A 115,343-nucleotide genomic window follows, 5' to 3' on the forward strand; every position below is an offset into this window, starting at 1 on the left:
TGATTCAAGTAAAAATACTTTTTTATGCCAGTATCCATAAATCGTATGAGCAATAATAATTATTTGAGAACGTTGTATAAAATGATTACAAAAGATTGCAATGTTACAAATCAGAATAATTTTTGTAAAGTTTTGTTATGTAAGTGTAATATGTTTGATAAATATATGTGGTATATTAACTATGGTCAAAAAACAAAACATAAAATTTAAAGAATTTTAGCAAATACGACAAAAAAATTATCGAAAATATATTTTATTAGAAATTAAATTTGGAGGATTTATTTTATTATGAAAAAATCAATTTTAGCTTCATCATTAGCAGTAGCATTAGGCGTAACAGGATATGCAGCAGCATCTGACAACAATCAAGCTCATGCTTCAGAACAAAACATCGACAAAGCACATTTAGCAGAATTAGCATTAAATGATTCAGCTGAATTAAATCAAAAACCATTACACGCTGGTGCGTATAACTATAATTTTGTAATAGATGGTAACGAGTTTACTTTTACATCAGACGGTAATACATGGTCATGGGAATACCATGCAGTTGGTGCACAAGCTTCAACACCTAACACTACACAAGATGTAAGTTCAGAAGTTAGTGTTAATACAAATGAAAAATCTGCAAGTGAAGTACGTTCACAACAATCATACACTGCTCCAGCAGCAGTAGAAGCACCAAAAGCTTCAGCAACTACAAATGTTAGAACAGCACAAACAAGTGCAGCTACGCAAACATATAAAACAGCTCAAACATCAGCAGCTTCAACTGGTGGATCAGTTAAAGCACAATTCTTAGCGGCTGGTGGATCAGAAGCTATGTGGAATTCAATTGTAATGCCTGAATCAAGTGGTAATCCAAATGCGGTTAACCCAGCAGGATATAGAGGTTTAGGTCAAACTAAAGAATCATGGGGTACTGGTTCAGTAGCAGATCAAACTAAAGGTATGTTAAACTATGCTAAACAACGTTACGGTTCTGAAGCAGCAGCATTAGAATTCCGTAAAAACCACGGTTGGTGGTAAAATCTATAACGCTGAACGAGATGTGTTTGGTGATATAGATAAAGAGTGACTCAAGCGAGTCACTCTTTTTTTATATTGACATGTTAGAATATTCTGATAAAATTAATATTAATTTAATTATAAAGTAACTTATCCAGAGAAGTGGAGGGACTTGACCCGTTGAAACTTCAGCAACAGACTTATCTATTATCGTAAGTACTGTGCTACATTCAACAAGTAAAATACTTGATAGATAAGTGTCATGTGAGAGCTATATGTCACTTAAGGGCATATAGTTTTTTATTTTAAGGAGGACTTTTAATGGTAATATCAGATCGATTATCACAAATTCCGGATAGTTACTTTGGCAAAACGATGGGGCGTAAAATAGAGCCTGGTCCTTTGCCATTGATTAATATGGCAGTAGGTATACCTGATGGTGCAACGCCTAAAGGTATTCTTGATTGTTACGCAGAAGCCATCTATAAACCAGAAAATCAAAAATATGTCGCTTTTCATGGGAAAGAAACATTTAAGCAAGCAATCGTGGATTTTTATAAAAGACAATATGAGGTTGAATTAGATAAGGATGAAGAAGTTTGTATCTTATATGGTACGAAAAACGGCTTAGTCGCTTTGCCTACATGCATCGTTAATCCAGGGGAAAATGTGCTGCTTCCTGATCCAGGTTATACAGATTATTTAGCAGGTGTATTATTGGCAGATGCTAAGCCACAACCACTTATGTTAAAGCCACCTTATTATTTGCCACAATGGCATACGATAGATAAAGATGTCTTATTGAATACGCGCTTAGTTTATCTAACTTATCCAAATAATCCTACAGGTTCAGTTGCTACAAAAGATGTGTTTGATAAAGCAATTAAACAATTTCAAGGCACAAAAACTAAAATTGTTCATGATTTTGCCTACAGTGCATTTGGTTTTGATTATAAAAATCCAAGTATTTTACAATCAAAGGGTGCTAAAAACTTAGCAATAGAAGTTTTCTCTTTATCAAAAGGATATAATATGTCAGGTTTTAGAGTTGGTTTTGCTGTAGGAAACAAAGATATGATACAAGCATTGAAAAAATATCAAACACATACGCACGCTGGTATGTTTGGTGCACTACAAGATGCGGCTACCTTTGCTTTAAATCACTATGATGATTTCCTCTTGAGTCAAAATGAAATATTTAAAGTTCGCAGAGATAAGTTCACTGCTAAATTGAATGCAGTGGGAATCCCTTTTGAACCGATGAATGGTGGCATATTTTTATGGTTGAAAACCCCTAAACATTATGATGGTGAAACATTTGAAACGTATTTATTAAAAGAAAAATCCATTTTGGTTGCACCAGGTGTTCCATTTGGTGAACATGGGCGGAACTATGTACGTATTTCATTAGCAGTGGATGATGATAGCTTAATGGAAGCGGCGGAACGCATTCAATCATTAAAACATTTATATGAAGCAGATTAGGAGTGAAACGATTAATGAAAAGCATTAAACTTTTTGGTGTCAGAGAAGAAGATATCCCTTTTATTAATGAATGGTCAGAAAAAAATCAGGTTTTAGTAGATTTAGATAGTGACATTTTATCTTTGGAAACGGTAGATCGTGTCAAAGGTTTTGATGGGGTGTCATTGTCACAACAAATTGAATTAGATGAAACAGTATATAAAAAATTACATGATTATGGCATTAAGCAAATTGCTCAGAGAAGTGCTGGATTTGATAGTTACAATCTTGAGTTAGCTAAGCAATATGAACTAGTTATAACCAACGTACCTTCATATTCTCCAAATTCAATCGCTGAATATACCGTATCCCAAGCATTAAATTTAATTAGAAATTTTAATGATATACAAAATAAAACTGCAACATATGATTTTAGATGGCAACCAAGTATTTTGTCACGTTCTATAAAAGATTTAAAAGTTGCAGTTATTGGTACAGGTCGTATTGGTTCCATTGTTGGTAAGATTTTTGCAGAAGGTTTTGGTTCAGAAGTAGTAGCATATGATATTGAACCTCAAATTTCATGCGAAGCGTATTTGACATATCAGGAAAGCATGAGTGAAGCAATTAAAGACGCGGATATTGTCACTGTACATATCCCAGCGACAAAGGAAAATACATATTTGTTTAATGAGGCAGTATTTGCAGAAATGAAAACTGGTGCCGTGTTTATTAATTGTGCGCGCGGTACGATTGTTGATACAAAAGCGCTTATAGATGCATTGAATAGTGGGAAATTAAAAGGAGCAGCATTAGACACTTATGAAGGTGAGAAAGGCTTATTCCCAAGTGATCAACGCAATACACAATTGGATGATGCAGTATTAGTTGAATTGATAGAGCGACAAGATGTCATTCTATCTCCACATATTGCTTTTTATACAGATGCAGCTGTGAAAAATCTTATTGTGGATGCGCTAGATGCAACATTAGAGGTAATATATACAGGGGATAGTAAACTTCGCGTTAATTAAATAGGTAATATAAAAATAGGGCTAAGACGTTTGATTTCGTCTCAGCCCTTATTTTATAAATGTACAGGTTATTTAGCATCATAGCCTTGATCTTCGATAGCATCTTTCATGCTTGTCATTGTAACTTTATTGTCGTCAAAATTGACTTCAACATTACCAGCCTCAAGGTTTACATCAGCTGTTGATACGCCATTTAGATTCGTCAGCGCAGATTCTACTGCATGCTTACAATGATCGCAGCTCATGCCATCAACTTTAATTGTTTCTGTTGCCATAAGAATCACCTCCTTAAATTAAGGATATTTATTATTAGTATTATTAAAAAATTGAGTTATAATTTCATTCGTTTTAATCTAAGCGAATTGGTTACTACACTTACGGAGCTTAATGCCATAGCTGCGCCAGCTACCCATGGTGCAAGTAAACCTAAAGCGGCAATAGGGATACCGGCAACGTTATAGCCGAACGCCCAAAATAAGTTTTGTCTGATATTACTTATCGTTGAATTACTAGCTTTGATTGCTTTAGGAATTAATAATAATTCTCCGCCTAAAATAGTGATATCCGCTGCTTCTATTGCTACTTCTGTACCTGTACCAATAGCAATACCAATATCGGCTTGAACTAATGCTGGTGCGTCATTAACACCATCTCCAACCATAGCAACAATTTTATTATTATTTTGTAGTTCAGTGATTTTTGAAGCTTTTTCTTCTGGTAATACTTCTGCAATGACAGCGTCTATACCTACTTGTTTAGCAATCGCTTGTGCTGTTCGTGCATTATCTCCTGTAAGCATTGTTACGGAAATACCTAATTCGTGCAATTGTTGTATTGCTTCTTCGGCAGAGTCTTTGACTGTATCAGCGACGGCAATCACACCTTGCAATGTTTGATTAATAGCAATGAGCATAGCCGTTTTACCTTCGTATTCATATTTAACTAAATTATCTTCATACATTGAAACATCTATATGCGCATCTTTCATGAATTTACGTGTGCCAACAAATACGTCTTGGTTATGAATCATTGCTTGAATACCGTGTCCAGGTACGGCTTCAAAAGCAGATGTTTCTAATAAGTCGATGTTTTTTTCATTTGCATAATTGACGATTGCTTCAGCTAATGGGTGTTCAGAATCTTTTTCTGCGCTAGCTAATAGTTGTAGGGTTTCATTATTACCCTCAAAATCAGTCACAATTGGTTTACCGTTTGTGATTGTTCCTGTTTTATCTAGAACAACTGTATCGACTTGGTGCGTACGTTCTATGTGCTCGCCGCCTTTAAATAAAATACCATTTTCAGCAGCCTTACCAGTACCCACCATAATTGAAGTGGGTGTTGCGAGGCCCAATGCACATGGGCAAGCGATCACTAATACAGCGATTGCTGCTACAAGCGCAGGTTCAAATTGGCCCGTTTGAACAAAAGCAATCCAAATGATAAATGTGAGTATAGCAATGCCTACGACAATAGGGACAAAGTAACCAGAAATCGTATCAGCTAAACGTTGTATAGGCGCTTTTGAACCTTGAGCGTCTTCAACTACTTTAATAATAGAAGATAAAGCAGTGTCTTTTCCTACTTTTGTTGCTTCTATTGTAATCGTACCGTTTTTATTCATTGTTGATCCTATCACATTATCGTTTAATGTTTTTTCAACAGGGATAGATTCACCGGTTAACATAGATTCATCTATCGCAGTCATACCTTTAATTATTTGACCATCAACTGGTATTTTTTCTCCTGGTTTTACTTGTATATAATCTCCCACAACAACTTCACTGAGTGGCACCATCTGTGTTTTACCATTTCTGATTATACGTGCTTCTTTGGCTTGTAAGCTTAACAATTCACTTAAAGCATTGGTAGTTTGTGTTTTGGCACGGCTTTCTAAATATTTACCAAATAAGATAAGTGTTATTAATACGGCACTCGTTTCAAAATACAAATGAGGTGTATCATTTGTATTGCTCAACCATTTTATCATTTCATAAATACTGTAAAAAAATGCTGCGCTCGTACCTAAAGCGACTAACACGTCCATATTGGCTGAGCCATTTCGTAGATTTTTATAAGCACCTACATAAAATTGCCAACCAATTATAAATTGAACAGGTGTAGCTAATATGAATTGAAACCAGGGATTCATTAAGAAACTCGGTAATGGTAGTCCGAATAAATGGACAAACATCGTCAATAATAAAGGTAAAGAAAGGATGGCTGAAATGATTAATTTGTTTCGTTTCCCTTTTAATTCCTGAGCTTTGCGTGAATTCTTTTCTGAAGGAGCTGCTTTGGTTTTTGCATCATAGCCGATGTTTTGTATTTTCTTTATCAATTCATCTATAGATGTCACTTCTGGATTATAATTTATCGTTGCATTTTCGGTTGTGACATTGACATTTGCTGTGACATCTTCCATTTTATTTAAATTTTTTTCGATACGGTTTGCACACGCGGCACAAGTCATGCCCGTAATGCCTAGTGTCGTTTTTTTGTTGTTACTCATCTCAGTGACTGCCTCCTTTTGTTTTATAGATTTATAACGAAACGCTATTTGTATGTCATCTGTTAAATTTAATATACCCCCTATAGGTATAAAAGTCAATGTGTTTGTTTGAAACAAAATAAGCTAACATCAGTATGTATGTAACAAGTGATGTTAGCTTATGATTTAAATCAAAGTTATATTAGATGTTGCTGCTGATTGACTTTGCTGAGTTCAGAAACAATTTTACGGCTGTCTTTATTAAGATGTTTTACATAAATCATATTATTTTTCTTTTTATAATTTTCTATTAAGGTATCTATTGCATTGACAGCTGAATCATCCCATAGATGTGCTTGGCTAAAATCGAGATAAATTGTTTGATCTCTTATTTCTAAATCTAATTGGTTCATTAAAGAATCGATAGATACGAAGAAAATTTGTCCTTTAACTTTATAATAGACGTGATGATTTTGTTCCTCATATTGGACAGAAACATTGGATATCTTTGTAGCAAAACATAATGCACTGATGATAACACCAACAATGACGCCAAGCGCTAGATTACTTGTGAACAAAACGATAACGACCGTTAATATCATCACAAATGCATCAGAACGTGGGGCTTTTTGAATAAATTTAAATGATCCCCAGTTAAATGTACCTACCGAAACCATCACCATGATGCCTGCTAAAATTGGCATTGGAATTTCAACAACCCAGTCACCAAAGACCATAATCAAGATAATTAAAAATACACCCGCTGTAAATGTGGAAAGTCGTGTGGTTGCACCTGAGCGCACATTAATAACCGACTGTCCAATCATAGCACAACCTCCCATTGCACCGAAAAAGCCTGTGATAAAGTTTGCGATACCTTGTCCACGAGCTTCTTGATTCTTGTTGCTATAACTATCGGTTGCCTGATCGACGATGCGTGAGGTTAATAAGCTTTCTACAAGACCTACGATTGCCATTGATATGGCATAGGGAAATATAATTTTAAAAGTCTCCATATTAAATGGTACATTTGGGATTATTAATTGCGGTAAGCTTTTTTTAATTTCGCCTAAATCTCCAACCGTTTTAACGTCTGCCCCGGTAACTAAATATGCGATTGTTAATACGACGATAGCAATTAATGGTGCAGGTATACGATTGAACACACGAGGTAATAAATAAATGATTAATAGTGTGATAATGACAAATAAGTATGTAGGCATGGAGATACCAAAGATATGTTTAAGTTGTGTCATAAATATCATTATAGCTAATGCGTTCACAAACCCAATCATTACAGAATTTGGAATAAATTTCATAAGTCTACCTATTTTCAACAACCCAAAGATGATTTGAATGATTCCCATTAAAATGGTGGCAGCAAGTAAATATTGAATACCATGATCTCGAACTAATGGCACAATAACTAAAGCAACAGCACCAGTAGCAGCTGATATCATTGCGGGTCTACCCCCAACTAATGAAATGACAACAGCGATGATAAACGAGGCATATAATCCAACCATTGGATCTACACCTGCAATGATAGAGAATGAGATTGCTTCAGGAATTAACGCAAGTGCTACAACAATACCTGCTAATATATTTGTACCTGGTGCAGTGAGCCATTCTTTCTTTAATTTATTTAGCATAAACTGTGCTCCTTTATTAAAAGTCAATTTTAATAGTATAGCACATAGCATAAAAAAAGTTTATAGTACTTTATGACAAAAAAATTTAAAAAAATATAATTTATTACGAAATAAACATGTGACAGTTTTGTAATTTGAAAATATGTATTTGTTAGTAAAATCAAACGAGAAAATAAAGTGAATTCGCTATGATACAAATATAAATAAAAGTAAAGTGATTGAAGGAGTGTAACACATGTCTATTCTTAAAGTAGAAGGATTAACTAAAAATTATGGTAATAAACATAGAAAACAAGAAGTACTCAAAGGCATAGATTTTGCAATAGAAAAAGGTGAATTTGTGACGATTATGGGGCCATCAGGCTCTGGAAAAACGACATTGCTTAATGTGATTAGTTCCATAGATTATATAACGAGTGGTACTGTTGAAATTAATGGTCATCAAATTAATAAAATGAGTAATAAAGCATTAGCAGACTTTCGTAAAAAAGAAATAGGTTTTATTTTCCAAAATTATAGTGTGCTTAATACATTAACTGTTAAAGAAAATATAATGTTACCACTATCTATTCAAAAATTATCTAAACAAGAAAAAGAGCAAAATTATAACGAAGTCACGCAAGCATTAGGTATTAGTCAACTGGGCCATAAATATCCAAATGAGATATCTGGAGGACAACAACAACGTACTGCTGCGGCAAGGGCTTCAGTACACAAACCTGCTATTATTTTTGCAGATGAACCAACGGGTGCCTTAGATTCAAAAAGTGCACAAGACTTACTAAACCGTTTGGAAGAGTTAAATCAAAAGACGAATGCTACCATCGTAATGGTCACTCACGACCCCGTTGCAGCTAGTTATTCAAATCGTGTCATTATGCTAAAAGATGGTGATATACATTCAGAAATATATCAAGGTGAGGATAGTAATCAAGCATTTTATAAAAACATCATTCACATGCAAACTGCCTTAGGTGGTGTGGCAAATGAATTTTAATCAAATCGTTATCAAGAATTTAAGGAAAAACGTTAGACATTATGCCATGTATTTATTTTCCTTAATTGTCAGTATCGTTTTATATTTTAGTTTTGTAACTTTAAAATATACAAATAGTATTAATAATGAGCAATCATTAAAGACAATTCAAAAAGGTTCAGAAATTGGCGCAGTATTTTTATTCTTTATAATTGTTATATTTTTAATGTATGCAAACCAACTATTTATTAAGCGTAGAACGCGTGAATTTGCGCTGTATCAATTGATTGGTTTAACAAGAAACAACATCATGAGAATGTTAGTCATTGAGCAAGCGATGATGCTTTTATTAACTGGCGTTATCGGCATGATTATCGGCATATTTGGTTCGAAATTGCTGCTGATGATCGTGCTCAAAATATTAGACATCAATATGAGCGTATCGTTATCGTTCCAATTGCCAGCAGTCATACAAACATTAATGCTTATTGTGGTGTCATTTGTACTCATACTCATACAAAGCTTTATCTTTTTACGTAAGCGTAGTATTTTAATGATGATGAATGACAATGCACGCACAGAAGCAACCAAATCTCAAATCACTGTGATCGAAGTGATCTTCGGTGTGTTAGGTATTGTGATGATTGGTGTAGGATATTATATCTCAACAGAAATGTTTGGTAAGTTTCTCAATATGGTTATCTATTCACCATTTATCATTTTATTTTTAACGGTGTTAGGGGCATATTTATTTTTCCGTAGTTCCGTTTCGCTTATATTTAAAACGTTAAAACGTTCAAAAAAAGGCAATGTGTCAATCACTGACGTTGTGTTTACATCATCTATCATGCACAGAATGAAGAAAAATGCATTATCATTAACAATCATTGCAACTATTTCAGCGGTAACCGTAACGGTATTATGTTTTGGTGCAATTAGTAAATCAACGATGGATGAAAATACAAAGTTAATGGCACCTCATGACTTAAATTTTAAAGATAGTATACAAGCAAAACAATTTGAAAGTAAATTACAAAAAGCACACATTGAAGTAAAGAAAGACTATAAAGAAGTGACACGTGGCGATATATTAAATGATCAAGTATTTCAAAAATCAAATATGGGTAATATGAAGACCTTGTTTGTTACGAGCAATCAATACTTTAATGATAAAGCAGTTTCTGGAAATAAAGCTAAATTGATTAACTTAGCAGCTGGTTCTGGAATAGTAAAATATGATTTAAATAAAGAGATTCAGTTAAAAAATAGTCATACGGAAACATTCAAGGTGATTGGCGACAGTAATAAAGCGACATTTATGAGCGAAGTAAGTTATGGTGGTCCAGTATTATTAGTAAGCTCGGATAAATATGAGCAAATCAAGCAAGAAGGTAAAGAAACGAATAAACAATACGGTTATGATTTGAAACATCATACAGATTTGACAAAAGCAACGAAAATTGCACAATCTATTGAACCGAGTATCCAATCACAAGGTATGATAAAACAAGAAATGAATGAAAGTGTCGGTATTTTATTATTTGTCACTTCATTTTTAGGTTTGGCATTTTTAGTGGCAGCAGGATGTATTATTTATATTAAACAAATGGATGAGACTGAAGATGAAATCCCGAACTTTCGCATTTTAAGAAAAATTGGTTATACTCATCAGGATATGTTGAAAGGACTAGGGTTAAAAGTAATTTTCAATTTTGGCTTACCTTTAGTTGTGTCACTGATGCATGCTTACTTTGCAGCAAAAGCTTTTATGGGGATTTATAATGCGACAAGTATGACACCAGTTTATGTTGTCATGATAGTATATTCAATTGTGTATTGTATATTTGCAATTATGTCTTTTATACATTCAAGCCGAATTGTAAAACATTCAATTTAAAAAATAAAACATTCTATAAATAAGCTTAAATAAAATGCTGTGAATGAAGTTATAAGCATATAACATGATTCACAGCATTTTTAGTTTATGTATCGGGTTTTTTAAATATGTTTGTCGTTGTCTATTCGTGGTATGTAGTACACGATACAATGATTACACATGGGGGTATAATGATGAATTTATTAGAATTTCATAAGCAAATTAAAGGTTATACACAAAATAAACAACCAGGTATTCAAAAAGAGATGAATCCACAGCCTATAACAGAGATGGAAGGTTATAAAAGCGGTGGCAAATTAACGGGCAAGGTTGCTCTGATTACTGGCGGTGATTCTGGCATTGGGTATTCTGTAGCGATGCTATTTGCAAGAGAAGGTGCAAATGTTGCTATTGGCTATTATGATGAACATGAAGATGCTCAAAAAGTAGTGGATGATTTGAAAAGAATAGGTGTAAAAGCTAAAGCCTATGCACATGATTTAAAGGTAGTGTCAGACGCTCAAGCATTAATTGATAAAGTGGTTAAAGACTTTGGAGGTTTAAACATTTTAGTAAATAATGGTGGCGTTCAATTTCCGCAGGATAGTTTTCAAGAAATTACGCCAGAGCAAGTGAAAGAAACGTTTGAAACTAATATTTTTGGCATGATGTTTTTATCTCAAGCAGCAGCGCCACATTTAGCAGACGGTGATGCCATTATCAATACTACAAGTGTAACAGCATATAGAGGATCAGCGCATCTTATTGATTATTCAGCAACCAAAGGGGCAATTGTAGCGTTTACAAGATCTTTAGCGGAAAGTCTGATAGAACGGGGCGTACGTGTAAATGCTGTTGCACCTGGTCCGATATATACACCTTTAATACCTGCTACATTTTCAGAAGAAAAAGTAGCACATCAAGGTGGAGAAACGCCAATGGGGCGTCGAGGACAACCCGCAGAACTAGCACCGTCGTATGTATTTTTAGCGTCTTATGCAGATAGTTCTTACATTACAGGACAAGTCATTCATGTAAATGGCGGTGATTATATTACTTCTTAAGCATAGTGTGTAGCTTGATTATTATGGACTAACGAAATAACAACTTACTGCAACTTTGATAGTAAAACTTACTTTATAAAATTAGTAATGATTGTAGGGTGTGTCTTGTTTTAAAGTTAATTGAAATATTTGATTTAGCATTATCATTTTGTAGCCCTTAAGGGGATAGACTTTGATAATACCTTCTATATTAAGTAGTAGTAAAAAACACTTTCATATCAATTCATGTAAAAGCATGAATTGAACGAAAGTGTTTTGTTATATTTTATAGCAATTGTAAAATCCTTTGAAAGATGAAAGTGCTTTTGCAATGTTTGTAAAGTTTTCTAAAGTTGAACGTGTATTGTTAATATGATATTTAACATAGATATGTTAATGATCTAGTTTTGAATTGAGAGATGCTAGGTTGCATGTACATCTATATCTAAAAAGTATGTTAATCATTTATAACTAAGGCGTCAAGTTTGATGCATACGTTTTAAAATGCTAAAAGAAATCTGAAGGAATGAAATCATCGACATTGATATTTTTTAAAGAGTCAAAGTTAACATTTTCAATATTTTGTAGTATTTCTCCTTCTTTAAATTGTTGATAATAATTTGTAGTTTCTGCTACGATATCGTGATCTTGAAATGTTTTTACGACACCTAAGATTAAGAGGACTGCTATTGCACCTTTGATGATTGTTTTCATAAGTAATGACTCCTTTTAATGATAATACATATATTATAAATGAAAATTTAGTCTGTGACATGCGTCCAGAGTATTTACATACTATCGTACCTTAGTTGTATACGACGTGCTTATGAAAATATATGGTCATCAATTCTAATTAAAGTTTCAATTAGAGACCAAAAGCAATTGGTAACCAGAAATAAGCAAATAGTGATATGACAATAATGGTGAATATATTTAATATAAAACCAGCTTTTACCATATCTTTCATTTCTAATTCATCAGAACTAAATACCGCTGCATTTGGTGGTGTTGAAATGGGCAACATGAAAGCACATGTTGATGATACTGCTACAATACCCATAATAATGAAAGGGTCTTGGCTGATAGCTGCAGCAAATCCAATACTGATTGGCATTAACATATTTGATACGGCTGTATTAGACATCACTTCGGTAAGGAATAAAATGCCAGTCGTAAGCACGATAACAATTAAAATGAGTGGCAACGGTTTTACAACGCCTAGCATACCCCCAAACCACTTTGTTAAACCAGAGTCTTCAAAAGCAGCAGCTAACGAAAGACCGCCACCAAACAATAGTAATATACCCCAAGGGAGTTTACTCATATCATCCCAAACAAGTAAACCACCTTTGTGGGATTTAGCTGGAATTAAAAATAAAAGCACTGCACCTATCATTGCAATAACTGTGTCTGATAAGTGGAGAGAAGATGGAAGCAGGCTACCACAAATCCATAATATACTGACAAATAGAAATACAATACCTGTTAATTTTTCTTCTAGACTCATAGGTCCTAAATCACGTAATGATTTTTTAGCAAAATCAGAAGATATTTGATCTGCATCTTCAATTTTAAAGAGCCATTTTGTCATTAACAAATATAATATGATAAGTAATATAATTGTTAATGGTAATGCAAAAATCATCCATTGTGCAAAAGAAACTGTTCTATTTAAGCTTGAAGAAGCGATTGCAGCAAAAACTGCATTTGGCACTGAGCCAATTAATGTTGCGAGACCACCTATAGAAGCGGAATAAGCGACCGTAAGTAATAAAGCTTTACTGAACTTATGTGCTGACTCAGGCTTTAAAAATTGTGCGTTTTGGATTTCATGTATTAAAGCCAATGCAATCGGTAACATCATTAAGGCTGTTGCAGCATTTGAAATCCACATCGATATAAATGCCGTTGCAATCATGGTACCTAAAATAATCCTATTGCTATTAGAACCCATCATAGCGATAATCGTCATAGCGATACGTTTATGTAAGTTCCATTTTTCAATTGCCAAGGCAATAATGAAGCCCCCCATATACATAAAGACGATCGGATCAGCATAAGCACTTGCAGCTACTTGTTCGTCTGTGCCTCCACTTAAAGGTAGTAGAATAAGTGGTATGAGTGAAGTAGCCGGAATAGGAATCGCTTCTGTAATCCACCACGTGGCGACAAAAAGTGTTACAGCAAGTACGGCCCTAGGAGCGTCATCTAGCCCAGTAATCTCAGGAATAAAATAAAAAGTAAGAAAAAGCAACGGTCCTAGTATCAAACCAATTTTTTGTTTCATAAAAATCCCCCTTGTTTGTACCCTTGCATTAGTAAGAATATCAAGTTGGAAAAGTAATGACAATTTATTTTTCAGAAAATTGTAAAAAAACAACTGTTTTATTGTTAGAATAAATTTAATCTTATGCATGCAAAATAAAGGGGAGTGATTTTATGGTTTTGGGTACACTAGTAGGAAAAGATGATACATGGGTATTATGGGCAATTATTATAGTTTGGGCCACAATAAGTATCTTTTTAGAACAACGATATCAATGGGCAAGTACGATTTCAGGAGCGATTATTGCATTGGTAGGAGCGATGTTACTTTCTAACTTTAAAGTTATCCCAACGAGTGCACCAGTTTATGATACCGTGTGGGATTATATTGTTCCTCTATCTATACCGTTGCTACTTTTTAGTTCAAATATATTAAAAATTTGGAAAGAAAGTCGGCGATTATTATTTATTTTTTTAATCGCGTCAATAGGGACCATGATAGGGACAACTGTAGCTTTTATTATATTAAATCATTCAGTACCTTATTTATCAAAAATAGGGGCAATGATGACTGGAAGTTACATTGGTGGGGGAGTGAATTTTGCGGCCTTAAGTTCCAAATTAAAAACGCCTGGAGAAATGGTTTCATCCACAGTTGTTGCAGATAATAGTGTCATGGCATTATATTTTCTGTTATTAATTGCTATACCATCCATTCCGTTTATAAAAAAACATTTTAAAACACATTATCATAGTGATCATACACCGGCAGCACAACAATCATTTTGGCAACCCAAAAAAATTCAATTATTAGATATCGCATTTTCAATCGCTGCTGCGATAGCAATCGTTGCAATCAGTTTTAAACTTTCTGAATTAATACAACATGTTGTACCTCAAAGTAATTTGCTCTTAACTATACTTGTGTCATTTTTTGGGGATTTCTATCTCTTACTTACAACTTTAACACTTGTCATCGTTGCAATTTGGGGAGACTTCTTTGAAAAATTAGCAGGTGCCTCTGAAATTGGAACATTCTTAATTTATATTTTCTTTGTTGTCATAGGTACACCAGCCTCGTTTGTTACGATTGTAAAAACGGCACCGTTGTTATTTATTTTTGTTATGATAATTTTAATATTTAACTTGGGTTTGAGCTTGTTGTTAGGAAAATTATTGAAATTCAACATTGAAGAGATATTACTTGCAAGTAATGCAACTGCTGGTGGTCCTACTACTGCGGCTGCATTAGCTATTGGTAAAGGTTGGACTGATTTAGTCGGACCTATATTAATTGTAGGTACATTAGGTTATGTGATTGGCAATTATGCAGGTACATTAATGTATCAATGGTTATCTTATATTGCATAGTGGTAAGACAATTATTTAGAAATATCATGACGCGATGATATAGTTAATCTGGTGAATTATTATAGATGAGTGAGGGATGTAATATGAGGGAAAAAGAAAAAATGTTAGCTGGACAATGGTATGACGCAAATTACGATGAAAATTTGGATAAAGAAAGAAATATAGCTAAAGACTTATGCTTTGAATTAAATCAAACGAAACCTAGCAATAAAGCAAAGCGTCAAACTATTTTGAAGACATTGTTACATGCTGAACCAAATAATTTGGAATTATTAAGTCCGTTTTATGTCGATTATGGTTATAACCTTTTTTTAGGTGAACAGGTGTTTATCAATCATGATTGTTATTTTATGGATGGTGGTAAAATTTTTGTGGGCAATCATGTGTTTATTGGACCAAAATGTGGTTTTTACACTGCGATACATCCATTAGCATATCAAGATAGAAATCAAGGATTGGAACAAGCGTTACCCATACATATAGGAGATGACGTATGGATTGGCGCAAATGTCATAGTTTTACCAGGAGTAACAATAGGTAATGGCTCAGTAATTGGTGCGGGAAGTGTTGTATCTAAGGATATTCCTGAGAATGTAGTTGCAGTTGGCTCTCCGGCAAAACCAATAAAAACGATTGAAAACAACGCATCGACATGATGATATTAAATATTGAACTTTTTCGATAGGAGTTAGTGACATGATTCAACGTTTGCAACGGATCATGTTACGACTCTTTTTTATTTTTTAACAGGATAAATAAAATATTATTGCGTGAAATTTTAAAGTAAATTAAATTTGTTTTAAAAAATGTTCCGCGGAGCTTAAATAGAAAATAATAAAATTGTTCGGAATATAATAAAAAATTATGTTAGAATATATAAATATGGAAATTGAAAAGTTTATATTTTGTGATTTTCAAATATTTTAATATTTATTTTTTGCAAGTAGCTTTGGCATCCATATTTAGAAAGGATTGAACGATTTATTGCACAAATTTATTGTGTGAGCAGTTCAAAGAAAGAGGAGAATGATTCATGGATATTTTAATAGGGACCTTGTTTTTAATCGTTGTACTAGTGTTATTTACATTATTTACATATCGTGCTCCTAATGGCATGCGTGCAATGGGAGCATTAGCCAATGCAGCGATAGCAACATTTTTAGTGGAAGCTTTTCATAAGTATGTTGGTGGAGATCTGTTTGGTATTAAATTTTTAGGAGATCTTGGTGATGCTGCTGGTGGACTTGGCGGCGTGGCAGCTGCAGGTTTGGTAGCTTTAGCAATCGGGGTTTCGCCTGTGTATGCTTTAGTGATTGCAGCAGCTTGTGGCGGTTTAGATTTAATACCAGGATTTGTTGCTGGTTATGCAATTGGTTATTTAATGAAGTTTGCAGAACATAAAGTGCCGGACGGCGTAGATTTAATAGTGGGTATTTTGATTATAGCGCCACTAGCAAGATTAGTAGCTACTGTAATTACGCCATTAGTAAATAATTCATTATTGAAAATTGGGGATATTATTCAAAGTTCCACAGAAATTAACCCGGTTATTATGGGTCTTATACTTGGTGGCGTCATTACAGTTGTTGGAACGGCACCATTAAGTTCCATGGCATTGACTGCGTTATTAGGTTTAACTGGGATGCCAATGGCAATTGCAGCCATGGTTTCATTTGCATCATCTTTCATTAACGGTACGATGTTTAATAAACTTAAACTAGGAGATCGTAAATCTAGAATTGCAGTTTGTATTGAACCATTATCACAAGCAGATGTTGTGTCAGCCAATCCAGTACCCGTCTATACCGCTAACTTTATTGGTGGTGCTTTAGCAGGTGCGGTGATAGCATCATCAGGTATGATTAATGATGCGACAGGTACAGCTACCCCGCTCGCAGGTTTTCTTGTTATGTTCGGTTTCAATAACCCGATAAAAATAATTATTTATGGCGCCATTGTAGGTGTTATAGGTTTAATCGTAGGATATGTATGTTCAGCTTGGTTTAAAAATTATCCAGTCGTTTCGAAAGAAGAGATAGAAGCACGATAATGCTACGTTATAAGTAAATGATGTAAATGTTAATCTTAAAATAGTCAACCTTCTTTCATACTGATCATAAAAAACCATTATAAAAATGAAAAGCAGCATATAGCAGCCACTTAGTATTTGTGGATGCTATCATGCTGCTTTTTAAATTTCCATCATTAAAATTAGTGTGTAAAAATGTGTATCAAGTGAAATTAATCGCTTAACTGACTATCTGGGACGTCAGTGATAAACATATGTCCTGGTGCATGTGTAATCATCAATTCTGGTTTAGCATCTAACGCAACAGATTGAGGCGTAACACCACAGCCCCAAAATACTGGTACTTCATTTTCTTTAATTGTGACAGGTTCGCCAAAATCAGGATTTGTTATGTTTTCGATGCCAATTGCTGATGGATTTCCTATATGTATTGGCGTACCATGAACATTTTTAAAGTGTGTCGTAATTTCTGTTGCTTTTATAGCTTGTTGCATAGTCATCGGTCTCATACTAACAGTGATATTTCCTGAGAAATGGCCACTTGGTGCGGCTGGAATATTTGTGATGTACATTGGAACATTATGTTCTTCTTCAATGTGACGTATTGGTAGACCCGCCTCTAACAAAGCATGCTCAAAAGTGAAGCTGCAGCCAATCAAAAAACTGACCATGTCATCATTAAATAAATGAGATATGTCAGTAGGAGATTCTACTAATTCGCCATAACGGTATACTTTATATTGTGCTACTTCATTTGTGATGTTAGCTTCTTTACCATAAGTAGGAAAAGAGGTTGAACCAATTTCTGAAACATCTAAAAGTGGGCATGTTTTTGGGTTTCTGAAACAGAATTTTAAAAAATCATATGCATAAATAGAGGGTAATATGACTACATTAGCTTGGACATAACCTTTAGCCATTCCGCTTGTATGACCTGTAAGTTCATTTTTACTAATCATTTTTCTTAATATACTTGGGTGTTGGTTTTGTAAATTCATTAAGTGTTCATCCCCTTAAATTTAACGTCTTAGATACATTTTAGCAAAAAGTACCATATAAGTTGTATAAAATGTTCAGAATCTTTTGGAAAATATAAATAGATATCGTATTGAAATTAAAGTACATTTGGATTTCAATACGATGTCCGTTTGTGATAATACTCAATTAAACAATGGTAATTTATTGGGTCAGCTGGATGAGTTTAAACAGTATGATAGATTAATCATCTTTGTTTTTGGTATCTTTAACATGGTTTTTGTCATTATCGTTATGATTACTTGGTTCCTTTTCTTCTATCGGGGCATCCTCATCGGTTTCTAAATGATTTGTTTCGCGTTCTTCTAGTGGTATAGAATAATCTTTATCATCATTGATGTAGGTCATTTTAAAGTGTTCCGTTGGTTCTCTTCTCAATGCACGCATTAAAGAAAAAATCATGAGTAATAAAATAATTGAAAATGGTAGACCTGTTACAACTGAGGCAGTTTGTAAACTTGTTAAACCACCTGCAATTGTCATAGAAACAGATATAGCACCAATTAATATGCCCCAAATAATTTTATGTTTGATTTTAGGATTAGCAATACCACCAGTTGCCATACCCGCAACAATATGTGTAGTAGAATCAGCACTCGTAATGATAAATATAAAGATAAGTGCGATTGCTAATGCACTTGTGATGTCAGCAATAGGAAATTTGGATAATAATTCAAAAAGTGCAACAGTATAATCCTTGTCGACAATATTAGCGATATTGTCGTTACCATTCAATGCTATTTTAACAGCTGTACCACCAAATCCAGCTATCCAAGTAAACGAAATTAAAGGTGGGATAATTAATACACCAATAACAAATTCTCTAATCGTTCTACCGCGAGAGACACGAGCTACGAAACCACCAATAAACGGTGACCAAGATATAACCCATGCCCAATAGAAAACAGTCCATTGTTGTATCCAACTGTTATCGCCTGTATATGGGCTGATGCGTAAACTATATTCAATGAAATGACGTAGATAATCACCGATTGCTAATGTATAAGATTCTAAAATAAATTTAAAATCACCAAAAATAAACATGAAGATAAGTAATATTGCGCCTAAGCCAATATTGATATTACTTAACCATTTTACACCTCTATTTAAACCAGTAATCGCTGATGTTAAAAAAATACCTACCATTAAGATAGTGATTGATATTTTGGTAACATTATTGTTAGGAACGTTAAAGACATGTTGTAGCCCACCACTAATTTGCATAATACCTAAACCAATAGATGTGGCAATCCCCATTACTGTAGCTATAATGGCTAATACATCTATCACATTTCTATATGGTCGTTTGTAAGATTCACCAAATACAGGTTCCATCGCCGTTGAAATGAGCCCATCACGTTTTTTTCTAAATTGGAAGTACGCCACTGTTAAACCGGCAATTGCGAAGATAGACCATTGAGAAATACCCCAATGAAAAAAAGTATAGCCCATAGCAACACGCGCTGATTCTGATGAAGCGTCTGGCGTTTTTCCAGGAAATGGAGAGTGTAAATAATGCGTTAGTGGTTCTGCTACACCCCAAAATACAATGCCGACACCCAAACCTGCAGAAAAGAGCATCCCAATCCAAGACATCATAGAAAATTCTGGAGCTTCATTATCATCACCCAATTTAAAGCGACCATAACGTGAAATGGCTAACGCAATTAAAAATATATCTAAAATAAAAATAATTACTAAAAACAGCCATCCAAAACTATTTGCTATATAATCGTAGACTTGTTGTGCGTGATTTCCAAAACTTTTAGGGAAAATACCTGCAATTAATGTAATAAGTACAATAATTGCAACAGATATCATATAAACAAGATTTCTATGTTTCTTCTTTCTGTCGTGTGCATTTTTGTCACTCATAATAGTGTTAAATCATCCCTTTGTTTTCATTTATATTAAGAAATTACCCTAATACAATGACACTATTCATTGAAAATGCTAGTGAATATTATAATATGAATGACGCTGCATGATTCATATTTTTGTGGGTATAGAACATATGAAAAATTATAAATTGCAAAGGAGGTTGCATATGAAACGTACTTTGGAAAAAGTACTAGTTTGGCTAGGAATTTTCATACAATTTGTACTGATTTTTTTAATGGCTATTGCTGCACCATTTTTAAACGATCGGAGTTTTAAACGTTCATTAATGGATTCTTTTAAAAATCAAGATGCTATTAGCGATAATTTAACTCAAACAGAAACATCACAATTATTAGATAGTATTAGCCAATTATTTATCGTTGCTTTAGGCTTAGTTATTGTAACGACAATCTTAGCATTAATATTTGCTTTATTAATCAATAAGATACCAAAAACTTCAGGTGTTGTATTTATATTACTTGCAATTATCTGTGTGTTTACATTAAATATATTTACAGCATTGTTATGGCTAATTGCAGGCATTATACTGTTAGTTAAAAAACCATATAAACATAATAAAAGTCAAAAAGTACATAAAAATTAAATATTGTTTGTTGACTTGATAAATGTCATTATTTAATGATGGTTGAATTTAATGGACGTTGTAACAATTTAAATGTGACATTATACGAATTAAACACTTTCTTTAAGTTCATAAATGTAAAAAATTTAAAGAAAGTGTTTTTTGAAGTCACTTAAACGAATAAATCAAGCGCAATACAGTTTTTAAAAGTGAAAGTTAGACATAAAATACGATTTATTTTTATAAAAGTTATTGTAAGCGATTGCATTTGTTGTGTGATACCTATACAATGAAAATAAGAATGGAATTTTTCCATTTTAGTTTTCTATTTACAAACTTACATGGGGGTAGAAAAAATGGTTGTCAACTATACAAATGAACCAGGCATTGACTTTACTGATAATAGCAATGTCGAATCATTCAAAGAAGCATTAAAGAAAGTTAAAGGTGAATTAAATCAAAAACTTCCGTTAGTGATTAATGGGGAGAAAATTTTTACTAAGGATACATTTCAGTCTATCAATCCTGCGAACACTTCTGAAGTTATTGCTGAAGTATCAAAAGCTACAACAAAAGAAGTAGATAAAGCTTTTGATGCAGCTAATGAAGCTTATAAATCTTGGAAACGTTGGACGCACAGAGATCGTGCAGAATTTTTAATTAGAGTTGCAGCTATTATTAGACGACGCAAAGAAGAAATATCAGCAGTGATGGTGTATGAAGCTGGTAAACCATGGGATGAAGCAGTTGGTGACGCAGCTGAAGGTATTGATTTTATCGAATATTATGCTAGATCAATGATGGAATTAGCAGACGGTAAACCAGTATTAGATAGAGAAGGCGAACACAATAAATATTTTTATAAACCAATTGGTACTGGGGTAACAATCCCACCATGGAACTTCCCATTTGCAATTATGACGGGTACTACTTTAGCGCCAGTTGTTGCTGGTAATACAGTACTTTTAAAACCTGCAGAAGATACCCCGTTAACAGCGTATAAATTAATGGAAGTATTAGAAGAAGCAGGTTTACCAAAAGGTGTTGTGAATTTTGTACCAGGTGATCCAAAAGAAATTGGCGACTATCTTGTTGATAGTGTTCATACGCACTTTGTTACGTTTACAGGTTCACGCGCAACAGGTACACGAATCTTTGAAAGAGCTGCAAAAGTTCAAGAAGGACAGCAATTTTTAAAACGTGTTATCGCTGAGATGGGCGGTAAAGATGCGATTGTTGTTGACAAAGAGATCGATACAGACTTGGCAGCAGAATCTATTGTTTCATCAGCGTTTGGCTTCTCAGGTCAAAAATGTTCTGCTTGTTCACGTGCGATCGTTCATCAAGATGTATATGATGAAGTATTAGAAAAAGCAGTTAAACTTACACAAGATTTAACTTTAGGAAATACAGAAAATAACACTTCAATGGGACCAGTTATTAACCAAAAACAATTTGATAAAATTAAAAATTATATCGAAATTGGTAAAAAAGAAGGTAAGTTAGAACAAGGTGGCGGTACAGATGGTGCTACTGGTTACTTTGTTGAACCTACGATTTTCTCTGGTCTTAAATCAAGCGATCAAATCATGCAAGAAGAAATCTTTGGACCTGTTGTTGGTTTTGTAAAAGGAAAAGATTTTAATGAGTTATTAGAAATCGCTAATGACACAGATTATGGATTAACAGGTGCAGTTATTACTAATAATCGCGAAAACTGGATTGAAGCTGTTAAAGAATATGACGTTGGTAACTTATACCTAAACCGTGGTTGTACTGCAGCGGTTGTTGGTTATCATCCTTTTGGTGGTTTCAAAATGTCTGGTACAGATGCAAAAACAGGTAGCCCAGATTATCTATTACATTTCTTAGAACAAAAAGTTGTTTCAGAAATGTTTTAATTGTTAACAATCGGCTAGGATAACATATCTAGTAATATAAAGATTCTGGGATAAATCCCAGAAAAATAGCACTCAGATGATTTATTCAATTCATCTGAGTGCTTCTTTTTATTCATCATTAACTTGAATATTAATCATTTTATGAAAAAGTGCATCAATGGCTTGAGGCGACATATTATTATTATTATGTTCATGCATCCACTCCATAAAACCATATAAGGTAGCACCATAAACATAAAACACTAAATCTATTGGAACGCTTTGGTCAACCGTTATACGGTGTTCGTTTGCTTTTATATCATTTTGTAGTATACGGATAAAATGATTTTCAACTGTACGTTCAAATTCTTTATCGTCTTCTTGTTTATGCTTTATTTTACTAAATTCATCAATGTGTGTAATTGATTGATCTAAGCTAGTAAAAGGGTTATTGATGCGATCTTTAATATCTGTGGAAAAGTAATCTTGAGTTAAGTAAGTCATTAAATAAATAAGTAAATCGTATTTATCATAGAAATGCTTATAGAAGGTTGTACGATGAACTAACGCTTCATTGCAAATTTGATTAACAGAAATAGTTGAAAACGCATATTTTTCTAATAGTACATATAAGCTTTGAGATAATGCCCGTTTTGTTTTGATTACACGCAAATCTTTTTCATTCATTCTACAATTATCCTAATCTGTAGTTTAAATATACGGAATTGGATATTTAGTTCTTTTTTAAATAGGGTAAATCATTATAAGATGTCAATAGAAATAATCTACAGTATATGTATAAACTATAACGTTGATTAATTAAGGAGGCAATAGTTTGGCGAAATTTTTATACAAATTAGGTTCATTTGTTGCAAAGCACAAATGGTGGAGTGTTGTTGCTTGGGTGATTATTCTTGCAGCAATTATTATACCGCTTACAATAAGTTCACCTAAGTTTGATAATGATATAACTATGAATGGATTACAGTCATTAGATACGAATGACAAAATAGAAGACGAATTTGGGCAAGACAGTGAGAAAGCTCAAATTAGAGCAGTCTTTAAAAGTGATTCAGATAATGGCATAGTGAAGCAAGATATGACTAAAGATATCAAAGATACATTGAAAGATATTAAAGATGATGATGGAGATATTAAAAATATCTCAGACCCTTATGACAATAAACAAATCAGTGAGGATAAATCGACAGCCATCGCTGATATTAATTATGATGTGTCTGCAACGTCATTAAAAGAAGATTCAAAAGATAAAGTGAAAGACCAAGTTGAAAAATTAGAAGATGAGCATAATGTACAAGTAGAACTGATGGGGACAGGTATGGAATCGACTGAAATTGGCGGTTCTTCTGAATTAATCGGAGTGATTGTCGCATTTGTTGTACTTCTAATTACGTTTGGATCGTTTATTGCAGCAGGTATGCCAATCATTAGTGCTTTACTTGGTTTAGGCACGGGTGTAGGTATCATATCGTTATTGACGTATGCATTTGATATTCCAAATGTTACTTTAACATTAGCGGTTATGATTGGTTTAGCAGTAGGTATCGATTATGCATTATTTATTTTATTTAGATATCGTCAAATTGTTAAAAGCGAACCAAATCACATTAAAGCAATAGGTTTAGCTGTAGGAACTGCAGGCAGTGCAGTCATCTTTGCAGGTGTTACAGTTATTATTGCTGTTTGTGGATTATCACTTGTTGGTATAGATTTCCTAGCCGTAATGGGCTTCGCTTCTGCAATTAGTGTATTTGTCGCAGTGATTAGTGCATTAACTTTATTACCAGCATTGATTAGTATTTTCCATAAGCAAATTCATCCTAAACAAACGAAAACTGAGTTTGAGGGAGATGTAGATACGAAATGGTCCAAATTTGTAGTTGGAAAACCACTTGCAGCAGTGCTTATTGGACTTATTATCTTAGTTGTAGCTGCTATACCGATTAATGATATGCGTTTAGGTATACCTGATGATGGTATGAAACCAGCGGATACAACTCAGAAAAAAGCATATGATATTGTATCTGATAAGTTTGGAGAAGGATATAATGGTCAAATTGCAATGCTTGTCAATGTGAAAGATCAAAATGATAATCCTGAAGCGTTGCAAAAAGACTTACAAAGCTTGAGCAAAGATATTAAAGATATGGATAATGTGAAAATGGTTGCACCGCCCCAATTAAGCAAAAATAAAGATTATGCATTAGTAGCGGTAATTCCTGATAAAGGTCCAAATGCTAAATCTACCAATGATTTAGTTCATGATTTGAGAGATTATAATGATGATGCGAGAGACAAATATAATTTCAAAACTGAAGTATCTGGACAAAGTGTAATTAATATAGATATGTCGCAAAAACTAAATGAAGCTATCCCATTATTTGCTGGCGTAATCGTAGCATTAGCGTTCGTACTATTAATGGTTGTCTTCCGTTCTATCATTATTCCACTAAAAGCAGTTCTAGGTTTCGTCCTTTCTTTAGTGGCAACATTAGGCTTTACGACTTTAATAATGCAAGAAGGATTTATGTCTGAACTGTTTGGCGTAGATACAACGGGACCATTACTAGCTTTCTTACCGGTTATTACAATTGGCTTGCTCTTTGGTCTGGCGATGGATTACGAAGTATTTCTTATGTCTCGTATTCATGAAGAGTACAGTAAAACAGGTAATAATGAGCACGCGATTAAAGTAGGTATTAAAGAAAGTGGTCCAGTCGTTGTTGCGGCAGCACTTATTATGTTCAGTGTGTTTATTGCATTCGTCTTCCAAGATGATGTAATGATTAAATCTATGGGATTATCACTTGCATTTGGTATATTGTTTGATGCATTTATCGTACGTTTATTATTGATTCCTGCGTTGACACAATTATTTGGAAAAGCGTCTTGGTATATGCCTGCATGGTTAAATAGAATATTACCTCACGTAGATATTGAAGGGCATGCTTTACAAGGCGAGATGCCTGCATCTAATTATTCACGTATCAATCAGTCTGCTGGTAATGATAGTTATGATCGTACATTTAGCATTCGCAAACAACAAAACGCGTACAATGGAGAAACTAATACGATATCTGTAGATCAAAAAACAAAAAGGCTATATAACGAAATTGCACAACAAACAACACAACAAGCATTCTTATATGAAGCTTTAAAATCATATAAAGAAGATTTAACACAGTTGCAAAATGATAGTGAACAATCAACATCCTTCGCTACACACGTAGAGAATAAAAACGAAAGTACGCGTGACCGTGAAGATGATGAAATTGTTAAGCTATTAGCACAACAAAGTGAAAACATTCGACATTTAAATGAACTAATTGAAAAAACAATTAATAAAAAGTAAAAATTCCGGGAATTAACACTGTTCTCAGAAAAATACTAATCCGTTGTGTACGGATTAGTATTTTTTTTATATTTATAATATTCCTAGAGCTAAAGTTTTTTTAAAAGTCTGTTGGAGTATCGTTCGATTCTGTATCTACTTTACTTGAAGTGTTAAAGCATACCAGTTTAACACACTTTAACATCGTTTTAGCATATCCATAAATTAGCAAGATATATTAAGCACATAAATGACCGTCAACAAAATCAGAGACTTTATTTGAAGATAGGTAGATTTTTGTCCAATTAACGACAAATTAAAATCAAAATAGCAAATACGCACTTATTTTATTAAAATATATTTTAATAAAGAGGTGTGTTATGGAAAAATTTTATGATATCGAATTTAATCCAAGCAATAATTCAGTATTTAATTTTAATGATGGTGTACGTATCGTTCTCGTATTAAAAAATAAATTAAAATTTGTCAGTGGGACTAGTATTCATAAATTTCAAGCAGGTGATGTTTTTATTATCAATCATCGAGAGCGTTATCGACTGATTGAGGAGGATGACACTTTATATACCGCTATTCATTTGAAAGCATCGTATTTAAAACAATATATCAGTGATTATAATGATAAAGTATATATTTTAAATTCCCAGACATTGCAAAACGTCATTTATCAACAAATTCTGAATGTTGTGGCTAAGATAGGTGTCGTCTATATTCGAAAAGGTAAATTTTATAGATTATATATGGAACAACTGTTAATTGACTTAATGTTTATGATTGTAAGATATTTACCAGCTTATGAAAATATAAATCATGAACATCATGTCAATGATCATCGTCTAGCATTTGTATGTAAATATATTGAAAGAAATTTCACCAAACCAATCACGTTAAGTGAAGTAGCTGAAAAGGTGCATTTAAGTCACACATATTTGTCTAAATTATTTACAAAACATATGGGTATCGGTTTCAATCACTATGTTAACCATATTAGAATTGAACATTGTAAAAATGACTTAATACAAACAGATGATGCTATTACTCAAATTGCTTTTAAAAATGGCTTTAGTAACTCTAATATGCTGTTGAAATATTTTAAATTAGACACAGCATTAACGCCTTCGCAATATAGAAAAAAATATCAGGTAGAAGATATAGTGAGCACCGCCGAAAAAACCACTGAGTCAGAAAACTATCAAATGTATCTATACTATTTAAATTCTTATATACAACAAACGCTAGGTACTATGATCCAATCCCCCTATAATCAAAAAGTTATTGATATTACATTGAATTACGATCAAACACACGATTTATCAGATTATAACCATGTGATTCAAATTGGTAGTTTTGATACATTGCGCCTTCAAAGATACAGAAAACAACTGATAGAAGTGCAACAATTTTTAGGCTTGGATCATGTTTTGATTAAAGATCCTATTTTAAAAGGCTACATTGATCATAAAGTTATTGAAAGTGATGAACTTATTCCTACTATGCATCCTTATATGAAAGTAGATGAATGCTTAAGTTTTTTATTTGAACATCACATAGGTTTAGGAATTGAAATTGATCCTCCAACATTACCATCCCAATTTGCGGAATATACAAAAGAATTAAGATTTTTATTAGAGCATATTTATAATACTGTGCCGAATAGACAACAATTCAAATTAGTCATTTACTTGAAGGGCAAAAAAGCCAATATGCTATTAAAAATAATAATGTTATTTAAGGAATACTTTGAACATACTCAGATTATACTTAATACGGATATCACTGATATTAATGAAGTGACAACTGCCCAACAAATCTTGGATAGTTCCAGTGAAGATGTTGATAGTATAGCGTTTAGCGCAAACCAAAATGATATTATTAATTTCAAATCAATTGAAAGCCAACAGTATGATTTAGCTAAAAGACATATCATAGAACAGTATAATAAGATCACTGAACGATTTAATATAAAAGGAAAAGATGTTTCAATTGTCCTACTTAATTGGAACACTTTAACAGGTAATACAAGCCTTACAAATGGTGAATATTTTAGAGCAGGTATCATATTTGAGCAATTGATTGATATGAATCATCAAATTAACGCAATTGGGTATTGGCTCAATCACGAATTACACCATCAATATAATTCAAATGAGGTTACTTCTGAATTAAATGGTATTGATTTATATCATCAGTTTGATGGAAAAAGACCTGCATTTTTTACAAGTATGTTTTTTAAAAAATTATTTAATCAAGTACTTTTTAAAAATGAAGACTGTATGGTTGTAGGACAGAGTGATCATTTTCAAATCGTAATATGGGATGCAGAACATTACAATCCATATTATATGACGAATGAACAAACAGATTATTTAAGTCATAAAGAGTATCAACTCAATATATTAAATGCTACTACTGGATCATATAAAATAAAACATTTAACACTAGATAAAAATAATGGTGCGCTTTATCAAGTTTGGCAACAGTACAATACACAACATGGTATGGATATAGAAACAATTAATTATGTGAATAGAATCTCTTACCCTAAATTAGATGTCAGTGAAGTTGATGTCGTAGATACGATATCTTATCATTTGAAATTACAAACCAACGCCATACAGATAATTGAATTTAAAAAATACTTTTAATTATATTTATAGAGAAAAAATACAATATGATTCGCTGAGTAGTATGTTTGACGATAAAATGGTCATCAAATTTGTTTAATGTTAAATGCAAAATGACAAAAATAGCATAGTCCATTTTTGTCATTTAAAACCACAAATGATATTTAGAAAATAATCGATACTAAAACCACAATTATTATATATTTTAGCAAAATATATCCGACTACTATATTTTATAGAGAGGATAGCAAGTATCATTTATTGATTTATTGAAAATGTCGAGAGATAAGTACATTTTCCAACTAAGCTAATCTTCCCTATTTGTCATTTTAAAAATATTTTAGGAGGATGAACAAATGACGCAACAGGGAAATACGAAGAGTTATCAAGGTGACAACAAATTAATATTAGGTATTGTATTAGGGGTTGTCACTTTTTGGTTATTTGCGCAATCTTTATTAAACGTAGTTCCTACGTTACAACAATCATTTAATAGTAATATTGGTACAATCAGTATAGTTGTTAGTATTACAGCATTATTCTCAGGGATGTTTGTTGTTGGTGCAGGAAGTCTAGCGGATAAAGTAGGACGTGTGAGAATAACATATTTTGGTTTATGGTTAAGTATCATTGGTTCTTTATTGATTATAATTAGTAATCTACCAATACTACTTATCATAGGAAGGGTAATTCAAGGTTTATCAGCAGCAGCAATCATGCCTTCAACTTTAGCAATTATGAAGACATATTTTGAAGGTAAAGATAGACAGCGTGCACTGAGTTACTGGTCGATTGGTTCATGGGGTGGCTCAGGTTTAGCATCTTTATTCGGTGGTATGGTTTCAACTTTTATTGGTTGGAGATGGATTTTTATTTTATCTATCATTGTTGCACTAATTGCAATGTTATTAATAAAAGGGACACCGGAAACGAAATCTGATAGTACAACAAACTTGAAATTTGATTTTACTGGGCTAATTCTTTTTGTAGTTATGATGTTAAGTATTAATGTCGTGATTACGCAAAGTGGTACATTTGGCATGCTTTCACCTATAATAATAGGATTGCTTATTGTATTTATTATCACAACTATAGCTTTTGTCATAGTTGAAAACAAAAAGCATAATCCATTAATTGATTTTAAATTATTTAAAAATAAAGCTTATACAGGCGCGACATTATCAAATTTCTTACTTAATGGTGTTGCAGGTGCCTTGCTGGTAGCCAATACATTCGTTCAAAAAGGTATAGGTTTCAACGCATTCCAAACAGGACTTTTATCGATTACATATTTGGTTACTGTATTGTTGATGATTAGAGTCGGTGAAAAAGTTTTACAAAAAGTGGGTGCTAAAAAACCGATGTTGTTAGGTACAACATTTAATATGGTTGGTATTATTTTAATATCATTTACATTTTTGCCAAGCGCACTATATGTCGTAGTATGTATCATAGGTTATTTACTATACGGATTAGGATTAGGTTTTTATGCGACACCTTCTACAGATATGGCGATATCTAATTCTCCTGAAGATAAAGTTGGTGTAGCATCGGGTATTTATAAAATGGCTTCCTCATTAGGTGGTGCGTTTGGTATAGCTTTATCAGGAGCATTATATGGCGTTGTTACAGAAGCTACAAATGTGAAATTTGGAGCGATGGCTGGTTTATGGCTAAATGTATTAATGGCATTGCTTTCATTCGTTATTATTCTTTTAGCTGTGCCATCATTTAAGAAACAAAATAAAGCATAATTCAATATTACAACGTTGTCATTTGAAAAGTATATAATGACATTAAGGTATCGTATATTTCATTGGAGGAATGATTATCATGAAACAACTGATTGAAAAATTGAAAGAAAAAGAGGCACGTATGATTGAGATACGTCGATACTTACATCAACACCCAGAACTATCATTTTGTGAAAAAGAAACACCTAAGTATATAGAGTCGTTTTATGAAGGTAAAGATTGTAAGGTTGAAACGAATGTAGGACCAAATGGTTTGAAAGTTATTATAGATAGCGGTAAACCAGGTAAGACAATCGCAATTCGTGCTGACTTCGATGCTTTACCAATTCAAGAAGACACGGGTCTAGCATTTTCTTCTAAAAATGATGGTGTGATGCACGCATGTGGGCATGATGCACATACTGCATATATGTTGATTCTTGCAGAGACACTTATTGAAATGAAAGACCAATTTAATGGTAAAGTGGTTGTTATACATCAACCTGCCGAAGAAGTACCTCCTGGTGGTGCTCAGTCAATGATTAAAGATGGTGTTTTAGATGGTGTTGATCACGTACTAGGTGTTCACGTCATGAGTCATATGCCTGCAGGTAATATCTATTATCGAGAAGGAAATGTACAAACTGGGCGTGACTTCTTTAAGCTTAAAGTCAATGGTCAAGGCGGACATGGCTCTTCGCCACATACAGCAAATGATAGTATTGTAGCAGGTGCATATTTTGTAAATGCTATACAGACCGTTGTTTCCAGACGCTTAAATCCATTTGAAACAGGTGTTGTTACCATAGGTTCATTTGATGGTAAAGGACAATTCAATGTGATTAAAGATAGTGTTGAAATAGAAGGTGACGTACGTGCGTTAACAGATGATACTAAAAACACAATTAAAAAAGAAGTGACGCGTTTGTCAGATGGATTGGAAGCGATGTTTGGTGTCAAATGTGAATTAGACTACCATGATGATTACCCAGCATTGTACAATGATCCTGAGTTTACAAAATTTGTTGTAGACACAATAAAAGAAGCGGATACTGATGCCATTAAAAATGTTGAAAGATGTGAACCACAACCGCCTTCAGAAGATTTTGCTTACTATGCAAAAACAATTCCAGGCACATTTATTTATGCTGGTGCTGCACCAGAAAATGGTGAAATCCATCCCCACCATCATCCTAAATTTAATATCAGTGAAAGTTCAATGCGAGTTTCTGCAGAAGCAGTAGGATTAACAGTATTAAATTATCTTAAATAATACAATTACTTATGAAAGTTACCATACATTTCTATTGCCGTAGAATACATGATTTACGATAGTAGAATATTGATTAGTATGATAAACCTAATTAATATTTATGAATAAAAAACGGGCGCATACGAGGTTTATTACTTGATAAACCATACGTATACACCTGTTTTTTTGTTGTATAAATCACACGTTGATATAGGACAAAAATAAAATTACATTAAATAACTAATGAGGTTTTTCGTTAATTAAAAAAGTGATCATGATAACAAAAGGTTTAATATTAGGTCATTTAGTGTATATGTAAATTGAAAAAAAGAAAGGAATGATTACATTGAATGGCGAGAAAAAAATAAACGCCCTGTTAGATGATTATCAAAAGCAATTAAAGAAATTATTTAAGTATGATAAAGCAAACGCACTGAGTTTTGATAATGAAAGTAGAAGTAAAGTCGCAGAACAAAAAGGTGTTTTTGTAATTTTTGAAAATAAAAAACCAATATTTGTTGGGCAAGCTGGTGGATTTATGACTGGTTTTAAATTTACACAAAAAGATTTATCTGATAAATTAGGCCAATTTAATTCAGCTTCAGACGCTGGTACTGCAAAATTTAGAAAAGCGTATTTAGCGCATCATGGTTTAGATGAAGCAGAAATGAAAAATATTAAGGCAAGTGAAAAAAATTTAAAGTTTCAATACATTAAGGTTAAAGATAATTTAGCTTTTATCAATATTTTAGAAATTTTAGCATTAGAATATGCTAAGAAAAATAAAATAAACTTATTTAATTTTGCTTAGTTAAAATCTATGTGTATTTGAACTGCTGAGAAAGTGGTGATTAAAATGAATATTGGAACATTTAAAATTCATTTTCAACAACATGATATTTTTGTGAAATTGCCCAAAGCATACGATGAAGCAAAAGAAAGTGGTTATTCACTTATATTAGTGCAAGATGGAGACGAGTTATTTAAAGATATTGAGCGAGATATGATATTGGTTGGAGTACAGTCCAACAATAGAAATCAGGATTATAGCCCATGGGAAACGGTTGTAGATGGGGTTCATTATAAAGGGGAAGCGGATGCTTATATTTTATGGATGACTAAGCATTTGCTTCCTTATTTAAGAAAATGTTTTAATATATCACAAAGAAACGAAGATATCTGTATAGCTGGCGCTTCACTAGGTGGATTACTTGCTTTGTATACATTATTTAAAAGTCCAGAAAATTTTGGCAGCTACATATTAATATCACCTTCTGTATGGTACCCAGGATTTGTACAGTTTATGAAACAACAAACCGTTATTAAAGATGGCAAACAAATTTATTGGTATGTCGGAGCGCTCGAAGGACAACAACAATTTAGCATGAAACAAGAGATGTTTCTTCGAACAGAATTCGCTGTAGATATATTAAGTGAATTACTGTTTTCTGACAAAGCAATATTTTATTATACTACTAATAGGAACGGTAAACACAATGTATTGTATTTTAAAAGCTATTTTGCTAAAGCAATTAAGAAATTATTTTGATATTGTCAATTTTAAGAAAAAATTAAGTATTTAGTTTAAATTATCAGAAAATTCATAATAATCTGCGGTCAATATCCCCCTTTTCAATAAAATAATGGTAATATTTTAGTTATATGTATTTTTATAAATTGTATTATCACTGATTGCAATTTTCAGATTTGTAAAATACATGAATGAATATATCGTTATTAACATTGAAATAGGGGATGCTTTTATGACAGTGAAAATAGAAAAAGTTTCAGGTAGTAAGTTATTAACTGGTATTGTTTTATCTATATTAACATACTGGTTATTTGCCCAAGCATTTTTAAATATTGGACCTAAAATACAAACTACTTTTGATGCGAGTCCGGATATCGTAAATATTTCAGTGAGTCTAACCTCATTTGTAACAGGTGTATTTATGGTAGTAGCTGGGAATATATCAGATAAATTTGGTAAAGTGAAATTGACGAGAATTGCTTTAGTGTTAAGTATTGTTGGTTCTTTGATGTTGATTGCTTCAGGAAATGTTGTAATGCTACTACTTGGTCGTATTGTACAGGGACTTTCTGCAGCGATTATCATGCCAGCCACAATTTCTATAGTGAATGATTTTTTTGACGGTGATGATAGACAAAAAGCACTCAGTTTTTGGTCAATCGGTGCATTTGGTGGTACTGGGTTATCTTCCTTTTTTGCAGGAGCACTGGCTACATTTATTTTTTGGCAGTCTATTTTTATATTATCGATCATATTATCAATTGTAGCTTTAGTTTTACTGCGTAAATTACCAGAAAGTCGTATTAATAAAGCAGAAACGAGCCCGTTTGATTATATCGGTTTAATCATTTTTATTATTATGATTGGTAGCATTAGTTTTGTCATCACGCAAGGCTATAAAATAGGTTGGTTAAATGCTGTAACAGTAATCTTATTTGTCATATTTTTAATTTGTATATACATATTTTTCAAAGTAGAACGTGTCAAAAAGGTGCCGTTTATCGATTTAGATTTATTTAAAAATAGGCCTTATATTGGTGCCGTTTTAGCTAACTTTTTATTGAATACCGGTGTAGGTGTGATTGCTTTATTAAATATGTACGTACAATCCGGCTTGAAATTAACAGCTTTCCAAGCAGGATTGTTAACTTTACCTTATTTAATTTCATTATTGCTAGTCATTCGCTTAGGTGAGAAGAGTATTAAAAGATTTGGTGCAAAACGCGCAATGATTATTGGCCCAATATTTACTGGCTTGGGTGTATTAATGTTCAGTTTGACATTTTTTGATACTACGCTTTATATTGTTGTAGCGCTAATTGGTGCTATATGTTTTGGTGGCGGTACAGGATTATTTGCGACACCAGCTTTAAGTACGGCCGTTTCTACGACTCCACCGGAAAAAGTAGGTGTTGCTTCAGGGATTTTTAAAATGGGATCTACATTAGGTGGTGCATTCGGTATAGCAATTATGACTTCTATTTTTACTGGTATAATTCAAAGTGGTCAAAGCATACACATTGCAGCGGGTGTAGGTTTTATCATGGGGACTTGTTTAGTATTATGTGGTGTATTAGCAAGTGCACTTGTTATACCAACACGGAAAGTGAGTCAGTGAAGGGTATTTCGTTTATTAATCGCTAGGTTGAGTCTGATATTATGATTCGTTCCACGCCTTTTTTTATTAAACATGTGAAATGGAGTGATTATGAGGAATATATTTCATGACAAAATGTAGTAAATAAGTAAATCTGATCTTGTTGCTATACAATGACTTAAAGCGTGATTACCGAGTTTTTCTATCATGACTTGTATCGACTGTATCTATTTTACATTAAAATATAAAAGGATTATGATAATCACAAAATATACTAGAAAGAAGTGGTATGATGCACTATAAAACATATTATGAGTCACCGATTGGTCGGATTGCACTTACGTCAGATGGTGAAGCAATTACAGGCTTGTGGTTACCGAAACACGATGATTTCGAATCAAATTATGACGAGGCATTAACAGAAGCGGAATTACCAGTTTTTGAAAAAGTTATTAGTTGGCTCGATAAATATTTTTCAGGAAATAACCCGAAAATTGATTTTGCACTGAAACCTATAGGAACCGAATTTAGAGAGCAAGTTTGGGATGTTTTATTGAAAATACCATATGGAGAGACTGTTACTTATGGTGAAATTGCTAAAGAAATAGGTGTTAAAAGAAATAAGCCAAATATGTCTTCACAAGCAGTTGGTGGTGCGGTTGGTACAAATCCGATTTCTATTATAATTCCATGTCATAGAGTCGTTGGAAAAAACGGCAGTCTTACTGGATACGGTGGTGGCATTGATACAAAAATAGAGTTGTTGAAATTGGAAAAAGTAGATATGCAACCGCTTTACAGACCAAAATATAGTACGAAACCTTAAGCGTAAATCTGCTCATGACTGAAAATTATTGTAAATAAATATTATTATTTTATACATTTTGTATTTTTTATCAATAAAATTTTCTGAAAATATAAAGTTGTTTCTCTTGCTCAGTGTGTTATCCTATAAAACGTCTTTTTTATTATTATTAGAGGGGTGGAAAATTTGGATAATACAAAAAAGTCGTTTTCTAGTGTGTTTATTTATTCAGCACTAGTCGTAGGCTTATTAGTAGTTATTGGAGCTATTTTTCCAGCTAAATTTGGAGAAATTACTGGTGTTATTTCTTCTTGGGTGACGAAAACGTTTGGTTGGTATTATATGTTACTGTATACAGTGATTTTAGGTTTTTGTGTATTTTTAGTATTCAGTCCTATTGGAAAATTGAAATTAGGCAAACCGACAGATAAACCAGAATTTCATACAGTATCTTGGTTAGCGATGTTATTCAGTGCAGGTATGGGCATAGGTTTGGTGTTTTATGGTTCTTCAGAACCGATATCACATTATTTAGCACCGCCAACAGCAGATCCTGAAACGAAAGAAGCGATGGCACAAGCCTTTAGGTCTTCATTTATTGATTATGGATTTCATCCTTGGGCAGTTTATGGCGTAGTGGCATTAGGTTTGGCATATTCTCAATTTCGTAAAGGAGAAAATGGCTTAATTTCTAGAACGCTAAGACCAGTGTTGGGCGATAGAGTAGATGGCCCAATTGGTGTCATAGTTGATGTTTTAGCGGTATTTGCAACTATTATTGGTGTTGCGGTTTCTTTAGGTGTAGGGGCAATACAGATAAACGGTGGTTTAAATTATTTATTTGGTGTGCCGAATAACTCTGTTGTTCAAGGAATTATTATTGCTGTAGTTACCGTATTATTTTTATATAGTGCATGGAGTGGCTTGAGTAAAGGTATCCAATATTTAAGTAATTTAAATATGTTTTTAGCAGCATTGTTGCTTATTGTTATCTTTATTGTAGGACCAACCGTATTGATATTAAATATGATGACAAGCGGTACTGGTGATTACCTTAATTCACTGATTTTTAATAGTTTAGATGTAGCACCATTAAATGAACAAAAAGCTGAGTGGTTGAAAAGTTGGACGATTTATTATTGGGGCTGGTGGATGAGTTGGAGTCCATTCGTGGGTATATTTATTGCGAGAATCTCAAAAGGTCGTAGTATTCGCGAATTTGTAATTGCCGTATTAGGCGTACCAGTTGTGATTAGTATTATTTGGTTTAGTGCTTTTGGTGTAACTGGCATAGATGTTGGACAAGCTCATAGCGAGATATTTAAAATGCCACCAGAAACGCAATTGTTCGGTATTTTTAATGAGTTACCATTTGGTTTTGTATTATCAATTATTGCGTTAGCGTTAATTGCTTCATTCTTTATCACTTCTGCAGACTCTGCAACCTTTGTGCTAGGTATGCAAACTGCATATGGTACATTGAATCCTTCAGGATTTATCAAAATTGTATGGGGTCTTGCATTAGCAGCGATCGCTTACGTATTATTATTAGCTGGTGGTGATACTGGACTAGATGCATTACAATCAGCGGCAATTATTTCTGCTTTACCGTTTAGTTTTGTCGTTATCTTAATGATGATTTCCTTATATAAAGATGGAAATGAAGAGCGTAAATATTTAGGGTTATCGTTACAACCTAAAAGAGAGATTAAAACACAAGATTTAAACGAAACAAATCGTGATTAATTCTTATAGGAAATTTCAACATAGTGACTTTAATATGATAAAAGAGGATGCCTTTATGTAAGTGAAGTAAAAGGCATCCTCTTTCTTTTATATAAAAAGACCCGTAAGTGAATATTAAAAATTCATTTACGGGTTTATAAATAATCTTTGATGTTAGATAAAGTTATTCAGATATAGACCTTTTTATGTCATTAATCATTCTGAATAAAGTGAGATAAGATTAAGTGAATTGAAACTTAATTTAATGTATTATAATTACGAATATGATCATTGATACTTTCGAGATAGAAAATACCTTTTGTTTCATTTGCTAGCTCAACATCATGGTCAAATTCAAGGTTGTCGAAACGTTTGAAAAATGTTTCATATGTGTCAACAGAGATTTCTGTACGATGATTTAATAGATTTTTATGTTTTTCTATATCAAGCGCATCTTGATAACCTTCTACTAATTTACCGCTAAAGAATTCACCAACAGAGCCTGAACCATAGCTGAATAGACCAATTGTATCACCAGCGTTTAAATCGGTATGTGTTTCTAATAATGAAATCAAGCTTAAGTACAATGACCCAGTATAAATATTACCTACATAACGATTGTAATAAGTTGCCGCGTCATATCCAGAAGTTAATCGTTCTTTAGTTTCTGTGTTGATATCTTCAGTTAAGATAGAATCAAGTGCTTTTTTACCCATTTTAGTAAATGGCACGTGGAAACATAATGATTTAAATGTATCTAGTGTAGTATTATATCTACGTGCATATTCATTCCAACTTTCTTGAAATGAGTGGATATAGGCATCTTTTGATAATGCACCATCTACAAGTGGATACGGTTGTCCACTTGGACGCCAAAAATCGTATACATCTTCTGTAAATGCAACTGCGTCATCATTTAGTTCAAGAATACGTGGGTTTTGTGTTATCATCATAGCAACTGCACCTGCACCTTGCGTTGGCTCACCGCCAGATTCTAGGCCGTAGCGCGCAGTGTCACTAGCAATAACTAAAACTTTTTCATTGGGACGGCTAGCGATATAATCTTTCGCTAATTGAATTGCAGGCGTGGCAGCGTAGCAAGCTTCTTTCATTTCAATACAACGTGCGAATGGTTGAATACCTAAAAGATTATGTATTTGAACTGCAGATGCTTTAGCAGAATCTATAGCAGATTCAGTTGCAACAATAATCATGCTAATTTGTTTTTTATCATCTTCAGAGATGATTTCTTTGGCAGCATTGGCACCCATAGATACAATATCTTGGCTCATTGGGCTGACTGCCATTTCATTTTGCCCAATACCAATAAGAAATTTATTTGGGTCAACTTGACGAGATTCGGCAAGTTTAGCCATGTCTACATAAAAATTTGGAACATAAAAATTGATTTGATCAATACCAACTGTCATAAAGTGTATCGACACCTTTCTTTAATAAATAAGCAATTGTATCATATCAAATCACATGTATAAAATACAATGATTTACCACATGTTCAGAAGGAGAATAATAATGAAAAAAATAGCAATCGTAAGTGCCAAGCGGACACCTATAGGAAAATTCAGAGGAAAATTAAGTAATTATACTGCAGTAGAATTAGGTACAAAATCGTTAGAAGCTGCAATGTCAGCAATTAATCTCAAACCTGAAATGATAGAGCAGGTCATTTATGGCAATGTACTTCAAGCTGGAAATGGTCAAAATCCTGCGCGACAAGTTAGTATCAACGCAGGTGTACCTAATACTACACCTGCGATGACTATTAATGAAGTCTGTGGTTCAGGATTGAAATCGATTATATTAGGCAAACAACAAATTCAATTAGGTGAAGCAAAAGTAGTAGCAGTAGGAGGCATTGAAAGTATGACCAATGCTCCTAAAATACTACTTAACGAAGATGTAGCGCCAGTAGAAAGTTTTATGCATGACGGTTTAACTGATGCATTTCTAAATGTACCAATGGGCGTTACTGCAGAGAAAATAGCAGAAAAATATAATGTCACACGAGCACAACAAGATGAATTTGCGAATGACTCGCAACATAAAGCGGCGCAAGCTTCCAGCTCAGGTAAATTTGATAATGAAATTGTTCCCTTAACAGATAGTGAAGGCCAATTAATGACAGCAGATGAAGGTATTCGTGGAAATAGCAGTGTTGAAAAATTAAGCACATTAAAAACAATATTTAAAGAAGATGGTACTGTCACAGGAGGGAATGCTTCAAGTATCAACGATGGCGCATCAACAATTATTTTGATGGATGTAGATTATGCAAAACAAGAAGGATTTGAAATTATTGCAACATTAGGTGAACATGCGGAAATTGGCTGTGATCCTGCCTATATGGGGTACGCACCGTACCATGCAGTGACGGAATTATTAGCAAAAGCTAAGAAAGACATAAATGATATTGAAGTTGTAGAAATGACAGAAGCGTTTGCTGCTCAAAGTATACCGGTTAAAAATAATTTGGGGATACATCCTGATAAGCTTAACTTATACGGTGGTGCTATTGCTATAGGTCATCCTATAGGTGCGAGTGGTACGCGGTTGGTGACAACTTTAGTGAATATCTTATCGCAAGAAAATAAACAAAATGGTATTGCAACTGCATGTATTGGTGGCGGTTTAGGTATCGCATTATATGTAGAAAAGGGGGATGCATGATGTTACCATTAGGCAAAGATTTTCGTCATTTATCACGTGAAGAAAAGTTAAACTGTTTAGTCGAATATGGTTGGTTGAATAAAGAAAATCAGGATATGTTATTAACACATCCTTTAATTCCAGAAGAAATAGCTAACAGTTTAATTGAAAATGTGATCGGTCAAGGTGCATTACCTGTCGGATTACTACCTGAAATTATTGTAGATGACAAATCATATGTTGTTCCAATGATGGTTGAAGAACCTTCTGTTGTTGCAGCTGCAAGCTATGGTGCAAAATTAGTTAATGAAGCAGGAGGTTTTCATGTCATCGCTAGTGAGCGGTTAATGATTGGACAAATTGTTTTTGATAACGTAAAGGATACCCAACGCTTATCTCAAAATATTAAAAATCTTGAACCAAAAATTAAGCAAATTGCAGATGAGTCTTATCCCAGTATTATTAAAAGAGGTGGCGGTTATCGTCGAGTTGAAATAGATACTTTTCCTGAAGCACAGTTAGTATCACTCAAAGTATTTGTAGATACGAAAGATGCAATGGGCGCTAACATGTTAAATACAATATTAGAGGGGATTTCTGCATATTTAAAAACAGAAATTGAAGATGTAGATATATTGATGAGTATTCTTTCTAACCATGCCACTGCTTCTGTGGTTAAAGTACAAGGCGAGATAGATGTCCAATCACTATCGAAAGATGGACGTGACGGGGCCAAAGTAGCACATAGAATGGAAAGGGCATCTGTGTTAGCGCAAGTAGATATTCATCGTGCAGCAACACATAACAAAGGTGTTATGAATGGTATTCACGCAGTTGTCTTAGCTACAGGTAATGATACACGCGGCGCCGAAGCCAGTGCTCATGCTTATGCGAGTAAAGATGGACAGTATCGAGGCATAGCTACTTGGCAATATGATGCATCACGTCAAAGATTAGTTGGTACGATTGAGGTTCCAATGACATTGGCAACAGTTGGTGGAGGGACACGTGTATTACCTATTGCACGTGCTGCCTTAGATTTAATGAAAGTTGACTCGGCACAAGAACTTGGTCATGTTGTAGCTGCAGTTGGTTTAGCTCAGAACTTCGCTGCATGTCGTGCACTTGTTTCAGAAGGTATTCAAAAAGGTCATATGAGTTTACAATATAAATCATTAGCAATTGTCGTAGGTGCTCAAGGTGACGAAATTACGAAAGTCGCTGAATTGTTAAAAGAAAAGCCGAGCGCAAATGCGGCTATGGCAGAACAAATTCTCAATCAAATGAGAGAAGCACATTAGTAATTAAATGATGTTTTTATAATAGGTGTAATCGTGTCTTTAAAACATTTTATATGAAAGGCGGAGTGATGATACATTGTTTTCATTACTCCGTCTTTTTGTACAATCAATCATTGTGAATTAAACTATAAATATTTTATTTTGGGATTTGAGTTCAATATAATATAAATGAAAAGATTAAAAGAAATGAGGGAATATGATGGGCAATAATATACCGGCATTATCATATGATCACACGAATCATTCTGTGGTGCCACTTTTAGCATCGGAACAAAGCCTACAAACAATTACTGCAGAACCGTGGTTGGAAATTTCAGATGAAGGATTACAATTAGAAGGGTTATGCTTTAATAGAAATGGAGATTTAACACTTTGTGAAGTATTTGGTGGAACTATCTTTCACGTGACTTTACCAGACAAAAAAGTCACTCAGCTTTTTAAATCACATAAAGAAAATCCTGCAGCTGTTAAAATCCATAAAGATGGAAGACTATTTGTTTGTTATTTGGGTGATTTCGAACGTTCGGGTGGCGTGTTTGCGGTTAATGCTGAAGGAAAAGCAGAAGAAACGATTGTGTCAGACATTGATACAGAATACTGTGTGGACGATTTAGTGTTTGATAGTAAAGGTGGATTTTATTTCACTGATTTTAGAGGATACTCTACAAATCCTAAAGGCGGTGTATATTATGTTGCGCCAGATTATAAATCCATAACGCCTGTGATTCAAAATTTAGCAGTTGCTAATGGCATAGCTTTAAGTACTGACGAAAAAACACTATGGGTAACTGAAACAAATGCGAATCGATTACATCGCATTGATTTACTAGAAGATGGCGTAACCATTGCACCATTTGGTGCTTCTATACCTTATCATTTTACTGGCCATGAAGGGCCAGATTCATGTTGTATAGACAGTGATGATAATTTATATGTTGCAATGTACGGACAAGGCAGAGTGTTAGTGTTTAATAAAAAAGGTTATCCTATTGGACAAATTTTAATACCAGGACGCGCTCAAGGGCATATGCTTCGTTCAACACATCCAGCATTTATTCCAGGAACGGATCAATTAGTGATTTGTGCCAATGATATTGAACAAGGTGGCGGTTCTTGGATTTATACAGCAAAGGGATTTGCAAAAGGTCATCATAGCTACCAGTTTCATTAAAGTAGGATAAAAAAAGCGTTTTAAGTCATTGAGTGGGACAGGAATCTCGATTTTTTAATAAGGTTTCGTCATCTCATCGTGACAAGAACAACAAGAACAACAAGCATTAAACAAAGCATAAAGTGATTAACTGAGCTAAAGTACATGTTTAACTCCTACTAACTTAATGACTGACAATATGAAAGTCTGGGACGAATCAACGTCGTCCCAGACTTTTTCAGTATACACTACCTTTGTTAGTAGTTTTTGTATATTAATTATGTAGAAATCATAGCATTAAATTGTTAATTGAAGTTTATAAACACGATCGTAAGGCGAGGTGTTTTGTTAATTTTAAGTATAACAATAAATTAATTGAGATAAAATTCATTAAAAATTTATAAATACACTATTGAAAGCGAATACATTTTTAAGTATGATATAAATTAACAAAGGTAGGTGTTTGCTATTTTAAAGTCAAAAGATAAGCATAACGATGAAAAACAGGATTTAAAGAAGCCATTAGGAGTTACGTCGGCAGTTGTTACATTGTCAATTATGATTATTACTATGTTAATAACTGTGGCGGTATTAGAAAAAGAACCTCATATACCATTAATGATAGGTACTGCGGTAGCGATTATTGTGACAATGCTACATGGTTATGAATTTAGTGAAGTAGAAGAAATGATGTACAAGGGTATACGGCATGCATTGCCAGCGATTGTTATTATTATACTTGTAGGTTTAGTTATTGGTTCATGGATTGGTAGTGGTGTTGTAGCAACGATGATATATTATGGACTACAATTAATAGATCCGCGGTATTTTTTAGCAGTTGTAGTTATATTATGTGGTGTCGTAGCGTTAGCGATTGGAAGTAGTTGGTCTACAATGGCGACTGTTGGTGTAGCTTCAATGGGGATTGGAGTTAGTATGGGGATTTCTCCTGGTATGGTTGCTGGTGCAGTCATTTGTGGTGCTTATTTTGGGGATAAGATGAGCCCATTATCGGATACAACAAATCTTGCTTCAGGCTTATCTGGCGTTGAATTATTTGAACATATTAAGCATATGTTCTATACAACTATTCCGGCAGTAATTATTGCATTAATTGCATTTTTCTTTATTGGTATGCAGTATGGCAATAAAAATTTTGATACGAAACGCATCGATGCAATTCTTAGCACTATGCAAGATAATTTTGTAATTTCACCATGGTTGTTGTTAGTACCTTTAGTAGTTATTGTATTGGTCACGTTCAAAGTCCCAGCGATACCAGCCATTTGCGTCGGTATTATATTTGGTTTTTTTGCTCAAATTTTTGTGCAAGGTGGAACAATAACAGAAGCGCTGACAGCTTTGCAAACAGGATATACGATTGAATCAGGTAATAAACTTGTAGATGAATTATTTAATCGAGGCGGATTAGAATCAATGTTTTATACGATTTCATTGACGTTAGTAGCGATGACTTTTGGTGGTGTGCTGGAATACTCAGGCATGTTATCTGCATTGATTTCAGTGATTTTAAAAGTAGCGAGAACAACTGGTTCATTGATTGCATCAGTCATTGTTTCTTGTATTGGTACTAATTTTACATGTTCAGAACAATACATATCTATCATTGTACCTTCTAGAATGTATGCGAGTGCTTTTAAAGACAAGGGTTTACATCCTAAAAACTTATCTAGGGCATTAGAAGATGGTGGAACGTTGACGTCAGTATTCGTTCCTTGGAACACGTGTGGCGTATTTATTGCATCAACGCTAGGCGTATCGGTAATGGAATATGCACCATTTGCTATTGTGAATTACACTGTTCCTATAATTTCAGTCATTTTTGGCTACATTGGGTTTAAAATAATTAAATTAAAAGATTCAGATAAGGCGCATACAGATAATACTAACTTAGCTTAATTTTTTTGAATTTTATAAAAATTAATCATTTAATCTAAACAGAGGAGAAAACAAGTGACACTTACTTGTTTTCTCCTTTTATAGTGAAATTTAGCAAAAAAATTTGAGCACTCGAGTCACTTTAGCTTGTCAACGTGATAATCATGCTAATGTTCCAAATGATGAATTGATTTAAAAGATTGAAAAAAAGTTATTTAACCGTATACTAGGATATACAAATTGAAGTTTAATATAGAGGAGCATATATATGGATATTAAACATATGAAGTATTTTGTGGAAGTCGTAAATCAACATGGTATGACAAATGCATCTAAATCATTATATATCGCCCAACCAACAATAAGTAAAGCGATTAAAGACATTGAAAAAGAATTGGATATGCCACTGTTTGATCGAAGCAAACGCCAACTTGTACTAACAGATGCTGGCTCAGTTTTTTATCATAAAAGTAAAGAAATCCTATCTTTATACAAAGATTTACCTAAAGAAATTAATAGTCTACTAGGTTTAGAAACAGGTCATATTAGTATTGGTTTGTCTGCAGTCATGAATATGAATAAATTTATACATATTTTAGGTGAATTCCATCAACAATATCCTAATGTAACTTATAATTTAGTGGAAAATGGTGGCAAAATGATTGAACATCAATTAATTAATGATGAAATTGACATCGGTATTACAACTTTACCAGTAGACCAGTCTATTTTCCATTCGTTGCCGTTATATCAAGAAGAGTTGAAATTAGTTTTGAATAAAGAACATCGTCTTGCGCAATATCAACAAGTGAAAATGAGCATGTTAAAAGACGAAGACTTTATCCTTTTTAATGAAGATTTTTACTTGAATGATAAAATTATTGAAGCAGCAAAGAATGCCGGTTATATACCTAATACAATATCTAAGATTTCACAATGGAACTTTATTGAAAATCTGTTAAATGCTCATCTAGGTGTCAGTATTTTACCGGAAAATATCGTAGGTTTATTAGACAGTGACTTTAAAAATATAACACTTGAAGATCCAGGCATGAGTTGGGAATTAGGTGTGATATGGAAACGAGATAAATATTTAAGTTATGCAACAAGACAATGGATAGATTTTATGAAGCAACGTTTATAAAAGAAGCAGATTGGCGCTACGTACTTATCTAAGGGTATGAGCAACATTTGAATAGAATGATTAGCTCAATAATGCGTTAATAATCGTGTAAATGTTAATCATGATGTTTAATAATCCGTATATTTGTGGGAGTAGTTTGGGAATCAAAAGAATGTTTTGTTTTCAAACCTATTCCCGCTATTTTTTAGCTGTAAAAAACGATACTTAAAAAGTCATTTGAAAAGATACATCGAAAAGTAGTCGATCAAATTAATAGGTTATAGCTATTTGGAATATGTAAAATCGCTTTCATAGAAAATAGTAATAGGTATTATGAAAAAACAATATTTTTATTATATTTAATGGCGCGTTATACTTAGTCATGTAATCAACAAAGTAGTTAAAAGTCAGCAGTTCAAAAGTATTAAAAAGGGTGATGAGTATTGCAGGTAGCGCTAAAGATTGTCAAAATTATGTTTCAAGCATTAATTATTATGGGTATTACTTTTATTGGTAATAAAATTCAAATGATTTTTGATATTCCGATTGCAGGCAGTATTGTTGGATTAATTTTATTTTTCTTATTACTGCAATTTAAAATTATTCCGACAAAATGGGTAGAAGAAGGCTCTAAATTTTTCTTAGCTACCATGGTATTTTTCTTTGTTCCATCTGTCGTAGGTATTATGGATGTCGCTAGTATGATTAATATTAATTTTGTTTTATTCTTTATCATGATTGTTCTAGGCACATGTTGTGTTGCTTTAATTTCAGGTTTTATTGCTGAAAAAATGGTTAAAGCTGAACAATACGGGAATGGTCAAGATTAGATGGTACTTCTAAAAGCATTGTTAATGATACTATTGACAGTTTGTATGTACGTTGGAGCAAAAAAATTACAATTTCAATACCGGAGCCCATTTTTAAACCCTGCCCTTATATCATCGATTGGAATTATCGTTGTATTATTATTATTTAACTTAGATTATCAACAGTACATGGTCGGTGGTAAGTGGATACACCAACTATTAAATTGTACAGTTGTAACATTAGCATATCCACTATATCAAAATCGTCATAAAATATTAGCTAATGGTAAAACTATATTTAGCAGTGTAATTACAGCAGTAATTTTGAACTTTGCATTTGTTTATGTCATATTAAAAATGTTTGGTTATTCAAAAGAAGTTATTGTTACGATGTTGCCAAGATCAATTACAGCTGCAGTAGGTATTCAGGTATCTCACCAAATGGGTGGTGTTGATGCCATAGCAGTGTTATTTATCGTTGCAACTGGTTTAATCGGGAGCATTTTAGGTGCATATTTGATTAAGTTCGGAAGATTTAAAACTTCTATTGCAAAAGGCCTAACTTTTGGTAATGCATCACATGCTTTTGGTACAGCTCAAGCACTTGATATTGATTTAGAAGCAGGCGCGTTTAGTTCAATTGGAATGATTTTGACTGCATTATTAAGTTCAATCGTCCTCCCGATACTCATAATCTTTTTATATTAAGCAATAGTGTTAAAGCACAGTATTAACTATTTTAAGGGATAATAAATAAATCGTTAAAATTTGGAAGGAGCAATTTTTACAATGGCAAAAATTAAAGCAAATGAAGCATTAGTAAAAGCATTACAAGCATGGGAAATAGATCATTTATATGGTATTCCAGGAGATTCTATAGATGCAGTAGTAGATAGTTTAAGAACTGAAAGAGATAATATTGAATTTGTTCATGTGCGTCATGAAGAAGTAGCAAGTTTAGCAGCTGCCAGTCATACAAAATTAACTGGTAAAATTGGTGTTGCATTAAGTATCGGTGGACCAGGTGTCGTTCACTTACTTAATGGTATGTATGATGCCAAAATGGACAATGTGCCTCAACTTATTTTAGCAGGACAAACAGATAGTACAGCACTAGGAACAAAAGCATTCCAAGAAACAGATATCAGTAAAATGGTAGACGATGTGGCAGTCTATAATCGTCAAATCTCTGAAAATGATAAAGATATATTTGGTATTGTTAATGAAGCTATTCGTACAGCTTATGAGAAAAAAGGTGTTGCAGTTTTAATTCTGCCAAATAACCTATTGACAAACAAAGTGAAAGATACAACAAATACACCAGTGGACACTGCGCCACCAGCACGTATTGCACCAAAACCACGTAGCATCAAAAAAGCTACTAAGTTGATCAACAAAAGTAAACGTCCAGTTATGATTATTGGTACTGGTGCTAAACATGCTAAAGATGAAGTGAAAGAATTTATTGAAGCGGTTAAAATTCCTTCAATCATTACTTTACCAGCAAAAGGTATCTTAGCTGATGCACACCCATATAATTTAGGTAACTTAGGTAAAATTGGTACTAAAGTATCTTATCAAACGATTCAAGATGCTGATTTACTAATAATGGTAGGTACAAACTATCCTTATGTTGACTATTTACCTAAGAAAAATATCAAAGCAATTCAAATCGATACAAATCCAGAAAATATTGGACATCGTTTTGACGTAAATGCTGGTATTATTGGTGATAGTAAATTAGCATTGCAACAATTAACAGATAGTGCTAAACATGTGAAAAATCGCGACTTCTTAAATAAAACATTAGAAAGAAAAGCGACTTGGGATTCTTGGATGGATAAAGATAAAGCAGATGAAAGTTCACCAATTCGTCCAGAACGTCTAATGGATGCAATCAACCAAGTAAAAACAGATGACGCGATTTTCTCAATCGATGTCGGTACATCTACTGTATGGTCAACACGTTATTTAGATTTAACAGTAAATAATAAATTTATCGTTTCTAGTTGGTTAGGTACGATGGGCTGTGCGCTACCAGGTGCATTGGCAGCAAAACGTGCTTATCCTAATCGTCAAGTAGTTGGTATAGCAGGCGACGGTGCATTTGAAATGGTAATGCAAGACTTTGCAACAGCAGTTCAATATGATTTACCAATGACTATATTTGTTTTAAACAACCAAGAATTATCATTTATTAAATATGAACAACAAGCTGCTGGAGAGTTAGAATATGCAATTAACTTCACTGACATAGACTTAGCACAATTTGCTGAAAGTTGTGGTGGTGTTGGTTATACACTTAAAGATCCAAATAGAATTGATGAAGTCGTAGAAGAAGCAATGGCTCAAGATAGACCAACTATTGTCAATGTTTATGTTGATCCAAATGCTGCACCACTACCTGGTAAAATTGTAAAAGATGAAGCTATTAACTATGGTAAATGGGCATACAGATCTATTACAGAAGATAAAAAATTAGATTTAGATGAAATTCCACCAATGTCAACAGCTGTCAAACGTTTCTTCTAAATCATTATAAATAAAAGATTCAGAGACTTTAATTTCTCAGACTAAGATTAAACGCCAATTCCTATTGAAATATGATAGGAATTGGCGTTTTTTGCTTTGTAAAGTTTTGCATCAAGTTGCGGCCGGATAGAAATCTAATAAATACAAAGTGATTTTATAGCGTGCTGACGCCTAGGGAAAAGATATGAGTGAGAGACTACAGGCTCGAATCATATTCTCAGGCAAGCATGCACGGACAAAACCACAATATTTTAAGAATAAAAGTAGTATATAACGTTCGTTACAAGTTAAGTTTATCATTTAGTAAAAATGAAAAAATTAATATTTTTATAGATTACATTACGTTTTAAATAATTTGAAACCAGCTCATATTAAATTTATTTGTGAGTATTGTTTTAAGTAAAAGTACTGTTTTGTACTTATAAATACAAAGTGATTTTGTAGCGTGCTGACGCCTAGGGAAAAGATATGAGTGAGAGACTACAGGCTCGAATCATATTCCCAGGCAAGCATGCACGGACAAAATCACAATATTTTAATTATCAAGAGATTAATAATACACTTTTTAAAACTTTTTCAAAAAGATGATTTGATGATTTAATTTAAGATATTTAAAAATAGATTGAAAATTCAGCATAATATCTATAAAGTGTATTATTATAATAGTTATTTATTAAATTGATTTATCAGGTCAGTTTTAAGTCATAGTATTTTTCAATTAAAAACAATTTAATGGGGGATATTTAAAATGTTCAAATCAATTTTCAAAAGGATAACATTTAAAACGCCGCATACATATGCATTGTTGTTATTTATCATTGTTGTAGCAAGTTTGCTCACATATTTAATACCAGCAGGGGAATATGCACGTGAAAAAAAAGACGGACAAACATTGGTTATATCAGGTTCATATCAAGAAGTATCACAACATGGCGTTTCGTTTTTTGATATATTTCGGGCGATTCCGGAAGGGTTATTGAGTGGAGGAGAAATTGTATTTTACATTTTCTTAGTAGGTGGCGCATTCGGTATTGTCCATAAAACAGGAGCCTTTGAAAATGGTGTGAATAAAGCTATGAGCACATTAGGTTCTTATAAAGTATTGATGATTCCATTGACTATGACGATATTTTCTATATTAGGATTTTCAATTGGATTAGCAGAAGAAACAATTATCTTTGTTCCTATTGGGATTATTATAGCAAGAACATTAGGATATGATGCGTTGACAGGAGCTGCAATGGTTATACTTGGAGCAGCAAGTGGTTTTATTGGTGGTATGTTAAATCCATTTACTGTTGGTGTCGCGCAATCTGTAGCAGAGTTGCCACTATTTTCAGGATGGGGACTGCGTTCGATTATTTATATTTTTATTTTATTGGCAGCTATTACAACAGTAATGATATATGCGCGTAAAGTGAAACAAGATATGTCGAAAAGTATTGTTTACGAACTGGAACAAGCTGAAGGACAATCTACAGCAACGATGGATACACCACGCTTTACAAAGCGACAAAAAGTAGGTTTATTGCTCATTGTTGCAGCGATTATATTAAATGTGTTTGGTATTTTTAATTATGGTTGGTCCTTTAACGAAATGAGTGCTAACTTCTTATTAGCAGGTTTACTTGCAGGTGTCATTGGTGGGTTGGGCATCAACGGGACTTTTGAAGCTATGATAGAAGGTATGAAAGATATTTTATTTGGCGCAATGATTGTTGGTTTTGCTAAAGGTATTATTGTTATTTTAGAAGACGGGCAGGTAATAGATACCATCGTCCATGGTATGACTACTTTGCTTACAGATGTCCCTTCGTCGGCAGTAATTATCGCGATGTTTATCTTGCAATTCTTTTTAAATTTCTTTATACCATCAGGTTCTGGACAAGCATTAACTACTATGCCACTCATGGTGCCAATTTCCGACTTGTTACATATCAATAGACAAATTACTGTACTTGCATTCCAATATGGTGATTCAATCAGTAACGTCTTATTTCCAACTTCTGCAATTTTAATGGGTGCTTTAGCTGTTGGAAAGATATCCTATACACAGTGGCTAAAATTTGCTTGGAAATTAATTTTAGTGTGGGTCATTATATGTTGTATTGGTATGTCAATTGCCTTGATGATAGGTTATTAATCAATATGGACTAAGTCATACAATTAAGTTGAAATTTATGTTGTTAGGCGTAGTATCTGATATTAAAGTATGAATTGAATATTGGATATACGCCTATTTTTATATTATTAATTATTAAAATGTTGAAATATTCAGAAATTACAAATAAGATATGAGATAAGACACAAGTAAAGAAGGTGAGGCAATGCAATATAGACCATTTATAGAAATACTGCCAAAAGTTACATTGAGACCGCCAGATCTTAAAATGGCCGAGGCATTATTTGAAACCATTCAAGAAAATTTCGCGCATTTATCTCGATTTTTAGATTTTATTACAGAGGATCTCACTGTAGATGCAGAAAAATCATATATAAAAATGATGATACAACATCAAGCTGAAAGTAAAGGTCAATTATTTCTAATCTATTACGAAGATAAACTGATTGGCACAATAGATTTACATAAAATAGATTTAAAAAACAGCAAAGCAGAAATAGGTTACTGGCTGGCGAAAGGCTATACAGGTAAACGAATTGCGACAGAAAGTGTTGCATTTATATGTGGCTATGCATTTAAAATTTTAGGACTAAATAAACTCACGATTATCGCTGATGTGCGAAATATTGCTAGCAATAAAGTTGCTGAAAATGCAGGTTTTCATTTTGTCGCTACTGACGTTCAAGACATGAATGATGGTGAAAATTTTCAAGATATGAATCGCTATGTTTTATTAAGAGATCATTATGATTTGGCAGAAAATAATTAAACGTAAGATTGATTGTCTATATCAAGCATGCTTAATTGTATCTGGTGTATCCAATACTCAAGCAATTGTTAAATTATTGAAATGACCCATATTTACTTTGGCAATACGCTGACAAAAAGATGATAAAAAAGGGGGTTACGGACTTGATGGCTAGAGGCATTAATCATATTGGTTTAACTGTACCTGATATTGAAATAGCAACAGCTTTCTTCAAGGAAGGTTTAGGTGGTCGTATTGCTTATGATAGCCAAACTAAAATGGATGAACCTAGAGGAGGTCAATTTGTTGAACATGTATTAGGATTGGAGAATGGCGCTGAAATTGTAAAAAAAAGAATGATGGTGTTTAATGATGGTCCTAATATAGAGATGTTTGAATTTGTACAAGCCAACCAAAAAAGCGCCGTAAATTTACAAGATATTGGTTATACACATATTTCGTTTTACGTGGATGACTTTGAAACATCGCTTAATAAAATTAAACAAGCTGGGGGACGACCTATCTCTGAACCTCATAGTAATACAAAATATGAAGATACAGATGGTAATCGTACTGTATATGTGAAAACACCATGGGGAAGTTTGATTGAATTACAAACAATACCAAATGGTTATTACTATCCTAAAGATAGCGAGGCAAGCGTATTTATTCCAGACGTGTAAGAAATATTGACACAGGAGGTCAAAAGTAATGTTAAGCAAAAAATTAGATGTCGCCAACTTACCCACACCTATTCATAAGTTAGAGCACTTAAGTCAACGTTTAGGCAAAGAAATTTATATTAAAAGAGATGATTATACTGGCACAGAAATATCAGGGAATAAAGTAAGAAAGTTAGAATATACGATACAATATGTAATTGATCATGGATACGATACGATTATTACAACCGGTGCAATCACATCTAATCATGCTAGAGCAACAGCAGCACTATGTGCAAAGTATCAAATTGAATGTCATCTCGTACTAAAAGGCACCATGAAAGCTTTTGAAGGTAATTTATTTTTAGACGCTATGTTTGGCGCACATATACATGTGATCGACGACAATCAGTCTAGAGAAATAGCGATGACTCAATTGAGACATACACTAGAAGGCAAAAATAAAACACCTTTTATGATACCAACGGGTGCATCAGATTGGATAGGCACGCATGGTTATATCAATGCCTTTGAAGAAATTTTAAGACAAGCAGCCGAATTAGGTTGTCATTTTGACTCTATTAATGTCGCCGTAGGTTCAGGTGGCACATATGCAGGTTTATGGTTTGGTAAGCACAGTAATAAACTTGATACTAAGATAATTGGCTATGCAGTCAATGAAAGTGCAGCGACCTTTAAAAATAAAGTGCAAACAATCATTAATCATTTAGATGAAAGCATAGACACATTCGATACAATCACCATTAACGACTGTTATATTGGATTAGGTTATGCGCAAGCAACAGATGAAGAATTAGCATTTTATATTGACATTGCACAACTAGAAGGTATTGTATTAGACCCAACTTATACAGGGAAAGCTTTTAGAGGTATGGTTAAAGAAATTCAAGCAGGAAAATATGATGATCAACAAGCAATTTTGTTTATTCATACGGGTGGTTTACAAGGTTATACAGAAGAAACAAGAACACGTATTCAACAATTGCTGCCACATTTCGATAACAATTTATAATAAATTGAGATTGAGGATTATGATAACTTTTTGTAGTCTAAAGCAAATAAATTGCTAAAAAGACTGTATATAGTGCATAATATTAAACACTTTATAATTAAGGAGGGTGTTCTAAATGACGCAAACATTAACTTCTATGGATGAATATCATTCATTTATTAACAAATATCCGCTCGTAGTCGTTCACGTAATGAGAGAAAATTGTAGTGTTTGTCACGCGGTATTGCCACAAATTGAAGACTTGATGCGCGAATTTCCAGACATACCGTTAGGCGTGATTAATCAAAGTAATGTAGAAGCAATTGCTGGTGAATTATCAATATTTACGGTACCAGTTGATTTAATCTTTCTCAACGGTAAAGAAATGCATCGCCAAGGCAGATTTATTGATATGCAACAGTTAGAACACCAATTATCCATGATGCATGAAAGTTTAAAATCATAAGTGAAAGTGAAATAGATAAAAATTGTATATTATAAGTGCTTAGACATCCTGTTGTTAGTGTATTAACATAAAAGTAATACTAATAATAGGATGTTTCAATTTAAAAGGATTATATTTAAAAATAAATTGTCTAAAATAAAAAAGAGGTAAATTAAAACACAAGTATCATATATAATAAAAATAATGTATGATAAGATTAATCTATTGAATTGAGGAGGAGTATTTATGCGCATAGAAAGAATATGTCCGAATGAAGCTGAAGCGCTGTATACTTGCATGAAAAAGATTGATCAAGAGACACAATACATGCTTTATTTACCTGATGAAAGAAGTTTTAATAAAGATAGCCTTGTTGATGATATTAAACATAATTTTTATATTGGTGTTAAAACAGATGAAAATGATATCTTAGGATATTTATCTGTACATATTAGTAGGTTAGCTAAAATTAAACATATCGGTTACATCGTGACAGGCGTGTTAAATGAACAACATCATCAAGGATTAGCTACAAAGATGTTTCAAGAAACAATAAAGTGGGCAGAGCGGAAAGGGTTAAGAAGACTTGAATTAACGGTCATTACAACCAATACTCCGGCAGTTAAATTTTATGAAAAATTAGGCTTTAAAATTGAAGGTATTAAACATGAATCTATTTATATGGATCATCATTTTTATGATGAACTATATATGTCAATGATGATAAATCAATCATTTTCAATAGATTCAGCTATACTCGAACGTTAACTTAATATAAGTTATCAATACATATTAATATTTTGAGTGACCTATCTAATAATTGAGCTTAACCTTCTAGTCATAAATCAATCGTTTATTGGAGGTAGTATAAGATGCTAAAAAAAATATTAACCTTTGCAAGTGTTAGCGTGATAGCTTCATACTTATTTGCCAAGCTTATAGAAAAACGTAGTTATCAAAGCTTTTTGTATGAAATAATGATTAGAGCGACAAAGATGAAACAGCCATTTGAAAAGAAAATAAACGCACAAAAGGCGCTTGCGTCTGTAAAAGCACAAACGCAAGGCGAGTATGCAGGCACGGATTATAACTTTGACAATGCCGTTTATACTAAAAAATTGCACGATATAACCAATTATGTTGTGAATGATAGAGAAGATCACCAACAAAAAGTAGTGATATACATTCATGGTGGTGCATGGTTCCAAGATCCGCTGCCATATCATTTCGAATATATAGATATGTTGGCAACAGCATTTGACGCAAAAGTAATCATGCCAATATATCCAAAAATTCCACACGCAACTTATAAGGAAACTTTCGAATTACTAGAAGAAATTTATAGATATGAATTAGATCAAAAGATGAGTTCTGAGCGTATTGTTATTATGGGCGATTCGGCTGGAGGTCAAATAGCATTATCTTTCGCACAATATTTGAGAACGTTGGACTTACCACAGCCAAGCGATATTGTGATGATTTCACCTGTGCTGGATGGTACATTTAGTCATCCAGAAATTCATAGATATGAAAAAATTGATCCTATGTTAGGTGTTGCAGGAAGCAAATATTTAATTAGCTTATGGGCTGACAAACTGTCATTAACGGATTGGAGAGTATCGCCAATATATGGAACATTCAATGGATTAGGAAGAATGACTATTTCAATAGGTACCAAAGAAACACTTTATCCAGATGCTGTTAAGCTATCGCGAATGTTAAATGCTCAAGGTATTCACCATAACTTTATCCCAGGATACCAACTATTTCATATTCATCCTATTTTCCCAATTCCTGAAAGAGCACAATTTATCAAAAAGTTAAAAAAGATTATAGACTAACATAATCACATATTAACACGGTAAACATTTTGGGGTGATATGATAAAACACCACGATGAGGTTTGAATTCATTGAATATATATTTAGAGGTTTTTCAACAATTTCATTCACATGTCTTTGATATATTATTTGTAGGAATAAGTACTGAAGTTTCCATTGGTAGTATATGTTGAGCCATGTTATAACCATTATACATAAGTTACCTTGATAATTTAGTATAGTTAGTGTTTATTAAATTATCAAAGTGACTTGTTTTTAAGTGTTTTAATGTAAAATTACATATGGATGCGTTGTATTTTGGCGAGATGCTTGAGGGAACAGGATAAGTTGAAGACGACAGGCTGAAGCTGTCCCCATAAAAGAGCGAGCCAACAATACGAAGTATTGAGTAACAAAAAAGCACGCAGATGAATTGATTTAAATCATTTGCGTGTTTTTTTCTAGGATTTATGTACCAAATTCTATTATGTTTTTATAAGATTATATCAAAAGCGTAATGATGGCCGATTTATAATCATGCTTATTTTGAGTTATTTAAATAAGTAGAGAAGAAATCTGTAAATAAATCAACAAATGTTAGATATACATCTTTTTCCACATGCTCATCTACTTGGTGTGCTTGGTTAACAGCACCGGGACCATACATAATAAATGAAAAGTTTTCATCTTTGTCTACCAGTAAATCAGACGCGTCGGTAACACCAGGTGAAGCTTCAGTTGGTAATGTAGTATTTAAATATTTTTCTCCCATTTCAACAGCAAGTTCAGTCAATTTATTTTCTCCTGTAGTATAAACAGGTGGTCTAGACATGTATGTGTCAATATCAATATCCGTTTGTTCAGTTTCGACTTGCTTTAAGATTTCATTGAAATATGAGATGAATTGTTCGTTATCATGCTCAGGGATTGTACGAATATTAAATTCAGATTCAGCATGTTCTGGAATTGAATTTACCTGGTTACCACCGTTGAAAATTGTGGCATTCATAATTGCATTGCCTAACAAATCATTGCTTTTAGTGAATTTTTCAAAACCCTCATCAGCTTTATAAACAAATTTTACTAATGGTGAAATTGCATTGAAACCTAGCTGTGGCATAGAACTATGTGAAGCTTTACCACGGGAAGTGACACGAATGTCCATAGAGCCTTTGTGTGCATAGATAATTCGATCTTGAGAAGGCTCAGCAATCACAAGTGCATCGACATCATTCATGTACCCTTTATCTTGAAAAGTTTTTGCACCTTCACCTACAATTTCTTCACCAGCAGTTGCCAATAAACGAATTTTCCCATGTTGTAATAAGTTTTGATCATGAATATCTATCATACTAATGACTAATGCTGCTAAACCTGATTTCATATCAGCTGAACCACGACCATACAGTTTGCCATCAACTTCAGTAAGTTTGAATGGATCATATGTCCATTTACTTTCATCACCAGCAGAAACAACATCCATATGACCAGAAATGCCCAATATTGGGCCATCTTTACCGATTTCAGCCACTAAGTTTGCACGACTGTCGTTAATTTTAATGATGTCGGAATTTATGTCATGTTCTGCTAATAACTTTTGCAGATATTCACAAACTTCGATTTCATTGTTATTAACGGATTTAATGCTAATCAAGTCTTCTAAGATTTGAATTTTCTCTTGATCAGTAAACTTACTCATAATAAAAACCCCATTTCAGATATAATAAGAAAACTAACACCATAATTATATCTGAAAATTCAGACTGTTTGAAATTAAACCCCTTCGTAAAAAGGCATAATAATGAGAATTTGAACAAATTGTCAAAAATAAGTTACAAAAATTAAACATGGTTTTTAGATGCGTCATTATCTAAAGACCATGTTTTTATCGTTTTATATTGGTTGATTGTTGGTTGACCTATGTGTTTAGATTGCAAATGTTTAGGGGTAGAACGATTTTCTTGTGTAGATGAAGTAGATGGTTCGGAAGATTTTGTGGTGTTGTTAGTCCCATCTACATTTTCAATATGTCTCGTATTATCTGTATCAAGTACTGCACCACGCATATCATTGCCTTGGAAACTGCCTACTAAAATCATGATTAAATAACCACAAGTTATAAGCGCAACAATAATGAGATAGAGTGAAACAGTTAACTTTACAGGTTTGCTCATGTCCATCCTCCTAGAATATCTTTAATTCCTTTCACCCTTAAGATAACATTCGAATTTTAATAATGTGTAAATTTCAAGTAAATATTATATTTCGTATTTTTAACTTTAATTAGTAATTGATGAAAAATTTTTATATTATTTTTTGCTTAAAATTTTTAACTGAAGAAAAAGCATTATCGTTGATATGAAAGTATTTAATATAATCTTTAATATAATTTTACATTAAATGTAAATGTGTATTTACATTCAATTAACAGTTAATTTATAGACTTTATATAAAATCAACAACTACGTGGTAGCATGTCATTATTGAAAGGTATAATGATTAGATTATAAATTTAAGGTCATTTTTGTAATGGTTTTTGGCTAAATTAATGATTTTAGCATGTAATTAATAAATACGCTGATGAAAAGAGGGACAGAGTTTGCTACTAATCATAATTTGTGTAGGCGTTATTCTATGGTTAGGAATTGTCGAGAAACGAAGACATTCTGACAGATTAGAAAAGATTCCTATACGTATTAATATAAATGGTATTAGAGGTAAATCAACGATTACACGCTTGATTTACAGTATTTTGCGGGAAGATAAATACCGCGTGATTGGTAAAACAACTGGTACAGATGCACGTATGATGTACTGGTTTACACCAAGAGAATATCCAGTATATAGGAAACCTCAGGGTGCAAATATCGGCGAACAACGAGATATCGTCAGAAAAGTTGTGAAACAAAGAGCTAACGCATTAGTCAATGAGTGTATGGCAGTTAATCCAGACTATCAAATTACATTCCAAAAAGATTTAGTGAAAGCGAACATTGGTGTCATTGTTAATGTGATGGAAGACCATATGGATGTGTTAGGGCCAACTTTAGACGAAGTTGCTCAAGCATTTACAGCAACCATTCCATATAAAGGACATCTCGTGGTAATGAAGGATGACTATACTAAATTTTTTGCTAAAGTAGCTAAACGGCGTAAAACAAAATTAATTGTAGTCGATAAAGAAGAAGTACCAGAATCATATCTACGAGAATTTGGATATATTGTCTTTCCGGATAATGTAGCAATTGCAATGGGAGTTGCTGAAGCATTAGGCATCGACAGAGACACTGCCTTAAGAGGTATGTTAAACGCACCACCAGATGTAGGTGCTGTTGAAGTTAAATACTTTAATGCAAACAATACAACGAATGTCTATGTGAATGCCTTTGCAGCAAATGAGCCACAATCTACTAAAGCAATTTTAAATAAAGTAGAATCATATAATTACCCATATCAAAGAATTGTTATAATTTTAAATTGTCGCTCAGATAGGGTAGATAGAACCCGACAATTTGTAGAAAATTTCATAAAAGATGTACCGTTCGATACATTAATTTGTACTGGAAAAAGTACCCAAATGGTATCGGAAGTGATGAGAGAATTACCCGATAAAAAATATTTGAATTTTGAAGGTAAAAATATAAGTGAAGTTGAACGTGCGCTTTATGCAGAATCACATAATGCTTTGATATTCTGTGTTGGTAATATTCATGGACCAGGAAAAGAAATCGCACAATATATAGAAGGGATACATTAATATGATAGGTTCAGAGTTATATTTTTCATTATTCGTGGGGATAGTTTTAAGCCTCATATTTGCCGAAAAATTCGGCATTAGTCCTGCTGGATTAGTTGTACCAGGATATCTAGCGCTGATTTTCGATCAACCAATCATGCTGCTATCTATACTAATCATTAGTTGCATTACATATTTTATTGTGAACCATGGTATTAGCCGCTTTGTTATTCTTTATGGGCGTAGGAAATTTGCTGCAATGATATTAACTGGAATGGTTTTAAAATTTATATTTGATTTAATTTATCCATTAACGCCATTTGAGATGGTAGAAATGTCCGGTATTGGTGTTGTAATACCAGGTATCATCGCAAATACTATACAAAAACAAGGTGTCGTAATAACTTTATCTACGTGTATGTTATTAACATGTATTACATACATTGTCTTATTCTTTTATAGCTTTATTAATTAGTAAGGAGCAGATATATGAAGCAATCTAAACGATTTTCTATCGATGAGCGTGTTTTGAAGTGGACAAAGCGCCATAAAAGAAGGAATTCCATATATACCGGCTTGATATTAATTATAGCGATCATTTTGTTAGTATTTGTATTAAAGCAACAGGATTTTGAACCTGTTAAAGCTATGAATAAAGGAAAAGATGAAATTAAGCTAACATATCTAGGTAATGTGGAATTAAACAATCATACAAGAAAAAACAATATTAATGATACTTTTAGTGCTGTCGAAAACATGTTGAAAGATAGTGATTATTCTACAGCAAGCTTGAATTTAACCAAGTTTTCAGATGATAGAAAAACAAATATTAATAAAAATTTAGAAAATGTAATGTTTTTAAAAAGCTTAAATATTAAAAGTTTAAATATTATAAATCAAGTTACTGATAACATTACAGCAAGAGATTTTAGTAAAGCTGTTGAGGCACAAAATGGATATAATTTTTTAACTGGTAATGGTTCTAATCCTATCAACAGTAAAACAGTACAACAAACAGTAAAAGGTAAAAAAGTAGCTAATGTTTCCTTTACAGACGTTGAGTCTGATTACACAGATCCTTTAAAAAACACTACATCCATTAGCTTGGAACCTAATATTTATGTTCCATTAATAAAAAAATTGAAAGAAAAAAATGATTATGTAGTCGTTAATGTGGACTGGGGTATAACCGATGAAAGGTCAGTAACAACAAGGCAAAAACAGTATGCACACTCACTCGTAGATGCAGGTGCTGATGTCATCGTCGGACATAACACAGTTGTTCAGGAAATTGAAAATTATAAAGATGCCAGCATTTTTTATAGTTTAGGTAATGTAACTTCAGAAGGTTTTTTATCAAAAAATAAACAAGGTTTAGCTGTACAACAGAATTGGAACGGTAAAAATTCTAAATTCATGATTACGCCTATCAAATCAGTGGGCGGTAAATTGACTAAATCTACACCTAACAAAATTGAAGAAACAAAATTATTAAATAATATTAAAGGTGACAATATAAATCTTAAAAAAGAGAATGGAGGTTATACGTATGAACATTAAAGATCATTGGGTAAGTATTACAATAATTGCAGTTGTGTTGATAATATTCTTACTAATTGTATTCGCTAGAGCGAACGAAGGTTTAGACCGTTATGAACAAAATGAACTTAAATCTTCACACCATCAATATTTATCTAAAGGAGCTTAGCTATGAGTATTTATAATAAGAAAACGCTCATCGTAATATTACTCCTTACTATTATCATATCCTTTGCATTTTATATGATTACAAAAAAGGATAATTATGATAAAGATGATTTATATGAAAATAAAATTGCGGATCATCAACAAGACATATCGGATAAAAATTACGGTGTAGCTTCAAATAATCCGATTGCTACACGTGTTGGAGAAAAAATATTGAAAGATGGTGGTAACGCAGTTGACGCGTCAATTGGAGTGTCATATGCCCTTGCTGTCACTGAACCACACTCTTCTGGCCTAGGTGGCGGAGGTGCGATGCTGGCTTACGATGGTCAAGAAAATGTTGCACCAAAACAATGGCAGTATAAAGATATTTCTTCTTTTAATTACAAGCAAAAAGATAAAATTGGTGTTCCAGGTTTCGTTCGAGGTCTTGAAGACGCTCATAAAGAGGCAGGAAAAATGGATAGAAAGAAAATCATGAACTATGTTATTCCTTTAGCTGAAGAAGGCTTTGAAGTTGATTCAGAATTAGAAAGAAGTTTGAAACTATATGGTTCAGATGTAGATAGAGATTCACCTTTCTTTGAAGGAGAGCAAACCAAAAGAGAAGGTGATGTCATTAAGCAACCAGCTTTAGCTAAAACATTAAAAGGGATTAGAGATAACGGGCCTAATTATTTCTACGATAAAGTTGGTAAAAGTATCACTAAGCAAACGGATGACAAACTGACAGAAAAAGATTTCCAAAGTTATAAAACAGAGAAAAAAGAGCCAGTAAGTACAGACTATTTAAATAATAAAGTTTATGCTGCATCTAATCCTTTAGGAGGATCACTGATGCTACAAGGTTTAGAAATTGATGAAGCTACTAATAATCAAGCAGCTCAAGGTGATCGTTTGGATTATATCACGGGTATTTTAAAATCTAGAGACTTGATGTATCGAAATAGGGATATTGTAAATGGGCAAGATGAAGACTATGATGAATATCTTTCCCAAGATTACCTGTTAGGTAGATTAAATGAAATTAATTTTGAAAGTAATTTCAATACAAATAACATCGATAATACGAGCACAACACACTTTGTGGTTGTTGATAAAGATGGACAGTTGACAAGTACAACGAATACGTTAGCAAGCTTCTTTGGTTCAGGGGAGTATGTAAAAGAAGGATTCTATATGAATAATTCATTAAGTAACTTCTCTTCTAATCCATCTAGTCCAAACTATGGTGCTAAGCATAAGCAACCACGCTCATTTACTTCACCGAGCATCGTAGTTGGACCTGATTATTACATGGGTATAGGAACGCCAGGTGGTAACAAAATTCCGACTACGCTCAATGAGGTTATTATTGATTACTTACGTAGCGATGGCACACTACAAGATTCTATTGATAAACCACGTTTTTATAACGATGGAGGAAAAATCTTTTACGAAAATGCCACAGATCAGCAAGATATAGACATTTTCAAAAGTTTAGGATTTGAAATTGAAGAAAAACGTAATGACCCTAACTTTGGTAGTGTACAAGCTGCACTATATAATAAAAATGATAAAACAGTAGAAATCGGTCATGATGTGGGTAACAGGTAGATTGTTTTAAAAAATGTATAAAAAAGTCCAAGGCATCAAATGATGTCTTGGACTTTTTTATTGAGTTTTAATTTCTATCATTCATGTACTGTGCTTATTTGAGAAATTATTATATAACGTACGCGCAAAGATAATAACTACAACAATTGCACCGATGTAACCTACAAATGGGTATATAATGGAAACTAATTCTCCAAAAGGTAAAGTACCACAAATAATAAAAATAACACCTAACACAACTGTAACAGGCACGCTAAGTTTTGCTGGAAAAATTTTCATAAATTCATTTTTAACTAACCAATACATTGGTGCAGTTGTAGAATAAATGCCTAATAAAATACATACTGAAAATATAAATGCTATCAATGGCGCAATCGTATTACCTAAATAAAGTACAGGAACCTCTAATTCAAATACATGATCAGAATGCACTAATAGTGCAATAATCATTACAACCACAGTTAACATCAACGCAGAGCCACCAACAATACCTGTAATGCCTGCTTCTTTTCTACTATTAGATTGTTGACCAAGCTGTGAAAAGAAAATACTTCCTGCTAAGATGTTATAACAGAAAAATAAACCGCCAGCTTGCCACCAATGTGTTGTTGGTTGTAAATTTTTAGCGCTTTCTGGTAAATAGAGCATATTAGATAAATTACCGATATTTGAGAAAAAGACAATTAGACAAATACCTATTGTCAAGATGACGATAATCGGACCTACAGTACCAATAATATCAACCAATTTTTTTAAACCTAAAATCACTGTAATCATTGCAATAATGCCCATACCTAGTACACCAACTAGATTGGGAAGATGGAATTGCTCTGCAACTACAGCTCCTGTACCAGCAATCATGATGACAACAATGCTAAAAATAAAAATAATTGTAAAGTATTCAATCATTGTTCCCAGGATATTGCCACAATAATACTTAAATATTCTGCCAGGTTGTTTTAATTGAAGATCAAATCCCTTCATCATTAAAGTTGAACCAAGTAAACAGAACAATAATGCGCTAACTAAAGCTCCGAATATACCATATATGCCAAAGGAAGCAAAAAATTGCATCACTTCTTGTCCTGTTGCAAAACCAGACCCTATGAGATAAGCGATGTAAGCACCGCTAAGTTTTATAATATTTGTGAGTTTAATTTGTTGTTGCATCATTGATTCCCCCCAATTTTACCAACCTTGACCAGCAATATCGTAATTATCTAATTTTCCAGATGCTAAATCTTCAATTGCAGATTCTAAGACATTTAATGCCGTATCAAGTTGGTTATACGTTATGACTAATGGAGGTTGGAAACGGAGTACGTTTCCAGCTACTGCAATAATCACAACGCCATTATCAAAACAACGATTACAAACTTTTAATGCCGCTTCCGCATCACGTGTTTTACTGTCTTTATCAGCAACGATATCAATACCAATCGACAATCCTTTGCCTCTGACGTCCCCAACTGCTTCGAATCGTTCGATCCACGTATCCATGCGTTTGCGTACATATTCACCTTTTTCTGTACTCGCTTGAAGTAAATGCTCATCCTCAATCATACCAATTGTAGCCAAGGCCGCTTCACAGCTTACTGGGTTAGCTCCTGTTGTAAACAAATGTGCTGGCGCTTCTAATGTGTCCATGATTTCAGCACGTCCTATAATTGCAGACATAGGTAGTCCACCTGCTAATGATTTTCCAAAGGTAATCAAATCCGGTTCAATATGATAATGTGAAACTGAACTCCATTCGCCAGTTCGACCAAGACCTTGTTGGATATCATCCACTGCTAATAAAATGCCATGTGTCTTGCATAAATCTTGTAAAGCTTCAAAGTATCCATCTACTGGCTCTAATAATCCCCCATCACCTTGTATTGTTTCAATAACGATACAAGCTACTTCATCAGCTGGTACATACTTTTCAAACATTTCTTTAAGTGGCGCGAGGTATTCATCAACGGTGTTAGCGTTTGGACTACCAAACATGCCTCTGTAGCTATCAGGGAATGGAATATGATAAAAGCCTGGCAACATTGGACCATATTTTTTTCTCATGTTTAGACTTATTGCGGACATCGATAATGACCCATAAGTTGATCCGTGGTAAGCATTCACGAAACTGATGATATAAGGTCTTCCTGTATATGCTCTTGCAAGTTTTACGATACCGTCATTTGCATCTGAACCAGAAAGTCCGAAAAGAACACGTTTTTCGTAGTTTCCTGGTGCGATTTCACAGAGTTTCTTAGCAAGTTTAACTAAAGGCTCATGATACATATAAGCAGGCGTATAGTGTATGAATTTATCTACTTGTGATTTAATAGCATCTGACACTGGTTGGGGTGCATGCCCTACATTTTGTGAGCTAGCACTAGCAAGTAAATCGATATATGTATTGCCGTCCATATCAACAAGTGTTGCACCATAACCATGAGAAATAGCTAATGGATAATATTTTATTCGTCCTGGTTTAGCAAAATACTGACTATCTTCATTAATTAATTGAGTGGCTTTTTCCATTCTGTCCATAAATATCATTCCTCCCATGTATTACTCAATATAAATTGGTTTAAAAGTTATACAAATTCAATTCGCACCTTTAACTTCATATCCCGTTGTTTAAAGAGTGAGGTGTTATTAAATATGTTTTATATAATTTCATTAATATTCTTAAATATAATGAAATGGTGATACGTATGAATATACTAAGAAAATTCGGAATTGTAAATATATTCTGAAAATTTAAAGTTGAATAACACTTAAAATTTGTAATATGACACATATAATCTTGCGTAATGCGTTGTATGAAGACAAAATATGCATTTATTAAAATTTTATAGAAATGATGTATTGATAATTGAGCAAAACATAGGGAAGATGAAATATATAAAACGATGAAATGGATAGTTAGGTTTTGAGAACTTTTTCGTTTATAATATAAATGATATGAGCGATACAATTCGATGTAATTGATAATTGTTTTCAATTATAGTATCTTGAGTCTACACTAATGTTATAGCATAGTTATGTTTACTTGTATTAATAATATTTATCGTTATATGTAAAGAGGGAGTTTTAGATGAACAATAGTAAGATAGAAGTTAAAGATTTAATAAATATAGGACTCTTTACGGCTATATATTTTATTTTTATAGCACCTCCTGGCATTTTAGGTATTATACCTATATTCATGTTATTGCTTCCTGCAATGGTTGGTTTAGTAGGTGGCATACCTATTATATTACTAATATCAAAAGTTCAAAAATTTGGTGCATTGACAATATGCGGAACGATTGTAAGTCTTATTTTAGCTATTATGGGACATCCATGGATTGCGTTGGTATTTAGTATTCCTGTGATATTACTAGCTGATGGCTTAATGGCTATGAAACGTTATAAAAGTTGGAAACACAATTGTTTAGGGTACATTCTCTTTTCCTTTTGGCCCATTGGTACATTTATACCATTTTACTTTATGAGAAATTCATATTTATCCTTTATTCAAGATAAATACGGTATTGAATATGAGCAAACGGTCGCCACTTTATTTTCTGTAGAAATGATACCAGTTATTATTATTACTACAATCATTGGTGCATGGATTGGCATTTATATAGCAAAATTAATTTTAAAAAAACATTTCAAACGTACAGGTATGATTTAACATGTATAGTCAAACGATCCCACAAAGCCACTTACTAAATTTAGATCCTAGAATTAAAATTGCGCTTATCTTGATGATATCACTCGTTGCATTAACAGGCGGCGTTACAGGTGTTGAAGTGTATTTAAGGGCAGTAATCATACTTGTGCCAGCATTATTATTATTATGTATTAAAAAATATACTATAGGGCTAGTCATCTTGATATTAACTGTGATGGCGTGGTATGGAGAAGCGTTTGTAACGATTGATGGTAACCAAGTTGCTACATTGTTAATTTTTGTACCGGCAGGCATCATAACACGTTTTTTACCATCCCTCGCAATGGGCTATTATATATTTAAAACCACACAAATTGAAGTGCTAATAACAGGTTTAGAACGAATGAAATTGTCTAGAAAAATCACGATTCCAATTGCCGTTATGTTTAGGTTTTTACCGACAATTAGAGAAGAATCGGCTGCTATAAAGGATGCTATGAAGATGAGAGGTATATCTTTGAAAATTGCTTTTATACATCCAATACAATATGTTGAATATCGAGTTGTTCCATTACTAAACAGTGTTGTGAAAATTGGTAACGAATTAACTATTGCTTCAATTACACGTGGGTTGAATTTAACGCATAGACGTACATCAATCATTTCGCTTAAAATACGTTGGTTAGATTGGTTGTTGTTAGTGTTAATACTGTTCCTTTGTATCATTTATTATGTAATGTGAGGGTAGGATATGATTCAATTTAAAGACGTATCTTTTAAATACGATGAAAGCAAAAGTAAAATATTAAATAATATTAACCTTACTATTGATGATGGTGAGGTTATTTGTTTAACAGGAACTTCAGGTTGTGGAAAAACAACTTTAACAAGGTTGCTAAATGGTATTATTCCTAATTTTTATAAAGGACAGATAGAAGGTCAAATTTTAATAAATCATAAAGATGCACAGCAACAAGATGTTTATAAGTTAACACAGCAAAGTGGTTCAGTTTTCCAAAATCCAAGATCACAATTTTTTTGTTTGAATACGACTAGTGAACTGGCATTTGAACTTGAAAATTATGGTGTATCAGCTAGTCGGATTATGACACGAATCAAAGAAACCGCTGAACAGTTTAATTTTAAACACCTTTTAGATAGGGATATATTTAATTTGTCTGGCGGTGAAAAACAATTGCTAGCTTGCAGTGCTATTCAAGTATATGGTCACGAATTGATTATTTTGGACGAGCCATCGTCAAATTTAGATTTTAATACAATGTTAAAGTTACAACAAATGATCAAAACTTGGAAAGCGGAAGGTAAAACAATTATTATTGCTGAACATCGATTACACTATTTAACTAAAATAGCTGACCGTTTTATGATAATGGATGACGGAAAAATAAGTGCAATTTATGAAAATGAACAATTTAATAAGTTATCAAATAAACAATTAGCAAAGCTAGGATTAAGAGCTATTCATTTAGAACAATTGCAAGTAAAAACTAAAGTTAATAATAAAGTGGGGTACTTAAGTTTACAAAATTACTATTTTAGATATAAGAGAAGGCAAAAATTAGCTTTAGATATAGATGATATCAGTATCAGTAAGGGAAAAGTGACAGCGATTATTGGCCATAATGGTTCAGGTAAATCAACATTTGCGCGCTGTCTAACTGGAGTCGAGAAAAAATTTAAAGGGACTATTAATACTGGAGAAAAGTGGGTAACACCACAACAAAGTCTTGCAGAAGCTTATTTGGTATTTCAAGATGTTAACAATCAATTATTTGCTGAAAGTGTGGAAGAAGAACTGAGGTTAAGTAATTCAACTTTAAATGATGAGACAATTAAGCGGTGTTTGCAAAACTATAGTATTTCTGAACATCTAGACAGACATCCTTTGTCACTATCTGGAGGTGAGAAGCAGCGTTTAGCTATTGCTAGTGCAGTAGAAACGAAAAGGGATATATTGATTTTTGATGAGCCTTCTAGCGGTTTAGATGGTCACCATATGCGGGAAATGAGTACAATTATTAACCAATTGGCAAATGAAGGACACACAGTATTAGTTATAACTCATGATTATGAAATGTTACTCGCTTGTGCAGATGAAGTGCTTCATTTAGAAAAAGGAAAAGTAAAAAAGCAATATGAAATTAACAACGATACAATTGAATATTTACAATCATTTTTTAATATCATTTGAAAAATACAAGATGTAAATAATTAAACGAGATAGATATTATTGATATCTATCTCGTTTGTCATGTTTTTAATGTATTTTTGATAAATCAAGAATTAATCGGAAACATGATATATTTTATTTCTGATTTTGTAACTGTAATAGTTAGTAAATTATGATAACTATGCATCGTTAACTTAGAAAGTGGAGTATTAGCCTTGTTGATTTGTTCGAGAATTTTGGAATCAATAGCGCTTAAGTCCAGGTTATTTGGGATCAAATGTGAAATGATACCGTGATTTTCGTTAAGCACTCGTGTGTAAACTGGAAAATCAGTGATGTAATTATGAACGATATTTGCAATTAGGTCAGATGTTGGTGTTGAATAGTTTAAACTATTAAATAATAGCATGTGAAAATGATGTTTAGATTTACCAATTAAACCATAAGGGAATTTAGCGATATGCAAATTTAAAAAAGGTTTTAATAAACTGAAAACGTGAACGATTGGCATGGTACTACAATTATGATTAATCAGCATAAATTGTTCATCATCTTCAGAAAAATATGGAAATGCAAAGCCACCAATTAATGTTTGAAAATCAATTAGCAAATGCATCAGTAAGATATGTGGTGAAATGGACATATCTTTATAATAATGTTTTAAATTGGAATGTGTGAGATTATTAAAAACCACTTTTTTGGCAATAGTTGGATGTAATTGGTTTAAAAATAACATAATGGTCTGATGGGTATCAAAAGCATTATCAGCGTTGAACCAGTTTCTTGATATAATGTTTTTTAGTAAATACCAATCTGTATCAATGAAATAAAAATCAGCATTTAATGAACTAATATTTTTTTGAAATCTAGAAAAGTTGCCACTGTTTTCCAAGATATGTCCAACATTAACCGCACATTTTATAGTGGGGAACTGTTGTTTAAAGTTATCAATTAATCTTTGATCATTTTTAAATGTTTTATGGTTTGTTTCAATAAGTAAACTGACATTTGAAATATGTTCATTAAGCAGCGTTAATGAAGTCAATAGTTTTATAATTTGGTAATCAATTGATTGTGAAAAGGATGGATTATCAACTTTCAAAGTTATTTCAAAACCTTTGATAAGCAATTGTTTGATTGCTGCAAATACATTGTGATGGTCTAATTTGTTTAAATCATCGAAATTAGTGTGAAGTAAAATTAAATTTGGTTTTGAAATTAGCGATAGCATATTAATTGAAAAAGTAGATTGATTAAATGAGATTAACTTATGTAAATCATTAAACGTGATAAAAGTACGTGTCATATTAAATTTCTGAGTATACTTCAGTTTATTCAATACGATTTGATTAGACGAAATATGTTGATTATGAGAAAAATTATATAATTTGTTGATAGTCTTGCTTAAGTTGGGAGTGTTTAACGAAACTTGGTATGGTGAATTTAAATCATTTTTTCTGAATTGATGAATATAGAATTTTGGCGGCATCTTTATATAGAATTTGAAATTTTTAGAATATGTACTAACATTAGTGAAACTATATTTTAATGCGACGTCGTAAATGCTTTGTTCTTTCTCTAATAAATCAAATAAAGATAATGCAATTTTAAGAGAACTTGTATATTGTTTGAAGTTCATATTTAATATTTTGGAAAATAAAATAGATATATATGATTGTGATATATAAAAAGCATTAGATACTTGTTTTGTAGTTAAAGGTTCATTGATGTGTTTATGTATGTATTGAGTCAAACGTTGAACCAGAGGGTGTTTAGTATACAAAATAGGTAGATATTGATCGTCTAAATCAACTTTTGCTTCTTTAAGTAAAAACTCAATAATATTAGATATATAAAGATGCATACATTTTCTATTTTGAGTATGATTCTGTAATTTTTGCAAAACTAAGTTTCGAAATTGCTCTATATATTTAATTTGTTTGATATCAAACAAAGCATTAGAGATGGTTTTATCTTTTTCTATAAATAAAGGTAATGGAATCTTAAGTTCTATTAAATTTTCAATATCGATATATTGATAAAGGTCTGCATTATTAATTATACAAGCGTGATCAATAGTTATCATCGATCCATTTAAATTTATTTTACATGATTTATTTATAGGAATTAAAATAATAATTTCATTTATGCATCTTGCCAACTCAGTCATATAATGATTTTTTATTGATAGAGAGCTTATCACAAAGATCACCTTTACTTTATTTTGTTACACTCACAATTAAATGATTAACGTTATTGTACAACTGACACAGACAAAATAGTTAGGTTATAAATAAAGTTTGTTAAAATGATATTAAGAATTAATAATTCGTATTTTGGATATGAGTATAGATAGAAAAATCACTATTTTGGAAAATAAAATGCCTTTTGAAGTAATAAAATGATAGGTTTCTATTTAATTTACTCGAAAATGAAAAAATCTCAATATTAATGATAGCGCTTGCATTTATTATGGTGAATATATATAATGAATCTAGCTGACATGAATAAGTCGAAGCAAATAACTTAAACGTTTAAGGTGAGTGGCATGGAAAAAAATAAACCTACACTTCATGATGTAGCAAAAGTTGCTGGGGTATCAATTGCGACCGTTTCCAATGTATTGAATAACAAAAGTACTGAATTAGGTAAAAAGACGAGGCAGAAAGTATTAGATGCAATTGATAAATTGCATTATGAACCGAATCAATTTGCAAGAAGTTTAAAAACAGGGCAGTCTAATTTAATTGTTTTTATTGTACCTGATCAAAATCCTTTTTTTACTGAGATACTGACAGAATTAAACAACGAATGTCAAAAACATCAATTGCATGTAGCTGTTGTGTCGTCTGAGGAAAACGAGTTAAGACAACAAGCGTTGATAGAAACATTTATCGCGCGAAATGTAAGCGCTATTATATTAGTTCCAGTGAAGTCTAAATTGAAATTTAAGAAAGAGTGGAGCCAAACACCTATCTTGACTATAGATAGGAAAGTAGATGGTACATATTTACCTTCTATAAGCGTGGATAACAAGAAAGCAGCGTTTGATGCAACTCAGAGAATTATTGATAGTACCTGTAAAAATATAGGGTTACTGTTAGCGAATCCTGATATAAGCACAACGTCAGAACGGAAATCTGGATATGAACAAGCGTTGAAAAAAAATAATATTAAGTTAGATGAGCAACTCATTTATTATAGCAATCAGCAATTGGGTACGGATGCACAAATTGATAGTGGGTATCATGCGACTAAATCATTAATTAACAAACAGGTTCAAGCTGTTGTGGCAACTAATCATTTATTGTTATTAGGTGCTTTACAAGCAATAAAAGAAAGTGGCAAAAAAATTTCTCAAGATATGATTATCATTGGTTTTGATGATAGTTACTGGAATGAAATTTATACTCCAAAATTATCTGTCATTTCACAACCTACAAAAGAGATAGGTCGCGTCGCAGGCGAAATGATCAATCATCTAATTCAAGGGGAAAATGTCTCTTCGATTGAACTAAATACAAAACTAATCATACGTGAATCTTGTTCATTTATAAAAGATAAGTCATTATGATAAAAAATAAAATGTATTCCAAGTCTGATACTTGTTGATTGTTGTTATGATTATATACATTGGAGTAGATATTGTATTATGAATTGTTTAAACAAGACGGGTTTTTGAAATCATCTGATTTTAATCCCGTTAACTTAATCGCTAAAACTTAAACGTTTAAGTTTATTTTAGTTATATTTTTAAATAAGGGGGAAATATTTTGAATAACATTACAATTTCTAAAGATAGTCCAAAAACATGGATGGGAATCCCGAAAATTATTTTTATTGCACTTATAGCTATATTTATTTTTATGACAGGAGATGGGATCGAACAGGCATTTTTATCAAAAAATATTGTTGATATCGGTTTTTCTGGTGGTCAAGCTTCCTTAGTGTTTACAGTATATGGCGTGATGGTAGTTGTGGGTTCTTGGTTAGCGGCTGTTTTATCTGATGTTTACGGTCCTAGGAAAATAATGGCTTTAGGAACAATAATATGGTTAATTTTCCACGTGCTTTTTTTAGTGTTTGGAATAGGAATGGAAAATTTGCCTATGATGTTAGTGTTATATGGTATTAGAGGATTAGGTTATCCTTTGTTTTTATATGGTTTCTTAGTATGGGTAACCTATATCACTGATAAAGCAAGATTAGCCACAGCAATTGGTTGGTTTTGGGCAATGTTCTCAGTTGGAATGGGGGTAATTGGTACTTATTTACCTAGTTTCACTATTCCATTTATAGGTTTTAATGGAACACTATGGATGTCATTAATATGGATCTTTATAGGATGTTTAATTGCATTTATCGTTGTAGGAAAACGGGATGTAAAGCCGAATATAACGCTTTCGGTTAAACAAAGATATACTAAAGTATTAAAAGATATCGGCGTAGTTTATAAGAATCCAGAAATTATTAAAGTCTTTATCGTACGCATCATTAATCAATTGTCTTTGTTTGGGCTAGTTATTATCTTTCCAGTATTATTCACGGAAACTATTGGATTTTCAATGCAACAATGGTTATGGACATGGGGAACAATGCATGTGACGTGTATCGTTGGTGATGTAGTTTGGGGTATTATTGCTGATAAAATTGGTTGGAAACGTCAAGTGATGTTATTTGGTTGTATCGGTTGTGGCATCACGACATTATTATTTTATTATTTACCAATACTTAGTGGTGATGTGTTTGCAATTGCAATTTTATGTGCAGTATTATTCGGTATTACACAATCAGCATTTGTACCTATTTTTGCAATTTTTACAGCTTTAGAGCCTGATCATATTGGTGCTACACTTTCTTCACATAATCTTGCTGCTGGATTGAGTAATTTTATTGCACCATTAATTGCCACGCTTATATTACCTTTATTCAACGAAGTTGGCGTCGTATGGGCTTTTGCTATTTGTTATTTCGTAGGTGCAGCAATCACTTATTATATTAAAGTTCATCAACCAGGCATTGGGGACGATAAAGTTGAAGCATTAAATGCACAAATTGAAAATTATTAAGAAAGGAAGATGTAAATTGGAACAGGTTGTACTTGGTATAGACATAGGTACGAGTTCAGTGAAAATTATTGCTGTGAATAAAAGCGGTCATGTTATTGAACAATCAAGTATTCCTTTGAAATTGAGTCAGCCATATATTGGCTACAGTGAACAAGATCCTGAATCATGGGTGGAGGCAGTAAAAGAAGGTATAAAAAAGTTAATAAATACAGAGACAATGACAAATAAACGTATTAGCGCCCTTTCGTTTTCTGGACAAATGCATGGTTTAGTACCACTGGATAAAACATACCAACCTATTAGAAATGCAATACTATGGAATGACACTAGAACTACTAAACAATGCGAGGAATTAGAAAACAAATTTGGGAAGACACTTTTAAATAATCCTATACTTGAAGGTTTTACATTACCTAAACTTTTATGGATGAAACAGAACGAACCAAATTATTGGCAACAATTAGAAGTGTTTTTGTTACCTAAAGATTATGTACGCTATCGACTAACAGGTCATATTGCTATGGAATATAGTGATGCAGCAGGTACGCTTCTTTTCAATCCAAAAACAAATGACTGGGAAAAAGAAATTGGGGACAAGTTGGAACTTGGTGATATATACCCACCGTTAGTACAGTCGCATAGTTATGTAGGTAATGTTACAGAAATAGTTAAAAAAGAACTAAACATTAAAGAAGATATTGCTGTTTTTGCTGGTGGTGCAGATAATGCATGTGGCGCTTTAGGTTCAGGTGTTATTAATGAAGGTCAAACGTTATGTAGTATAGGAACTTCAGGTGTGATTTTATCGTGTACTACAAATAATCAAGTAGATTATGGACATAACATTCACTTCTTTAAACATGCCATGCCTAATATGTCGTATGCAATGGGTGTCACATTAAGTGCAGGTCATAGTTTAAATTGGCTCAAAGAAAAGCTTTTTAAAGCATATTCATTTGATGAAATCTTGAATTTTGCTGAGAAATCTACTATTGGAGCAAATGGTTTGTTGTTTTCACCATACATTCAAGGTGAGCGAACACCACATGGTGATGCATATATTAGAGGAAGTTTCATTGGGATAAATAGTAATACAGAAGAAGCGGATTTTGCACGAGCTACAGTGGAAGGCATTACTTATTCACTATATGAATCCATTGTATATATGAGAGAAAACGGTAGGCATATTGATGAAATTATTTCGATTGGTGGTGGCGCTAGAAGTAGTTTTTGGTTACAAATGCAAGCAGATATTTTCAATACTCAAGTCACTGCATTGAAATATGAAGAAGGTCCAGGTGTAGGAGCAGCCATGTTAGCTGCATATGGATTAGGTTGGTTTAATACAATGCAAGCATGTGCTGAAACATTTATAGCGCTAGGAGAGACATATAAACCAAATATAGAAAATCATAAAAAATATAAACAGTATTTTGAAATTTATAAGAATATATACGCTCAGACAAAAACGATAACAGAAAACTTATTAAAGATTAATTAATTATTAGGAGGAAATTAAAATGAATAATAATATTCCAGAAACTATGAACATTTCAATATTAAATAAACCATTTGAGATGGAACTTAAAGAAGTAGACGTTCCTAAATTAGGACCTACAGATGTTTTAGTAAAAGTGATGGCGGTAGGTGTTTGTGGATCGGATGTTCATTATTATGAACACGGTCGTGTAGGGGAATTTGTTGTTGAAAAACCATTGATTTTAGGACATGAATGTTCAGGGATCGTTGCTGATATCGGCTCAAAAGTAACACATTTTAAACCCGGGGATAGAGTTGCTATTGAACCTGGAGTTCCCTGTGGAGAGTGCGAATACTGTAAAGCTGGTAAATATAACTTATGTCCTGATGTTAAGTTTTTAGCTACGCCTCCTATTGATGGTGCTTTTAGTCAATATATAAGTCATCCTGAAGGATTTTTATTCCATATTCCTGATGCACTATCATATGAAGAAGCAACATTAAATGAACCATTTTCAGTTGGCGTACAAGCATGTAAACGTGCAAACGTTCAACCAGGTTCCACGGTAGTAATAATGGGTATGGGCCCAGTTGGTTTGATGGCTGTTGTAGCAGCAAAAGCTTTTGGTGCTACAAGAATTATAGTGTCAGATCTTGAACAAATAAGATTGAATGAGGCATTAGAACTTGGTGCAACACATGTTATAAATATTAAAGAAGAAGATGTTATCACCCGTATCAATGAAATAACAAATCATAACGGTGTAGATTATGCTTTTGAAACTGCAGGTAATCCAACAGCCTTACAAAATGCACTAGCGGTCTTGAACAATGGCGGAACTTTAGCAATAGTTGGCTTGCCACAACAAGAAAATATTGAGTTAAATATACCTTTTATTGCTAACCATGAAATTAATGTCGTAGGTATCTTTAGATATGCCAATACTTATCCAATGGGCATTGAGATGTTATCTTCAACTGCAGCTAATTTAAATACAATGTTTACCGATTCATATGATTTGGAAGATGCACAAGAGGCAATGGAAAGAGCAAGAACCAATAAAAGCGGATCATTAAAAGTTATGGTTTATCCTAATGGGAAATTAAAGTAATAGTATTATAAGAAGATCTAAAATCACTGCCTGAAAGTGATTTTAGATCTCTTTTCAAATGAGCAACTTTAGCACATTTGTTGAGAATGCAGTGCGATACCATTAGTGTTAATGGGTGCATAAAGTTTAATTCTGGGAATGGAATATAACTATGATGATAGATGGCAATAAAAGCCTAGAGATATAGCACGAAACATTCTCTTAGAATATTATATATCTTAAAATGTATTGTTACAATATAAAATTCAAAAAATTTAAAATAAATAAATGATATGCGTTATAAATAAAAAATAGGTGCTTATTTGTAGTGATATAAAATTAAGCTTTGAATTAATTGAAGAGCAATGATAATTACTTATTTTTTTGATAAAGTTCAAATGCTTTGTACAGAAATATTAGGGAAGATACAATTAAAAATAAAGTGAATAATCCGTTAAAAATAGGATTGCTGAAAAATTGGAAAATAGTAACTGAACTTAATGATTCTAAAAATACTGAACCGGTTGTTTTTATTTGTAAGAAGTCAAAAGAAAGTAAAATCAAAGTAATCATCAACATGTAACCTACGGCGATAAAAAAGAGGTTTAGTAAATCTAATACAAACATCCTTCTCATAACAACCAGCCTCCCTTCTTACTGTTCTATAACCGATTTGTAGTGTAATAAAGCTATATTTAAAGAAATTTACAAAAAATTAACAAACGATAGAGTGAATATCTTTACAATTGTCCTTATCAATTTACATAAAAATAAAAATGAGAATAAACTGTTTGACTTTGTTGAAATGTGATAAAGAATAAGTAAATGTGTGTTTTGAATAGGAGGTTTAAAATGTATAAAGCAATTATTTTTGATGTTTATGGAACACTTTTTGACATGTCCTCTTTAAAAAAAGGTATGACGCAATTTGATGATGAACAAGCAACATCAATTTCAAAGCTGTGGAGAAAAACGCAATTAAATCACATGTTTTTAAAACAAATTATGCAAAGATATATTTCCTTTGATGAGTTAACGAAAGAAGCTTTACGTTATACAATGGATGAACACAAAATACAATATGATCGTGAAGATATAAACAGGTTGTTTGATGCTTTTTTAAATTTAGAGTATTTTTACGAAGTACCTAAAATACTCGCGCAACTTAATAATATGAATATCGATGTTGGTATACTATCTAATGGAAATGATAATATGCTTAGACCATTGATTGATAATTCTGAGTTAGGGGAAAATATTAATACAGTTATGAGCGTTAATGAAATTAAACAATATAAACCCAGCCCTGCAAGTTATGCATTGATTTTGAAATATCATCATCTGAAAAGAGAAGAGATATTATTTGTTTCTTCTAATTCTTGGGACGTAACAGGAGCAACCAATTTCGGTTTTGATACAGCTTGGGTGAATAGACAAAATGGACATTTTGATTATAATGGACAAAATCCTACAATAACAGTTAATAATTTAAATGAATTAATTAATTGGTTAGAGATGAATAAATAAACATTTAAGATTGTCCAGAGAGTATTTACAGTCATTAAAAGTGAAAAATCATCATAATGGCTAATCCATACGAAGTGGATTAGCCATTTATTTGAGTATGCAGTTTCTGTATCAAGCTTTGTTTAGTAATCGTAAGAGAGTTATTTCACGTGCTTAGTGATTTTATTTAGCCGTATTTAAATATTGTGGTAATAACTGGCTATATAAATCTATAAAAGTTAGATAAGTATCTTTATAAACATATTCATCAACTTGATGTGCTTGTCCGGTCTCACCTGGGCCATACATTACAAATGAGAAACTTTCATCTTTATCTTTCATTAAATATGATGCATCTGTAGTTGCAGTAGAAGAAGTCACATCCAGATTTCTATCAAAATAGGAATCACCTAAAGATTTAGCTAATTTTAAGAATGTATTATCTCCCTTAGTATATACAGGATCGCGGTTTACATAAGGGTTAACAGTTATATCGGCGTCACTTTCTTGGTTAACTTGATCTTTTATACTGTTAAATAACGCCTCAAATTTATTATTATCATAATCTGGTATGGTACGCATGTTAAACAGTGATTCAGCATAGGCTGGTATAGAATTGACTTGGTCGCCACCGGATATGATTGTTGAATTCATTGTTGGCGTACCGAGCAACTCACTTTTAATATCAACTTTGTTATACGCTTTATTTAAATAATGAATAAAATCGACCAATGGATTAATCGCATTATAACCTAATTCAGGCATTGAGCTGTGTGAAGATTTACCTTTGGATATCACTTGAATATCCATGGTACCTTTATGTGTATAAACAATGCCATCTTGTGAAGGCTCTGCGATTAATAGGGCTTCGACGTCATCCATATAGCCTTTTTCATGTAATAATGCAGCGCCGTCACTCGTTACTTCTTCTCCTGCAGTCGCCATAAATCTGATAGTACCTTGATTTAATGTACCTGCTTCTTTAATTTCTATTAAACTAATTGCTAAAGCGGCTAGTCCTGATTTCATATCTGCAGAGCCACGTCCGTGTAATCTTCCTTGATTATCTTCTGTAAGCTTAAATGGGTCATAATTCCATAAATTTTCATCACCTGTAGTGACAACGTCCATATGCCCTGAAATACCAACCACAGGTTTTCCGTTACCAATTTCTGCAACTAAGTTAGCTCTTGTGTTTTCGCCTTCCAGTTTTTCGATTTTAGTTTGAATTCCGTATTTATTAAATAAATCTTGTAAATAATGTGCGACATCAAGTTCTTTTTCGTTCACAGATTGAATTTCAACAATGTCAGACAATATCTTTACACGCTCATCATTAGAAAATACTGACATACAAACACATCCTTTATATATATTGAATACTTTAGTATCTACCACATTATTAATTTTTAAAACTATAAAAGGATTGATGCAAAAAAATATGCTTTGTTAGATAATGAGTTGTGCTATACTTATAATGAATCTTTTGATTTAGACAAAGGAGCATGCGTGACATGAAAAAATGGGGAAGTAGACTTGTCACATTAATTGGTGTGGCACTCATTATAATAGCAATTTATTTATTTATGAAACCAAAGATTGATAATTATTTTACTCAAAAAGACAATGAAAATAAAATAGAACATTATGACCAACAATCTAAAACTTCTGAAAAAAAGAAAGTAGAAATACCTAAAGATAAGACAAAGATGGCAGGTTATTTATCAATTCCTGATGCAGATATTAAAACACCTGTTTATCCTGGCCCGGCCACGCCGAAACAATTAGATAGAGGCGTAAGTTTTGTGGAATCAAACGAATCATTAGAGGATCAAAATATCGCAATTGCAGGTCATACATTAACGGGTCATTCGGATTATCAATTTTCTAGGTTACCTGAAACGAAAAAGGGAAGCAAAGTTTATTTTAAAGTTGGAGATGAGCGAAGAACGTATCAGATTACTAAAATTTATGATGTGAAACCAGATGAAGTTGAAGTGTTGGACGAACAAGCATCGAATAAGAAGCAACTAACATTAATTACATGTGATAATTACAATGAACAAACAGGTGAGTGGGAAGATAGAAAAATATTTATTGCCGAAGCACTATAACATGCACCGTTAAATAAAAAATCATATAAAAAGTCCGTATTCATTACCAAGTAAAAACATGGGTTTGAATACGGGCTTTTTTAAATGTTAATTTTCAATTGCTTGAATAAATCTTTTGGTGATTTCTTTAGGGCGTGTAATCGCACCTCCGACGACTGTACAATGAACATTTAAGGCTGTAACTTGTTTAAACATTTCAGGTGTGATGACATTTCCTTCAGCTATAACTTTTGCATGAACATGTGAAATCACATCTTTTAAAAATTTGAAGTTATCTTCATACAAAATATGTCCTTTAGTATAAGCAGTATAGCCTCGAAGGGTCGTTCCTATGTAATCAAAACCTAATTTATCAGCATATTGTGCTTCTTCAAGTGTAGAGATATCAGCCATAATTTCTATATTTGGTGCTTGCTGACGTATATAAGAAACAAGTTCTTGTAATGATTCTTCAGGACGCTCCTGCTTTGTAGCATCCAAGGCAATAACTTCACATTTGCTTTCTAGTAATTCATCGACTTCTTTACGTGTTGCGGTGATAAAAACATCAGAATTTGCATAGTCTCTTTTGACAATACCGATGATAGGTAAATTCACCTCTTGTTTTATCGCCATAATGTCTTCTTTAGAGTTTGCTCTAATGCCAACAGCACCACCTTCATATGCAGCTAAAGCCATTTTTGACATGATAAAAGATGAATGTAACGGCTCATTTTCCAAGGCTTGACATGAGACAATTAATCCTTGTGGTAACATAATAATACACTCCGTAACTTTAGTAGATTTAATAAAATACTTTACTATCTAATAGATTTATATTTTTAATATAACACCAAGAAAATAATAATCAATATATTTCATTGTTATGAAAAACATTTTCATTTATACTATAGCTATGATTGGGATGGGAGGATAGATAATATGAAATTTGAAAATCGCCTGCAACGTTACCATCATTTATTTACTAAAACAGATAAACAAATCGTAGCGTATATTCAAAACAATGACTTTGACGACACATTTTCAACAATTAATTCATTAGCATATGCGATTGGTACTTCGCCTGCAACGATTACAAGATTTAGCAATAAATTAGATTATGAGAACTTTCAAGATTTGAAGTTTAATTTACAGCAAGAAATGTCGGAAAGAGTAATAGAAAATAGTCCTTTAATTCAACGTATTCATAAATATCATCAAAATATTATTCAGCAAACAGGAGAATTTATTTCTGATGAAAAAATTCAAAGTTTTGTTAACCAAATTATTCGAAGTAGACAAATCATTTATGCAGGTCTTGGTAGTTCTGGATTATCAGCTACAGAATTTTACTATCGTATGATGAGAATGGGTTTGAAAGGGAATGTGTCTACAGATGCTCATCAAATGAAAATATTTGCTTCTTTGTTATCAGCATCAGATACATTTGTTGCGATTTCAAATAGTGGTGAAACTACAGAGCTTATAGCTGCAGCCAAAGTAGCACATGAACGTGGGGCTTATGTCGTAGTTATAACGAATTATGAAGGAAGTCCAATTACTGAGTGTGCAGATTTAGTGCTCATAACAACTGATCAATCTAGAAATAAAGACACACAATTTATTAATACTCAAATCGCAACATTGTTTTTAATAGATATTGTCAGTTACTTATTATTAGATGATACATATATGCATAATGTATATCAACATACGAAAAAAGTAGTGTTAAATGAATAGAGTCTTTGTGAACGTAAACACGTAAATAAATGTTACGAGGTTCGTTAGGCATATAAGTATCCTTGATTAAAACAAAAACGCCAAATTCTATTGAGATTATATAGAATTTGGCGTTTTTGTAGTCCATGGACATTAAAATGGTGGATATATTTCAAAGTATGAAGAAACAGGTAAGTGCTGTGCTCGCTTAATTGTGTTTATTTATGACCGCTTTCTTCGTGTGCAACAGTAAATACCTGTATAAACGAAAAATTGGCTTAATATCAATATTTTTTTGATAGTAGGATTTTTGATGGTTTTGGTTCATAAAGGACGCAATTTTCATGGCTATAACAGCATAACGTCGTCAATAGCTGTTTTAAAATTTAGAGACTGCGCCATAAAGTGCAGCATGATTCTGTGTACGCGTTGTTTGTATATGAGCATGACCGTATTGCTCAGGTAAGTAATGTTCGACTTTAGGTACGATGTATTTTAATAAATTTTTTCCTTGTGAAGAAACACCGCCACCGATCAGAATTAAACCGGGATCATAAATAATCTGTATTTGAGCGATACCTTCTGCGATTGAATCACTCCATTGATTGAGTATAGATAATGCAAGATTATCTTGTTGATCTGCGAGTTCAAATAATTTTGGTACATTATCTTGATAAATAAATCCTTTTTCTAACATGAGTGTTTTTAAGGCAGTTGTTGAGGCACGTTGTTCGAATGTTTTGTTTGTTTGTCTATCAAAAAGTAAATAACCAATTTCATTAGCACGATTTCGTTCCCCGTTGTATAGTTGGGAATATTTATTATAAAAAGCGCCCCCAATTCCTGTACCCAGTGTTAAGCAAAAAATATTTTGTGCGCTGTAATCATGGAAAACCAATTCCCCTAACAAAGCTGCATTGACATCGTTAAATACATTCACCTGAGCATATAATGGTTTAAGCAAACACTTGAAGTCAGTACCTACATAATTAGGTATGGTTGGACCAGCGTATTCAACTATGCCACGGCGTTCGTCTATAACGCCTGCGCTAGAAATGCCGACATAAAGTGGGGACATTTGATAAGATTTTTGAAACGTCATTACAATGTTATAAATTTTATCCTCAATAAATGTATCTATGTTGTTAGGGGTAGGTGTTTTGATATATTCTATAAAATTTAATGATTGATCAACTACAGCTGCTTTAATTTCTGTCCCTCCAATATCAATAGCAATCTTATATGGATGCATATACAAATCCTCCTTAATTTTTAAAAGAAATCGATATTGAAAAAAATTTTCACTTATATTGTTTCGAAATGATGTATTTTTTCAAAATTCTATTGCCACACTCTATGATAGCGTTTACAATTTGAACTGTAAATAGAATAAATAAAAGATATTTTTTAAAGCATTATACAGTTATATAAATGATTTTGAATAATAACTTAAATATATAGATGGAGGGTTATACGATGGAAGAGAATTTAAAAGGTTTATATGCAGCATTATTAGTACCATTTGATGAAGATGGTCAGGTTAAAGAGAAAGGATTGGCGCAAATTGCTCAAAATGCCATTGAAACTGAAGGCTTAGATGGACTTTATGTTAACGGCAGCTCAGGTGAAAACTTCTTATTAAATAAAGAACAAAAGAAACAAGTTTTTAAAGTTGCGAAAGAGGCGGTTAATAAAAATGTAAAAATGATTGCTCAAGTTGGGTCGTTAGATTTAAACGAAGCAATAGAGTTAGGTAAATATGCAACTGAATTAGGATATGATGCGATTTCAGCAGTTACACCGTTCTATTATCCATTTTCATTTGAAGAAATCAAAGATTACTATTTTGAATTAATTGAAGCGACACAAAATAATTTAATTATTTATGCAATTCCAGACTTAACTGGCGTTAACATTTCTATAGAACAATTTGGTGAATTATTTAATCATGAAAAAGTGGTTGGCGTAAAATATACAGCCCCTAATTTTTTCCTATTAGAACGTATTCGAAAAGCGTATCCAGATAAATTAATACTTTCAGGTTTTGATGAAATGTTAGTGCAAGCAGCTATTTCTGGTGTGGATGGCGCAATTGGGTCTACTTATAACGTTAATGGTAGACGCGCAAGACAAATTTTTGAAAAAGCTAAAAGCGGTCAAATTGATGAAGCATATCAAATTCAGCATGATACTAACGACATAATTGAAAATGTGTTGTCTATGGGCATTTATTCTACATTAAAAGAAATTTTAGCGACACGTGGCATTGACGGAGGTTTACCGAAACGCCCATTTAAACCATTCAATGAAAATAACAGAGCTAAATTAGAAACATTAATTAACAAATACGATTTGTAGGTTACCGTATAAGGGGATGAATTAAATGGAACAAGTTGGTTTTGGTACATGGAACTGGATAGCAGTAGTTATTTACCTTTTAGTTATGCTTTTAGTCGGAGCATATTTTACCAAACGCGCAAGCCAAAGTACAGATAGTTTCTTTACGGCTAGTGGTCGTTTGCCTTCATGGGCAGTAGGGTTCTCTATCTATGCAACGACTTTGAGTGCGATTACTTTTATGTCTACGCCAGAAAAAGCATTTTTAACAGACTGGTCATATATTGCAGGTAATATTGCGATTGTAGCAATTATTCCTTTACTTATTTACTTTTATGTACCATTTTTTAAAAAATTAAAAGTGACATCTGCGTATGAATATTTAGAGGCACGTTTTGGACCTAGTATTCGTGTTATTGGTTCATTACTATTTGTATTATTCCATATTGGGAGAGTAGCCATTGTCATTTATTTACCTACATTAGCGATTACATCTGTGTCAGATATGAACCCGTATGTTGTGGCAAGTTTGGTTGGTATCTTATGTATTCTTTATACATTTCTTGGAGGTTTCGAAGGTGTAGTATGGAGTGATTTCATTCAAGGTGTCATTCTATTAGGTGGGGCAGCAGCAATTATTATTTTAGGTGTCGTCCACATTCAAGGGGGAATGGGCACCGTTGTCAGTGATGCACTGGAACATAATAAAATCATTAGTGCTGATAACTGGAAATTTAATACTGCCGCGGCAGCAATTCCTATCATCTTTTTAGGAAACATTTTTAATAACTTGCATCAATACACAGCAAGTCAAGATGTGGTACAACGTTATCAAGCGTCAGATTCTATATCAGAAACTAAAAAGTCTTTATGGACGAACGGGTTATTAGCTTTAATATCAGCGCCCTTATTCTATGGTATGGGAACAATGATGTACTCATTTTATAGTCATGAAAGTGCATTGCCTAAAGATTTTAATACTTCATCTGTAGTACCATACTTTATACTTACTGAAATGCCACCATTTGTTGCTGGATTATTGATAGCGGCAATATTTGCAGCGGCACAATCAACCATTTCTTCAAGTTTAAATTCAATTTCAGCTTGTATTTCTGTTGATATTAAGCACAGATTCTTCGGCAAGAAAAATGAAAAAAGCGAAGTAGGATTTGCGAGATGGATGATTATTCTTTCAGGTTTATTTGGATTCGGCATGTCTATTTATCTAATTGCAGCAGATTCTAATGACCTTTGGGATCTATTCTTGTTAATTACTGGATTAGTGGGTGTGCCATTGGCTGGTGTGTTTGCGGTTGGTATATTCACACGTCGTACGAATACATTCGGTGTGCTGATGGGATTAATTTTTGGAATTATTTTTGCTTATATCTTTAATGGTATGGGTGGCGGTAATTCACCATTCTATGTATCAATTATTTCGTTTATAGTAGCCTTTGTTTTCTCTTATATCATAAGTATTATTGTGCCAGGCAAACAAAAAGACATTACTGGTTTAACCATCTATGATATTAAAGAAAAATCTAATTATGTCTCTATTGTCCGTATGAAAGAAGACGATCAAGAAGTCTAAAGTTTTATGTAGTTAGGTATAATAAATGATGCGTTGAATTGTTATAAAACAATTTACTTCTGTTTATCTCAAAATATTTTTGAGAAAATGAATACGTTATATAAGGTAGGTAGAATGAAGCATATTGTGTATATGCGTTCTATTCTGCCTCTTTTTTTAATTTTTGAAAATCATGTTATTTACAGCATAAAATACGTGATTCATTTTAATTCCTCGAAAATTATGGATATAATGAATTACAGATATAAGCAGAGTATTCGAGGGGATGATAAGTATGATAAAAGCAATCGCAGTAGATATGGATGGTACATTTTTGGATTCAAAAAAACAATATGATCAAGAAAGGTTTAATCGTATCTTTCAACAATTAAAAAATGAAAATATTAAATTTATAGCAGCAAGTGGTAATCAATACGCAAAATTAAAATCTATTTTTGGAGATAAAGCTATGTTTTTTGTTGCGGAAAACGGTGCGGTTATTTATGAAGACAATACGTTGTATGATTATCAAGCATTTGAAAAAGATGTTTTCCATAATATTGTTAATTACTTAAACATCACGCGTGGTATCAATGAAATAATTGTTTGTGGCGTAAAAAGTGCTTACATATTAAAGAATAATGGACAATCATTTAAAAAAGATGCACATTTTTATTACCGACAATTAAAAGAAATAGCATCCTTGCAAAATTTACCAGAAGACGAATATGTAAAAATAGCCTTAAATATAGATAGAACAACACATCCAACACTTGATGAAGATTTGTCAAATCGCTTTTCACAAGATTTATCACTTGTATCGAGTGGTCGAGATAGTATCGATATCATTTTACCTGGTATGACCAAAGGTAATGCGTTAGCAAGATTATTAAAAAAATGGGAACTATCGGAAGATGAACTCATGGCTTTTGGAGATGCAAATAATGATTTAGATATGCTGCAATTAGCAACACATAGTTATGTAATGGAAAATTGTGAAGATGAAACCTTATTCGAAATTGCAAAGTATGTAGCACCGTCAAATGATAAACAAGGTGTTTTATCAATTATTGAAGATAAAGTACTAAAATGAAAAATTAATATTTAAAATTTTGGCAGTATTACGCTTAAACATATTACTTTCATCCGTCTAACAACCTATCTTATACTAAAAAATATAAGCTACGAATGGAAAGGAAGGCAAACAAGAAATGAATGATATGCAACAGACAATTATAAATGCGTTTAATTTTAGACATGCAACAAAAAGGTTTGATTCAGATAAAAAGATAAGTGAAAGTGAATTTAACACAATCTTAGAAGCGGGTAGATTGTCTCCAAGTTCTCTAGGATTAGAACCGTGGAAATTTATCGTAGTACAAAATTCTGAAATTAGAAATAAGTTAAAAGAAATAAGTTGGGGTGCAAAAGGGCAGTTAGAGACAGCAAGCCATTTTGTAATTTTATTAGCGCGAAAAAACGTAACTTCTAAATCACCATTTGTACAACATATGATTCGAGACATTAAACAATATAGCGAAGACAGTATACCTGCTACAGAAGAAAAATTTGATAATTTCCAAACAAGTTTCCATATTAATGATAGTGCGCAGACATTGTTGGAGTGGGCTAAAAAACAAACATATATTGCACTAGGTAATATGATGACGAGTGCAGCATTATTAAATATTGATTCTTGCCCTATGGAAGGATTTGATTTAGATGCTGTTACGCAATTTTTAAGTGATGAAGGCTTGATGGATGAAGCGCATTTTGCACCATCTGTAATGGTTGCATTCGGTTATAGAGAAAGCGCAGCAAAAGAAAAAGTACGTCAACCTCAATCACATGTAGTAGAGTGGGTTGAATAATAAGCATTACGAGGACTCAAATATTTAAAATTCATAAAAAAGAAAGCCAATTCATTCATACAATGTATTGAATTATAAACGTCAATTTCTGTTGTCATTACAGAAATTGACGTTTTCTTTGTTTTATGAACTTTAAAAGTGAGTTAAATTATTATACTGATGGCGTGTGATGTCACTGTTTTTAAGTTTTATCAGCAATTAATGACATATTATTGTGTAATCTAATACTTAAACCATCTATAAAAAAAGTTTCTTCAGTATCGATACTTGGTTTATAAATATCGATATGGGCTAATCCATAGCTTGTATCATTTTCAACTCTAGGTAAGCGTGATTGCCAAGTATTTACTGCAATATGGTGATGATAATATTTAGATGACATAAATAGAGCTTGCGGGAAGTTAGAAATATGCTGGAGACCTAGTTGCTCAATGTAAAAATGTTGAGCGATGGTTAAGTCGGATGTTTTCAAATGCAAATGTCCAATCTTCGCATTATTTGGCATTTCATCCCAGCCCATCTCTGTTCTTTGATTAAGTAAATCATTCGTATCTACTTGTAACGTATCCATTTTCACTTTATCATTTTCCCACAACCATACAGACTTAGGTCTGTCGAAATAAACTTCAATGCCATTCCCTTCTGGATCATTAAGGTATAAAGCTTCACTTACTAGATGATCTCCACCACCAACCGGAATGTTTGATTGCGAAATATGAAATAAGAAATTAGCTAAGTCTTTGCGGTCGGGCAGTAGAAATGCTACGTGAAATAGTCCTGCTTCACTTAAAGAAGGCTGACGTCCCTCTGGTATTTCACATAACGTAATTGTATGGCCGCTCAAACCTACTTGCAAAACTGCAGAAGTATCATTTGTTGATACCACTTTAAGTCCTAAAATATGTGAATAAAAATTCAACATCGTTTGTAAATTTTTAATGTTTAAGGTGATATTTGTTACTTGAATTGCTGATTTATCGTGAAAAGTCATCGCCTTGCTCCTTTATATTCGGTTATGAGTTATAGATACAAATTAATATAAAAAGTATACCAAGTCAATTTAATTGTCTCATGACGTAGAATTACATAAAGTTTAATATCACTTATATATTTACATTTAACAACATATGGTAATATGTGAACATGGACAATTTGGAGGATGGAGTGGGGTGAGCGTATGCAAGTTTTTTGGAAATTGGGATGGTTTTTCAAACAACATAAAGGCAGTTATCTTATTGGATTGAGTACATTATTTTTAATTGCTTTAATTGAAATTTTACCTCCACAGATTATAGGTAAAACTATTGACGATATGGTGGGAAACAAATTAACGCCTAAACTATTAATGATTTATCTTTTGGTATTAGTATTGGTAGCAATTTTAACTTATGTATTAAGGTATATATGGAGATTATCAATATTTGGAACTAGTCAAAAGTTGGGGCAAGTATTAAGAACATATTTATATAAAAAGTATACAGTTATGAGTGCTATCTTTTATCAAAATCGAAGAACTGGTGATTTAATGGCACATGCAACTAATGATATAAGAGCAGTACAAAATGCCGCGGGTGCTGGAATATTGATGATTGCAGATTCTTTGATAACTGGTGGAACAGTGGTGATTACAATGGCTGTAACAGTAAGCTGGAAATTAACATTGATTGCAATGATACCACTACCTTTTATGGTATTGTTAACAAGTTTTTATGGATCGTTACTTAGTAAAGGATTTAAAAAAGCACAAGCAGCGTTTAGTAGATTGAACGATAAGACTCAAGAAAGTGTTGCTGGTATCAAAGTAACTAAGACATTCGGTTATGAAGCGAGTGACCAACAAGATTTTAAAGATTTAAGTGATGATGTGGTTGATAAAAATTTAAAAGTTTCGAAAATTGATGCATTATTTGATCCAACAATCACATTAGTGATAGGAATGAGTTACTTTTTATCAATCGTATTTGGTGCAAAATTGGTTTTTAATAATACAATCACACTTGGTCAACTGATTACGTTCACGACATATTTAGGGATGCTCGTTTGGCCATTACTAGCACTAGGACTATTTTTTAATATCGTTCAAAGGGCAAAGGCATCATATGAACGAATTGAAGAAATAGAAAATACCCCTAATGATATAGATACAGATTATAAACTTAACACTAGACCCGTTGGAAATATTGAGTTTAATATTAAGAAATTTAATTTCCCGGGTGATTCGAAAGAAGGTATCTATAATGTACATTTTGAAGTTAGGGAGGGTACTACTGTGGGCATCGTTGGAAGAACTGGTTCAGGGAAAAGTACGCTGATTAGATTGCTACTTAGAGAGTATGATACAAAAGAAACGCATGAAATCACATATGGTGAGCATCCTATTCGAGATTATAATGTACAGCTTTTGAGAAATCAGTTTGGATATGTACCACAGGAACACTTTTTATTTTCAACTTCAATTCGTAATAATATTGCATTTAGTAATGAAAAAATAGGTGATAACCAAATATTTGCAGCAAGTCAAGCAAGTGATATTCATGAAGATATATTATCTTTTCCTGATCAATATCAAACAGTGGTAGGTGAAAGAGGCGTATCATTGTCAGGAGGACAAAAACAAAGAATATCCATTGCGAGAGCGCTATTAATAGACCCAGAGGTATTAATACTTGATGATTCCCTTTCTGCAGTAGATGCCAAAACCGAAGAAGTGATACTAAGCAATTTAAAAAAACTAAGAAAAGGAAAAACTAATATTATTACTGCGCATCGGATGAGTGCTGTGAAACAAGCGGATGAAATTATTGTTATGGATAAAGGAACGATTGTAGAAAAGGGCACACATTCTACTTTGATGAATCAAAAAGGATGGTATTACGAAACATATCGAGCTCAAGCTTTACAACAAAAGCTCACGCGTAATTTAGATGACTTAACGAAAGGGGACGATACCAATGGCTGAGAAAGTTAATTTAACTGCAAAAGATCAAGCTCAGGCTTTGATTAGGTTATTTAAGTATACGACCCCTTATAAAGGAACTATTGCTTTAGCGTTTTTAACGTTAACAATATCAACGATTGCAAGTATGTTGACGCCTTACTTAGTGAAAGTATTTATTGATGATTATCTTACGCCACGCGTTTTTCCCCAACAAGCAATGATATGGCTGATGATTATCTTTATTAGTATTCAAATAATAGGTGCAGTAACAATGTATTTAAGCCAATATCTTTTTCAATATCTTGCTTTTAAAGTGATCCAACAATTAAGAATTGACGCTTTTAATAAATTAGGTAAATTGGGAATGAAATATTTTGATAAGGTATCAGGTGGTAGTATAGTCTCTAGGTTAACGAATGACACTGAGACAATTGTTGATATGATTATAGGCGTATTTTCAACATTTCTTATAGCCTTTTTTATGATGATTTCTAGTTATATAATGATGTTTATTTTAGAGATGAGATTGGCTTTAATATCTTTAATATTTTTACCAGTTATTATATTTATTCTTGCGAGTTATCGTAAATACTCAGCTGTTTTATTTGCAAAATCTAGACAAAAATTGTCCGATTTAAATACAAAATTAGCAGAGTCTATAGAAGGCATGAAGATAATACAGGCGTTTAACCAAGAAAAAAGATTAAACAGTGAATTCAATCGTATTAATGATGAACATTATCAATATATGTTAAAAACTGTGAAACTTGATAGTTTATTATTGAGACCTGCAATAAGTTCTCTAGCTATTTTTGCGGTAGTTATGATTTTGGGATATTTTGGTATCATAAGCTTTACGACAGGTATTACGGCTGGCGTTGTATTTGCATTTGTTCAATATATGGAACGGTTTTTTGAACCAATTAATCAAGTGAGTCAAAATTTAAATATTTTGCAACAAGCTTTAGTTTCTGCGAGTAGGGTATTTACTTTAATTGATGATGACACATACGAACCTGAACAACAACCTGTACCATCGTACACAATTGAAGAAGGAAAGATTGAATTTAAAGAAGTCAGTTTTAGCTATGATGGAAAGACGGATGTATTAAAAAATATTAATTTTACCGTTAATCCTGGTGAAATGGTAGCTCTTGTTGGTCATACGGGTTCTGGGAAGAGTTCAATTATAAATTTGTTTATGCGTTTTTATGAATTTGAACGAGGGAGCATTAATGTGGATGGACATTCAATAAAAACAATCCCTAAACAAGAATTAAAACAGAAAATAGGGCTAGTGCTTCAAGACGCATTTATATTTTATGGTACGGTTGCATCAAATATTAAACTGTATCATCCTACGATGACATTTGAACAAGTAAAAGCTGCAGCAGAATTTGTACATGCGCATCATTTTATTGAAAAATTGTCAGGTCAGTATCAACATAGAGTGATTGAAAAAGGAAGCTCATTTTCAAGTGGTGAACGACAATTGATAGCATTTGCAAGAACAATTGCTACAAATCCTAAAATACTTATTTTAGATGAAGCGACAGCAAACATTGATTCTGAAACAGAGGAACAAATACAACAATCTTTGAATACAATGAGAAAGGGAAGAACCACTTTAGCCATTGCACACAGACTTTCTACGATTCAGGATGCAGATAAAATACTTGTATTAAATCACGGAGAAATTGTAGAGCAAGGTACACATGAAACGCTGATTAAAAAAAATGGTATTTATTATAATATGTATGCATTACAAAATGGTTAAATTACCCATTTTTGAACAAAATCAATGAAGTATGGAAATTAACGTTATTACAAAATTTAAATGAAACTAAACAATCAAAAGCCAAAATAAAAGGGGTGCAGTCAAAGAACTATTGAGGTAGCTCTATATTTTATAATTATGGAAGTGCGTTCGTTATGTATTAGAATCGAATGTAGGTTTAAAGAATAAACAAAGCAAATGAGCCTGGGGGACTACTGATTCATCCCAGGCTCATTCAAAATGATGATTTAGTTTAAGATGTTTTATATCCAAATTTATTTTGGACTTTAAAAAGGTTGTAGACACCTAATTAATCTGCATATACATCTTGAAATTCTGGTTTTTTCTCAATAACTGACTTAGCAAAAGGACATGTCGCGGAGACTTTTAAATTGTTATCACGTGCATAGTCAATTACTGATTTTACAAGTTGTGAACCCAAACCTTGACCACCAAGTTCATCTGGTACACCTGTATGGTCAATGATTATATGATTGTCACCTTGAGATTGAAATGTAATCTCCGCTTGTGGATTATCTTCGTTATCGCCTACATAAAATTTATTTGTACCTTGTTTGATTTCCGCCATTCTAACACCTCCATGTTATTAACATCATATATATTTAATATCACATTTTGCCTTAAGTTAAACAAATTTTAAAATTAAGCATATATTTCAAGCATAAATGATGTTAGTAAAAATTGAAGAATAATAAAAAACCATTGAAAAAATGTAAAAATAAGTTTATAGTTTTAACGGAATAATTTCGATTTGGAGGGGCGTTTTTTGAAAAAAATTATGTTACTTATTCTGACCTGTATATTCATCGTATTGTTAAGTGCATGCGGAAATATAAATTCTGAGAAAAAAGACGTCAGTTCGAACAATAGATTAAAAATATATACGACAGCCTTTGCATTCCAAAGTTTCACTAATCAGATTGGAGGCAAATATGTAGAAGTTGATTCGATTTATCCACCTGGTGCAGATATGCACTCTTTTGAACCGACACAAAAAGAAATGATTAATATCGCTAAAAGTGACTTGTTTATCTATTCGAATGAAGAAATGGATCCCGTTGCCAAGAAAATTGCAAGTTCAATTAAAAATAATAATTTGAAGTTACCTGTTGCTGCACACCTTGATCACCATGATTTAATTTCAAATCATGAAGCACATGACGATCATGACGAACATGAACATCATGAATCACATGAAAGTCATAATCATAGGGGGGAAGATCCACATGTATGGCTAGATCCGGTGTTAAATAAAAAATTTGCTAAGGTGATTAAAAATGATTTGATCGAGAAGGATCCTAAGCACAAAACGTATTACACGCGTAATTATAATCATTTGATAAAGGATATGAATGAAATTGATCATGAGATGAAACGAATCACACAACATCCTAAACGTGATACAGCCATAATTTCTCATGACTCTATAGGTTATCTTGCAAATCGCTATCATTTTAAACAGCAAGGTGTTAGTGGCATGAATAATGAAGAACCTAGTCAACGTGAACTCATGAATATCGTTCAAAATATAAATAAAACTAAACAACCTTATGTATTATATGAACAAAATATAACATCTAAAGTTACAAATGTTATTCAAAAAGAATCTAATACAACCCCACTAAAATTTCATAATATGGCAACCTTATCAAAAGAAGATATAGAGGATAAGCAAATATCTTATCAATCTTTAATGAAAGAAAATATGAAGTCATTAAATAAAGCACTTAATGAGTAATTTTAATATAAAGATAAGAGGTTGAGACAAAAAATTTGTCCCAACCTCTTTTGATTTTGTGATAGAAAGTACCATCATCGTTTTTTAATATACATTTAGTCATTTCAACATGTTTTGTATTTTTCAATAATTAACATTTTTAATCATATCTGATGTAAGACACTGTTGTATTATAATATTCTTCAAGCCCACGAATACCATCAGCGCCTCCAATACCTGACTCTCTCCAACCAGCATGATATCCATTCACAACTTCTTCTGCTTCACAATTTGCATAAACCTCACCAAATTTAAGACGTTCAGTTGCTGTCATTACTTCTTTTAAATCTTCTGAAAATATATAAGATGATAAACCGGCATTTGTGTGATTGGCGTGTTCAATAGCTGCTTCAAAATCAGAATATTTAATTATAGGTAGTACAGGGCCGAAAATTTCTTCTTTAAAAGCTTCGTCGTCTGGACTAACTTGGTCTAAAATCGTTGGTTCATAAAAATAACCAGAACGATTTATGATGCTGCCACCTGTAATTAATTGAGCCCCATTTTGAATTGCCTTTTGAACTTTTTCATCTATGCTTGCTAATTGTTTTTGATTGATAATTGCACCGAAATCAGTTTGATCATCGAATGGATTGCCTACATTTAGAGTCTCCATTTTATCTTTTAGTTTATTAATGAAAGTTTCGTGAATATCATGATGAACAAAGATGCGTTCAGGACAAGTACATACTTGTCCTGCGTTATTAATTCTAGCAGCCACAATGTAATCAACTGCCTTATTTAAATTGGCATTTGGTGTCACTATTACAGGCGCATTACCGCCAAGTTCAAGATTAACTTTTTTAACCGTTTGGGCACTTTTGGCATAAACGGATTTACCCGCGCGCATACTACCTGTGATTGATATTAATTGTATATCTGGATGTTCTGCTAATTGCGTACCTACAGTTTCTCCTTTACCAGGCACAATTTGAATAAGACCCGCAGGAATCGTTGATTGTCGGAACAATTCTGCAATTTTTAAAGTTATTAATGATGTTTCTTCACTAGGTTTTATTATTACAGAACAACCTGAGATTATAGCAGGAATGACCTTTCTCATTAATACCATGATGGGTGCATTCCATGGTACGATACCTGCTGTCACACCAATAGGTTTTTTAGTTAATTGTATCGTCTCATTTTCACGACTATTTTGAATCACTTCACCTTTGCTATTCATACTTTGACTTGTCATATAATCTATAAAGTGTATTGCCTTGTTTATTTCACCGATTGCTGAATTGAGTGTTTTACCTTGTTCTTGAACATATAATTTTGCAATTGTTTCTTTATGTTCTTCTAATAACGGAATTAGCATTTTTACATGGTCAGCACGTGTTGGTTGAGGGACCTTTTCCCATTCTAATTGTGCATGTTTAGATTTTTCCACAGCTGAATTTACTTCGTCTTTAGTCGCAAATGTAATTGTGTCTATGATTTCTTCTGTCGCAGGATTAATGACATTCATTGTGTCATTAGACTCACTTTCTACAAATTGGTTGTTTATAAATAATTTATTCATTACGACACCTCCACACTATGATATATACCACTTATTTGAGCAGAAGAAACGGTTTGAGAAATAATCATAAAACTTTGGTTTTGTTAAGTAATCGGATGTTAGTGTATTTTTTATACTTAATGTGTTGACTTATGTTCAAAAGGGTATTATAATTTATCTCGAAATCGAAATAAATTGAAAGTTGGTGATGCAATGAATCGTACTAAAGAGTCATTGAATACCTTTATTGGTTTAAATCGAACCGTAGATCATTTAGAACAAATCGTTAGAAATGATATTCAACGTTATGGTTTGAATATAACGGAGTTTGCAGTTTTAGAGTTATTATATAATAAAGGTGATCAGCCGATACAACGTATTGGTGACAGAGTTTTAATTGCGAGTAGCAGTATCACATATGTCGTTGATAAGTTAGAAGCAAAAGGATATGTAGTAAGAATTCGAAATATACAGGATAAGCGCGTAACGAATGCTTCAATTACAGAAGAAGGACATGCACTAATGAATGATATATTTCCAGAACATGCAGCTACGTTAGAATCAACTTTCTCAGTATTGTCAAACGAAGAATTAGCAACATTGCAACAAGCTTTAAAAAAATTAAGTGCTCAACCTATCAATAAGTCGTAGCACTTAAAAATTTTATTCAAAATTACTTCGAAATCGAGATAAATATAATGGAAAAAGGAGTTTTATTATGACAAACACTCAATTATTAGGAATACACCATGTAACAGCAATCACAGATGATGCTGAACGAAACTATAAATTTTTTACTGAAGTATTAGGAATGAGACTTGTGAAAAAGACTGTAAACCAAGATGATATATATACTTATCATACATTTTTTGCAGATGATGTTGGTTCTCCAGGTACAGATATGACATTTTTTGATTTTCCTAATGTTCCTCAAGGGCATTCTGGTACAAATTCAATTACACGTCCGTCATTTCGTGTGCCTGATGATGCAGCGTTAGCATATTATGAACAAAGATTTAATGAATATAATATTAAACATGAAGGCATTCAAACATTATTTGGTAAAAAGGTATTACCTTTTGAAGAAGCAGATGGACAAAGTTATCAATTAATCTCAGATGAAAACAATAAAGGTGTGGCAGCTGGTCAACCATGGAAAGAAGGCCCAGTACCAACAGATAAAGCGATTTATGGTCTAGGCCCGATTGAAATAACTGTTAGTTATTTTGAAGACTTTAAAAAGATTTTAGAAGATATATTTGGTATGACAACAATTATAGAAGAAGAAAACGTTGCAGTATTAGAAGTAGGTGAAGGTGGTAATGGTGGCCAAGTCTTTTTAAGAAAAGATGCAACTGGACCAGAAGCAAGACAAGGTTATGGTGAAGTGCATCATGTTTCATTCAGATTAAAAGATCATGAGGCAATATCTAAATGGTTAGAAAAATATGAACGGTATGGTATTGGTAACTCAGGCTTAGTAGATAGATTTTATTTTGAAGCATTATATGCACGTATTGGTCATATTTTGATTGAAGTTTCTACAGATGGACCTGGATTTATGGGAGATGAACCATATGAAACATTGGGCGAAAGCCTTGCATTACCACCATTTTTAGAAGAAAAACGTGATTATATAGAATCAGAAGTGCGTCCATTTGATACAAGACGTTCGCATTAAATTGTGAGATTGCTTAAATCTTAATATTAAAAAGTGAGAGGGTAGTTATTTTATGGAAGATATTAGTCATATTCATCATATTTCGGCGATTGTAGGTAATCCAGAAGAGAATATTCAATTTTATAGAGATATACTCAATTTAAAATTAATTAAGAAAACAGTGAATTTTGATGATCCTTCCACGTACCATCTATATTTTGCGAATGGCAATGTGGATAATGGAACAATATTGACATTTTTTAATTGGCCCAACAATTATAAAGGACGTATCGGTTCTGGTCAGGTTCAACGTATAGCATTTCGAGTGCCTAAAGGATCATTAGAAGATTGGGAAAAACATTTGCAATCACATGGGATAGAAACTGCGAGAACACAATTATTTAATAAAGCTACGGTCGAATTTTCAGATACACATGCGTTACCATTAGCACTTGTGGAAGCTGATGAAGCGCATACGTACGATAGTGGAGAAAATATTATAGGTTTTCATGGTGTTAGCATGCTATCAATTGAGCCGTATCAAACAGTACGAACATTAAATGAGGATATGGGGTTAGAGCTAATAGATGAAAATGAGCGTCATATTCACCTTGAAACTAAAGGAGAATGGCGACACCATGTGATAGTTCAAAAAGAAGTTGCCGATGTGCGTGTACGATGGGGTGTTGGTGTCGTGCATCATATTGCCTGGTCAGTACCTAATGATGAGGAACACAAAGCTTGGCAAATGAAAATGAAAGACAAGGGCTATCATGTAACGGAAGTGAAAGATCGCAATTATTTTAATGCTATTTACATGAAAGAACGTGGTGGCATTATTTTTGAGTTTGCTACTGAAGGACCAGGATTTACGATAGATGAACGATTTGAAGACTTGGGTACACATCTTATGTTACCGCCACAATATGAGGAACAAAGAGAAGCATTATTGAAATTATTACCACCTATTCGAATATAAGTATATTAATAAGGAGATGATAAATAATGGAACACATTTTTAAACAAGGTGATTTAAATGGTCCAACTTTTATTTTATTACATGGCACAGGTGGAGATGAACATGATCTTTTACCTTTAGCACAAGCATTAAATGCAAGTTATAATGTACTAAGTGTAAGAGGAGAAGTTTCGGAAAATGGTATGAATCGTTTCTTCAAGAGATATGGTGAAGGACAATATGATGTTGAAGATTTGAAATATAGAACAAACAATTTAATACAATTTTTAAAAGAAGCGGCTGAAACGTATCATTTTGATTTGACCCAAGCTATACCAGTAGGCTTCTCTAATGGTTCTAATATTGCGATAAGCATGATGTTACACCCAGATATTTCATTTAACAAAGCACTACTTTACGCACCTTTATATCCTTTAGAGTCAGTAAATGACAAAGATTTATCCAATTCCAAGGTATTATTATCAATGGGTGAAAATGACCCTATCGTTTCTGTTCAGGATAGTCAACATGTGATTGATATCTTTAATCAAGCTGGCGCAACAGTTAAACAAATATGGGTGAATAGTCACGAGTTGACACGTGAAGGCATTATTGCGGGCCAATCATTATTAGAAGATGAATAAATAACAATTTAATTAGAATAATGATATGTAAGTGCTGCGATAGCAAAATAAAAAACCTCTAGACCAACTCAATATTATGATTAAATGATGATAATATTGAAACTCTCGTCTAGAGGTTTTTGTTATGATGAATGTGATTTATAAAAGATACCTTTCATTAATATAGGAATTAACAAAATAAAACCAAAGAGTCCCATCAATGGAAATACTTTTCCAATTAACTCAATAAAACCGACAAACGTAATAGCAAATGTAATAATTGCAATAATTATAATTAAAATATAATAATTTTGTTTATATGGTTCTGTGAAACGAGAGGCAAATGCATACATTAATCCCACAACTGTATTATAAATCACTAATACCATGATAATGGCCATAAAATGACCAATCACAGGTGAAATTTGTTTTGCCAATAATAGTGACGGTAACGCTACATTTGTTATTTTTGTAAATTCTGTGACCATACCAAGGTTTAACATTAATAATAAAAACGTTATGACCATGCCACCTAAAATACCACCTAAATATGTTGCCTTTTCAGATTTTATACGTCCCCCCATTACAGAAAGAAAACTAAACGCAGCTGCAATTTGCAAACTGCCATAATTAATTGCATCAAACCACCACCATTTATCTGTACGTGTTCCACTATTGGCATATTGCGACGCTGAATCAAAGTCAAAACTTCCAGTAGTGAAATAATAAATAGCAATTATTGATACAATAATAATTAAAAATGGTGTAACCATACCTAAAACAGTGATTAAACGATCAAATTTTAAGCATAAAGTAGCCAAGATAATAATGACTAAAATCAAAGCGCTAATGACATAAGGTATACCAAAATTTTCATGAATCGTTGAAACGCCACCAGCTGTCATTATCATAGCTAATGCAAGTAAAAACAGTGTTAAAATCATATCAAAAATTGTCGCAATTGTTCGAGGTAGGTAAAACTTTATGGGCTCAGTATGGCTGTGTGAACGCAATCGGTAGCCTGTATTTAATACCAATACACCAGCTATGGTAATGATAAATCCGGTGATAATAACGCCTAAAACACTAAATTTACCATTGCTAGTAAAAAATTGGAAAATTTCTTGGCCCGTCGCAAAGCCGGCACCCACAACAACACCTACAAACGCAAAAGCAACGATGATACTTTCTTTTAAACTAGACATATAATTGGAATCCTTTCTTGCCATACATATGGTAATCATACTTATTTAATAAACATCACAATGATTTATTTTATCTTAAACGAAACGAGAAATAAATCATAAAGTTCATATCATATATACATTTGTATTTTTTGAGAGAACGGAACAGCTCTAAGGTTGAGTAAACAAATTGAAAATATTCATAAAGGCAGAACCTAAAAAAACTAGGCTGCATACCCATGGAATTTAGGGATTAACAGCCTAGAAAATGGTGCTTTGATTAAGTTTACAATTTAAGAGAACGGCGTTTATAAATAGTGTCGTTTTCTATATTTTTATGAAACAACGTAGCATTCGCCGAGTTGTTTTTTTGAACTTTTAGTCACTGGATACGGCATCATTTCATTATCATTTTATGAAGAAGTCATGGATAAAATTAGTTGACAAAACGGTCATGCATCAATACTTTTAACACATCAATTTTTTCTTGTATATCTTTACCAGTATTAGTATCACGTATTTTTTTACGTTTTAACTCTTTGTCTACCACGCGTCTTATAGAAAGCTCGTCAGCCCCATTGAGCAAGACATGTTTTTTAGAATTAAAGTGTTGGTGTGCTACAAGCTGCATTCCAAAAGAATTATAGAGTAAAGTATAGCCGGCAATACCAGTTGTAGATTGGTAGGCTTTTGAAAATCCACCGTCGATGACAATCATCTTACCATTTGCTTTGATTGGGTTTTCGCCGTCAATTTCTTTAACTGGTGTATGGCCATTAATTATATGTCCTTCTTCTGGATCTAAACCGAAATCTTTTAACATTTTTTTGCACATATTTACGTCTTCACGTAAATAATAATAAGGGTTTTTAGTTTCTTTATGTGCTGATTTATCATTAATAAAATAACGTTCAAATGTTGTCATTGCTCTTTTTCCAAATAAGGACGAATACTTACCTGTCCATAGATACCAAACGAGATCAGTTGCTAAATCATCATGTATGTCTTTATGGTCAAATGCCTCTCTTACAAAGTATTCGAAATGGTCAAGCAAATCTCTGCCATAGCATTTTTCACCATCAATAACCATAGATTCCATTTCTCCATTTTCATCCACAGGAATACAACCATGAATTAGCAGATTGCCATTATAAGGAAGGTAAAGTTTCCCTTTTTGCATTAAAAATGTCATGTGACGTTTTAATTTTTCAGATTGTTGCACTGATAATAATAATTTTTCTATTACTTCGTGTTCATCTTCAGTTAATGCGTTAGGGTTGCTTGGATCAATTGTTTGGAAACAAGTATGTTCTAAAGCATAAGTTTTACCGTATAGTGTGGCTGTATGATTTTCATAGTCGATGCTTTCCAACACTAATCGTTCTTCCATTTCAAAGTTAGGTCTACGCTTAATGATAGGTGCTTCTAGTTTAAATTGGATGATTGCGATTGCTTGGTGAATTTTAGTGATTTGTTCTATTTCGGATTGAGACAGTCCTTCAGCATTTTTAGGTTTGAAAGCAGGATTGTCACCTGAATAGTATTTTTCAGCAAGTGTTAATAATGGACGTAAATTAATACCATAAGCATCTTCAATAATGTCTAAGTTATCATAACGCGCACAAATTCTGAGTAAATTTGCTAAGCACACTTTAGAACCAGCATAGGCACCAATCCACAACACATCATGATTTCCCCATTGTACATCAACAGAAGGATAGTCAATTAAGGTGTCCATGATTTTATCAGGTTCTGGACCACGATCATAAATATCACCTACAACGTGTAAATGGTTCACCACGAGATGTTGAATTGTAAAGGACAGACCGATAATCAGATCATCTGATTGTTCGAGTTCAATAATTTGATTCATTAGTGTCTGATAATATGAATGTTTATTATTATATTTATTACTTTTATATAACAACTCTTCTATTATAAAAATATAATTTTTAGGTAAAGTTTTGCGTAATTTTGTTCGTGTATATTTAGAAGAAGCATAAGTGACTAATTTGATAAGACGATTAATCGTTGTGATATACCATTCATCTAAGCGCTCTTTTGAGGTGAAACTATTTTTAATTAATTTTAATTTTTCTTCTGGATAATATACAAGTGCCGAAAATTCATTTATTTCTTGGCGTGTCAAAGTATCTTGAAATATATCACTGATTTTAGAACGAACATTTCCTGAACCATTTCTTAATACATGTTGAAATGCATGGAATTCTCCATGTAGGTCACTGACGAAATGTTCCGTACCTTTCGGAAGTTCTAAAATAGACTCAAGATTTATAATTTCAGTTGCTAATTCCTCTCTGTTATTAAATTGTTGAGATAATAAATCTAAATATTTTTCTTTTACACTTTTTTCTGTTGCATCATGCATTATTTATGTCACTCCAATTAGGTAGTTTTGTTACTCATTCTATTTAATAAAACGTTTCCATTGTATGTGTAATATTGTAGCATTATTTTTGGGGTGAGTGTCTAGTATTGATTACATTATTTATACTATCTTTTAATTAATGGGAATGGCTTCATTTTTTTGTCAAAAAAGCGGAAAAATTGTTAAAAATAATGATGTTACTCAAATAAGCAAATTCTCATATAAATGTAAATATTGTAAAAAACATACATTTTTTTGAATTAGAAAAATAAGTATTTAACCCTATAATTGTAAAAATACACATATTATTTAAAGCGATAAAAATAGCTTGATAACAATTGTTTTGAGCGTATTGAAGGTGGTTTGGAATGTATTTGCAAAAAATATTTTTTAAATAGCGGTTTAAAAATTTTTAAACTTTTGTATAATAAGTGCATGTAACAAAATTATACAAAGGGAGTTTATTTTATGTTTACTTTGGGAGCATCGTTATCGAGTCAAGTAAATCCAAACTGGCAGACATATATTATGCTTGGTGCGTATTTTGTTGTGCTATTAGTCATTGGATATTACGGCTATAAGCAAGCGACAGGTAATATCAGTGAGTATATGTTAGGTGGTAGAAACATAGGGCCATATGTTACAGCATTATCTGCGGGAGCATCAGATATGAGTGGTTGGATGATTATGGGATTGCCTGGTGAAGTTTATACGACAGGATTATCAGCTGCATGGTTGGCAATCGGTCTGACTATTGGTGCATACATAAATTATCTCGTTGTAGCCCCACGGTTACGTGTGTATACAGAAAAAGCTGGAGATGCAATAACATTACCTGATTTCTTTAGAAATCGTTTAGATGATCAATCAAATGTGATTAAAATTATATCAGGTGGTATTATTGTCGTGTTCTTTACACTGTATACTCATTCTGGAATGGTTGCAGGTGGTAAATTATTTGATAGTGCTTTTGGTTTAAACTACCATTTTGGATTATTATTAGTTGCTATTATTGTAATTGCGTATACTTTCTTCGGCGGATATTTAGCCGTGTCGTTAACAGACTTTTTCCAAGGGGTAATCATGTTAATTGCTATGGTCATGGTACCAATAGTAGCGATGATGCAATTAAGTGGATTGGATACTTTATCGCAATCGGCAGATTTGAAACCGACAAACCTTGATTTATTTAAAGGTACAACGGTTATTGGTATCATATCATTCTTTGCTTGGGGCTTAGGTTATTTTGGACAACCACATATTATTGTGCGTTTTATGTCTATTAAATCAGTGAAACAATTACCGACAGCAAGACGTTTTGGCATAGGTTGGATGGCAATTAGCTTACTGGGTGCAGTTGGTGTAGGTCTTGTAGGTATTACATTTGTCAATCGTGGTGGTGTAACACTTGAGGATCCAGAAACACTGTTTATATTAATGGGTCAAATATTGCTCCATCCACTTGTGGGCGGTTTCTTACTTGCAGCTATTTTAGCAGCGATTATGAGTACGATTTCGTCACAACTATTGGTGACATCAAGTTCATTAACTGAAGATTTTTATAAATTGTTCCGTGGTGAGGAAGCAGCAAAAAAACATGAAAAGGAATTTGTTTTTGTGGGACGTATGTCAGTTGTTTTAGTTGCAATTGTATCAATTATCATTGCATGGTCACCTAATGACACAATTTTAAATCTTGTAGGTAACGCTTGGGCAGGTTTTGGAGCTGCATTTGGACCACTTGTATTAATGAGTTTATATTGGAAAGGTTTAAGTCGTACTGGTGCAGTCAGCGGAATGGTTTCAGGGGCAATTGTTGTAATTGTTTGGATTGCGTTTGTTAAACCATTAGGTGAAATTAATGATTTCTTTAATTTGTATGAGATTGTTCCAGGATTTTTAACAAGTTTAATTGTTACCATTTTAGTTAGTAAAATGACGAAGAAACCTCAAATTGATGTAGAAGGCGATTTAGAAGAAGTTCGTCAAATAGTAAAAGGTAATAAGTAATCATTATCATAGTAGTTTGATAAAGGGGTAGTATTTTGATTATATAAATATTCAATGAGCACATAAGTAATAGAAAATTTTCTGCTCAAAATTTTAGGGAGAAATTAAAGATCGTGAAAGACTAACTTCAAAGGGGGAAGTTAGTCTTTTTTTATAAAAAAATCAGACAAAAACCCTTCGGATTTTGTCTGATTGCTAAGATAGATATCAGTTATACGAGCAAGTGACGTAAAAAGTTTTAAACTAAAGCAAAGCGTACACTTATTGATGTGTGCGATTCTTTTTGTAGATACGAATAAAGAGATATACGACAGCTATAGCGATGATGACATACATAATATATGAATAAGTGTGTAAGCCATTCATTAACGTATCAAAACTGTTGCTCAACATGCTACCTAAGAAGATGAGTGCAATGTTCCAAATTGTAGTACCTATTAACGAAAGAATAGTAAATAATACAATATTCATTCTATTAATGCCTGCTGGTATGGTGATTAATACGCGTAAAACAGGAATAAAGCGACAAAGAAAGACTGCAATAGCACCGTATTTTTTAAACCATTCATTAGCGCGAGCAATATCTTTTCCTTTGAGTTTGATCCATTTTCCATATTTATCAACAAAACGATATAAACGTGCTTCAGAGACGATACTACTGATGTAATAAAGTATGATTAAACCGATTAACGATGAAATGGTAGATATGATAAAAAGTAAAGGTATGGATAAATCAGATTTAACTGTCATCAGTCCTGCAAATGTCAAAATAATTTCAGATGGAATAAAAGGTAATATATTTTCTAATAGGATTAATATTGCAATAGCAGTATAACCCCACGAATTTATAAAGTTTGTCAGTATTTGTTCCATGACGATAAGTGTCGCTCCTTTTCTTAATCAAACATGATGGTATTTTTTAATTACTTCTGTATTATAATCTAAATTAATGTGTAATGCATATTTAAGGTAATATAAAGATAATTAATAAATTTGTTGCCTTGAAATTTCAATGAAGTTACGGATTTAAGAGCAACTTAATTCAACTAATATTATAGTGAAGATTTAGATTTTTAAAGAACTGGTGTTAATACCTGTCACATAAACTGTGTACGCTGCTCATAAGAATGAATGAGGTATTATCATAAAATGAAAAAAGTAGTTGTAAGCGATTTCATATTGTGGTAATATCTAGGCACACAATAGGTCATATGATGACTAGTGAAATAGGGAGAGAGTGTGGGTAAAAAAATGGAACAAAAAAGAACAAATATAAGATGGTATTTTGCTATTGCGTTTTTCATTATAGGTGTAATTGCTTATATGGATAGATCAAATATTTCCATTATTGCAGGACCTATGATGGAAGATTTACATTTGACGAAAACACAGTTTGGTTTATTAGCATCATTTTTCTCGTTAGGGTATGCGTTGATGCAAGTACCTTCAGGTTTTTTGGCAGAAAAGTTTGGCTCTAAAAAAATGTTAACAATTGCGCTCGTATGGTGGAGTGCTTTCACGATTTTAACTGGTGTTGTTAAAAATCATGGTTTATTATATGCTGTACGTTTTTTATTTGGTATAGGTGAGGCACCTATGTATCCTTCGAATGCAGTGTTTAACTCATTTTGGTTTGCTAAAGGTGAAAAAGGACGTGCTTCTAGTGCATTGTTAGCAGGTTCATATTTTGGACCAGTGATTGCACCTGTAGTTACGATTGCTATCGTTAATATGTTTGGATGGCAAGCTGTATTTTATATTTTTGGTGCTATTGGTATTGTCATTGCATTATTATGGATTATTATTTCAAAAGATTTACCGGAACAACATAAAATGGTAAATGAAGCAGAAAAAAGATATATTATGGAAAACCGTGATATCATAAAAACAGAAAAAAGTAACGCGCCGTGGAATATCTTCTTAAGAAGATTTAGCTTTTATGCATTGGCTGCACAATATTTTGTTGTGCAATTTGTTGTGTCACTATTCTTAATATGGTTACCTACATATCTAACGGAACAATATAATGTTAAATTAACCGACCCTGATATGGCTTGGGCAGCAGGTGCACCATGGATTGCTATGTTCTTATTAATATTATGTGGCGGTGCAATCTCTGATAAGCTATTACAAAATGGAAAATCAAGATTTGTTGCGAGAGCATCCATTGCAATCATCGGTTTTGTGGTATTTTGTATCTCATTATTCATGTCAATTCAAACAAACAATTTAGTAGCAAATGTGCTGTGGTTGTCATTATGTTTAGGCGGAATAGGAATTGCTACAGGAATGAGTTGGGCGGCAGCTACAGATTTAGGACGTAATTTTTCTGGTTCAGTATCTGGCTGGATGAATTTATGGGGCAATATCGGTGCATTGCTGAGTCCTTTATTAGCAGGTATGATGGTTGATATTGTTGGTTGGACAGTGACGTTGGAATTAGTTATTATCCCAGTAGTATTTGCAATAATTATGTGGTTTTTTGTTAAACCGGATCAACCGTTAATCATTGAAAAAGAAGAACTTTAATACCCTTATAAACAAACTTTGCAAGAGCGATTATCTCAGGAGGTTATATATGATTTTAGTAACTGCAGTAATGAAGATTAAATCTGAACATAGAGAAAATTATTTAGCAGAGGTTGAACGCTTAGTCATTGCAGCAAATCAAGAAGCAGGTGCATTATATTATGCGCACTTTGAAAATACAAATGAACCTCAAACTTTTGCTTTTATAGAAAAATATAAAGATCAAGCTGCTTTAGAAGTACATAATCAATCTGAACATTTTCAAACATTTTTTAAAGAAATAGAAACTTATTTACTTGAAGCGCCTAAAATAGAAGTTGCTACAATTAAATAATTAATAACATAAGCGTATAGAAGATAAACATCTGTGATTAACGCATAAGCGCCCGTTTCAAATTCAATTGAATAGAAACGGGCGCTTTCATTTTTTGAAATATTGAAGCGCATTAACTGAATATTTTCCTATGATGGATGCCATCTTGGTTAAACGAAGTTGACGTTTATTTATAGCTTGAATCGATATTTATAAATGAAATCAAAGTGTGTTTTATCATAGTTTTAAAATAAAGCATATAAGGTTGATATCGAGAAATATTTAGGTTTCATTAATGCTTTGTGAGCACAAAGTTATTGAAAAACACAATTATATTGTATAATAATATGTTGTGAATTATTGTGAATAGTGAAATTCTTTAAAAAAGATACTGATATAAGGAGAGAAAATATCATGCTATATCAACATGGCACGCTCGGTACATTGATGGCTGGATTATTAGATGGCACTATGGAAATGAATGAAATTTTAAAACATGGTGATTTAGGTATCGGTACGTTAACAGGATCAGACGGTGAAGTTATTATATTAGACGGCGTCGCTTATCATGCTGATGCACATGGTAATTTCAAACAACTAGAAGGTAGTGAAATGACCCCTTTTTCTACGGTCACACCATTTCAACCGGATGTTAGTTTTGAAGTGAGACATATTACTGATTCTGAATATGTATTAAATCAAACTAAAAGCCACGCTGCCAGTGAAAACTTATTTTTTGCGGTTAAAATATCTGGGAAATTTGAAAACGTACATGTTAGAATGATGCCAAAACAAGAAAAACCGTATACTAAACTAATTGAATCGGCTAAACAACAACCAGAGTTTCATTATGATCAAATTGAAGGTACGATCGTTGGTTTTTATGCACCAACACTTTTTCATGGCATAGCTGCCGGAGGTTTCCATTTACATTTTGTAGATAGAGATAAAACAATAGGTGGACATGTATTGGATTTTGAAATGAATCATGGTGATGTAGAAATAAGTAATATTGAAACACTTGAACAACATTTCCCAGTAAATAACGCGACATTTTTAGAATCTGATATTGATTATTCAACAGTGCACGAAGACATCAAACAATCAGAATAAAATTACTCGTTAAAGTAGAATATAGTAATGATTAAACATATTCATTATAACGATTTGTAGGAAATGCCCTAGCAGAAACCAATGAAAGTGTTAAAATAGTTTAGTAATCGTTAATTAAAATGTATCTGATTTCTCAACCAAAATTTGTGAAATGAACTATTTTACAATGTACTTCCCCAGTTGTAGATTTATGTATTTGATAAAGTGAGCTGAAGGATAAATTAAATATTTTTAATATTGTATAAAAGCAAAGTATTTATATTTAAAGCTATGTATAACAAGTTTTTCACAAAACAAAATGACCTTAACGGGGACGGGACTATGAGATCGAAATATAAATTTTAGATTTCTAACCCGTCTTTTTTATGTTTTGCCATCAAATCAGATGAAATATCATGGTTAAAATAAAATAAAAAGGAGAGGTGAATCGCCATTGATTAAATATTTAAAGTCACTCACAAAATTTAATGCTATGAAAATCGATGTTGCTAAAGGTATTAGACAAGCGATACTAATGTTTTTACCATTAATGATTGGTTATTTAGTCGATTATTTTTCAATCGGTCTATTAATTTCAACAGGTACGTTAGCACATATTTATGTGTTTGGTGGTACGGCAAAGTCTAAACTTCGTACAGTATTTTTTACTTCAATAGTATTTGCATTATCAATGATGTTAGGCACATTGACCGTCAATCAACCCATCATATTTGGTATTTTATTATTGATTGTAGCAGTAATACCGTATTATGTATTTAGTTCATTAAACATTCCTGGACCATCATCAACTTTTTTTATTGTGGCATTCAGTTTGCCAATTAATTTACCAGTTGCTCCAGATGAAGCATTAATAAGAGGTGTTTCAGTATTTATCGGAGGTTTATTAGCAACATTTGTAGTAATCGTGGTGATTTTACTGTCAAAAGAATCAGCTGAAGTTAAATCAATTAAAAATGATTATAATATTATAAAACAATTAGTTTATAATTTTGATGATCCAAAAGCATTTTCAAAAGCATCCCGATTTGCAGTGACTGCTTTTAGAAATACTGATAACCAACTCATCACTGCAAGTTCTGCCAAATCTCAAAAGTCACCACAATTCCAACGTTTAATATTGCTACATAATATTGCACAAGGTATACATTCAGAATTACTGGAATTAAATGAAAAAAATGTACGGCCTTTACCTCAAGATATTAAATTGATGGTAGACTACGTAATCAATTTAGTATATACGCAAGGTAAGACAAATAAAACATGGACACGCCAAGTTGATATTGATGAAGCTTATCAAAAACTTGTAGATAATATATTCAAAGTTGATGCCATAATGAATGCAAATGATGCACAACTGGAACACGAAGTGGATATACGTGTACCTATTTATGGTCATCGATTAGTTACGAATTTGACAATAGATTCATTTGTCTTTAGAAATACTATACGCTATATCGTTATTATGGCAATTGCGATTTTTATCGCATTGATGTTTGATTTTGACAAAGCATATTGGATTCCACTTAGTACGCATACAGTATTATTAGGTTCAACTACATTACACAGTTTTGAACGTGCTGGATCAAGAGGTATCGGTACGATTATAGGTGTACTTGTACTGTCATTAATACTATTGTCTACACCACCTGTACCTATCGCTATATTACTCCTTGCGGTTGCAGCAGGTATAACAGAAATATTTGTTGGAGCAAATTATTCATTTGCAGTTATATTTATCACAATTCAAGTTATATTATTAAATGGTTTAGCATCGAACCATCTCTCGATTTTAATAGCACTTCCACGAATTATTGATGTGATTGTTGGTATTATTATTGCTGTTGTTTCTTTACTGATCATAGGTAGAAAGACTGCTTCTTCAATGTTACCAGGCACGCTTGCTACAGTAGCTCGTAATGAAGCAGTGTTATTCCATTATTTATTTTCAAGCAACAAATACTCATCGAGAGAGCGAGATAAAAAAGAAATGTTGCATTTAAGTGTTCAACTAAACAATATGAAACAAATATATAATAGTGCGAATGGTGAAGTATTTAGTAATAAAAGGGTTATACAATACTATTATCCTAGTATATATGCACTAGAAGAAATCAGTTTTATGCTGACGAGGGCATTAAGTAATGAAAAACGTTACCATATTAATGATGAAACCATGGGAGAGTATTTGTTAGTATTTGAAAACATTGCTAAACATTTTGAAATCGGTTCTAATATCAATGTTCAAGAAATGGCAACTTTACCACAATACATGCACATTAGAACTTCTTTAATGAGTATTCAACATAATTGTCAAAATGCAAGACAAGCAAATAAATCACCTCATGAATAATGCAAAACAAGCCAATGTTACGGTAGTTAATATCCGATGACATTGGCTTGTTTTATATTTAAAATTTAATGAAGCGTTTTGTGAAGTCTTTACAAATATGGAAAAATAACAATGCTCTAATAAGCATTTCTACTTTCTGATATCTAGTTGGAATCTTGTTGTTTTCTAGCTTTTTCTTCTTCTTCTTGTCTTTTTTCCTTTATATCTTCTTGTGCTTTTCTTTGTTGTTGTTCTTGTTGTTGTTGTTCTTTATGCAATTGCTTGTACCGCTGTTTTTGTCTATATCCGTAAGTACTTTCAAGTATGAGTGCTTCATTATTTAGACCAACACCTATTGCACCAGCTACAGTCGAAATTGATGCAGCAAACCAAGCTAAGTTTATGTAAGTTGTTAAACCTGCAGATGTTTTTAATTGTAATGCTTGACCTAAATAATCTGAGGGGAGCACAATTAAACTTGCAATCAAAAAGAGTGAGAACAAAATAAAGTAATAAATAATAACTGAAACAGTTAAAGTCATCGTTGTAGTTAAGTTGTATAAGGTAGTGATTTGCTTATTCGTGCTCTCTTTTTTTGATTCCCATAAATTATGTGCAATGATCATCCAAATCATCATACCGAAAATTGCTACAAGCATCATTAATAACAAGCGCCACTCAGAATATACAAAGCTTAAATTCCACATTGTCGTAAAAATGATTCCAAAGGCACCTGTAGTGAAGGCGATTGCCACAACATTACTTAAGCTTTTTAACATGTTAAATGGGTTGTTTGCAAATGTCATACCACTAACAAGACGAAAAATACCTTTAGACTTGGACGATACGTAATATTGCGTATGTTGTGAGGTAGTATTTTCAAAGTAAACAGTTCGTGATTGTAAATTTGATAAAGGAAACTGCGCATTCATCAATGACATAGCGTCATGATTATTGTTAATTTTTTCAGAATGCTTAAATTCATCTATTGCCTTTAGAATAGCCAATATAGAGTTTTGAATTCTTTTTTTGATTGGACGCCATCCATAAGCAGGGATAGAAATTAAACTAGCACCATTTTGTCTATTGATATCAATGGCAACTACTTTTTGTTGTTCAATCATCGGTAGGTCAGTGAGTCCAATTGTAAAATGCCATTGATTATGCTCTTGATAATCAGCAATTTTACTGAAAATTTGTTGGACGCTTTCTGCTGAACCAGTCAAAGGATCAATAATTGTATCGATTTCCCATTTAACTGAATGCTCATATTGCTCACTAAGGATGTGGGGCAAATCAATTTCAAGATTACGCGCTACTTTTTCAGTGACGCCCGGTGCAGCAATAATACCTATTTTAGCCGTTGTTGTGTTCATTTAATCCCTCCTCATGATGTGATTGTTTTTCGCCCTTGTAGTAATCAGCTTTTGCATATGCGCTAGAGCTATCTTCATCTTCTTGTTCCAGTGATTTAGATCTATAGTATTGTCTAAAAGAATACGTCACACGTTTAATTTTTTCAGCATTTTCAACAGTGGATCCCATAGCGCCAGCGAGTATACCTAATGATGTAATAAACCAAATTAAGTTAATATAATTTAAAATAGTTGGATGCTCACTGTTTAATGATGTCCAATTTGAAAACAACTCGGGAGGTACAAATAATATTGTACTTAGAGATAACAAGATATATAGTACTATAAAATTTAAAAAGGTGATGGTCAATAAGGTTGTGAAGGTCGTGATGTTATAAATAAAGCGATAAAGTTTTTGTGTATTAGCGCTAGGTCTTTCCCATAATTTATAAGAATAAATTAGCCAACCAACCATGCCTAATACAGATAGTAACATCAGTAAAATATACCGCCAATAACTATAATCAAGACTGATATCCCAAGGTGTAGAAAATATTGCTATATAAGTTCCTGTGGCAAATGAAACAGATATGATTTTTTTAAAATCAAAAATGGCAGACCAAGGTTCATTGGCAAAAGTCATGCCACAAATCAAATGAAGCCAACCTAAAAATGTAGATTTGGCAATGATACGGGATCTATAATTTTCATTATTATCCTTAGGTATGACTTCTTTAAATTGAGTCAATTTAAAATGCTTAAAGTTTAAAGTGTTTTTGTTTCTACCAGAAGAATGTAAATATTCAATAATAAATATTAAGCACTGTCTTAATTTCTCTTTTAACTTAAAGTTTCCCAACGCTGGTAATGATAAAAGTGCTGTTTTAGTATCGAAATCAATATCACATAATGCACTTTTATTTTTAGAAAAATTAGGTAAATCCGTAATACAAATTGTATAATCCCAATTTTTTTGTTGTTTCATATTGGATGCAATATCCAAAACTTTATCCATATGTTCCGCAGTACCAATCATAGATGCAACGTGTATTTCAAATTGCCATTCCACGCCATTATCTACATGTTTTGTGAAATCTTTTGGGAGCTCTGAATAAATTTTGTTGATTAATTTATGAGGCATGTCAGGAGAAGGGATTAAGCCAATGGATAGATTCATGTTAGTTAAACCTCCTTTTATTTAACACTGATTCTTACTCATCATTCCCTTTCAATTAATGAACAAATCATAGTTGTCTTAAATATTTATATCATTTTTAATGCATTTATTTAGTTTGTTAAAGGAAAAAAGAGGTAAAAGAGAATTAATATAAGTTTTGAAGATGGAGGTTTTATCACATGCCTTGGACGATGGAAGATTATCCACAAAGTTGGAAAAATATGGAAAAATTGGAAAGAAAAAAAGCGATAGACATTGGAAATGCAATGCTTAAAGATGGATATCAAGAGGACAATGCGATTCCAATCGCTACAAAACAAGCTGAAGATTGGTACAAAAATGCGACTGAAGATGACTTAAAAGCGTTGAAAAATAAAAAAATCACTGTGCATGAACGTGATCAATCTGTAAATCCACAATTAAATCATAAAGATGTTCATGTCTATTATGAGAATAGTGAGTGGAAAATAAAGTCTGATGGTGCGAAACAAGCTACGGATAGCTTCGATAAAAAGGCAGATGCTATGAAGCGAGCACGTAACATTGCAGATAATAGAAGGACTCAAATTATTGAACATAAAATGAACGAATAGTGTGAAAAAACGTGAAGGCGAAGCTGAAAATGTATTTGATTTAGTAGAATAGAGACTTTTGTATGTATAAGTGAAAAAACAAAACATGTCAATTGAAGTAGTTGGCTTTAGAACAAACAATAGGCAGCTATGGATTTTTATGAGCTCAAACAACCGAAACTGAAAAATGCCCTTTCACATATCAAGTAATCTCTGACTCGAACCATTCATTGATAAATATTCACTGTATTGTTTCAAGTAGTCTTTAAATTTAGCTATAATGTTTGGAAAAAGATGAATTATTGGAGGTACGATTTATGTACATTGAACGTAAACCAACGTTGAATATGGATGATTTGAAAGAAGAATTTAAAGAGAGTTTATCATATATAAATAATTATGAAGAAGCATTTGAAATGGTCATTGATTTTGTTGCTTTAGAGCAATTATATTCATCCGCACTAAAAGAAATTAGCACTAAACTTGATATTTTAGACGATCATTTTCAACAATTGTATAAACATAATCCAATCCATCACATGGAACGTCGTGTTAAGGAAATGAGAAGTCTGATTAAAAAGTTAGATCGAAAAGGATATCAAATCAACACAGCGTCAGCGAAGGCATATATTTATGATATTGCAGGTATAAGAGTTGTTTGTAATTATATAGATGATATTTATGTGATTGAAGAATTATTGTTAAAACAGGCGGATGTTCAGTTATTAAAACGAAAAGATTATATTATGAATCCAAAAGATAACGGTTATAGAAGTTTGCATATTGTAGTGTCAATACCGGTGTTTTTAGCGAATTCTGTAGAAAAAGTACCAGTAGAAATTCAAATTAGAACAATAGGTATGGATATGTGGGCGAGTCTAGAACATAAAATACGTTACAAAAATAATAAAAATACAGAGGATTATAGAGAAATTTTAAAACAATGTGCCAATGAAATTACAACTGTTGAAAATAAAATGCAAAATATTCATTCCGAAATTTTTGAGAATTAGAGTCTTAAACAAATATTATGCACTAAAAACGAATGTTACACTTGCTCGTTACGTTAGGTCACCATGTATGATTAATGTCAAGGAGGTTATTTTATGACACTATATCAAACAGGAGAACTAGCAAAGCATTGCAATGTAACAGTAAGAACAATTCAGTATTATGATAAAAAAGGACTCTTACAATCGATGCCATCATCAAGTAATGGTAGACGATTATTTGACGAACAAAGCAAAGTAAATTTAGAAATTATCTTAATATTGAAATCGATAGGTTTTTCATTGAAAGACATAAAAATATTACTAACAGACGACAAAAAGTTACAAGCAGTAAAAGTTATGTTACATCAAAAGAAAACTGAAATTAATGAAGAAATTGAAAAATTGAAACTTACTGCTTATCAAATGAAACAACTGGAAAGCAGTATCAGTGAAGATGCGCAAGCACCTATTGAAAAATTGATTAACACACATAAATATGTCATTCAAAATCAGCGTGGCATGACATTATACATGCCACTGCTATATAAGCTGAGTCCTGCGATCATAATACAATATACATCTATCATCGCTAGCGTATTATTAAAAAAATGGATGCCTTTTTTATCAACATTACCTATTCTAGTAATTTATGCTGGCATTATGACAAAAGGGATATATCAACGTGTGAGTTATTTATGTCCGAATTGTCAACAAATATTTAAACCTAAATTGTCGACGTGGATGTTTGCTGCACATACACCTAAAACTAGAAAATTACAATGCCCGCATTGTTACCAAACACATCATTGTGTAACAACGTTAAAAACAGGAAATCATTAAAATGAAAAAAATCGGTATGTCGAGTGAAAACTTGATATGCCGATTTTTTATGGAATTTGGAGATGCCCCGTATAATTGCAAGCGCTTGCAATTATACGGGATGTATATTACTATACTTGTATACAAGTATATCGATTGAGTGGAGAGGTGAAGT

The 115,343-nt window shown here is 32.6% G+C and carries 94 protein-coding genes, 2 pseudogenes and 1 riboswitch; of the genes and pseudogenes, 69 read left to right on the plus strand and 27 right to left on the minus strand.

All coding sequences use genetic code 11. The features are described from left to right. Positions 1–288 precede the first annotated feature (288 nt). The 3 genes from CD150_RS08685 to CD150_RS08695 all read left to right on the plus strand — a co-directional run bounded on the left by CD150_RS08685 (position 289) and on the right by CD150_RS08695 (position 3,506). Complete coding sequence (locus CD150_RS08685; RefSeq protein ID WP_103161497.1) at positions 289–1,029, plus strand: aggregation-promoting factor C-terminal-like domain-containing protein; 741 nt, start codon at positions 289–291, stop codon at positions 1,027–1,029. Positions 1,030–1,155: 126 nt separating this feature from the next. Then, positions 1,156–1,268, plus strand: a riboswitch (SAM riboswitch). A 61-nt stretch (positions 1,269–1,329) separates the two neighbouring features. Beyond that, positions 1,330–2,493 carry an aminotransferase class I/II-fold pyridoxal phosphate-dependent enzyme gene (locus tag CD150_RS08690; protein WP_073344322.1) on the plus strand — a complete coding sequence of 388 codons (1,164 nt, stop codon included), beginning with the start codon at positions 1,330–1,332 and terminating at the stop codon, positions 2,491–2,493. Positions 2,494–2,507: 14 nt separating this feature from the next. Next, the gene (locus CD150_RS08695) at positions 2,508–3,506 is read left to right on the plus strand and encodes a D-lactate dehydrogenase (protein ID WP_073344319.1); all 999 of its coding nucleotides are present in this window, start codon (positions 2,508–2,510) and stop codon (positions 3,504–3,506) included. A gap of 68 nt (positions 3,507–3,574) precedes the next feature. Here the strand turns inward: CD150_RS08695 and copZ are convergent, their stop codons facing one another. From copZ to CD150_RS08710, 3 genes and pseudogenes are all read right to left on the minus strand, one after another. Further along, the gene (gene copZ / locus CD150_RS08700; protein WP_046206719.1) at positions 3,575–3,781 is read right to left on the minus strand and encodes a copper chaperone CopZ; all 207 of its coding nucleotides are present in this window, start codon (positions 3,779–3,781) and stop codon (positions 3,575–3,577) included. Positions 3,782–3,837: 56 nt separating this feature from the next. Continuing rightward, a pseudogene (locus CD150_RS08705) lies at positions 3,838–5,994 on the minus strand (heavy metal translocating P-type ATPase); the annotation flags it as partial. Between the two features lie 200 nt (positions 5,995–6,194). Continuing rightward, a complete protein-coding gene (locus CD150_RS08710; protein ID WP_064209231.1) occupies positions 6,195–7,649 on the minus strand; it encodes a SulP family inorganic anion transporter in 1,455 nt (484 codons plus the stop codon). Positions 7,650–7,884: 235 nt separating this feature from the next. Here CD150_RS08710 and CD150_RS08715 point away from each other — a divergent pair, with 235 nt between their 5' ends. The 3 genes from CD150_RS08715 to CD150_RS08725 all read left to right on the plus strand — a co-directional run bounded on the left by CD150_RS08715 (position 7,885) and on the right by CD150_RS08725 (position 11,565). Then, complete coding sequence (locus CD150_RS08715) at positions 7,885–8,646, plus strand: ABC transporter ATP-binding protein (protein WP_046206722.1); 762 nt, start codon at positions 7,885–7,887, stop codon at positions 8,644–8,646. Beyond that, positions 8,636–10,522 carry an FtsX-like permease family protein gene (locus CD150_RS08720; RefSeq protein ID WP_103161499.1) on the plus strand — a complete coding sequence of 629 codons (1,887 nt, stop codon included), beginning with the start codon at positions 8,636–8,638 and terminating at the stop codon, positions 10,520–10,522. The genes CD150_RS08715 and CD150_RS08720 overlap by 11 nt, the downstream gene beginning before the upstream one ends. Positions 10,523–10,695: 173 nt before the next feature. Continuing rightward, complete coding sequence (locus CD150_RS08725; protein ID WP_073344313.1) at positions 10,696–11,565, plus strand: SDR family oxidoreductase; 870 nt, start codon at positions 10,696–10,698, stop codon at positions 11,563–11,565. 486 nt (positions 11,566–12,051) lie between these two features. On the opposite strand, the gene cwrA is transcribed toward CD150_RS08725, so the two are convergent. Beyond that, positions 12,052–12,258 (minus strand): cell wall inhibition responsive protein CwrA, encoded by a 207-nt coding sequence (cwrA, locus tag CD150_RS08730; RefSeq protein ID WP_019469992.1) that lies wholly within the window; start codon positions 12,256–12,258, stop codon positions 12,052–12,054. A gap of 151 nt (positions 12,259–12,409) precedes the next feature. Next, a complete protein-coding gene (locus tag CD150_RS08735; RefSeq protein WP_064209234.1) occupies positions 12,410–13,831 on the minus strand; it encodes an SLC13 family permease in 1,422 nt (473 codons plus the stop codon). A 152-nt stretch (positions 13,832–13,983) separates the two neighbouring features. Between CD150_RS08735 and CD150_RS08740 the strand changes: the two genes are divergently transcribed. From CD150_RS08740 to CD150_RS08750, 3 genes are all read left to right on the plus strand, one after another. After that, on the plus strand, positions 13,984–15,180 hold the full coding sequence (locus tag CD150_RS08740) for a DUF819 family protein (RefSeq protein ID WP_073344310.1): 1,197 nt from the start codon (positions 13,984–13,986) through the stop codon (positions 15,178–15,180). 83 nt (positions 15,181–15,263) lie between these two features. Further along, positions 15,264–15,836: a sugar O-acetyltransferase gene (locus tag CD150_RS08745; protein ID WP_073344308.1), complete on the plus strand. Its 573-nt coding sequence runs from the start codon at positions 15,264–15,266 to the stop codon at positions 15,834–15,836. Between the two features lie 377 nt (positions 15,837–16,213). After that, positions 16,214–17,230, plus strand: coding sequence for a PTS sugar transporter subunit IIC (locus CD150_RS08750; RefSeq protein ID WP_073344305.1), 1,017 nt, complete (start codon positions 16,214–16,216; stop codon positions 17,228–17,230). A gap of 191 nt (positions 17,231–17,421) precedes the next feature. Here the strand turns inward: CD150_RS08750 and CD150_RS08755 are convergent, their stop codons facing one another. Then, positions 17,422–18,207 carry a putative hydro-lyase gene (locus CD150_RS08755; protein WP_073344302.1) on the minus strand — a complete coding sequence of 262 codons (786 nt, stop codon included), beginning with the start codon at positions 18,205–18,207 and terminating at the stop codon, positions 17,422–17,424. A 220-nt stretch (positions 18,208–18,427) separates the two neighbouring features. Continuing rightward, the gene (locus tag CD150_RS08760) at positions 18,428–20,119 is read right to left on the minus strand and encodes a BCCT family transporter (protein WP_103161500.1); all 1,692 of its coding nucleotides are present in this window, start codon (positions 20,117–20,119) and stop codon (positions 18,428–18,430) included. A 172-nt stretch (positions 20,120–20,291) separates the two neighbouring features. Here CD150_RS08760 and CD150_RS08765 point away from each other — a divergent pair, with 172 nt between their 5' ends. After that, positions 20,292–20,729 (plus strand): DUF4064 domain-containing protein, encoded by a 438-nt coding sequence (locus tag CD150_RS08765; RefSeq protein WP_073344296.1) that lies wholly within the window; start codon positions 20,292–20,294, stop codon positions 20,727–20,729. Positions 20,730–21,064: 335 nt separating this feature from the next. Continuing rightward, positions 21,065–22,609: an L-glutamate gamma-semialdehyde dehydrogenase gene (gene pruA, locus CD150_RS08770; RefSeq protein ID WP_103161501.1), complete on the plus strand. Its 1,545-nt coding sequence runs from the start codon at positions 21,065–21,067 to the stop codon at positions 22,607–22,609. Positions 22,610–22,717: 108 nt separating this feature from the next. Here pruA and CD150_RS08775 read toward each other — a convergent pair whose 3' ends face one another. Next, the gene (locus tag CD150_RS08775) at positions 22,718–23,275 is read right to left on the minus strand and encodes a TetR/AcrR family transcriptional regulator (RefSeq protein ID WP_103161502.1); all 558 of its coding nucleotides are present in this window, start codon (positions 23,273–23,275) and stop codon (positions 22,718–22,720) included. A 148-nt stretch (positions 23,276–23,423) separates the two neighbouring features. On the opposite strand from CD150_RS08775, the gene CD150_RS08780 reads away from it, so the two are divergent. The 9 genes from CD150_RS08780 (at position 23,424) to CD150_RS08820 (ending at position 37,246) form a co-directional block, all read left to right on the plus strand. Continuing rightward, positions 23,424–25,961 (plus strand): MMPL family transporter, encoded by a 2,538-nt coding sequence (locus CD150_RS08780; protein WP_073344289.1) that lies wholly within the window; start codon positions 23,424–23,426, stop codon positions 25,959–25,961. Positions 25,962–26,320: 359 nt separating this feature from the next. Continuing rightward, the gene (aryK, locus tag CD150_RS08785; protein ID WP_073344286.1) at positions 26,321–28,603 is read left to right on the plus strand and encodes a transcriptional regulator AryK; all 2,283 of its coding nucleotides are present in this window, start codon (positions 26,321–26,323) and stop codon (positions 28,601–28,603) included. A 335-nt stretch (positions 28,604–28,938) separates the two neighbouring features. Continuing rightward, positions 28,939–30,336: an MFS transporter gene (locus CD150_RS08790; RefSeq protein ID WP_103161503.1), complete on the plus strand. Its 1,398-nt coding sequence runs from the start codon at positions 28,939–28,941 to the stop codon at positions 30,334–30,336. Between the two features lie 76 nt (positions 30,337–30,412). Further along, positions 30,413–31,588 carry a M20 family metallopeptidase gene (locus CD150_RS08795; RefSeq protein WP_073344902.1) on the plus strand — a complete coding sequence of 392 codons (1,176 nt, stop codon included), beginning with the start codon at positions 30,413–30,415 and terminating at the stop codon, positions 31,586–31,588. A gap of 325 nt (positions 31,589–31,913) precedes the next feature. Next, the gene (locus tag CD150_RS08800; RefSeq protein ID WP_073344283.1) at positions 31,914–32,378 is read left to right on the plus strand and encodes a hypothetical protein; all 465 of its coding nucleotides are present in this window, start codon (positions 31,914–31,916) and stop codon (positions 32,376–32,378) included. 45 nt (positions 32,379–32,423) lie between these two features. Continuing rightward, positions 32,424–33,116, plus strand: coding sequence for an alpha/beta hydrolase (locus tag CD150_RS08805; protein WP_073344280.1), 693 nt, complete (start codon positions 32,424–32,426; stop codon positions 33,114–33,116). Positions 33,117–33,330: 214 nt separating this feature from the next. Continuing rightward, complete coding sequence (locus CD150_RS08810; protein ID WP_073344277.1) at positions 33,331–34,716, plus strand: MFS transporter; 1,386 nt, start codon at positions 33,331–33,333, stop codon at positions 34,714–34,716. Positions 34,717–34,987: 271 nt separating this feature from the next. Beyond that, the gene (locus CD150_RS08815; RefSeq protein WP_073344274.1) at positions 34,988–35,521 is read left to right on the plus strand and encodes a methylated-DNA--[protein]-cysteine S-methyltransferase; all 534 of its coding nucleotides are present in this window, start codon (positions 34,988–34,990) and stop codon (positions 35,519–35,521) included. A gap of 165 nt (positions 35,522–35,686) precedes the next feature. Next, positions 35,687–37,246 carry a BCCT family transporter gene (locus CD150_RS08820; protein WP_073344271.1) on the plus strand — a complete coding sequence of 520 codons (1,560 nt, stop codon included), beginning with the start codon at positions 35,687–35,689 and terminating at the stop codon, positions 37,244–37,246. A 236-nt stretch (positions 37,247–37,482) separates the two neighbouring features. Here CD150_RS08820 and CD150_RS08825 read toward each other — a convergent pair whose 3' ends face one another. Beyond that, complete coding sequence (locus tag CD150_RS08825) at positions 37,483–38,655, minus strand: hydroxymethylglutaryl-CoA synthase (RefSeq protein ID WP_103161504.1); 1,173 nt, start codon at positions 38,653–38,655, stop codon at positions 37,483–37,485. Positions 38,656–38,757: 102 nt separating this feature from the next. On the opposite strand from CD150_RS08825, the gene CD150_RS08830 reads away from it, so the two are divergent. The 15 genes from CD150_RS08830 (at position 38,758) to CD150_RS08900 (ending at position 55,535) form a co-directional block, all read left to right on the plus strand. Then, complete coding sequence (locus CD150_RS08830; RefSeq protein ID WP_073344265.1) at positions 38,758–39,912, plus strand: thiolase family protein; 1,155 nt, start codon at positions 38,758–38,760, stop codon at positions 39,910–39,912. Further along, positions 39,912–41,192 carry a hydroxymethylglutaryl-CoA reductase, degradative gene (locus tag CD150_RS08835; protein ID WP_103161505.1) on the plus strand — a complete coding sequence of 427 codons (1,281 nt, stop codon included), beginning with the start codon at positions 39,912–39,914 and terminating at the stop codon, positions 41,190–41,192. Before CD150_RS08830 ends, CD150_RS08835 begins: the two co-directional genes overlap by 1 nt. Positions 41,193–41,388: 196 nt before the next feature. Then, complete coding sequence (locus tag CD150_RS08840) at positions 41,389–42,363, plus strand: SMP-30/gluconolactonase/LRE family protein (protein ID WP_073344259.1); 975 nt, start codon at positions 41,389–41,391, stop codon at positions 42,361–42,363. A gap of 438 nt (positions 42,364–42,801) precedes the next feature. Then, positions 42,802–44,262, plus strand: a complete 1,461-nt coding sequence (nhaC, locus tag CD150_RS08845; protein WP_081338766.1) for a Na+/H+ antiporter NhaC — start codon at positions 42,802–42,804, stop codon at positions 44,260–44,262. Positions 44,263–44,509: 247 nt separating this feature from the next. Then, on the plus strand, positions 44,510–45,385 hold the full coding sequence (gene cidR / locus CD150_RS08850; RefSeq protein ID WP_046206747.1) for a cidABC operon transcriptional activator CidR: 876 nt from the start codon (positions 44,510–44,512) through the stop codon (positions 45,383–45,385). Between the two features lie 422 nt (positions 45,386–45,807). Continuing rightward, a complete protein-coding gene (locus CD150_RS08855; RefSeq protein WP_046206748.1) occupies positions 45,808–46,194 on the plus strand; it encodes a CidA/LrgA family protein in 387 nt (128 codons plus the stop codon). Beyond that, positions 46,195–46,881 (plus strand): LrgB family protein, encoded by a 687-nt coding sequence (locus CD150_RS08860; RefSeq protein ID WP_103161506.1) that lies wholly within the window; start codon positions 46,195–46,197, stop codon positions 46,879–46,881. Between the two features lie 81 nt (positions 46,882–46,962). Further along, on the plus strand, positions 46,963–48,705 hold the full coding sequence (locus CD150_RS08865) for a pyruvate oxidase (protein WP_046206750.1): 1,743 nt from the start codon (positions 46,963–46,965) through the stop codon (positions 48,703–48,705). A 748-nt stretch (positions 48,706–49,453) separates the two neighbouring features. Next, positions 49,454–50,848: a YfcC family protein gene (locus tag CD150_RS08870; RefSeq protein WP_046206751.1), complete on the plus strand. Its 1,395-nt coding sequence runs from the start codon at positions 49,454–49,456 to the stop codon at positions 50,846–50,848. 184 nt (positions 50,849–51,032) lie between these two features. Beyond that, positions 51,033–51,596, plus strand: coding sequence for a GNAT family N-acetyltransferase (locus CD150_RS08875; RefSeq protein ID WP_073344250.1), 564 nt, complete (start codon positions 51,033–51,035; stop codon positions 51,594–51,596). Between the two features lie 146 nt (positions 51,597–51,742). After that, positions 51,743–52,258, plus strand: coding sequence for a VOC family protein (locus CD150_RS08880; RefSeq protein ID WP_046206753.1), 516 nt, complete (start codon positions 51,743–51,745; stop codon positions 52,256–52,258). A gap of 28 nt (positions 52,259–52,286) precedes the next feature. Next, positions 52,287–53,270, plus strand: a complete 984-nt coding sequence (locus CD150_RS08885) for a D-cysteine desulfhydrase family protein (protein ID WP_073344243.1) — start codon at positions 52,287–52,289, stop codon at positions 53,268–53,270. A 115-nt stretch (positions 53,271–53,385) separates the two neighbouring features. Continuing rightward, complete coding sequence (locus CD150_RS08890; RefSeq protein ID WP_073344240.1) at positions 53,386–53,715, plus strand: thioredoxin family protein; 330 nt, start codon at positions 53,386–53,388, stop codon at positions 53,713–53,715. A 225-nt stretch (positions 53,716–53,940) separates the two neighbouring features. Further along, positions 53,941–54,462 carry a GNAT family N-acetyltransferase gene (locus CD150_RS08895; protein WP_046206756.1) on the plus strand — a complete coding sequence of 174 codons (522 nt, stop codon included), beginning with the start codon at positions 53,941–53,943 and terminating at the stop codon, positions 54,460–54,462. Between the two features lie 104 nt (positions 54,463–54,566). Next, positions 54,567–55,535, plus strand: a complete 969-nt coding sequence (locus CD150_RS08900) for an alpha/beta hydrolase fold domain-containing protein (protein WP_073344237.1) — start codon at positions 54,567–54,569, stop codon at positions 55,533–55,535. A 10-nt stretch (positions 55,536–55,545) separates the two neighbouring features. Here the strand turns inward: CD150_RS08900 and CD150_RS13990 are convergent. From CD150_RS13990 to CD150_RS08910, 3 genes and pseudogenes are all read right to left on the minus strand, one after another. After that, positions 55,546–55,731 (minus strand): annotated as a pseudogene (locus CD150_RS13990) (IS5/IS1182 family transposase); the annotation flags it as partial. Positions 55,732–56,055: 324 nt separating this feature from the next. Beyond that, the gene (locus CD150_RS08905; protein WP_064209257.1) at positions 56,056–57,213 is read right to left on the minus strand and encodes an ArgE/DapE family deacylase; all 1,158 of its coding nucleotides are present in this window, start codon (positions 57,211–57,213) and stop codon (positions 56,056–56,058) included. Between the two features lie 142 nt (positions 57,214–57,355). Continuing rightward, positions 57,356–57,688: a hypothetical protein gene (locus CD150_RS08910; RefSeq protein WP_081370528.1), complete on the minus strand. Its 333-nt coding sequence runs from the start codon at positions 57,686–57,688 to the stop codon at positions 57,356–57,358. Positions 57,689–58,113: 425 nt separating this feature from the next. Between CD150_RS08910 and pgsB the strand changes: the two genes are divergently transcribed. From pgsB to CD150_RS08930, 5 genes are read left to right on the plus strand one after another with little or no spacing between them, the layout of a single operon-like run. Next, a complete protein-coding gene (gene pgsB, locus CD150_RS08915) occupies positions 58,114–59,271 on the plus strand; it encodes a poly-gamma-glutamate synthase PgsB (RefSeq protein ID WP_046206760.1) in 1,158 nt (385 codons plus the stop codon). 1 nt (position 59,272) lies between these two features. Continuing rightward, positions 59,273–59,725, plus strand: a complete 453-nt coding sequence (pgsC, locus tag CD150_RS08920) for a poly-gamma-glutamate biosynthesis protein PgsC (protein WP_103161507.1) — start codon at positions 59,273–59,275, stop codon at positions 59,723–59,725. A gap of 14 nt (positions 59,726–59,739) precedes the next feature. Beyond that, positions 59,740–60,810 (plus strand): CapA family protein, encoded by a 1,071-nt coding sequence (locus CD150_RS08925; RefSeq protein WP_064209259.1) that lies wholly within the window; start codon positions 59,740–59,742, stop codon positions 60,808–60,810. Further along, a complete protein-coding gene (locus tag CD150_RS13430) occupies positions 60,800–60,958 on the plus strand; it encodes a hypothetical protein (protein ID WP_019470031.1) in 159 nt (52 codons plus the stop codon). Before CD150_RS08925 ends, CD150_RS13430 begins: the two co-directional genes overlap by 11 nt. A 2-nt stretch (positions 60,959–60,960) precedes the next feature. Continuing rightward, positions 60,961–62,553, plus strand: coding sequence for a gamma-glutamyltransferase (locus CD150_RS08930; RefSeq protein ID WP_046206763.1), 1,593 nt, complete (start codon positions 60,961–60,963; stop codon positions 62,551–62,553). Between the two features lie 81 nt (positions 62,554–62,634). Here CD150_RS08930 and CD150_RS08935 read toward each other — a convergent pair whose 3' ends face one another. After that, positions 62,635–63,726: a YkvI family membrane protein gene (locus tag CD150_RS08935; protein WP_240621221.1), complete on the minus strand. Its 1,092-nt coding sequence runs from the start codon at positions 63,724–63,726 to the stop codon at positions 62,635–62,637. Positions 63,727–63,741: 15 nt separating this feature from the next. Continuing rightward, the gene (locus tag CD150_RS08940) at positions 63,742–65,079 is read right to left on the minus strand and encodes an aspartate aminotransferase family protein (RefSeq protein ID WP_073344898.1); all 1,338 of its coding nucleotides are present in this window, start codon (positions 65,077–65,079) and stop codon (positions 63,742–63,744) included. A gap of 559 nt (positions 65,080–65,638) precedes the next feature. On the opposite strand from CD150_RS08940, the gene CD150_RS08945 reads away from it, so the two are divergent. The 3 genes from CD150_RS08945 to CD150_RS08955 are packed head-to-tail and all read left to right on the plus strand — an operon-like array spanning position 65,639 to position 68,414. After that, complete coding sequence (locus tag CD150_RS08945; protein ID WP_073344228.1) at positions 65,639–66,223, plus strand: MptD family putative ECF transporter S component; 585 nt, start codon at positions 65,639–65,641, stop codon at positions 66,221–66,223. Between the two features lies 1 nt (position 66,224). Next, positions 66,225–66,944, plus strand: coding sequence for an energy-coupling factor transporter transmembrane component T (locus tag CD150_RS08950; protein ID WP_046206766.1), 720 nt, complete (start codon positions 66,225–66,227; stop codon positions 66,942–66,944). 9 nt (positions 66,945–66,953) lie between these two features. Beyond that, on the plus strand, positions 66,954–68,414 hold the full coding sequence (locus tag CD150_RS08955; RefSeq protein ID WP_073344225.1) for an ABC transporter ATP-binding protein: 1,461 nt from the start codon (positions 66,954–66,956) through the stop codon (positions 68,412–68,414). 85 nt (positions 68,415–68,499) lie between these two features. Here the strand turns inward: CD150_RS08955 and CD150_RS08960 are convergent, their stop codons facing one another. Further along, positions 68,500–70,479 (minus strand): helix-turn-helix domain-containing protein, encoded by a 1,980-nt coding sequence (locus CD150_RS08960; RefSeq protein WP_164987243.1) that lies wholly within the window; start codon positions 70,477–70,479, stop codon positions 68,500–68,502. A gap of 462 nt (positions 70,480–70,941) precedes the next feature. Between CD150_RS08960 and CD150_RS08965 the strand changes: the two genes are divergently transcribed. The 4 genes from CD150_RS08965 (at position 70,942) to CD150_RS08980 (ending at position 76,053) form a co-directional block, all read left to right on the plus strand. Next, positions 70,942–71,967: a LacI family DNA-binding transcriptional regulator gene (locus CD150_RS08965; protein ID WP_070657988.1), complete on the plus strand. Its 1,026-nt coding sequence runs from the start codon at positions 70,942–70,944 to the stop codon at positions 71,965–71,967. A gap of 199 nt (positions 71,968–72,166) precedes the next feature. Continuing rightward, a complete protein-coding gene (locus tag CD150_RS08970) occupies positions 72,167–73,462 on the plus strand; it encodes an MFS transporter (protein WP_225309903.1) in 1,296 nt (431 codons plus the stop codon). A 16-nt stretch (positions 73,463–73,478) separates the two neighbouring features. Further along, positions 73,479–74,963 (plus strand): xylulokinase, encoded by a 1,485-nt coding sequence (gene xylB / locus CD150_RS08975; RefSeq protein ID WP_073344889.1) that lies wholly within the window; start codon positions 73,479–73,481, stop codon positions 74,961–74,963. Positions 74,964–74,982: 19 nt separating this feature from the next. Beyond that, a complete protein-coding gene (locus tag CD150_RS08980; protein ID WP_073344219.1) occupies positions 74,983–76,053 on the plus strand; it encodes an NAD(P)-dependent alcohol dehydrogenase in 1,071 nt (356 codons plus the stop codon). A 351-nt stretch (positions 76,054–76,404) separates the two neighbouring features. Here the strand turns inward: CD150_RS08980 and CD150_RS08985 are convergent, their stop codons facing one another. Beyond that, positions 76,405–76,668, minus strand: coding sequence for a hypothetical protein (locus CD150_RS08985; protein WP_073344216.1), 264 nt, complete (start codon positions 76,666–76,668; stop codon positions 76,405–76,407). Positions 76,669–76,884: 216 nt separating this feature from the next. Here CD150_RS08985 and CD150_RS08990 point away from each other — a divergent pair, with 216 nt between their 5' ends. Continuing rightward, positions 76,885–77,559, plus strand: a complete 675-nt coding sequence (locus CD150_RS08990; protein ID WP_070657985.1) for a haloacid dehalogenase type II — start codon at positions 76,885–76,887, stop codon at positions 77,557–77,559. Positions 77,560–77,721: 162 nt separating this feature from the next. Here CD150_RS08990 and CD150_RS08995 read toward each other — a convergent pair whose 3' ends face one another. Continuing rightward, positions 77,722–78,891: an ArgE/DapE family deacylase gene (locus CD150_RS08995; protein WP_103161509.1), complete on the minus strand. Its 1,170-nt coding sequence runs from the start codon at positions 78,889–78,891 to the stop codon at positions 77,722–77,724. A gap of 161 nt (positions 78,892–79,052) precedes the next feature. Between CD150_RS08995 and srtA the strand changes: the two genes are divergently transcribed. Next, positions 79,053–79,652 (plus strand): class A sortase SrtA, encoded by a 600-nt coding sequence (gene srtA, locus CD150_RS09000; protein ID WP_019470047.1) that lies wholly within the window; start codon positions 79,053–79,055, stop codon positions 79,650–79,652. Between the two features lie 87 nt (positions 79,653–79,739). Here the strand turns inward: srtA and CD150_RS09005 are convergent, their stop codons facing one another. Continuing rightward, positions 79,740–80,408, minus strand: a complete 669-nt coding sequence (locus tag CD150_RS09005; RefSeq protein ID WP_070037368.1) for an N-acetylmannosamine-6-phosphate 2-epimerase — start codon at positions 80,406–80,408, stop codon at positions 79,740–79,742. Between the two features lie 165 nt (positions 80,409–80,573). Here CD150_RS09005 and CD150_RS09010 point away from each other — a divergent pair, with 165 nt between their 5' ends. After that, entirely contained in the window at positions 80,574–81,371 is a 798-nt protein-coding gene (locus CD150_RS09010; protein WP_103161510.1) for a MurR/RpiR family transcriptional regulator, read from the plus strand. A gap of 358 nt (positions 81,372–81,729) precedes the next feature. Here CD150_RS09010 and CD150_RS09015 read toward each other — a convergent pair whose 3' ends face one another. Next, on the minus strand, positions 81,730–82,602 hold the full coding sequence (locus CD150_RS09015) for an ROK family protein (RefSeq protein WP_073344210.1): 873 nt from the start codon (positions 82,600–82,602) through the stop codon (positions 81,730–81,732). Positions 82,603–82,826: 224 nt separating this feature from the next. Here CD150_RS09015 and CD150_RS09020 point away from each other — a divergent pair, with 224 nt between their 5' ends. The 4 genes from CD150_RS09020 (at position 82,827) to CD150_RS09035 (ending at position 87,128) form a co-directional block, all read left to right on the plus strand. Continuing rightward, positions 82,827–83,708: an N-acetylneuraminate lyase gene (locus CD150_RS09020; RefSeq protein WP_073344207.1), complete on the plus strand. Its 882-nt coding sequence runs from the start codon at positions 82,827–82,829 to the stop codon at positions 83,706–83,708. A gap of 25 nt (positions 83,709–83,733) precedes the next feature. Continuing rightward, positions 83,734–85,278, plus strand: a complete 1,545-nt coding sequence (locus CD150_RS09025) for a sodium:solute symporter family protein (protein ID WP_103161511.1) — start codon at positions 83,734–83,736, stop codon at positions 85,276–85,278. Positions 85,279–85,552: 274 nt separating this feature from the next. Then, positions 85,553–86,350 carry a Cof-type HAD-IIB family hydrolase gene (locus tag CD150_RS09030; RefSeq protein WP_073344199.1) on the plus strand — a complete coding sequence of 266 codons (798 nt, stop codon included), beginning with the start codon at positions 85,553–85,555 and terminating at the stop codon, positions 86,348–86,350. Positions 86,351–86,468: 118 nt separating this feature from the next. Then, positions 86,469–87,128 (plus strand): NAD(P)H-dependent oxidoreductase, encoded by a 660-nt coding sequence (locus CD150_RS09035; protein WP_073344196.1) that lies wholly within the window; start codon positions 86,469–86,471, stop codon positions 87,126–87,128. Positions 87,129–87,309: 181 nt separating this feature from the next. Here CD150_RS09035 and CD150_RS09040 read toward each other — a convergent pair whose 3' ends face one another. Further along, positions 87,310–88,119, minus strand: coding sequence for a VOC family protein (locus CD150_RS09040; protein WP_073344193.1), 810 nt, complete (start codon positions 88,117–88,119; stop codon positions 87,310–87,312). A gap of 186 nt (positions 88,120–88,305) precedes the next feature. Between CD150_RS09040 and CD150_RS09045 the strand changes: the two genes are divergently transcribed. Next, positions 88,306–90,087: an ABC transporter ATP-binding protein gene (locus tag CD150_RS09045; protein ID WP_073344886.1), complete on the plus strand. Its 1,782-nt coding sequence runs from the start codon at positions 88,306–88,308 to the stop codon at positions 90,085–90,087. Then, complete coding sequence (locus CD150_RS09050) at positions 90,080–91,843, plus strand: ABC transporter ATP-binding protein (RefSeq protein WP_073344189.1); 1,764 nt, start codon at positions 90,080–90,082, stop codon at positions 91,841–91,843. The genes CD150_RS09045 and CD150_RS09050 overlap by 8 nt, the downstream gene beginning before the upstream one ends. A gap of 310 nt (positions 91,844–92,153) precedes the next feature. Here the strand turns inward: CD150_RS09050 and CD150_RS09055 are convergent, their stop codons facing one another. After that, positions 92,154–92,432 carry a GNAT family N-acetyltransferase gene (locus CD150_RS09055; protein ID WP_073344186.1) on the minus strand — a complete coding sequence of 93 codons (279 nt, stop codon included), beginning with the start codon at positions 92,430–92,432 and terminating at the stop codon, positions 92,154–92,156. Positions 92,433–92,630: 198 nt separating this feature from the next. On the opposite strand from CD150_RS09055, the gene CD150_RS09060 reads away from it, so the two are divergent. Further along, positions 92,631–93,602 carry a metal ABC transporter solute-binding protein, Zn/Mn family gene (locus CD150_RS09060; protein WP_103161512.1) on the plus strand — a complete coding sequence of 324 codons (972 nt, stop codon included), beginning with the start codon at positions 92,631–92,633 and terminating at the stop codon, positions 93,600–93,602. Between the two features lie 139 nt (positions 93,603–93,741). Here CD150_RS09060 and aldA read toward each other — a convergent pair whose 3' ends face one another. Further along, positions 93,742–95,166 (minus strand): aldehyde dehydrogenase, encoded by a 1,425-nt coding sequence (gene aldA, locus CD150_RS09065; protein ID WP_073344180.1) that lies wholly within the window; start codon positions 95,164–95,166, stop codon positions 93,742–93,744. Between the two features lie 192 nt (positions 95,167–95,358). Between aldA and CD150_RS09070 the strand changes: the two genes are divergently transcribed. The 4 genes from CD150_RS09070 to mhqD all read left to right on the plus strand — a co-directional run bounded on the left by CD150_RS09070 (position 95,359) and on the right by mhqD (position 98,407). Continuing rightward, entirely contained in the window at positions 95,359–95,796 is a 438-nt protein-coding gene (locus CD150_RS09070) for a MarR family winged helix-turn-helix transcriptional regulator (RefSeq protein WP_046206973.1), read from the plus strand. 67 nt (positions 95,797–95,863) lie between these two features. Continuing rightward, positions 95,864–96,826: a ring-cleaving dioxygenase MhqE gene (mhqE, locus tag CD150_RS09075; protein WP_103161513.1), complete on the plus strand. Its 963-nt coding sequence runs from the start codon at positions 95,864–95,866 to the stop codon at positions 96,824–96,826. 52 nt (positions 96,827–96,878) lie between these two features. Further along, the gene (locus tag CD150_RS09080) at positions 96,879–97,784 is read left to right on the plus strand and encodes a VOC family protein (protein WP_073344174.1); all 906 of its coding nucleotides are present in this window, start codon (positions 96,879–96,881) and stop codon (positions 97,782–97,784) included. Between the two features lie 26 nt (positions 97,785–97,810). After that, the gene (gene mhqD / locus CD150_RS09085) at positions 97,811–98,407 is read left to right on the plus strand and encodes a methylhydroquinone degradation carboxylesterase MhqD (protein ID WP_046206782.1); all 597 of its coding nucleotides are present in this window, start codon (positions 97,811–97,813) and stop codon (positions 98,405–98,407) included. 122 nt (positions 98,408–98,529) lie between these two features. On the opposite strand, the gene CD150_RS09090 is transcribed toward mhqD, so the two are convergent. Beyond that, on the minus strand, positions 98,530–99,591 hold the full coding sequence (locus CD150_RS09090; protein ID WP_103161514.1) for a YkvI family membrane protein: 1,062 nt from the start codon (positions 99,589–99,591) through the stop codon (positions 98,530–98,532). A gap of 415 nt (positions 99,592–100,006) precedes the next feature. Then, on the minus strand, positions 100,007–101,959 hold the full coding sequence (locus CD150_RS09095) for a fructose-bisphosphatase class III (RefSeq protein WP_040029774.1): 1,953 nt from the start codon (positions 101,957–101,959) through the stop codon (positions 100,007–100,009). A gap of 468 nt (positions 101,960–102,427) precedes the next feature. Between CD150_RS09095 and putP the strand changes: the two genes are divergently transcribed. Continuing rightward, complete coding sequence (gene putP / locus CD150_RS09100; RefSeq protein ID WP_103161515.1) at positions 102,428–103,969, plus strand: sodium/proline symporter PutP; 1,542 nt, start codon at positions 102,428–102,430, stop codon at positions 103,967–103,969. A gap of 261 nt (positions 103,970–104,230) precedes the next feature. Here the strand turns inward: putP and uptA are convergent, their stop codons facing one another. After that, positions 104,231–104,842, minus strand: coding sequence for an undecaprenyl phosphate transporter UptA (gene uptA, locus CD150_RS09105; protein ID WP_046206785.1), 612 nt, complete (start codon positions 104,840–104,842; stop codon positions 104,231–104,233). A 378-nt stretch (positions 104,843–105,220) separates the two neighbouring features. Between uptA and CD150_RS09110 the strand changes: the two genes are divergently transcribed. The 4 genes from CD150_RS09110 (at position 105,221) to CD150_RS09125 (ending at position 110,274) form a co-directional block, all read left to right on the plus strand. Continuing rightward, on the plus strand, positions 105,221–106,498 hold the full coding sequence (locus CD150_RS09110; RefSeq protein WP_070037731.1) for a pyruvate MFS transporter: 1,278 nt from the start codon (positions 105,221–105,223) through the stop codon (positions 106,496–106,498). A gap of 49 nt (positions 106,499–106,547) precedes the next feature. Beyond that, a complete protein-coding gene (locus CD150_RS09115) occupies positions 106,548–106,832 on the plus strand; it encodes a putative quinol monooxygenase (RefSeq protein ID WP_073344165.1) in 285 nt (94 codons plus the stop codon). Positions 106,833–107,225: 393 nt separating this feature from the next. Beyond that, positions 107,226–107,924, plus strand: coding sequence for an acetolactate decarboxylase (gene budA / locus CD150_RS09120; RefSeq protein ID WP_019470066.1), 699 nt, complete (start codon positions 107,226–107,228; stop codon positions 107,922–107,924). A gap of 433 nt (positions 107,925–108,357) precedes the next feature. Beyond that, the gene (locus CD150_RS09125) at positions 108,358–110,274 is read left to right on the plus strand and encodes an FUSC family protein (protein ID WP_019470067.1); all 1,917 of its coding nucleotides are present in this window, start codon (positions 108,358–108,360) and stop codon (positions 110,272–110,274) included. A 143-nt stretch (positions 110,275–110,417) separates the two neighbouring features. Here the strand turns inward: CD150_RS09125 and CD150_RS09130 are convergent, their stop codons facing one another. Both CD150_RS09130 and CD150_RS09135 read right to left on the minus strand, forming a co-directional pair. Beyond that, on the minus strand, positions 110,418–111,629 hold the full coding sequence (locus CD150_RS09130; RefSeq protein ID WP_046206788.1) for a hypothetical protein: 1,212 nt from the start codon (positions 111,627–111,629) through the stop codon (positions 110,418–110,420). Continuing rightward, complete coding sequence (locus CD150_RS09135) at positions 111,610–112,785, minus strand: hypothetical protein (protein WP_019470069.1); 1,176 nt, start codon at positions 112,783–112,785, stop codon at positions 111,610–111,612. Before CD150_RS09135 ends, CD150_RS09130 begins: the two co-directional genes overlap by 20 nt. 179 nt (positions 112,786–112,964) lie before the next feature. On the opposite strand from CD150_RS09135, the gene CD150_RS09140 reads away from it, so the two are divergent. The 3 genes from CD150_RS09140 (at position 112,965) to CD150_RS09150 (ending at position 115,189) form a co-directional block, all read left to right on the plus strand. Further along, the gene (locus CD150_RS09140; RefSeq protein WP_073344162.1) at positions 112,965–113,378 is read left to right on the plus strand and encodes a DUF2188 domain-containing protein; all 414 of its coding nucleotides are present in this window, start codon (positions 112,965–112,967) and stop codon (positions 113,376–113,378) included. 296 nt (positions 113,379–113,674) lie between these two features. Further along, entirely contained in the window at positions 113,675–114,370 is a 696-nt protein-coding gene (locus CD150_RS09145) for a GTP pyrophosphokinase (protein WP_073344160.1), read from the plus strand. Positions 114,371–114,463: 93 nt separating this feature from the next. Further along, on the plus strand, positions 114,464–115,189 hold the full coding sequence (locus tag CD150_RS09150; protein WP_073344157.1) for a MerR family transcriptional regulator: 726 nt from the start codon (positions 114,464–114,466) through the stop codon (positions 115,187–115,189). The last annotated feature ends 154 nt before the right edge of the window (positions 115,190–115,343 follow it).

The sequence above is a fragment of the Staphylococcus ureilyticus genome, assembly GCF_002902235.1.
In the GTDB taxonomy this organism is placed as follows: Bacteria; Bacillota; Bacilli; order Staphylococcales; family Staphylococcaceae; genus Staphylococcus; species Staphylococcus ureilyticus.

Coding starts and splice junctions, on each gene's coding strand:
- CD150_RS08830 (WP_073344265.1), top strand. CDS start 38,758: ATGAAAAAAATAGCAATCGTAAGTGCCAAGCGGACACCTATAGGAAAA.
- CD150_RS09035 (WP_073344196.1), top strand. CDS start 86,469: ATGAATGATATGCAACAGACAATTATAAATGCGTTTAATTTTAGACAT.
- CD150_RS09115 (WP_073344165.1), top strand. CDS start 106,548: ATGATTTTAGTAACTGCAGTAATGAAGATTAAATCTGAACATAGAGAA.
- CD150_RS08735 (WP_064209234.1), bottom strand. CDS start 13,831: ATGAAACAAAAAATTGGTTTGATACTAGGACCGTTGCTTTTTCTTACT.
- CD150_RS08805 (WP_073344280.1), top strand. CDS start 32,424: ATGAATATTGGAACATTTAAAATTCATTTTCAACAACATGATATTTTT.
- CD150_RS08760 (WP_103161500.1), bottom strand. CDS start 20,119: ATGAGTGACAAAAATGCACACGACAGAAAGAAGAAACATAGAAATCTT.
- CD150_RS09010 (WP_103161510.1), top strand. CDS start 80,574: ATGAAATTTGAAAATCGCCTGCAACGTTACCATCATTTATTTACTAAA.
- mhqD (WP_046206782.1), top strand. CDS start 97,811: ATGGAACACATTTTTAAACAAGGTGATTTAAATGGTCCAACTTTTATT.
- CD150_RS08865 (WP_046206750.1), top strand. CDS start 46,963: ATGGCAAAAATTAAAGCAAATGAAGCATTAGTAAAAGCATTACAAGCA.
- CD150_RS08715 (WP_046206722.1), top strand. CDS start 7,885: ATGTCTATTCTTAAAGTAGAAGGATTAACTAAAAATTATGGTAATAAA.
- cwrA (WP_019469992.1), bottom strand. CDS start 12,258: ATGAAAACAATCATCAAAGGTGCAATAGCAGTCCTCTTAATCTTAGGT.
- CD150_RS09070 (WP_046206973.1), top strand. CDS start 95,359: ATGAATCGTACTAAAGAGTCATTGAATACCTTTATTGGTTTAAATCGA.
- CD150_RS08960 (WP_164987243.1), bottom strand. CDS start 70,479: ATGATAACTATTGATCACGCTTGTATAATTAATAATGCAGACCTTTAT.
- CD150_RS08815 (WP_073344274.1), top strand. CDS start 34,988: ATGCACTATAAAACATATTATGAGTCACCGATTGGTCGGATTGCACTT.
- CD150_RS08695 (WP_073344319.1), top strand. CDS start 2,508: ATGAAAAGCATTAAACTTTTTGGTGTCAGAGAAGAAGATATCCCTTTT.
- CD150_RS08835 (WP_103161505.1), top strand. CDS start 39,912: ATGTTACCATTAGGCAAAGATTTTCGTCATTTATCACGTGAAGAAAAG.
- CD150_RS09040 (WP_073344193.1), bottom strand. CDS start 88,119: ATGACTTTTCACGATAAATCAGCAATTCAAGTAACAAATATCACCTTA.
- CD150_RS09005 (WP_070037368.1), bottom strand. CDS start 80,408: ATGTTACCACAAGGATTAATTGTCTCATGTCAAGCCTTGGAAAATGAG.
- CD150_RS09095 (WP_040029774.1), bottom strand. CDS start 101,959: ATGCATGATGCAACAGAAAAAAGTGTAAAAGAAAAATATTTAGATTTA.
- CD150_RS08860 (WP_103161506.1), top strand. CDS start 46,195: ATGGTACTTCTAAAAGCATTGTTAATGATACTATTGACAGTTTGTATG.
- aryK (WP_073344286.1), top strand. CDS start 26,321: ATGGAAAAATTTTATGATATCGAATTTAATCCAAGCAATAATTCAGTA.
- CD150_RS09080 (WP_073344174.1), top strand. CDS start 96,879: ATGGAAGATATTAGTCATATTCATCATATTTCGGCGATTGTAGGTAAT.
- CD150_RS08945 (WP_073344228.1), top strand. CDS start 65,639: ATGAACAATAGTAAGATAGAAGTTAAAGATTTAATAAATATAGGACTC.
- CD150_RS08840 (WP_073344259.1), top strand. CDS start 41,389: ATGATGGGCAATAATATACCGGCATTATCATATGATCACACGAATCAT.
- CD150_RS08870 (WP_046206751.1), top strand. CDS start 49,454: ATGTTCAAATCAATTTTCAAAAGGATAACATTTAAAACGCCGCATACA.
- CD150_RS08940 (WP_073344898.1), bottom strand. CDS start 65,079: ATGGAAAAAGCCACTCAATTAATTAATGAAGATAGTCAGTATTTTGCT.
- CD150_RS08755 (WP_073344302.1), bottom strand. CDS start 18,207: ATGAATTTACAAAACCAACACCCAAGTATATTAAGAAAAATGATTAGT.
- CD150_RS09150 (WP_073344157.1), top strand. CDS start 114,464: ATGACACTATATCAAACAGGAGAACTAGCAAAGCATTGCAATGTAACA.
- CD150_RS08825 (WP_103161504.1), bottom strand. CDS start 38,655: ATGACAGTTGGTATTGATCAAATCAATTTTTATGTTCCAAATTTTTAT.
- CD150_RS08955 (WP_073344225.1), top strand. CDS start 66,954: ATGATTCAATTTAAAGACGTATCTTTTAAATACGATGAAAGCAAAAGT.
- CD150_RS09015 (WP_073344210.1), bottom strand. CDS start 82,602: ATGCATCCATATAAGATTGCTATTGATATTGGAGGGACAGAAATTAAA.
- CD150_RS08895 (WP_046206756.1), top strand. CDS start 53,941: ATGCGCATAGAAAGAATATGTCCGAATGAAGCTGAAGCGCTGTATACT.
- CD150_RS08750 (WP_073344305.1), top strand. CDS start 16,214: ATGGATATTTTAATAGGGACCTTGTTTTTAATCGTTGTACTAGTGTTA.
- CD150_RS08925 (WP_064209259.1), top strand. CDS start 59,740: ATGAAGCAATCTAAACGATTTTCTATCGATGAGCGTGTTTTGAAGTGG.
- CD150_RS09130 (WP_046206788.1), bottom strand. CDS start 111,629: ATGAACACAACAACGGCTAAAATAGGTATTATTGCTGCACCGGGCGTC.
- aldA (WP_073344180.1), bottom strand. CDS start 95,166: ATGAATAAATTATTTATAAACAACCAATTTGTAGAAAGTGAGTCTAAT.
- CD150_RS08740 (WP_073344310.1), top strand. CDS start 13,984: ATGGTTTTGGGTACACTAGTAGGAAAAGATGATACATGGGTATTATGG.
- putP (WP_103161515.1), top strand. CDS start 102,428: ATGTTTACTTTGGGAGCATCGTTATCGAGTCAAGTAAATCCAAACTGG.
- CD150_RS09020 (WP_073344207.1), top strand. CDS start 82,827: ATGGAAGAGAATTTAAAAGGTTTATATGCAGCATTATTAGTACCATTT.
- CD150_RS08745 (WP_073344308.1), top strand. CDS start 15,264: ATGAGGGAAAAAGAAAAAATGTTAGCTGGACAATGGTATGACGCAAAT.
- srtA (WP_019470047.1), top strand. CDS start 79,053: ATGAAAAAATGGGGAAGTAGACTTGTCACATTAATTGGTGTGGCACTC.
- CD150_RS08910 (WP_081370528.1), bottom strand. CDS start 57,688: ATGAGCAAACCTGTAAAGTTAACTGTTTCACTCTATCTCATTATTGTT.
- CD150_RS08880 (WP_046206753.1), top strand. CDS start 51,743: ATGGCTAGAGGCATTAATCATATTGGTTTAACTGTACCTGATATTGAA.
- CD150_RS08905 (WP_064209257.1), bottom strand. CDS start 57,213: ATGAGTAAGTTTACTGATCAAGAGAAAATTCAAATCTTAGAAGACTTG.
- CD150_RS13430 (WP_019470031.1), top strand. CDS start 60,800: ATGAACATTAAAGATCATTGGGTAAGTATTACAATAATTGCAGTTGTG.
- CD150_RS08875 (WP_073344250.1), top strand. CDS start 51,033: ATGCAATATAGACCATTTATAGAAATACTGCCAAAAGTTACATTGAGA.
- CD150_RS08990 (WP_070657985.1), top strand. CDS start 76,885: ATGTATAAAGCAATTATTTTTGATGTTTATGGAACACTTTTTGACATG.
- CD150_RS08810 (WP_073344277.1), top strand. CDS start 33,331: ATGACAGTGAAAATAGAAAAAGTTTCAGGTAGTAAGTTATTAACTGGT.
- CD150_RS08790 (WP_103161503.1), top strand. CDS start 28,939: ATGACGCAACAGGGAAATACGAAGAGTTATCAAGGTGACAACAAATTA.
- CD150_RS09045 (WP_073344886.1), top strand. CDS start 88,306: ATGCAAGTTTTTTGGAAATTGGGATGGTTTTTCAAACAACATAAAGGC.
- CD150_RS08930 (WP_046206763.1), top strand. CDS start 60,961: ATGAGTATTTATAATAAGAAAACGCTCATCGTAATATTACTCCTTACT.
- CD150_RS09140 (WP_073344162.1), top strand. CDS start 112,965: ATGCCTTGGACGATGGAAGATTATCCACAAAGTTGGAAAAATATGGAA.
- CD150_RS08725 (WP_073344313.1), top strand. CDS start 10,696: ATGAATTTATTAGAATTTCATAAGCAAATTAAAGGTTATACACAAAAT.
- CD150_RS09110 (WP_070037731.1), top strand. CDS start 105,221: ATGGAACAAAAAAGAACAAATATAAGATGGTATTTTGCTATTGCGTTT.
- CD150_RS08685 (WP_103161497.1), top strand. CDS start 289: ATGAAAAAATCAATTTTAGCTTCATCATTAGCAGTAGCATTAGGCGTA.
- CD150_RS08775 (WP_103161502.1), bottom strand. CDS start 23,275: ATGAATGAAAAAGATTTGCGTGTAATCAAAACAAAACGGGCATTATCT.
- CD150_RS08965 (WP_070657988.1), top strand. CDS start 70,942: ATGGAAAAAAATAAACCTACACTTCATGATGTAGCAAAAGTTGCTGGG.
- mhqE (WP_103161513.1), top strand. CDS start 95,864: ATGACAAACACTCAATTATTAGGAATACACCATGTAACAGCAATCACA.
- CD150_RS08985 (WP_073344216.1), bottom strand. CDS start 76,668: ATGAGAAGGATGTTTGTATTAGATTTACTAAACCTCTTTTTTATCGCC.
- CD150_RS08710 (WP_064209231.1), bottom strand. CDS start 7,649: ATGCTAAATAAATTAAAGAAAGAATGGCTCACTGCACCAGGTACAAAT.
- copZ (WP_046206719.1), bottom strand. CDS start 3,781: ATGGCAACAGAAACAATTAAAGTTGATGGCATGAGCTGCGATCATTGT.
- CD150_RS09055 (WP_073344186.1), bottom strand. CDS start 92,432: ATGGCGGAAATCAAACAAGGTACAAATAAATTTTATGTAGGCGATAAC.
- CD150_RS08890 (WP_073344240.1), top strand. CDS start 53,386: ATGACGCAAACATTAACTTCTATGGATGAATATCATTCATTTATTAAC.
- CD150_RS08980 (WP_073344219.1), top strand. CDS start 74,983: ATGAATAATAATATTCCAGAAACTATGAACATTTCAATATTAAATAAA.
- CD150_RS08765 (WP_073344296.1), top strand. CDS start 20,292: ATGAAACGTACTTTGGAAAAAGTACTAGTTTGGCTAGGAATTTTCATA.
- uptA (WP_046206785.1), bottom strand. CDS start 104,842: ATGGAACAAATACTGACAAACTTTATAAATTCGTGGGGTTATACTGCT.
- CD150_RS08690 (WP_073344322.1), top strand. CDS start 1,330: ATGGTAATATCAGATCGATTATCACAAATTCCGGATAGTTACTTTGGC.
- CD150_RS09025 (WP_103161511.1), top strand. CDS start 83,734: ATGGAACAAGTTGGTTTTGGTACATGGAACTGGATAGCAGTAGTTATT.
- cidR (WP_046206747.1), top strand. CDS start 44,510: ATGGATATTAAACATATGAAGTATTTTGTGGAAGTCGTAAATCAACAT.
- CD150_RS08885 (WP_073344243.1), top strand. CDS start 52,287: ATGTTAAGCAAAAAATTAGATGTCGCCAACTTACCCACACCTATTCAT.
- CD150_RS08935 (WP_240621221.1), bottom strand. CDS start 63,726: ATGATGCAACAACAAATTAAACTCACAAATATTATAAAACTTAGCGGT.
- CD150_RS09135 (WP_019470069.1), bottom strand. CDS start 112,785: ATGAATCTATCCATTGGCTTAATCCCTTCTCCTGACATGCCTCATAAA.
- CD150_RS08950 (WP_046206766.1), top strand. CDS start 66,225: ATGTATAGTCAAACGATCCCACAAAGCCACTTACTAAATTTAGATCCT.
- CD150_RS09090 (WP_103161514.1), bottom strand. CDS start 99,591: ATGTCTAGTTTAAAAGAAAGTATCATCGTTGCTTTTGCGTTTGTAGGT.
- pgsC (WP_103161507.1), top strand. CDS start 59,273: ATGATAGGTTCAGAGTTATATTTTTCATTATTCGTGGGGATAGTTTTA.
- CD150_RS09030 (WP_073344199.1), top strand. CDS start 85,553: ATGATAAAAGCAATCGCAGTAGATATGGATGGTACATTTTTGGATTCA.
- CD150_RS08900 (WP_073344237.1), top strand. CDS start 54,567: ATGCTAAAAAAAATATTAACCTTTGCAAGTGTTAGCGTGATAGCTTCA.
- CD150_RS08995 (WP_103161509.1), bottom strand. CDS start 78,891: ATGTCAGTATTTTCTAATGATGAGCGTGTAAAGATATTGTCTGACATT.
- budA (WP_019470066.1), top strand. CDS start 107,226: ATGCTATATCAACATGGCACGCTCGGTACATTGATGGCTGGATTATTA.
- CD150_RS09050 (WP_073344189.1), top strand. CDS start 90,080: ATGGCTGAGAAAGTTAATTTAACTGCAAAAGATCAAGCTCAGGCTTTG.
- CD150_RS09145 (WP_073344160.1), top strand. CDS start 113,675: ATGTACATTGAACGTAAACCAACGTTGAATATGGATGATTTGAAAGAA.
- CD150_RS08720 (WP_103161499.1), top strand. CDS start 8,636: ATGAATTTTAATCAAATCGTTATCAAGAATTTAAGGAAAAACGTTAGA.
- pruA (WP_103161501.1), top strand. CDS start 21,065: ATGGTTGTCAACTATACAAATGAACCAGGCATTGACTTTACTGATAAT.